Here is a 111,367-nt window from a genome sequence, read left to right as displayed (position 1 = left end):
ATCAGCCAGCCCTGGCTGGGCCCCAGGTAAGCACCGCAGAACAGCACGGTGAAGCCTGCGTAGTAGCCGGCGAGGCCACACGCCTGCGCGACGTTGTCGTTGCCGGTCAATTCACGGTCGATGTCGTAGGGCGTCAGCCAGCGCTTCAGGCCCTTGGCGACAACAAACAGGACAAGGAAAAGGGCCAGCATGCTGGCCCCCCGTCCCAGGTGTTGAAAGTCCATCTCCAACAGGTTCACGTTGTTCCTCCGAGACTGTAAATTCTGATCCGTTCAGGGTTGATGCGTTCGGTGAGGTAGGCGCGGCAATCGTCGCCCCAGCGCTCGATACCCAGGTCGTGGCGATCGTCGTCACCTTCGTAATCCCAGAACGTGACGTCCTCGGCCTGGTCCGGATCGCTCTCGCGCAGGAAGCAGGCCCGGCCCTGTTCCGAGAAACGGAAGGTGATGCCATCAACAACCAGGGTTTTCGCCGGCGCCTGATGGCCCGACAGCGAAGACGGCGTGAGGCCGAGCTCTTCCAGCGACAGGCGTTTCAGTGTGACGCTCGCTTCCAGTTCATCGTCGCGCTCGACATCCACCCAAACGGTGCCATGGCCCGCCTCACATTCCAGCTCGAACCAGGCGTAGCCGTCCTGACGGTAGGTGTGCCGGGCCCTGACCCGGACATCCTGTTCTTCGCGGTTCGGACCATGGGGTGGCAACTGCAGGACGCCACCCGGGCCGGCCTGCTCAATCGTTCCCGACCCCGGCGAGACCGGGGCTTCCGGGCCGGTCCGGGGTGTCCGGTCCGCTTGCCAGGTCCGGTAGCCAATCACGCCGAGGGCAATGAACCCGATAACCAATAGCAGGTTAACCACGACGACTCCTTAGGCTTTATCCGACCGGTTGCCGTCGTCGTTCAGACCCATTTCCTGTTTCAGTGTCTCCAGCGAGGCGGAACCGCCGGACGAACCCAGCGCCTGATCGATCTCGTCGTCCAGGCTGCGTGTGGGTTTGGCCATGTCACCGTAGGACTCGGCCAGCGCTTCCTCTTCCTCAACGCGGGTCCGCATTTTCTCGAGCGTGGCAATGGTCGAGGACGAGTCGATCTGGGCCATCTGCCGGTTGATCTTCTTGGTGGCGCTACTGACCTTGGCGCGGGCCTTGAGCGTCTTCAGCTCGTTCTCCCACTGGGTGATCTGGCTGCGCAGGTCCTGGATCCGGTACTCCAGGTCGGCCGCCATGCGATCGTACTTGTCGCGTTCGCCCTTAGCGCGCTCGGCATTCTGCTGGGCCTGTGTCTGCTGTTCCAGCGCGCGGCTGGCCAGCCGGTCGGCTTCTTCCTGTGTCAGCTCTCCCGAAGAGGCGCGCTGCAACAGACGCATGGCCTTGTGCTTGTAATCGTCGGCCTCGGCGCCGGCCTGTTCGGTCTCGCGCCGGCTGCGGATGGCGATGGCCTTGACCTCGGCCAGACTTTGCAGGCTGTTGTCCAAGTCCCCCTTGAGATCCCGGATGGCCTGCTCACTCATCTTGATGGGGTCTTCCATCTTGTCGATGGCGGCGTGCGCCTCGGCAGAGCCGAACTTGAAAAGACGTTTGAACAGGTTCATGCGACGTCACCTCCTTGGCGGGCGTAAGTAATCAACTGGTCAGCGTGTTCGGCCAGCATCAGGCTCAGGGCATTGATGGAGCCTTCCAGTTCGTTGAGGTCAATGTTTTCCAGCTGCAGCGTGTCCCGGAAAATCAGTGTGCGGCCGGATTCATCCAGGCACAGGGCGCCATGGACGGTTTCCCGGTTGATCTGCAGCAGGGTCCGCAGGCAGTCGGCGTCCGGCTGCGCAAGCTTTGCGATGACCTGCTCGATGACGAGGATGTCATCCTCGCAGTCGAGCACCAGGTTATGGATGCCGCTTGTCGGCGCCTCGACGATCAGCATCTGCTCATCGGCGTGTTCTTCCAGCACGGTCAGCGGCAACTGCTGGACCAGCGATTTAAGGGTATCGAATGAATGGCTCATATCGGGGCTCCTGATGATTGGATCCTGTGGCAGCGTATTGGCTCAGTCGGTCGCGCCGAGTGCTTCGCGAACATCGTACTCAGTGGGAATGCGATCCTCATGCACCATCATGATGAGGGCGCAGGCATCAAACCGGTGATCGGCGGCCGGGTGGCATTGCACGTGTCCGAGATCGTCCACGTACGCCAGCAGCGTTCCGAGTCCTTTTTCCATCAGCCGGCAGACGCTCGTTGACCAGGTTGCGTCGCTCAGAGGGATGTCAAAGCGGAGCGTGTGGTCGTCCTGGTGGGTAAACAGGTTCTCCAGGATTTTCTCGGCGCCGGGGGCGACGATGGAACGGACCAGAATTTCGGGATAGGCCCGCACCGGACGGATGGTGGTGTTGGCGCCGGCCCGTTCGAGGCGGGGCCGATTCCGCTCCTGGACACACTCGGCCACAGTGTAGGGCGGGTGGCCCTCGCACATTTCGGAAAGCTGCAACAGGACGTCCAGCGTGATGCTATCCGAAGCGCGCTTGTATTCATCGCCCGCCAGCACGATGATCGCTTTGGCGGCAGCGGGCGTTGTTGCGGCCAGTGCCTGTTGTTCGGAAGGGCTGCCGTGGTAATGGACAACGCCCATCTCCCTCAGTTGCGTGGGCAGTCCGTTCGGGAAAGCATCGGTCAGTAGCTGCACCGGCGCTTCAGAAAAACCGTCCGCGGCCCGGATCTGGCCCACCAGCCGTTCAAAGTACAGTGCCGCGTTGGCCTTTGGACTGTTGATGATAAGAATGTGATCGGACATGTCCCACCTCCACAAGCCTTTGATCATGTGATCTTTTCGTTTGATTCGAAAATCGATGTAGTCGCTCGCCAGCTCCGCCAGCAGTGTAATGCCCGCGATGTACAGCAGGAGTGTGGTGCAAAGGCGCCCCATGGCAGTAGACGCCGAAAGGTCGCCATAGCCGACGGTCGTCAGTGTGGTAACGGTCAGCCAGAGGGCATCGCCGATGGTGAGTTGCTCGAAATAGAGCATCGCCAGGACATGCAGGCCGGACAGGAGCGCCAGCCATCCGGCCGCACGTAATAACCGTGTCCGCATGTCATTCTGGAGGCGACGGGTGAAGCGGGTGTAAACGCGTCTTCGCTGGAACAGACGTAAAAACATAAGCGGTGCTGGCCCTTCCTGAGCCGGGAACTCCTGTCACTGCACGCAAGAAAGTCCGGATGTGGGGCCGGCGTGGCTGGCCGACAACACCCTGACTGGATTAAGGCGATCGCGACGCATACTACCCATTCTTGCGGGCGGGCGCCACACAAGCCGGAAGGTTCCGGGCTTGTGTGGCCCTTATGACAGGGCGGAAATGGCCAGATTCATGCCGTACCCTGCGACCACCAGAAAGCCAAACAGCAGACCGCCCAATAACAGCGGCCGTACCCCCGCCTGACGCACCGCCCCGATGTGGGTGCGCAGTCCCAGAGCGGTCATGGCCATGGTCAGCAGTACCGTATCCAGCGCAATCAAACCATTGACGAGCTCTGCCGGCACCACGTGGATTGAGTTGAGAGCGCTGACGGCCAGGAAAATGACCGCAAACCAGGGAATGCCCAGACCGGCTCTGGTTTGATCACCGTGTTGCTGGTGCCGCCGCAACCACTGGCCCAGCAACAACAGGAACGGCGCCAGCATCATCACCCGCAACATCTTTTCGATCACCGCGGTATTGCCGGCGGCCGGGCTGATGGCGTTGCCTGCCGCGACCACCTGCGCCACTTCATGGACGGTGGAACCCACATAAAGGCCGTACGCGTGCTCGGACAGGCCCAGCCAGGGGTAGATCGCCGGGTAGAGGAACATTCCCAGTGTTCCGAAGACGACGACCGTTGCCACAGCCACCGAGACCTTGTGCGACTGGGCGCGGACCACCGGTTCGGCCGCCATAATGGCCGCGGCCCCGCAGATCGAGCTGCCGGCGCCGATCAGGACAGCGGTTTCCCGATCCAGTCCCAGTAAGCGACGTCCCAGAAACAGGGCCAGCATGAACGTGAGCGTCAGCGTCGCCACGTCGGTCAAAACCCCGCTCCAGCCCACGGCGGCAATCGCCTGAAACGTGATGCGGAAGCCATAGAGGATAATCCCGAGCCTGAGCAGACTATTCTTGGAAAAGTCCACGCCGGCCGCGGTTTCGTGGGCAATGCGGGGAAAGACGGTGTTGCCCAGGACAATCCCGAGGACGACCCCGATAGTCAGCGGGCTGAGACCATGGGCCGCCACCCAGGGATTATGAGCCAGCCGCAGGCTGATCACAGCCACCGCCAGAACCAGGATCACGCCCAGTCGGAACTCGCGATGGCGAAGCCGGGGCAGGGGGTTGTGGGGTGTCGTCAGCAGGGCGTGTGTCAATCGACCCATCATGGCCGTGTCCTCCGAAGTGGTCTCGATGTGAAGGACACGGTAGGGTTTGCTTATAAATAAAACGAATATATAGTTTTCATTCTGGAATAACTTCAGGTTATGGCCATGAATCTGCACCTGCTACGCATCTTCTTCAACGTGGCCCGCGAGGGCAGTTTTTCGCGAGCGGCGGAGGCGCTGCACATCAGTCAGCCGGCCGTGTCCAAGGGCGTGCGCGAACTGGAGCATCAGCTGGATGTGGCTTTGGTTGAGCGTGCACAACGCCAGGGCGGCGCAAAATCGCGGGTGAAGCTGACGCCGATCGGCGAGGTGCTGTTCGAGCATGCCCGGGGCATTTTTGCCCTGGAGAAAGCGGCCATCGACGATATCCACGCCCGGGTTGGCCTGCGCAAGGGCGCGCTGGTGGTGGGGGCCAGCACGACGATTGCCGGCTACTGGCTGGGTCCTTACCTGGCGCTGTTTGCCGATGCCTGGCCGGACATCGCCATCGAAGTGCGGGCGGGCAATACGGAATCGGTCAGTCGCTGGCTGATTGACTGCGAAGTGGATGTGGCCCTGGTGGAGGGCGCCGTCGCCGACGAACGCCTGGAGAGTCGTCACTGGCAGCAGGATGCCCTGATCATTATCGGGCCGCCGGATTGGGCGCAGAGCCTGTCCGGATCGTCGTTGGACGCGTTGAACGGCGAACGCTGGGTCCTGCGTGAACCCGGATCCGGAACCCGGGAGGTAACCCGGCAGCTGATGGCGGATCTGAAGATCGCTCCGGCGTCCCTGATGGAAGCCGGCAGCAACGAAGCGATTGCCCGGTCGGTCGCCTGTGGCGCTGGTTTGGCGATTGTGCCACGGGTCGTGGCCGCCGACCTCCTGGAGCTCGGTCGCGTCACGTTGATCGAGCCGCCGGCGATGCCGGCCCTGTCTCGGCCCCTGTATCAATTGTTCCACCGGGACCGTCGCCTATCGCCCGCTGCGGGACGTTTCGTGGATTTCCTGGAAGGCTCAACGGCCGAGTCGTGACCGGTACGCATTGGGGGACAGCCCGGTGCTGTCCTTGAACAGCCGGGAAAAGGAACTGACGTCCTCATAGCCCACCGCCTGGGTAATTTGCTCCACCGAGCGTGCGGTGGTTTCCAGCAAGTGGCGGGCGGATTCGACTCGTAACAGCTGTAAATAGCGATGGGGTGTTTCGCCGGTCGCCGCCTTGAACCGGCGCAGCAGCGAGCGGGTGCTCAGTCCAGACTGATGCGCCATATCCTCCATGCTCAGCGGATGGGTAAAACGGCCATCGAGCCAGTCCTGTAACGCCAGGATGGTGTCGTCCTGATGATAACGCCGGGTCTGCAGAGCCGCATACGGCGCCTGGCTGCGTCGGCCTGCGTCCACCACAAACGCCTTGGCCAGTTCGCGGGCAACCTGTGCGCCGGCATAACGCTCGATCAGCAGGATGCCCAGATCCCACCAGGCGGTTCCGCCCCCGGCACAGGCAATCGGGCCATCCACCGTGACCAGCTGTTCCGGCACGCAATCCACGTTGGGGTAGCGTTGCCGGAACAGCGGGCTGAATCCCCAGTGAGTGGTGGCCTTACGCCCATCCAGCAGACCCGCTTCGGCCAGCAGGAAGGCGCCGGTACAGTTGCTGGCAATCGACTTGCCCTGATCGGCCTGCTGTCGCAGCCAGTCTAGCAGGGGGCCTGCCTGTTCCAGCGTCTCCTCGATCGGCCCACCAATGGTCGGCACCAGGATCAGATCCCCCGGGTCGGCATCGGCCAGGCTGCCGTGTGCAAGCAGCGCGATACCGTTCAGGCACTGGCAGGGACCGCCGTCCCCGGTCAGCAGGCGGACTTCAAAACGGCGTTCCGGACGTTCGCCCTGAATCCGCGCCCAGGTGACGCCGGCCAGTTGGAACAGGTCGATCATGCCGGTGATGGTGCTGGCAAGGGCGCCGGGAAAACCGACGATGGAGACACGCTGCATGTGGCTTGAGTCGCTCTCGGATAGGATTGGCGATTTTCGCCAAGATTGTGTCAGAAATGACGGTTTTCACCAATGCCGGGGTGTGACACCCTTTGCGCTATTTCCCAACAAAGGCAACAACCACCATGACCGATACGCTGATTAACCGACGCGATCTGGACTTCCTGCTGTACGACGTGATGGATACGGCGTCCCTGAGTGAGCGGGAACGGTTCAATGAGCATTCCCGCGAGACCTTTGACGCGGTCATCGAAACCGCCGATCGCATGGCCCGGGAAAAGTTCGCGCCGCACAACAGCCAGGCGGACAAGGAAGAGCCCCGGTTCGTGAACGGGCAGGTGGAGATGTTGCCGGAAGTGAAAGAGGCGTTTAAGGCCTACGCCGAAGCCGGCTTCATTGCCGGACGTTTCGATTATGACCTGGGCGGGATGCAGCTGCCGGAGTCGGTGATGGCCGCCTGCAACGGCTTCTTTACGGCCGCCAACCCGGGCACCGCGGGTTACCCCTTCCTGACCACCGCCGCCGCCAACCTGATCAAGGTGTTTGGCTCGGAGGAACAGAAGGCGAAATACCTGCCGCCGATGCTGGATGGCCGCTACACCGGCACCATGGCCCTGACCGAGCCTCATGCCGGATCGTCCCTGAGCGATATCCGCACCACCGCATCCCCGACCGACGACGGCCACTACCTGATCAAGGGCGCCAAGATATACATCTCCGGCGGTGAGCAGTCCATCAGCGACAACATCGTTCACCTGGTGCTCGCCAAGATCAAGGGCGCGCCTCCGGGCGTCAAGGGCATCTCGCTGTTCATCGTGCCCAAATTCCTGACCGACGATCAGGGTGACGTGACCGGTCGCAACGGCGTGGCGCTGGCGGGTCTGATTCACAAGCTGGGTTATCGCGGGACCACGTCCACCGCGCTGAGCTTTGGCGACGATGCGCCCTGTCACGGCTATCTGGTGGGCGAGGCGCACCAGGGCCTGAAGTACATGTTCCAGATGATGAACGAAGCCCGGCTGGGTGTGGGCTTTGGGGCGGCGGTGATTGGCTATCGTGGTTACCTGCACAGCCTGGAGTACGCGAAGGATCGGCTGCAGGGCCGCAAACCGTCCGATCCCGATCCCACCAAACCGCCGGTGCCGATCATCGAACACGCCGACGTGCGCCGCATGCTGCTGGCCCAGAAAGCCTATGTCGAGGGTGGGCTGGCACTGTGCCTGTATGGCGCGCGCCTGGTGGATGACCAGAACTCCCACCCGGATGCCACGGCTCGCGAGGAAGCCGGCAAGTTGCTCGACCTGCTGACCCCGGTTATGAAGGCCTGGCCGTCGGAATACGGGCCCAAGGCCAATGATCTGGCGATCCAGGTCTACGGCGGCGCCGGCTACACCCGGGAGTACCCGGTCGAGCAGTGCTGGCGGGATAACCGTCTCAACCCGATCCATGAGGGCACCAACGGCATCCAGGCGCTGGATCTGCTTGGCCGCAAGATCTGGCAGGATCGAAGCCACGGACTGCAGCTGATGATGCAGCGTCTTCAGGTGGACCTGGAAGCGGCCACCACCTCGCGCTGCCAGCAGTGGGCGCTGTCGCTGAGCGAGACTCTGCAGCGGGCGGTGAAAGTGACCCAGGATCTGGGCGCGGCCCTGCAAAAGGAAAGCCCGGATCGTGTGCTGGCCAACGCGTCCTGTTACCTGCACCTGTTTGGCCATATCTCCGTGGCCTGGATGTGGCTGCGCCAGGCCAACGTGGCGGAAGCCCGTCTGGCAGAACCCGGCATCACCGAAGCGGACCGCAACTTCCTGGAAGGGAAGCTGCAGGCGGCCCAGTACTTCTTCCACTGGGAGTTGCCGACCGTCGCCCAGGACATCGTGCTGCTGCAGAATCGCGACGATACCTGCCTGGAAATGCGCGGGGAATGGTTCTGAGCATCGGGTGATCCCGAGCCGCCGACCGCCCGGTTGGCTAAAAGTGCCATCCTGAACCAGACTGAAAGGTGTCCATTTGGACATCTTTCAGCATGTTCCCCGAGTCCTGGTCTGGATGAGAATGCTCCATGAGCCATGCCTACAAACCGATCGATTGTGCCTTCCACGATGCCTTGCTTGAGGCGGCCACCCTGCGTCGTCTGGTCGAGATTGTGTTCCGGGATGAAGCCGGGCAGATACAAACGTTCCATGACCGTATCCGGGACGTCTTTACCCGGGCGGGAGAAGAGTTCCTGGTGCTTGAGCGCGGTCAGATGATCCGGCTTGATCACCTGCTCCTTGTGGATGGACGCCCCGCCAACGGCGTCTGAAACCGCGGCGCTTCCCTCTTGAATTTTCGGGCGCCTTTCGGCGTTCTCCGACGGTCTCCGTAACGGCCGATCGGGGCGTCATATCTTTCCTAACGTTTTGTCATAGTTAAAAAAAGCGTAATCGTCCGTTTATTGTGCTGACGTGCCGCTGGCCCCTACACTGCACGGGCAGTCAAACGATCGTTTGGAATCCAAATTTTTGCTGAGGGAAAGCAATATGAAGAAGCTGATCGCAGGTACGTTTGCCGTCATCATGGGCCTGACACTGGCCGGTTGCAGTGATGATGATTCGGCCGCTGAGAACATGCAGGAATCCGCAGAACAGGCCGCCGATAACGCTGGCGATATGATGGACGATGCCGGCGATTCCATGGAAGAAACCTATGAAGACGCGACTGGCCAGAGCGACAGTGCGTGGGAAAACACCAAGGAAGGTGCTGAGGAAGCCGGTGAAGCCGTTGAAAACGCGGCTGAAGACACCGCGGACGCTGCTGAAGAAGGCTACGACGACACCAAGGATGCCATGAGCAACTGATCCGGCCGTGTCGCTTGCGGGATGGTCTCCCCGGTGCTTTGATGGCAGCAATGCCAAAAGGAGATGCACCATGGCGACCATCCCGGTTGTTTTGCGCAGACGATCAGTCACAACCGATCGTCTGCCAGGAATCCTGCTGGCGCTCGTCCTGACTGCGCTGGCGGGCTGTTCCCTCCAACCTTTACCCCCCATGGCTCTGGATAAGGGCGCCCAACCGGTCCCCGAAACGGCACGGACGTTTGCAACCGAAACCCGACCGGCTCCCGGCCGCAGTCGTCTGCTGGATCGTGTCGAAAGTGAGGTCCTGCGACAGATGCAGGCGCTGGGATATCGACCGGCCGACAAAGTGCCGGACTTGCGGGTGGGGATTCGCATCGATCGCACCGATGCCATCATACCGGTTATGGACACCGTCGAATCCGGGCGCCTGACCCTGGTGCTCTACAGCGGAGACGAGGTGCTTCGCACCGGCCGCTCTCCCAATCTCAACAGCATTGACCTGGACTTCATGAGCGACGACGAAATCGCCGCGCGCGTCAGCCTGTTCCTGGCCGGGATACAATCTGTTGCACCGGTCCCTGCAAAAAACAACTAAAGTACAAGTGACCTCCTGTGCCGTGTTGGTAGGCTTGGAGCAACGTCAAGAACAATAAACTGGATCGCAATCTGAGAGCGATTCGCTGTATTCAGAGGCTGGGGTTCCATGAAACTGATTGGTCGTCCGGCGGTGGTTCTCGCACTGCTCGCTGTTGTTTTGCTGGCGCTTGCCGGCTATTTCACAGGACTGGATCTGACGGCGTTGCTGATCGGCCTGATCCTGGGATTGTCGGTCGCTACGCTGATCATCGTGGTGCGGGTGCTGGACCCGCTGGAACAGGGCCTGGCTCGTCTGGAAGCCGGCGAAACACCGGCGCCGCAAAATCCGGTTGCGCGGCTTTGCCCCTCGCTGATGGGGCGCGGGAGTGGCGGTGAGCTGATTCGTTCGTTGACCGCCGGTGCGGATGCCAATGCCATCTCCGCGGCGGAAGTGTCCTTTGCCGCCGACCATCTGAAGGCCCGCCTCGACCGTCAGGTGGAGGAAACCGGCCAGATGGCGGATTACGCCGGCCAGATCACCGCCACCGTCAAGCAATCCGCCGAGCAGGCCTCCCAGGCCGCGAGCATGTCCCGCCAGGTCAGTGACCTGAGCGCCCGTGGGCGGGAGGCGTTGTCCGGCGCCATCGACGAGGTGCGTCGGGTGCACGAGCAGTCCGCCGAGACCCTGCGCCAGATCCAGGAACTGAATGACAAATCGGAAAAGATCCAGGGCGTGACCAGCGTGATTCAGGGGATCGCCGAGCAGACCAACCTCCTCGCCCTGAACGCTGCCATAGAAGCGGCCCGGGCCGGCGATCAGGGCCGCGGCTTCGCCGTGGTGGCAGATGAAGTCCGTCAGCTGGCCGGTCGCACGTCACAGGCCACAGATGAGGTGGCCGAGACTCTGCAGGCCATCCGTGTCGACACCGGTTTGATCGTGCAACAGATCGAGAACCTGGCGCAAAGCATCGAAAATGGACTGGAGTCGGTGGAGAACGTTGGCGAACGTCTGAATGAAATCCGCGCCCAGACCGAGCAGGTAGAACAGCAGGTGGCCAGTATTGCCGAAGGCGACCAGCATAACGAAGAAAGCCTGCAGCAGATGTTCCAGGCTATCGAAACGCTGCGGGACGAAATGACAGAAAGCGATACGGCCGTGCAGGGGCTGGCGCAGCAGGCGTCACGCCTGATGGACATCGCCGAGAACGCCAACGCCGCGTTTGCCCTGAACAGTGACGAGAGCTACCACCGCCAATTCTACGAGAAAGCCCGCGAAGGGGCTGATCGTATTGGCGAGTTGTTCGAGCAGGCTCTGAAAGACGGTTCGCTGACCGAATCCCAGTTATTCGACAGCCGGCGGGAGCCTATCCCCAACACCGATCCCCAGAAATACCACTGCGGGTTCGATCGCTTTACCGATCGTCACCTTCACGCCATTCAAGAGCCGGTCAAGCAGGCTCATGAATCGCTGGTGTTTGCCATCGCTACGGCGCCGGATGGTTATGTACCCACGCATAACCGTGACTTCGCCCACGAACCGACCGGAAAACCCAGCGTCGATCTGGTGAAGAGCCGCAGCAAACGCCTGTTCAACGACCGGACCGGCGCCCGGTGCGGCAGTCACACCCAGGACATGCTGCTGCAAACCTACCGACGCGATACCGGAGAGATCATGCACGATCTCTCCGTCCCCATCTACGTCAAGGGGCGCCACTGGGGCGGTTTCCGGTTGGGCTACCGGCCTCGCGAACAGCACTAACGGGGATGACCTGGCTGCAGCAGGCGCTGCGCGGCCATCTCGATGCGACGGGTCAGGCGCTCCATGAAATCTCCGCCGTGGCGCCAGTAATGCCAGTAGAGGGGCACCGTCACGGTCGTGCCGGGTGAGAGGTCCACCAGCGCGCCTTCCGGGACTTTCAGCGTCGTGTCGTGGTTGCTCATCATGTTGTCGGGGATCATCCCGTAGCCCATGCCGGCCATGGCGAGGCGAATAAAGCCTTCCGAAGACGGGCACAGGTGATAGGGGAAGCGGCCGTGATAGCCGCACTCGGCCAGGAAGCGGTGCTGCAATTGATCGTGGGGGCCGAAGACGATGGCCGGCGCTTCCTTGAAAGCGGCGGCAGTGAGGCCGTCCGGGAAGTAGCGGCGGACGTAGTCGTCTCTGGCCCAGGCTCGATAGGGCACATCGCCCAGCGCAATGCAGCGCCCGCCGGCCACCGGCTGGTCGCTGCTGCACAAACAGGCGGCCACATCCCCCTCGCGCATTCGGCGCAAGCCCACATCCTGGTCTTCCACCACCATATCGAGCAGCAGCCCCTCCTCCTGGCAGAAGGCGCCGACGGCCTCTCCCCACCAGGTGGCCAGGCTGTCGGCGTTCAGGGCAATGCGCAGGCGGGTGCGATCCTCCGACAGTTCCGGAATCTGGCGACGCAGGTCGCGTTCGAGTAACTGCACCTGCTGGGCATGGTTGAGCAAGCGCCGGCCGGCGGGCGTGGCCTGCAGGTGCGGGTGGCGGGTCAGTACCGGCTGTCCCAGACGGGATTCGAGCAGCTTGATGCGCTGGGACACCGCCGATTGGGACAGTCCCAGGGCAATGCCGGCCCGTTCAAAACCGCCGGTTTCAACCACGGTAATCAGTGCTTCCAGAAGTTTGTAGTCGAGCATAAGTAAAAATGATGCAGTATTAGCAATATGATTTTTTAGTATAGCGGCATTCGATTAGCCTTGCTCTGCAACTCAAGGAGAATGTGCCATGTTACAGAGCTACCTCACCGGCCTCGTCGTATGCGGCGGCATCATCATCGCCATCGGTGCCCAGAATGCCTATTTGTTGGGGCAGGCGTTCCGACGTGAGCATCACTGGTCGGCGGCAGCCCTTTGCATGGGGTCGGATGTGGCGTTGTTCACCCTCGGCATGCTGGGCGTCAGTGCGGCGCTGATCGCCTTTCCGTCGGCGCTGGATGTCATGCGCTGGGCGGGCGTGGCCTTCCTGCTGTGGCTGTCGTTCACCGCATTTGTCCGGGCGGTGCAGGGGCGTGGCGGACTGACCGCTGAGGAAACCCGGCGCCGGAGTCTCGGCGCGGTGTTGATGACCACGCTGGCGGTGACCCTGCTGAACCCGCAGGTCTATCTGGATACGCTGCTGCTGATTCCTTCAGTGGGCGCCCAGCAACCGGAACCGGTAGGCTTTGTGGCGGGCGCCTCCAGTGCCTCGATTCTGTGGTTTGCACTGCTGGCATGGGGCGGCTCGGCTTTGGCGCCCGTGCTGGCCCGGCCGATGGCCTGGCGGGTGATCGACAGTGTGATTTCGCTGATGATGCTCGCCATCGCGCTGCACCTGATTTTCAACGGCATCGAACTGCCGGCGACGGGGTCAACTGTCTGACGGATTCCTCTATACTGCGGGAAAACCGGAACCCAGAGGTATCGAACGTGACCGACTCCGATTTCCGACCCGCCGACGCCGACCCTGTCGCACGTCGGGGCGACTCTGGCCGGAATTTGGCCGTGACCGTCTATATCCTCCAGGCCCTGTCGTTTTTCGTGGGCGGCATCAGCGGCCTGGTGGGCGTCATCATCAACTACGTGAAAATGGATGATGTCACACAGACCTGGGTGGAGCCGCACTTCCGCTGGCAGATCAAGACGTTCTGGATCGGCTTGGCAGGTATGCTGATCGGCGCGATCACCCTGCCGATCATAATAGGCTGGTTCATCCTGCTGGTGATTCCTATCTGGGTGATCTACCGCATCGTCAAGGGGGCTTTGGCGCTCAACGACGGCAAGGCGCCCTGACGCATCTTACCGATGGTTGCTCAGCGCGCGATCGGAGCACCTAGGCTCCGATCTGCAGGGTCTGGGACAGGATGTGAGCCTCCATGCAAATCGCACAGTTCTGCTTGTCGCAGCTTTCGGGGTCATGGATGTCCATGCCGTGACGCTGGGTGCCATGCTCGCGTCGCAGGACGCCCTGGAATTGTCGGATATGGCGGTTTAAAGCCGCGGATGCATCGTCCCGGTTGGTGAACGGGCCCAGATCGATATTCTCCCGAGTGCGGACATACCAGCCGAGGAGCGTGTGCAGGAAACGTTCGCTGCGCAGGGGGGTAAGAACCTGTTCGTTAACCGACATGCCGACCTCGCTTTGCTGATCCATTTGTTATCGTCTTATTCCCGGGCACCTGATGTCGGAGGGGGCCGTCCGGCTACATCACCGATCCTTCCTGTCAGGGACGTCGCTGATTCGCGGATCGCTTCCCTGAGATGGCAGGCGCCCTACCTATCATCAACAACGTCGTGTTTTATGAATTGGCAGGTGTGACAAACGTCACATTTTTCTCGGTCAATTTACAATTCAACGTTGCCGGGTACGTCCGTTCGAACCCACCGGTTACATTTCTCCCCGCTTTTATCTCCCTGAATACGCACCCAAAGCGACGGCTTGATCGCAATGATAGCGAATAGAGTCAATCATTTAGCGGTTTTTGGACGGGTTTTCCAGATTTAATCCAGCGATCCGAAAAATTTGACAATATTTTACGTTTTAAGTTTTTGGTAATTTTGTACCAAAAAGTTACATTTTGTCAGGCAATTAGACATTCCTGCACACCGAACCTGACTTTGATGCCGGCGCAGGTGGTCACATGTGTCATGGCGAATCCGTGCAGACGTTCACTATTTTGCACAACAAGTGCTCACGGATAACCGCTCTCACCGGGGCCGCACCCGTGAACACGAAGAGGCCAGCAGTTGCCTCTTCCACAAGAAGACAGGCAACGGCTTTCGGCCACCGCCACAAGCGGTCGGCGGAACGGACTCTCAGAAACGTGCTCTCACGACCGGGTTTGGTCAGTGAGGGGCACCCGACAACAAAAGGGATGAGCCGATGAGACGTCGAATAACTGAAGTACTTGCATGTAGCGTGTTGTGTTCTCTGTTGCCCGGTGGCGCCTTGTTGGCTGCACCGGCGTCCTCTGACGATGGCCATCGTCAGGAATTTTCCATCCAGGGTGTCTATGTCATCGCCGATGACGACCGGACCGACGAGTACGGCTCGGGGGTGCGTGCGACCTATGGTTTCCAGTTGGACAAACAGCTCTGGCTCGAGCCGCATCTGTTCGCCAACGTGATCGAGACCGGCGACGAGGTGGGTGTCGATGCCTATCAGCAGGGTTTGGGAGCGGACGTGTCCTACCGCTTCCTGACCGACAGCGATCTGGATCCGTTTGTCTTTGCCGGCGGTGGTCTTTCCCGTAACGACGTGGATGGCAACTCCGCCAGTGAGTTTGGTGGGTTCGCCAATGTCGGGGTGGGAGTGCTCAGCCCGGCCTTCACCGATAGCGGACTGCGGGTAAGGGCAGACGCCCGCTACCTGTACGACACCTACGATGACGACTTCCAGGATATTCACCTGTCACTGGGGATCACCATTCCCATTGGCGCCGTCCGCGAGCGCGTTGTCGAGAAAACCGTGGTGGTGGAAAAGACCCGGGTAAAAGAACTGGCGGATTCGGATGGTGACGGCGTTGTCGATGGTGTCGACCAGTGTCCGAACACCCTGAGCGGTCTCGATGTGAATGCCGTGGGTTGTGTGGACTCCGGCCAGACCCAGACCGTCGTGCTCAAGGGCGTAACCTTCGAATTCAACTCCGACCGATTGACCGCCAATGCCCGGGACATCCTCCAGCGCGCTGCCGGCGCCCTCAAAGGACAGCCGGACCTGCGCGTCGAGTTGGCGGGCCACACCGATAACGTGGGTGCTGCCGCCTACAACCAGTCGCTGTCCCAGAACCGCGCCGAGGCCGTCCGGGACTACCTGATCGACCAGGGCGTCCAGGCCGACCAGGTGACGGCCAAAGGGTATGGCGAATCACGACCACTGATGTCGAACGACACCGAGGAAGGCCGCGAGCGCAACCGCCGGGTCGAGTTCAATGTGATTTCCGGAACTCAGCAGAGCGACAGGGAGATGTAACCATGAAATACGGAAACGTAGGATTGCTCATCACGTGTTTGTTCAGTCTGCTGATGCTGGTGGGGTGTAACTCCGACAGCAGCAGCGGTGATTCCAACTCCGCCGTGGGCGGTGTTGTCGAACAGAACCCGGGCGACGGGGACGGTATCGCCGATGATGACGACAACTGCCCGACGATCTTCAACCCGCTACAGTCCGACGCCGACGGCGATGGCATCGGCGACGCCTGCGATGTGGATTCCGACAACGACGGGCTGAATGATGCCGCCGACAACTGCCCGCTGGTTTCCAATGCCGGACAGGCGGACGCGGACAACGACGGCATCGGCGATGCCTGCGACAACAACGACGACGGCGACGGTGATGGCATCGAGGACGTGCTGGATAACTGCCCGGCGATTGCCAACCCGGATCAGGAGAACGCAGACCGGGACTCAAAGGGCGATGCCTGTGACGAGGACCAGGACGGCGATGGCGTCAAGAACGGTCCGGACAACTGTCCGCTGATCGCCAATGCCAGCCAGGCTGACTTTGATGACGATGGCATCGGCAACGCCTGTGACAACGACGACGACGGTGACGGCTTCAATAACGACGCCGACAACTGCCCCCTGGTGAGCAATGCGGACCAGACAGATAGCGACGGCGATGGCGTGGGCGATGCCTGTCAGGACGACACCGACGAGGACGGCTTGCCGGACGATGCCGACAACTGCCCGGCCATCGCCAATCCTGACCAGGCGGATCTGGACGGCGACGGCATTGGCGACGCCTGCGACGACGATACCGACGGCGACGGCATCAACGACGAGAACGCGCTGGGTCAGCCTAACGACAACTGCCCGCTGGTGCCGAACGCGGACCAGGCCGACACGGACGGTGACGGGATCGGCGACGCCTGCGACCTGATCGACAACGCCGATTACGCCTGTGCCATTTCCGGCGAACCGTTCTCGCCGCTGTTGGCGGAAAACGACGTCACCGCTTCCGCGGACGATTCCGGGTGCCTGCTGGGCGGCCTGTTGGGTGGTTCGACCTGCGGCGTCAACAACGCGGATTACGTGATCGACAGCGATCTGGGTAATTCGGCCACGGTCTACAACACCAACCTGTTGGGCCTGTCTGAAGCCGTGTTGCGGGTATCGGACAATTCCGGCTTCGTCTACCCGGGGCAGAACGTGCTGGGTGTTTCCATTGCCGAGAGCGCGCAACTGGTGCAGCTGGACCTGCTGGCGAACAGCTCGCTGATCGTTCGCACACTGCTGGATGGCCAGGTGCAGGAGAGCTCCAACGGCGACCTGGGGGTTGACCTGGATCTGCTGGGCGTTTCCGGCACGCTGGGCGGCAACGGACAGGGCTTCCTGGTCTTCCAGACCTCAAAGCCTTTCAACGAGGTGGAAGTGATTAATGGCGGCTTTGGCCTGTTGTCCGCTCTGGACGAATTCAATGTTTTCAGCGTCTGCGCCAGCCGCACGGAGGTTTCAAAGTAGTCGGGAAATCACGCCGCGAGTCGTGTTATCCATGATGTGACGCGCCATTGGGCCGGCCCTGCGCCGGCCCTTTTTTGTGGGGGCTGTCTACTCCACTTCCCGCAAGCGCACAGCGCTGACGGTCCCCGCCAACCCCATCAACCCCAGCAAGACAATCACCGCGGTGGGTGAAATCAGTGATGCCAGTGCGCTGATCCCGCCGGTGACCAGCAGCAGGAGGCCGATCACGGTATTGCTCACCGAGGTATAGTCGGTGCGCTTGTTGCCGCCGGCCATGTCCACCAGGTAGGTCTTGCGGCCCAGCCGCACGCCGGCATGGGCGATACTGAGGATAAAGAAGGCTAGGGGATAGAACCAGGCACTGCGCAGATCGCCGTCGGACAGCAGGTTCCAGAACCCGATCACCAGACAGACTCCGCTGGCCAGGGCGGCTCCCCGGATCATCACCTGACGACTGGACTTGTCCGCCATCCAGCCCCAGACCGTGGCGCTCACCGAGCTGGCCAGGCTACTGGCCAGCAGGAACCCGCCCAGCAGCCAGCCGTTGTTGCCCTGCTTTTGGGCCAGCAACACAAAGTAGGGCGATGCCAGGGCCGAACACAGCAGCAGGGCGCGGGTGATGACGAAATGCCGGAATGGCGCATCGTCACGCAACAGTGACAAACTGCGGAACGCTTCCTTCAATGCATGGCCACCGCCACTGGTTTCGCCCGGTTCCTCGTCCACGCCTGCAAACAGCACGCTGGCAACGACCCAGAGCACAGCTGCCAGCACCAGCAGGGTGACATAGAAGATGATGCTCGGATCCGACTGGTTCCAGAACAGCGCGACGGTCAGGGCGACCGTGGCCGAACCGCCGATGGTCGTGGCCAGACCGCCCAGTCGGCCGCGGCGGGTTTTTGGGATGCATTTGCCCTGGACATCCTTCATGGCGACGGAGCAGAACCCCCGGGCCAGGGAAAACAGAATCAGGCAACCCACCACGCCCAGTCCGGCCAGGGTGTCATCCAGAAAGGCAACGCTGGCGGCCATGCCCGCGACGCTGAGAGCCTGGCCCAGACTGCCGCCCACCCAGAACCACTTGCGCACCGGCCGGCGCCGTACCCAGGCGCCAATCACCATCTGCGGGATCAGCGAGCCGGATTCCCGGATCGGCACCAGCCAGGCCACCAGTCCCGATGCGCCGACGGCCCCCAGGAGCCAGGCGAGAACCGTCTTGGGGCTAATCAGCAGATCCCCCAGTTTGGTCAGCACCAGGCTGCCCAGGATCAGGAAGAAATTGCGGGGCACCTCACGGCAGGCATCGTCCGAGATGTCCTTGCAGACGCGGGCATCCTCTTCGTTGGCAATCAGGCTGTAGAGCTTTTCGGTGGTATCTCGCTGCAATTCGGCCAAGATCGACTCCGTTCCCGGTTCAAAGGAACGGAATCATAGCAGCCACCCGGCTCACCCGACAGGTCGGCGTCCTTCCCGGGGCGTTCAGCCGTAGAAGGTGAGGTGGTTGTCCCAGTGGATGTCGAGATCCGCAAAGGATCGGGCGGATTGGCCGTCTGCCGCGATGCGGTGAAGTGAGCCGTTGCCGGAGGACACGACGAACCCGCCGTCTGGCAGCGCCAGCGCACCGGCCACATCCGGCACTTCGTGATCACCGACCCGCTCGCTGGTTTGATGGTTGATCACCACGACCCGGTCCCCCCGGGGCGCCGTCACCAGGCTGAGCGGGCTGACCGGGCTGACTGCCACGCTCGCCACATAGTTGTGCAGGCTGCGTTGCAGTGACTTGGGCAGCGCGATTTCGCTGTAGGTGTCGGTGTTGGAATCGTAGCGGGCAATCAGCGGCCGGGATTCCCAGGTGGGGCCCTGGTATTGATAGCCGGCGATCACAATCCCCTCGGGGCTGATGCCCAGGTGCCGGCAGCTCAGTTGATGATGCGACGGCTTGAACCGTTGGCGGACGTCGCCGGAGTGGCGATCCATCAGCAGCAGGGCCGGTTCCATGGTGTCCGGGTTGAGCTTGATGCGGTCGTAGTCCGGGTGCGTCTTGATGCCGCCCAGGGCCACGACCAGGGTGTTGCCATCCGGGTGGAGCAGCAGTTCATGGGGGCCGATGCCGCCCACCGGCATGTCCCGGACGGCAGCGTAATTCCGCTCGGCATCGTACACCCGGACGATGCCTTCCCCGGTGTCGTACTGGTTCACGGTGACGTACAGGTAGCGGCTGTCGTGACTGAAGGTGCCGTGCCCGTAGAAGTGATAGCCGTCGCCCGCCGCGATGGTGTGGGCGATCTCGCCCCGCCGGGTATCCACCACGTAGAAGTGGCGACCGGGACGGCGGGCAAAGAGGATGGCCTGCAGCGTGCCGGGGCGTGCACAACCGCCGTGACAGCGATCCCCGACGGGCAGCTGGAAATGCGTCTGGCCCTTCAGGTCGACCCCTGCAATTCGATGATGGCCCGCTTCGTCGTCTACCGCGCTGAGAATGAGCGGCCCCTGTTCCGGGCCGGCAACGGCGAGTCGGCTGCTCAGGCTCCCTGCGACCAGGGTGGCCAGGCTGGCTTGGAGGAACTGGCGTCGGTTCAGCATGACTCAGTCGCCGTCGCTGGAGTTGAAACCGCGAGTGATGCCCAGCGCCGGGGCGATCCGGTCCTCGACCACCTGTTCCAGCTGGATCACGTCGATAAACAGCGATTGCAGCTTGCGGTACCCCTCATCGGTTTTCAGGAACGGGGCCATGGCATCCGGCAGGTCGTTGGCCTTGGCCAGGGCGCTGTCGGTCTGTTCCACCAGCTTGTCCGCCAGTTCCGGATGGCCCGCGTCGTTCAGGAGCTGGGTCAGCCCGGGCACCATGTATTGCTTGAAACCGGCAATGGAAGCGCGCATGGCGGCGACGGAATTTTCGCTGCGCCAGGCGTCTCCGAGGTATTTATTGCGCTTGTGCGGCGGGCGCACGCCCATGGGTGCGGCGAGGCGCTTGTCCTGCAGGATCTCCAGGCCATTGATGGCGGCGGCGACGGTTTTCTCGGTGTATTCGTCCATCGACACGTAGTAGTCGCCGAAGGCCTGCCAGTCGCTGGCGAGTGCATCCGCCGTTCCTGCCAGATGGGTGCTGATGGTATCAAGCAGATGGCAGGTGTCGGCGGCCGGCAGGGCCCGCTCTCCTTGCTGCATATCGGCGTCGTACAGCAGGTATTCGATCGCCGGGAAGCCCTGCAGCGCAACGCCAGCCTGATCGACGAACGCGGCATCCACCGGTTTGTCCTGCTTCAGGGCATAGCTCACCTTGCGGGCGACGAGATTTTTATGGTCAGGCCAGAACTGCAGTTGCCAGGCACGGCTGTTTTGCTCGATGGGGCCGAAATCAACAAAGCGGACCGCCTGCCAGTCGAGGAAAGCGGCTTTCCAGGCGGCTTCCAGCTGCTGCCGGGTATCCGCCGACGGGCTGTCACAGTAATGGGTAGCGGTCTGTTCCAGGACGTGCGCCGAGCTGGCCAGTTGCTGGTAACCCTGGCCGATATCCGTGTTCCATTGCTGGCGGGGCGTGGTGGCCGCCGAGGCCGTAGCGGTAGCCAGGCCCAGGGCGAATGGAATCAGATAGCGTACGGAACGGGTCAGGGAAAGCATGAACCAGCGTCTCCTGTCAGAGCGAATGAAGGAACTGAAGCAGGGCATCGCGCTTGTCTGCGTCCAGTGAACGGAATTGGTCGGTCGCCGCCTCGGCCTCGCCGCCATGCCAGAGGATGGCTTCCTGGATGGTACGGGCGCGCCCGTCGTGAAGGAAGCCGGCCAGAGGATTGACGCTCTGGGCCAGACCAATGCCCCACAGCGGCTGGGTGCGCCACTCGGTGCCGCTGGCCAGGAATTCCCCGCGATGGTCGGCCAGCGCCGGGCCCATGTCGTGCAGCAGCAGGTCGGTGTAGGGCCAGATGGTCTGCTGGCTCAGGTCGGGCCGGTCAGCCACCGTCCCGGTGGTGTGTTTGGGTGTATGGCAGCCGGCGCAACCGATGTCGTTGAACACCAGTGCTCCCTGCTGCACCGCCGGCTTATCCATGTCGCGCCGTTCGGGTACCGCCAGACTGGCCGCGTAGAAACCGATGAAACGGGCAATCTTGTCGCTCACTTCCGGCTCACCGCCGTTGGCAAAGCGGTCGCATTGCTGTTCCGGTGAGCAGTCGGTGGCAGGCATAAGGGTTGAGGTCAGCCCCATATCGCCCGCAAAGGCGCCCATGGCCTGTTGCACCAGCGTGGGTTCGCCGGCTTTCCAGCCGAAGCGGCCCATGACGGTCTCTTCTTTCTCTATATCCCAGACCCGGTTGGGGCGACCGGAGATACCGTCGCCATCCGCGTCTTCCGGATCGGCGTAGGCCATTAGCTGCGCTTCCGGCACCGCCGACAGCAAGCCCAGGCCGATCATGGGCGGGGCGACTCGTGGCGAGGTCAGCAGATCCTCCGGCAACGGGCCATAGTTCGGGTTCTTGATGTGATACACCGGGCGCTGCAGGGTGACCGTCGAGCCGTCGGCCAGCGTCTGGGTGATGGGCTCCCAGGTGATGTCGAGATCCGCTTCCGGCTTCTGGCCGGAGATGGCCGCGGTCTGCAGTTGGCCGCCGTAGACCGGTGCCGGCTTCAAACCGATCTTTTTGATGATCTCCGCATCCCGTTTCGGATCCGATGGTACGGACAATCGCAGGAAGAGCGATACGGAGGTCTCACCCTCCGCCGGTGGATTGCCCCGCCCGTCCTTGAGGTGGCAGCCCTGGCAGGAGTTGGTGTTGAACAACGGCCCCAGCCCATCGCGGGCCGCGGTGCTCGACGGCGCCTCCACCCAGGGGTTACGGAAGAAACTGTTGCCCACGCTGAAGTCCAGACGCTTGGTCATGGACAGGTTGCCCTGGGGCATTGAATAGGCGTTGTGGTCGAACTGCTTGACCGAACCGGCGCCACCACTCAGCGGCGTGTCCTGGATGGGCGGTTCGTCGGCAGCGAGGGCGGTGCCCGTCAGGAGCAGACTGGTTAATAAGGCAAAACGGCGCGGGGTTGTCATGAAGCGGATACTGTTGTCGTTAAACGGCAAAAGCCCGGTGTTCGGCCGCCGGGCTTTTCGGTGCAGGGAGTCTACCAGAGCCAATGCGAAAGTCATCTATTTGGCAATGATTCGCATCAGCTTTGGCCGCCCCGTAATGAAGCCGGAGCCTGTCAGAAGGTATGGCCCGCATCGTCCGGCTTCATCGACTGAATGCCCAGCGTTTCGGAGGCCTTCTCGATCTCGCCGGTCTGGGTAACCAGTGCGGCGATGGCGTTATTGATGATGTCTGCACCTCGGGTGTTGCCCGGTGCAATCATCATGTCGAAGGGCATCGGGTGGGTTTTGTCCTCGGCGGCATCCTTCATGGTCTGCACGGCATCCATGGTGGCGGCCAGTTCGTTGGTCAGCTTGGTGTCCAACGCCGGATCCTGTTGGGCGACCAGGTCAGACAGGGACGGACCGGCCACAACGCTGCCGTCGATCCGCGTGTAGCGACCCAGGTAGACGTTCTGGATGCCCTTGGCGTCGTAATAGTGCGAGTTGTGGGTGTTGTCGCTGAAGCAGTCGTGTTCGTCCTCGAAGGAGTTGGCTTCCAGGGCCACTTTCATACGCTCGCCGGCGAGCTCGCCCAGGGACAGGGAGCCCATGCCGAACAGCATTTTCTGGATCACGGCCTGCGGTTCCATGGCCAGCAGCTCGGCGCGGTAATTGTCGCTCTTGCCCGGTGCCCACTGGGCGGTCATCCACTCCAGGTCGGATACCAGCAGATCGGTAACGGCGTCCAGGTACGCGGCACGGCGGTCGCAATGGCCATGGCTGCAGCCATCACCCTGGATATAGTCGGAGTAGGGGCGATCGCCGTTGCCGGCGTCGAAGCCGTGCAGGTCCTGCCCCCACAGCAGGAATTCGATGGCGTGGTAGCCGGTGGCCACGTTGGCTTCGGAGCCGCCGATCTCATTCAGGTCAGCCAGCAGGCCCGGTGTCAGGGTGGAGACGTCGATGGTCTCGCCGCCGATGGTGATGTTCTGGCTGGCGATGATGTTGACGGTGGCGCCAGCGTTGCCCAGCTCGTGCTGGTAGTCGCTGGTGTCGACGTAGTCGATCAGGCCTTCGTCCAGCGGCCAGGCGTTGAGTTGGCCTTCCCAGTCGTCGACGATGGCATTGCCGAAGCGGAAGACTTCGGATTGCTGGTAAGGTACGCGGGAAGCGAGCCAGGCCTGTTTGGCAGCGGCCAGGGTGTCATCGCTGGGGTTGGCAATGAGGGCGTCAGTGGCCTCATCCAGTGCCCGGGCGCTGATCAGCGCGTCTTCATAGGTGGCGTGGGCGATGTCGGCGTAGTTGACGACGACATTAGCCGGTGTGGCCGGCTCCGAAGCCTCTGAAGGGCCTTGCAGCGCACTGCAGGCGGCGAGTGCAACGGGTGCCGTAACGGCAACGGTCAGCGCCTTGAAAGGAAAGCGAGCCCCCATGAAATTCTCCCTGTCAACGATTTAAAGGTAATGTTATTAATGAGATTAATTTGTATTTGCGATTATAGGGGCCTGGATGCGAAATGCAATCGTTTACGTCAGGTTGTTGCCCCGTACCGGGCGTTGCGGCTTAATGGCCTTTTCTGACCCGGAGCACAGCGATTTATGCTGAGTTACCTTCACGCCTTCCACGCCGGCAATTTTGCCGACGTACAGAAACACCTGGGGCTCTTCCTGGCCCTGAAGATGATGCAGGCCAAGCCGTCCGGCATTGCCTGTTTCGATACCCATGCGGGCAGCGCCCGATACGATCTGGACAGCGAGCGACCCCGCAAGACCGGCGAGGCCGATTCCGGCATCCAGAGTCTGTGGCAACAGCGCAGCCGATTGCAGGACGCGGAATGGACGTCTTTCTGGGACACCCTGGGGCTCGTAGGTGACGAGAAGCGCGTTCGTTTCTATCCCGGGTCGCCGGCGTGGCTCGACGCTCTGGCTCGGGAACAGGATTCGGTGACCGCCTTTGAACTGCACAGCGGTGAGAGCAGTCTGTTGCAGGACTGGGCCCGGGAGCATCAGGCCCGGGTGATCGCCGGCGATGGTTTCCGGGGGCTGTTAGCGGCGCTGCCACCGCAGACACCCCGCCTGTTCACCCTGATCGACCCGCCCTACGAAGTGAAGGACGACTACATGACCACCGCGGAGACGGTCATAAAGGCCTGGAAGCGGTGTCGTCACGGCGTCTATCTTGTATGGTATCCCCTGTTACCCGAAGCACGGCACGAGGCGATGATCCGCCGTTTGCAGGACAGTCCGATACAGAAAGTGCTGCAATGCCACTACGAGCTGGATGAGCGGCCGGCGCGGGGCATGTATGGCTCCGGACTGCTGATGGTCAATCCACCGTGGGGGTGGGGTGACCGCCTGCAGTCCATGTTGGAGGAAGTGGCCGCCTCGGGTGCCATTGCCGCACGACAACGGGTGACTTGGGCCGTCCCCGAAAAGGCCTGAGAGTTCCCGTTTCAAGTGACCCTCGAAAAGGAGTGTTTGATGTCATCAATTAACCCATCCCGATCGCGACTTGAATCACTGGTCAAACAGTTTGCGCCGGATGAGCCGGTCGTGATGCTGAACCTGCTTCGATTCCGTGAGGACGCGGAGTATGCCGATGAGGATAACGAGTCGCCCTGCAGCGGTCGCGAAGCCTACGCCCGTTACAGCAAGCTGGCTCTGAACCAGTTGGCCAAGGTGGAAGCCAAGCCGGAGTGGGTAGGCGAGGCCATGGTGCCGGTGATCGCCCCGGACGATGAGGACTGGGATGAGGTCCTGCTGGTGCGCTATCCCTCGGCGCAGGCGTTCCTGTCGATGGTGTCCGACCCTGAATATCAGGCGATCGTCCATCACCGTACGGCGGCCCTGGCGGATTCCCGGCTGATTGCCATGCGCCCGAAGAAGACCTGATATGACAGCGGCCGAGGCCACACCCTCACCGCTACGGGAACTGGTCAGCAAGGACCAGTGGGCGCTGCCTTCGGCGACGGTAAACCGCACCTTGCAGGACGGTCTCAAGGCGTTTGTCGAGCGTGTACGCCAGCCCAACTGGTTGCAGGACGAGCCGGCTGAAGGGCAAGACGAGCTGCAGCCGTTGTCCCGCAGGCAGCTCGAGCGCTGGGCGCCGGCACCGCAATGGCGTTCGAATCTATCCGGTTTTGTCGATGCACTGGACCAATGGTGCTCACGCTGGTCAGCTATCCAGCCTGTCGGATTTGTGGTGGCCCCGCCGTTTACCGGGCTGGCCGAATCGTTGGAGCAGGTGGGCGCCGATCGCGACTGGCGGCTGATAGCGCCTCCGGATCTGGATCGCATTCACCGCGGGCAGGCCTTGCAGGACTGGTGGTCCCAATTCGAGGGTGACACGCCCTGGGTACTGCCGGAACTGGGCCATTGCTGGCTGCGCACACCCGCCGGCCTGGCACTGGTGCGTCACCTGTTGGGGGCAATAGCGGCCGGTGAGCTGGGGCGTGGACTGGTTGGTTGCAACAGCTGGAGCTGGACGTTCTGGACCCACCTGCTGCCGGAATTGCGATTCTCCACCCTGACGCTGCAGGCGCTCGATCATCAACGCCTGGGCGACTGGCTGCAGGGCCTGGCTGGCACGGGGCAGTTCCGATTGACGTCCAATGGCAGCTGGGTGGTCCCGCCGAAAGACGAGCCGGCCCGCAACGGCGCCAGGACCAGCGCCTTCCTGCGCGACCTGGCGGCCTGGTCACGCGGTATCCCTGAGGTGGCCTGGGCCATCTGGCGCGATTCGCTGCGAGCCCGGCCCGAAGCCGAGGTTGAAGAGCCGCCGGATGCCGAACCGACACAGTCAACCTGCTGGGTGATTCCCTGGTCCCAGGTGAGCGTGCCAACCATGCCGCCGGGCGAGTCGCGGCCGCTGGCGTTTGTCCTGCATGCGCTGCTGTTGCACCAGGGGCTGGATGAGACGTATCTGCAGCAGACCACCGGACTGGCGCCGGACGACGTCTATATCGCCCTGCATTCGCTGCACCGGGCGGAGTTGATCGGCCCGCATCCGCGGGGCTGGTTCGTGACGCCTCGCGGCTATCCCGCCGTCCGCCGCTACCTGCATGCGGAAGGCTTTGCCGTGGATGGATTCTGAATCACTAACGGGGAACATGGCATGGAAGAGTCAGGCCTGAAAACCGCCCTCGAAGCGATCACCTCAACCTCGGTGCTGGATGCCGTGCTGCTGATCGTGGTGGCCTGGGTGATCATCGTTCTGGTGCAAACCCTGGTGCCGCGGATTGCCGGCCGATTCTCGGGCAAGACCCGTCTGTATATCCTGGCCTCGGCGCCCCTGCTGCGGCTGGTGGTCATCCTGGCGACCATCCTGCTGATTGTCCCCATCCTGATCGAGCCCACCTTTGAGAACCTGATCGCGATTTTCGGCGCCCTGGCGCTGGCCCTGGGGTTTGCCTTCAAGGACTACGCCACCAGCCTGATTGCCGGCATCGTCACGCTTTATGAAATGCCTTACCGGCCGGGCGACTGGATCGAAGTGGACGGTTATTACGGCGAGGTCCGTTCCATTGGTACTCGCGCGGTGACCATCGTCACGCCCGACGACACCGCCGTAGTGATCCCGCATGGCAAGCTGTGGGACTCGCTGATTGCCAATGGCAACGCCGGCAGCAGCAACCTGATGTGCGTGGCGGAATTCTATCTGGCGCCGGACCACGACGCCGGAGAAGTCCGCGCCCGACTGCGGGAAATGGCGTTCACCAGTCCCTGGGTCAAGACCTATCAGCCGGTGCTGGTGGTGCTGTCGGAAAAGCCCTGGGGGACCTGCTATCGGGTGAAAGCCTACCCGGTGGATCCCCGCGACCAATTCCAATTTATTTCCGATCTCACGATTCGTGGCAAGGCAGTCCTGCGGCAGATGGATGTCCGCCAGGTCACCGCGCCCGTGGTAGCCGACTGAGATCGTCGATCGACCAAAGGATAGTGTCCATGAAACAACGTCCCCTGATGACCGCGGTGGTCGCGGCCACCCTGCTGGCCGGCTGCGCCAGCACTCCCGAGCCCGAGGCATCCGAATCGAAGGGGCCGCCGGCGTTAACGCCCGGTCGCTATGTCAGCGCCGATGACAGCCAGACCTGGGTGTTCTGGGGCAACGGCATGTACGAGCGTCGCGTGGCCAGCGAGGACGCGCCGTCGCGTTACGATCACGGTCAGTGGTGGCGGGTAACGGGCAGTGGAGCGGTCGTGGCGCACGGCGGTGGCGAAGCGCCCACCATGTTGCAGATCACCGATGACGACACGCTCCGCCTGCAGGGCATCGGGAATGTGGCGGCGACAGAGCTGACCCTGGATGATGACGAACCCGAGCCCCTGGCCGATGATCGCCCGATGGCACTCTGCTTCATGACCCAGGCCGACGCACCGCTGGCCTACGACCCGCAGACCATGCGCAACTGGCCGGTGGCCATGACCCAGGCGTTTCCCCAACTGGAATCGGCCTATCGGCAGTCCGGTTTCCAGCCTCCCAGGCGCTTGCCAATGATCGTGCAGGGCCACTGGGTCGAAGGCGAGGCGCCGGATGGGGGTGGCACCCAGCTTTTCCTGGAAGCCAGCGGTCTGCAGCGGGTAATGGATCTGGGCGAGAACCGCTGCCCGTCAGTATCACTGCAGGATAACAACTGGTACCTGACTCACCTGAACGGGCACCCGGTCCAGATAGAACCCGGTCAACAGCCGATTTTCATTCGCTTCGACGGTGAGCGGCGGGTGGCTGGTCTGGCCGGCTGTAATCGATTTTCTGGCCCCTTCGAGCGCCGCCGTGACGATCTGACGCTGGGGCCGCTGGCCACGACGCGTATGATGTGCCCGCGCCGGGCCGAGACCGAACAGGCGTTCCTGAAGGTGTTGGATGAAACCGAGCGCTTTGCGATTGAGGGCGAGACCCTGTTCCTGATGAAACAGGCCGGGCAGGTGTTGGCTGTTTTGCAAATGCGCCCGGCCAAGGTGGAACCGTAAACATCTCACGAGCTTCCGGTGCGCGCCCACAAAAAAGGCGTGGCCGGAGCCACGCCTTTCGAACAGGAAACCGGAGTGGGGATTACTCTCCCTGCTCCATTTGTCCTTCTTTCTCTTTCACCATGGATGTGATGGTGTCGAGAATCTTCTTGCCGCGGTCGCCCGCTTCTTTAATGTAGATGTCACGGACCGGCATGCTTGCCTTGCGGAAGGCTTCACGCTCTTCGTCGGTCAGCGTCACGATCTTGATATCGCTGCTTTCCTTGATCTTGTCCAGACGCTTCTGGTTGAACTCTTCCTGCTTCTTGTAGATGTAGTCCACCAGGTTGTCGCGCGCGTCGTCCAGGATCTTGCGCTGGTCGTCCGGCAGGCCGTCATACCAGTCCTTGCCGGCAATCACGGTGGAAATGAACTGGGCGTGGTGCGCGATGGTCATCACGTCCTGAACTTCATAGAAGCTCATTTCCTCGATGGCGAAGATCGGGTTGACCTGACCGTCGATCTGCTTCAGTTGAAGGCCGCTGTAGACTTCGGAGTAGGGCATCGGAGTCGGGTTGGCGCCGTAGGCCTTGTAGGACTCGGTCAAGATCGGCGACGTCATGGTCCGCATCTTGAAGTCTTCGAAGTCCGCCGGGGTCTTCAGCGCCTTGGTGCCGGTCCAGGTCATCCAGCCTTCCGGCACAATGCTCAGCAGCTCCAGGCCCTGAGAGTTGTAGCGGTCGGCGAACAGGTCATGCACCTTGTCGCTGGACAGCACTTCCTTGTTGACGTCGTTGTCGTCAGACAGGACGAAGTGCAGGGTGAACACGCCCACTTCCGGAATCACGGAAGCCAGGTGGCCCGGCGATGCAAACGCCAGCTCGACGGCGCCCTGCTGGACCAGCTCGGTCAGCTGGGATGAGGTACCCAGGGAACCGTAAGGGTAGATATCGATCTTGATACTACCGTCGGAGGCCTTCTCAACCTCTTTCTTGAATTCTTTCGCGTAGGCGTCCTGGACACTGCCTTCGATTTCTTCCAGGGCAAAACGCCACGTGACGGTGTCGCTGCTCTTGGCAGCCGAGTCGGAGGATGAGCTTGAGGACTCCTGTTGTGTGTTGGCTTCCTTGTTCGCGCTGTCGTCACCTGAATCTGAACATCCGACCAGGATGAATGACATCAGAATGGTCAGGCTTCCAAGCCAGCGAATGAGTGTTCTCATGTTCTTATCTCCTTTGAGTTCTAACCAATGTGCCCACGATAACACACTATCAAATAGACATATTTCTTGAAGTCTGCCATCTATTACAACGTATACTGTATTTACCGGAAAAGAAAATGGAGCGAAACCATGGCAGAACCCAGGGGCGCGTCCGATGGCCCAAAGCAGGGAAAGGGAAAAAAGAAAGGGCCCTTTCATATGATCGATACCGGTCTCAATGTCATTGAGCAGGGTATCCTCATCGTCGGTATTCTCTTGATGGCCCTCGCGGCCATTGTCGGCGTGTTTGCCCGCAATATGGGGCACAGCCTGTCTTTCGTTGACGAACTGGCGCAATTGCTGGTCGTTATCGTCACGTTTGTTGGTGTCGGACACGGGGTGCGCAATGCGCGCCATATCCGGGTGTCGGCCGTCCACGACCTTCTGCCGCCGCTGGGGCAGAAAATCCTGCTGACGTTTGTCAGTTTTTTTTCGTGTGCACTGCTCGCCCTGCTGGCGGTCTACTCCATCGACTACATCCAGAACCTGCATAAGTCGGGTCGCGTGATGCCGTCGATGCAGTTCCCCCTCTGGATTCCCTACCTGATTGTCCCCATCGGTCTGTTCGTCGGTTCGGTCCAGTTTTTCCTGGCGGGTGTGCGCAACCTGATCAGCGATGGCGCGTGGTTGTCATGGCATCACCGGGACGAATACGAAGACGAGATGGCCGTCGAGGGTGGCCTGTCGAAGGAAGAGCAGGACTATTACGAAGAGCAGGTAGCGGCTGCCGAGAAGAAACACGCTGGCGAAGGAGGTCAATCCAATGGATAACGTGATGGCTGCATTGGGTTTGGCCGGCATGTCGACCGCCTCCATGGCCATTGTCGTGGCTGTGGTCATGATTGTGCTGCTGCTGATGGGTTTCCCCATGATGGTGCCGCTGCTGGTGGGCGCCATGGTGTTGTTGTTTTCCCAGTTCCCGTTCCTGGAAGGTTCGGTCATTATCCAGCAGATGATTGGGGGCATCTCCCAATCGGTGCTGGTCGCGGTGCCCATGTTCATATTGGCCGCCGATATCATGATCAAGGGGCACACCGCGGATCGCCTGCTGGATCTGGTCCAGAAATTCGTCGGGCACCTGCGAGGTGGTCTGCCAATGACGACGGCGATGTCCTGCACGCTGTTCGGTGCCGTGTCCGGTTCCACCCAGGCGACGGTGGTGGCTATGGGGCAGCCGTTGCGCCCCAAGCTGATTGAGGCGGGCTACTCGGACAAGTTCGCCATTGCACTGATTATCAACGCCAGTGACATCGCGCTGCTGATTCCACCGTCCATCGGCATGATCATTTACGGTGTCGTCTCGGGCACCTCGGTGGGTGACCTGTTCATTGCCGGTATCGGGCCGGGGCTGATGATCCTGCTGTTGTTCTCCGTCTATTGTTACTACCGTTCGGTTCGGCTGAAGATTCCCGTGATGCCGAAGGCCAGCTGGTCGGAGCGGGTGACGGCGTTGAAGAAAGCCGCGCTGCCCATGGGTTTTCCGGTTATCATTATCGGCGGTATCTATTCCGGGATGTTCAGTCCCACCGAGGCGGCTGCCATGTCCGTGGCCTATGCCCTGTTGCTGGAGATGGTCATCTTCCGCCAGGTGAGGATCAGCGACTTGCCGTCGGTGGCACTCTCCACTGGCCTGATCACGGCCGTGGTCTTTATCCTGGTGGCAGCCGGCACGGCGTTCTCCTGGGTGATTTCCTTCGCCAAGATTCCGGATCTGCTGCTGGGTGATGTGGTGGCCAACGCCGCTGACAGTCCTTATTTCATCCTCGCACTGATCTCGGTCTCGTACTTCGTGGGTTGCATGTTCGTGGATCCCATTGTGGTGATCCTGATCCTGACCCCGATCTTCTCGCCGGCCGTTGCCGCCGCAGGCATCGATCCGGTGTTGGTGGGGACGCTGGTGACGCTGCAGGCGGCGATCGGTTCAGCCACTCCGCCGTTCGGCTGCGACATCTTCACCGCGGTGGCGATCTTCAGGCGACCCTACCTGGATGTGATCCGGGGCACGCCGCCGTTTATCGTGCTGCTGTTGCTGTCCACGGTGCTGTTGATCGTGTTCCCGCAGATTGCGCTGTTCCTGCCCGGATTAATGAAATAGGGAAGAACAGACGCCCACAAAAAACCCCGCTCGATGGCGGGGTTTTTTGTGCCTGAAGCAAGAGAGCCGAGGATTACATCAGCGCTTCAACGCGATGACGGACTTTCGGCTGGCTCTGGTACGCCTTGGCGATGGCGTTGTAGGTCGGGATGTCCATGCCTTTGTCCTGAATGGCGGCGACCATCTTGTCATTCGCTTCGATCTGGAGTTTGCGAACCTCGGACTTGTCGTCTTCTTTCTTGATCTGCGGAATGTATTCCTCGCGGATCGAAGAAATGTCTTTCTGGACCTTGATGAACTGCTTCAGCTCTTTGTCGGAGTAGTCGGTTTTCTGTGTGCCGGTTGCAGCCGGGTTCTGGTATTCCTGGGATTGAGACTGGGTGTCTGCAGCCAGCGCCGGGCCGGATGCCAGAAGTGCCATGGATACAGCAACGGAAGTCATCAGGGTTTTCATAGGTGTCTCCTTCTGGAGGGTGAAGGACGGCTGCCGGCTCACGCCTTTGACCGGTCAGCAAGCCCGGTTCCCGGATGGAGCGCGAAAACAGGAAGGCCACCCATCCGGATCGGATTGCGCTCACCTTGCCACGACCGGAAATCCGTTCAAATTAAGATTTCCACATACTCCGTCCATAAAATCGACAGGCATCCCGCGCGGTGGCGTCATACCGGGGTCTCCGCTATCCTGCGGCGTCTGGACCGTCCTCTGAAACCGAATCCGGAGTCCCATGAAGAACCAAAAACACGCCCTGATGTTTGGCGGTGCGACCGTATTGCTGTGGTCCACGGTGGCGACGGCCTTCAAACTGTCACTGCGAGAGATGACGCCGGTGCAGTTGATGCTGATCGCCTGCAGTGTGTCCGTGGTGGTGCTGGCCATGATTCTGGTGACGCAGAAGAAAGTGGGGGAGCTGTTCCGCCTGAACCGCAAGCAGTACCTGGCCTCGCTGGTGTTCGGGCTGATGAATCCGGTGCTCTACTATCTGGTGCTTTTCGGCGCCTTTGCCCGCTTGCCGGCGCAGGAAGCCCAGCCGCTGAATTACACCTGGGCGTTGACGCTGACCTACCTGTCGGTGCCACTGCTGGGGCAACGGTTGGGCCGGTCGGATTTCCTGGCCGGGTTGCTGTGCTATGGCGGCGTGGTGGTGATTGCCACGCGCGGCGATATTCTGGGCCTGCATTTCTCCGACCCGCTGGGCGTGATCCTCGCCTTGGCCAGCACCGTGATATGGGCGTTCTACTGGATCGCCAACACCCGGGACACCCGCGATCCGCTGGTGGGCCTGTTTCTCAACTTCCTGTTTGGCCTGCCGTTCATCATTGGTATCTGCCTGGCGACCGACGGGGTGCCTGAAGCCTCTTCCACGGCCATGCTGGCGTCCTTCTACATCGGGGTGTTCGAGATGGGGATTTCGTTCGTACTGTGGATGTTTGCCATGAAGCGGGCGGAGAACACGTCACAGGTCAGTAACCTGATTTTTATCTCGCCCTTCCTGTCGCTGGTGTTTATCCACTTCATTCTTGGCGAGACCATTTTCAACTCCACCTATGTGGGTCTTGTACTGATTGTGGCCGGTCTCTGGTACCAGCAGCGTGGCCGCAAAGTCTCTCCGGAGACGACCGCCGCGTGAGCACCTGGCATCTTTACCTGGTAAGGACCCGGAGCGGGGCACTGTATACCGGAATCACCACGGATGTGGAACGGCGCTTTTCCGAACACCAGTCCGGCGGCCCGCGCGCTGCCAGGAGTCTGCGCGGCAAGGGACCGCTGACCTTGGCCTTCGCCGAAGCCATCGGCGAGCGCACCCGGGCGGCGCGGCTTGAGTATGCGCTCAAGCAGTGGTCGCGCAAGCGCAAGGAGGATCTGGTCGCCGGTCACCTGCGTTTGCAGGACGTGGACGTATGATCAGCGTTTGCTGAGCAGACCGATCAGCTGCCGTGTAAACGCATTGGGCAACCACTTGCTGCCAAACACCAGTGACTTGAACTGCAGGCTCACCGGGTTATGCACGTCGTCACCCTGGTGCGCTTTCCAGACCGCCTCGGCAATGTCCTCGGCCTGCAGGTTCACGCCCAGTCGCTCGATGATCGGAGCCTGGAAGGTCTGATCGGTCAGCATCTTCGTTTTCACGAAAGGCGGCATCATGTCCTGAACGGTGATGTCGTGCGCCTTCCACTCTATATTGAGCGCTTCCGTCAGCCCGCGTACCGCAAACTTGGACGCCGAATAGCTGGCGAAGTGGGGCGTGCCATAGAGCGCGGAAGCCGAACTCATGTTGATCACCCGGGCACCCGGCGTTGCTTTCAGCAGTGGAAAGGCCTGCTGGGTGACGTCCATCAGGGCGATCACGTTGATGTCCATAATGCGCCGATGTTCCGCGGCCGGGATGGTCTCGAATTCACCGATCCGCAGGATGCCGGCGCAGTTGAACAGCAGGTGGAGCTGGCCATGGGCAAATTCACCAAAGGCCGTGAGCGCGTCGCCGACGGCTGCGCTGTCGGTAACGTCCACCCCCCGGTGCCAATGCTGGCCGCCGAGTTCTTCATTCAGGGCCGAAACGGCTGCTTCGTCAATATCCAGCATCCCCAGACGCCAGCCTTCCCGGGCAAACCGTCGAGCCGTAGCGGCTCCGATGCCGGCGCCCGCGCCGGTGATCAGCATCGTGTTCTGCATCGTTATTCCTTATTGTTTTGGCTGAGGAATTGGGCGATCTGCTCGACGGCCCGATTGGCCGCATCCAGTGGGCCCGCGTGGATCTGGAAAACGTGCCAGAGCTTGTCGAACTCCTGCAGGGTGACCACCACGCCCGCTTCCCGGGCCTTCTCGGCCAGCCGCCGGGCATCGTTCAGCAGGATTTCCTGGCTGCCGACCTGGATCAGCATGGGCGGCAGGCCGGTCAGGTCCGCGTTGATCGGCGAGATGCGGGGATCGTCCAGGGGCAGATCGCCCCGGTAGTCGTCCGCCGCTGCTTTGATCCAACCCAATTGCAGGACCGGTTCCACCTCCGGGGTATGCATCTGGCGATGGGTCAGGTCGAGCCAGGGAGAGAGCATGACGAGCGCACCCGGCAGGGGCAGTTTGTCCTGTTTCAGGCGAACGGCCAGCGCCAGAGCCAGGCCGCCACCCGCAGAGTCACCGGCAACGCTGATCCGGTCCGGCAGGTAGCCCTGGCTCAGCAAGTGGCGATACAGGGTCAGGGCGTCTTCCAGCGCGGCCGGGTAGACGTGCTCCGGCGCCAGCCGGTAATCCGGTGCATAGACCGCCGCACCCGTGGCCCGGGCCAAGTGCCCGGTCAGGCCCCGATGGGTGTCCGCTGAGCCGATGGTGAAAGCGCCGCCGTGCAGGTAGAGCAGGGCGTTCTCAGTCTCACTGGGGCCGCAGGTAACCCGGTTGTAAGGGACACCGTCGATCACCGACGTCTCGAATCGGGCCTCCTTCGGTGGCGGCGACAGCCGATAGGCCTGACGGATCAGGGCCCGTAGCACCGAAACCGGCATCCGGGGCGTCAAAAAGGGTTTGACCAGGGTCTGCAGACTAAGCCGCAGACCGGCCTGCAACGCCGTTTGCAGCATCGCGATCTCCGATTGTTGTTAAGCGCTTCCCGGGAACAGGGTCAGGGAAGCGGACACGTGTCAGACAGGATGTTGTATATGATTATGCATCCACTCACCAGATCAGTTGGCTGGTTTCTGTTGCAAAGACACCATTTCAGTCAATCCGGCCTTCACGGGGCACTGAACGGAGGCCGTGATGTGCTAATGTAGACGTTTCCGCCTCCGGCGACTGGCCCGAAGAGACCGCGCCTGAGATGACAGAGACGTAATACCGGGTTTTCAGCCCCCTACGTAGAATACGCAACCGACGGCGAACCACTGTGTATTGGAAGACAGACAACCTGGATATGCCCGACTGGGAACGGGCGAGCCTGATCGCCCAGCTGCCGGCTTTTGAAGTCAGCAAGCAGAAGGGGGCCTGTCAGGAGGGACTCAGCCAGGAAGTGGCCGCTTACTGCCGCTTCTATGGTCTGGATCTGTGGGTTGAGCACCCGGCCGTGGAATACACCCTGGGTAACCTGGAAGCGGGTAAGCATCGGGTTGCGATCCACTATTACCGGATCCCCAAAGCCCGCGGCACCGTCTTCATCCTGCACGGGTATTTTGACCACGTCGGTCTTTACAGCCAGTTGATTGACCGCTGCCTGAGCGCCGGGTTCAACGTGCTGGCGTACGACCAGCCCGGACACGGTCTGTCCAGTGGCACGCCCGCATCCATTGGCAGCTTTGCCGAGTACCAGCAGGTATTGCTGGATATCCTGGCGGCCGTGCGCCACCGGGTGGATGGACCCTGGTTTGCGGTGGGGCAGAGTACCGGTGGCGGCGTGCTGATCGACTACCTGCTCCAAAACGTACCCAGGGGCACGGCCGAGTTCCGGCACGTGGTGCTGTTGGCGCCCCTGGTGCGACCCAACGGCTGGATTGGAGCCAAGATTCTGCACAGCCTGGTGCGGCCATTCATGACCAGCTGGCGGCGGATGTTTTCGGAGAACAGCGGGAATTCCCGGTTTCTCCGATTCCTGCGGGAACACGATCCGCTTCAGGCCCGGGCGGTCCACGTGAACTGGGTGACGGCACTGCGCAAGTGGGTGCCGGGAATCGAAGCCGCCAAGCCGGTGCACTACGCCGTGACGGTCATCCAGGGCGAGAAGGACATGACGGTCGATTGGCAACACAACCTGAGAATCATCAGGAACAAGTTTTCCTCGGTCACCGAGCGCCGTCTGCCGAACGGGCGCCATCACCTCGTTAACGAGGCGACGGATCTGCAGGCCACGGTGTTCAATGTGACCATTAATGCCTTCATTGAAGGATGTAGCGACCTGGCCGAACCCCAGCGGGCGGCCGGCGCCTGATGTAGATGTAGAAGGAGCAGTGGGATGAAAAAAACAATCATGGCCTTGTCCGTAGCGGTCGTTACGCTGAACGGGTGTATGACGTACGATCCGTACACCGGCGAAGAGAAAGTCTCCAACGCCACCAAGGGTAGCGTGATCGGTGCGGTCACCGGCGCTGCCATCGGTGCCGCAACCTCCAGCAAGAAAGACCGCGGCAAGGGCGCCCTGATCGGCGCGGCGGCCGGTGGCGCTGCGGGTGGTGGTATCGGCTACTACATGGATCGCCAGGAGGCCGATCTGCGCCACAAGCTGGAAGGCACCGGTGTGCGCGTCCAGCGCAACGGCAACCAGATCCAGCTGATCATGCCGGGCAACATCACGTTTGACGTGGATCAGTCGTCCATCCGGTCATCCTTCACGGACGTTCTGGAATCCGTCTCGCTGGTGCTGGAAGAGTACGACGAGACCATCATCCAGATCGACGGCTACACCGACAGCACCGGCTCGGCGTCCTATAACCAGCTGCTGAGCGAACGCCGGGCCTCATCGGTGCGTGACTTCCTGCTCAACCAGGGCATCGCCTCCAAGCGTACCCGGGCCACCGGTCACGGTGAGAACAGCCCGATTGCCTCCAACAGCTCCGAATCCGGCCGGGCCCAGAACCGCCGGGTTGAGCTGACCCTGGTGCCGATGCAGGGTTAATCACCCCGCCGGCCACAAAAAAGCGGAGGCCTCCTGGAGGTCTCCGCTTTTTTATGCCAGATGGTTTGTCAGAGCCGGCGACCCGGAGCGTGTAGCTTATGCTCCCTATCGTGTTGCGTAGCGCCGGAAAGTAGGTTGGGCTGACGCAGGAATCCCAACAAGAGGCGGGCGCCAGGCATTCCCGTTGTCACAAACAAGTCTGTCCTACGCCAGTTCATAACCGGCTTGGCGGTCATAGGATTGGATGAGATGGCCACCAACCCGGCATGTTGGGCTTCCTGTGTCAGCCCAACCTACGATACTGCCATGGCATCAGGCCGCCAAAGAAGGCTCCTTCGGCGCCTCAGAAGCTGAAACGCCTGCTACATTGAGCGCATCAAGGCTCAAGCCTAATTGGTGTTACTCGGCAACCACTCCTCAACCCGCTTCTTCAGGTCGCTGAGGCGATCCTCACCGGCCTCGCGCAGTTCGCCCATTTTCTGACGGGCGCTTTCCACGTTGTCCTCCAGTTCCTGGATGCGCTTGGCGAAGTCTTCCTGGATCTCCGCCTCCGCCTGTTCATCCTTGGCCTTGGCCATTTTTTCTTCCGACTGGGCGCGCAGGCTGTCGATCTGCTTGCTCCAGTACTCAGTCTGGGTTTCCAGTTTCGTCATGAGCGAGTCTTTCAAAGACATGGTCTTCTCCTTGTGACTGCAGAATTTGAGACGATTTTCCCCAATACACCCTTAGACCTTAGGCCGATGGTGTGACGAAACAAGGTCAGATCGGGCCTGACGAGATTAACAATAGGAAAGGAAGAGGGTTCAGGGAGGCGACAGGTGGGCGTGCAGGCACAAAAAAGCCGGGCAGGGCCCGGCTTTTCAATCAACGAAACGCTGACACTCAGAACAGGACGCGGCAGCGGATGGTGCCGCGGACGGACTTGAGCTTCTCCAGCGCCAGTTCGCCGTATTCCTTGTCGACATCGATCACCACGTAGCCGATGTCTTCCTGCGTTTGCAGGTACTGGCCACAGATGTTGATGCCGTTCTCGGAGAATACCTGGTTGATTTCGGACATCACGCCCGGCACGTTTTCGTGGATGTGCAGCAGACGATGTTGGTTCGGGTGCGACGGCAGGGCCACTTCCGGGAAGTTCACGGAAGAGACGGTGGTGCCATTGTCGCTGTACATGGCGAGCTTCTCGGCCACTTCGCGACCGATGTTTTCCTGCGCTTCGATGGTGGAGCCACCGATGTGCGGAGTCAGGATCACGTTGTCGAATTCGCGCAGCGGAGACACGAACTCTTCCTCGTTGGACTTCGGCTCGACCGGGAACACGTCGATGGCCGCGCCCAGCAGCTTGCCGCTCTTCATGGTTTCGGTCAGCGCTTCGATGTCCACCACGGTGCCGCGAGACGCATTCATCAGGATGCTGCCCGGCTTCATCTGGGCCAGTTGCTCAGCGCCGAACATGTAGCGGGTTGCCGGCGTTTCCGGCACGTGCAGGCTCACCACGTCGGCAATGTTCAGCAGTTCCTTGAGGGAGTTGACCTGCTTGGCGTTACCGATCGACAGCTTGGAGACCACATCGTAGAAGTACACCTCCATGCCCAGCGCCTCGGCCAGCACGCTAAACTGGGTGCCGATGTTGCCGTAACCGATGATGCCCAGCTTCTTGCCACGGATCTCGTAGCTGTTCTTGGCGGACTTGATCCAGTCGCCGCGATGCGCCTTGGCGTTCTTCTCCGGGATACCGCGCAGCAGCAGGATGGCCTGGGCCAGAACCAGCTCGGCGACGGAACGGGTGTTGGAGAAGGGCGCGTTGAAGACCGCCACACCACGCTGGGTAGCCGCCTTCAGATTGACCTGGTTGGTACCGATACAGAAACAGCCCACGGCCACCAGCTTGTTGGCGGCCTCGAAGACCTCCTCGGTGAGCTGGGTGCGGGAACGGATGCCAATAAAGTGCGCATCGGCGATCTTTTCCTTCAGCTCCTCGTCTCCGAGGGAGTGCGTCAGGTACTCGATGTTGGTGTAACCCGCTTCATGCAGTGTATCCAGTGCAGACTGATGAACGCCTTCAAGCAGCAGGATCTTGATCTTGCTTTTGTCGAGGGACGTGTTTGCCATGGGCTTTCCAGACCTTTCGTCGCGTAATGTAAACCGTGCGCCTGCCGGGCTTTTTGACGGCAGGGTCGCAGAACAGGGCGGGTATGATACCATAATCACCCGTTTGTACATTGTGTTCGGTGACGTCAGTCATCAGGCTGTGAAGCCGCTCGCGCAAGCGCTTTCACCCTGGGCCGCCACCGTCCATTGCCCCCTGTAATCCGACAGTGCGACCGAGAGTGCCATGACGCCCGACCAGATTGTTGACGCCCTCAAATCCCTCGTTGACGACGGCAAGGTTTTGACCGATCCCGCCGACCTCGACACCTACGGCAAGGACTGGACCAAGATCTACGCGCCCAAGCCGGTGGCGATCGTGTTCCCCAAGACCACCGAGCAGGTGCAGGCCATCGTCCGCTTCGCTAACGAGAACCAGATCGCTCTGGTGCCTTCCGGCGGTCGGACCGGGTTGAGCGCCGGCGCCGTGGCTGCCAACGGTGAAGTGGTGGTGGCGTTCGATTACATGAACCAGATCCTCGACTTCAATGCCAGCGACCGGACGGTTCACTGCCAGGCGGGCGTCATCACCGAACAGCTGCAGAACTTCGCCGAAGAGAACGAGCTCTACTACCCGGTGGACTTTGCCTCCGCCGGCTCCAGCCAGCTGGGCGGCAACCTGTCCACCAACGCCGGCGGCATCAAGGTCATCCGTTACGGCATGAGCCGTGATTGGGTCGCCGGCCTGACCGTCGTCACTGGCAAGGGCGATATCCTGGAACTGAACAAGGACCTGGAAAAGAACAACACCGGCTACGACCTGCGCCACCTGTTCATCGGCGCCGAGGGCACGCTGGGCTTCATTACCGAAGCCACCATGAAGCTGACCCGCAAACCGGACAACCTGACCGTGCTGGTCCTGGGCCTGAACGACCTGACCAACACCATGGACGTTCTGCAGACCTTCCAGAAGCAGATCGACCTGACCGCCTACGAATTCTTCTCGCACCAGGCCATGCAGCACGTGCTGGCCCACGGCCAGGTGCAGGCCCCGTTCGAGACCGAAGCCCCGTACTACGCGCTGCTCGAGTTTGAAGCCGTCTCCGATCAGGTGATGGACGAGGCCATGAGCCTGTTCGAACAGTGCGTCGAAAATGGCTGGGTACTGGACGGCGCCATCAGCCAGAGCGAGACCCAGGCCAAGAATCTGTGGATGCTGCGCGAAGGCATCTCCGAATCCATCGCCCCGCGCACGCCCTACAAGAACGACATTTCCGTGATCGTTTCCAAGGTGCCCGGCTTCCTGCAGGAAATCGACGCCGTGGTCGCCGAGCACTACCCGGATTTCGAAATCATCTGGTTCGGCCACATCGGCGACGGCAACCTGCATCTCAACATCCTCAAGCCCGAGGACATGGCCAAGGAAGACTTCTTCGAGAAGTGCCAGCAGGTCAACAAGTGGGTGTTCGAGATCGTCGAACGCTACAACGGCAGCGTCTCCGCCGAGCACGGCGTGGGCATGACCAAAAAGCCCTACCTGCAATACACCCGCAGTGAAGCGGAGATCGCCTACCTCAAGGGCATCAAGCAGGTGTTCGATCCCAAGGGGATCATTAACCCGGGCAAGATTTTCGACCTGTAACACCGTGGCGGTGGATGGCCAAGCCCCATCCGCCGCCTAATTCCTGCAGGATGTCGGTGAGCCTCGCGAACCGCATCACAGTGCCTGCCCACGACTCCACGCCCAGGCCCTCAAGTGCTAAAGTCCCCGGAAAGCCAAGCATTCCGGAGACCTCCATGAAACAACACATCGTCGTCCTCACCGGCGCCGGCATGAGTGCCGAAAGCGGCATCGCCACCTTCCGCGACAACGACGGCCTCTGGGAAAAGCACAACGTTGAGGACGTCGCCACCCCCGAAGCCTTCCAGCGCAATCCCGAGCTGGTCCTGCGCTTCTACAATGACCGCCGCCGCCAACTGAAAGATGCCCAGCCCAACCCGGCCCACCACGCGCTGGCGGATCTGGAGAACGACTACCGCGTCACCATCGTCACCCAGAACATCGACGACCTACACGAACGCGCCGGCTCTACCAGCGTGGTACATCTCCACGGCCAGCTCACCCAGGCCCGCAGCGTCCGCGACGAGAACCGCCTCTACGACATCGGCTACAACGACATCCATATTGGTGACACCTGCGAACGCGGCGGCCAACTGCGCCCCCACGTCGTCTGGTTCGGCGAAACCGTCCCCATGATCGAAACCGCCGCCGAAGTCGTCAGTACCGCCGACCAGCTCCTGATTGTCGGCACCTCGCTGCAGGTCTACCCGGCGGCCGGGCTGGTCGATTGCGTGGACTTCGACGTCCCCATCACCGTGATCGATCCGGGGGAGGCGAGCGTGTCCCGGGCCAGGGTGATCCGGAAGACGGCGAGTGAAGGCGTGTTGGAGTGGATGGCATCGTTGCGGCGTCAGTAGACGGGATATTGGATGCACGAAAAGAAGAAGTCACGATATTGCATGGCGGTGAGGCCGGAGACTGGCTAAGCTGTTGTTCAGGTTGGATAAAGAGGAAGCGCTGGGGCCGTCGATCCGGGATGTTATACCGAACGCTCGTATATTCAATATCACGGAACGCGGTCTAATTGCTGTTAAGCAATCTGAATCGATGAGAAAGCTATGGCTGAAGAGTATCCGGAATATTTATACAAATTCCGCTCTGGTTCAAAGCGAGACATTGAAAACCTTAGAAATGGTAATATCTGGCTTCCTAAATTTGAGGATATGAATGACCCGCATGATGGCCAATTAGATATTCTCATTGATCAGGCTATCAGAATGCATGGCGTCCATACTCCTATGGTCATCCATGACGCCTCCGGTTCACCTGCCTTTATACCTTTCGGGCTAGGCACAACTGAGCACGAAAATCGTCATTCGCCGGAAGTCGAAGAGAAATATCGAAAGGAGGCTGAAAAAGCAAAGCAGTTTTATGGAAACGTTGGTGTTTATAGCCTGAGTGAAAGCTGTGGGAGTCCTCAGATGTGGGCACATTACGCATCTGAATCTTCGGGTTTTTGTATAGAGTATAAATTACGAACTGACAGCGGCGATCTACACCAGAACTGCGAGTATTTCTTTCGGGTTCGTTACGTTGATGATTACCCAGAGGTAGATCTCAGGTTGTTGTCGCTTTCCACGGAAGGCCGCCGGTTGTTCGAAATGTTTGGTAGGAAAGAGCGAAACTGGTCCTACGAAAAGGAGTGGAGGTTTGTCTCTCCCGAGGGAGGTTTTCCAGCTCCGCAACCATTACCTATATCGTCAATAATTTTTGGAGCTAAGGCCAATGATCAGCTCATTGACGATATAAAGGCTGTATTCGAAGGGACGGACGTTCTTATGAAACGGTCCACCAAAGTGCCAAGCCAGTTCGAGTTTGGGACCGAACTATTGTGAGAACACCGAAATCGCTTAACCAGGGGCTGCAGCGGACCGCTTCTCCGGCGCGGTGCGCCTCCAAATCGGCCGCTGAGCCCAGGCGTTAAGCCTTTTTGTTGCGTGATGCGCAACGTGCTAGAATTGCCTCATGATTAAATCATTCCGTCACAAAGGACTGAAACGGTTCTACTCGACTGGCAACACATCTGGCATCCAGCCGGATCACGCCAAGAAACTGCGTATGCAGTTGGCTGCTTTGGATACTGCTACTTCGGTGGACGACATGGACATCCCAGGCTTTCGGCTTCATCCATTGAAGGGGAAAGACAAGGGGCGGTGGTCGATTCGGGTTAACGGAAATTGGTGCATGACGTTCGAATTTCAAGACGGCAACGCCTACATTCTTGATTATGAGGATTATCACTAATGACTATGCATAATCCACCGCATCCGGGTGAGTTCATTCGGGACGTCTACCTTGAGCCTTTCGGTCTCAGTTCCCGTCAGCTCGCTTCCAGTCTGGGGGTTTCACCCTCTACGTTGTCTCGTCTGCTCAAAGGGGATAGCGGTGTTAGCCCGGAAATGTCTCTGCGACTATCCAAGGTTCTCGGGCGTACACCTGAAAGCTGGTTGGCGATGCAGGATATGTACGATCTGTGGGTGGCTCGCAATACGGTCAATCTTGATGAAATTCATCCCCTGGACTTCGATGCAGCTTAACCATTGGCTATTGCCGGACGCGCCTCCGCTGGCGCTCCGGCACGCCGCAAAGCCAGGGCGTTAGGCATACCTATGACCGAGATCTTTGGTTTTAATCGAATGTGCCTTGTGGAAATTCGTGTTGGGAAAAACCACGACAAAGTTCATCCTGCCTGGCAGGACGACACCAATGAAGGCTTTCTGATTTGCTATGACCTCAATTTGGTCTTTGACGACCAATCGATTTTCTTGGTCCAGCCGTGTGAGGTAGAAATTGAGGGTCGTTACCCAAGTCTCGGGTTATCGCTGAAAGAGATAGAAGCAGTGAATCTGCCGTCAATCTTCAAGATCTTTTGCCTTCCGATGAGGGTGGAGGCAGTGCTTCAAACTGATTGCTTGGGAGAGGATGTTATAAATCAATACATCGTAGCCCTAGAGAACGGTAGCAAAATTGTAATCAGGCACGTATTTCCGCCAATGACGATGGGTATAAGATTCGAGCACGGGAATGCCTAACCAAGCCATTAAGTTCGCGCTGGACTTCCCCCGGTGCAGTGGACACTCCTAGCCTATGACTGTACGCCAACGGAGCGGTTTCTTGACCTGAATGTTTACGGCAGGAGGGTGTCCTTTGCCGAGAACGTCTTCTATGAGTTCCGCGACGAAAAAATCGTCCAGGTATGGTCCGTCATCGACAAGGCGGCTATCGAGGCGCAGCTCCGGGCGAACTGAGCGACGCCTAATTCCTCCATTGAGCGGACGCCCGCTGCTGGCGGACTTCGCCTGCCGGCAGTCGCTGCTCATGTCGACCGTTAAAGACGTGAGGTTCCCATGAAAGAGAGTGATTGGAAGAAGTTCAAAGTGATCAAGGAGAAAGCCATCGAACGCTTCTGTAGCCAAGCGCTTGAAGAGTTCGAAGAGGTCATATCGAACACGGAAGAGCATGTCCACAATCGCTATCTTCTTCTGTACAAGCTCGTTCAAAATCGAGACAAAGAGATGGCGCTCATATTCGATTATCACAGTCGATCAAGGGCTGCGATGCAATTGACGGCCATGAGGGCTAGAGGGCTCGCCGATGAATCCTTATTGGCTGGGCTGTCAGAGGAATTCCTTGAGCAAACAGACCCTAAACCGTTTGGTTGGAATTAGCGTTGTAGGTTGGCCCGTGTGGGCGAGACTGGAAGCAGGTCAGGATCGTCCGGGAGGCGGCTTGCTTCATCGAACAACAGGCAAACACCATGGACAAATACCACCTCACCAAAGCCGATATCGAACAGTTCGAAGGTATCGAGAAAACCCATTTCCTCAATGACAACGCCAGGCGGACCAACAAGTCCCTTGGCGATCTGACCGGCATTACTGGCTTCGGTTTTCACATCATCGAAGTGCAGCCGGGTCGGGAGTCTACGGAATTTCACCGGCACTATGATGAGGATGAGTGCGTCTACATCCTGGAAGGCACGGCGGAGGCGCGGATTGGCGGAGAGACCGTGCAGGTGAGCGCCGGGGATTTTATCGGCTATCGGGCCGGCGGCGAGGCCCATGCGCTGCGGAACAACGGCGACGCGGTGCTAAAGTGCATTGTTGTCGGCGAACGCCGGGACCACGATATGGCCGACTACCCCGACCTCAAGAAGCGCATCTATCGCAGCAAGGCACGGCCCTGGAACCTGGTCGACTTCGATGCGATTGCAGAGCCCAGCGGTGGCAGGAAGGTTTAGGATCTTATTCCAGCCGTGTTTTGCACCGATTTACAACCCAAGAGAGCCAATACCATGTTCTACCTGGTCACCACTTTTCGTACCCCGGAATTCGACCCGGGCGTCATCGATGCCCACTATGCTTTCCTTGACGACCTTCGCCAGCAGGGCAAGCTGGAGCTCGCCGGCCCGTTTACCGACAAATCCGGCGGTGCCTACCTGATCCGGGCGGCCAGTAAGGAAGAGGCCGAGGCTTTGGCGTTCCGCGATCCGGTGCACACCTCCGGTTCGTCGATTGTGACCGTCTATGAGTGGAACGCAAAGTAGGACAAGCCCCGCGTGTCTTGAACGGGCCTTCGTCTGGTTTGAATCCATGGAAGCGGTGAAACAATTTGCCGGCGACCCCGTTGATCATGCGGTCGTGCCTGAGGACGTCCGGGAGATCCTGACTCGGTTTGAGAGCAGTGTTCATCACGACGAGACTGTTCTCTAACCTGTTTTTAACTCGTCATTGCCCGCCGTCGCCGCCAGGATAGGTCCCACCTGACCATCGTCAAAGACTCACATCATGGCATTCACTCCAAGAACGATATGGGCTATTGCGGTCCTCACTCTGATGGCAGGGTGTTCGACCGTCCAATCCGGGGCTGGCGGCAACCGCGTGGGCTATACGGAAACAGGGCAAGCCTCGTATTACGCGGACAGCCTGCAAAACCGAAAGACGGCCAGTGGGGACATCTACAAGCACGAGCGCCTTACTGCAGCCCATAAAACGTTGCCGTTCGGCTCGACCGTCAAAGTCACCAACGTCCAAAACGGTAAAAGCGTCGTCGTCGAAATCAACGATCGTGGGCCGTTCGTATCGGGTCGCATCATTGATCTCTCCAAATCCGCATTCCGTCGCATTGCGAACACCTCGTTGGGGCTGATCAACGTCAAAATTGAGGTGCTTTCGATGTGATCGGGTATCTTACGGTGGGGAATACGACGCTGTGATGCTACTTCATATTCTCCACCCGGATGTTGTCAGGGCACACTTCGCTGGTGGCGCCACACACCGGTTGTGACACTCATTTCTTTACGTCAAAACAGGAGACACGAGCATGGAACGCCTGATCACGAGCGACAACGCGGAGGCCATCGGCCGACCGATCATTGAACAGATAATTACCGCCCACCTGAATTCAGACTACGACCACCTGCTGGCCCAGGTGCCCACCATCCGGGGCAAGGTGCCGCAGGAAGAGTTCGAAGAGGCGGCGGCCAATCTTGAGTCGTTCGGCAACGTACGGTCGATCGACTACCTCGGTCATTTCGCGAAGGTCAAAGAGCATCTCGTGCTCTGGCGAGTGCGATATGAGAATGCGGATGAGGATATTCTCTGGCACCTGTACCTGTCGGATCTGGACGGCGAGGTGCAGACCGTCGGTCTGTTTTTCGATCTGTAGCGTTGGGCAGGGCTTCATCGGGAGCGTCTGGAACCGTTACGCTGACGGCTGGGAGCCAATTCATCCGAACACGGAGGGCGGTGAGATGTCTGAGTCTCAGAAACGGGGCCAACAGGCGGCCACCGAGAGCTGGTCCCAGCGGGTCACCGAATCCAGCGATGCCCTGGATCTGGAAGAGGGCGTGTTTACGCTCAAGGACCCGAAGGCCATTGCGCTATCCCTGAAACAGTCCGCTGAAGACAGTCAGAAACGCAAGTCGGATCCCTATCGCTCCGCCATGTCGATGCTGACGTTCTATCTGAACCGGGCCGGGAAGAACATGCCCGAGTCGCAGCGTGAGGTTCTTGAAGCGGCGAAGGACGAGCTGAGGGCGCTATACGGCCGCCCGCGAAAGGGCACCGTTCGCAAGTAGTCGGGGTGGTATCCGATTAGCGGAATGACCAAGTTGTGGATTCCGTATTAGAAAGACGGGCAGGTGTGGCCTACGTTTTACGTCAAAGTCACCCATCGATGCTAGAACCGAAACGGGTCGCTGCCATTTTTCCGGAGTCTGTCGAAAAGGCGCGGGGCCATCCGACCAGTGAAGAACAGCATGAGGCTGTTGTCTGATGGATAAACTGGAGAAATTATTATGTCCCGTATGATCTTTGTGAATCTGCCAGTCGCCGACTTGCCCGCGTCCATGGCGTTTTATAGCGCCCTGGGGTTCGAGAATAATCCGCAGTTTACCGACGAGACGGCCGCCTGCATGGTGTGGAGCGAGTCGATTTTTGTCATGCTGCTGACTCACGATAAGTGGCGCACGTTCACCGATCGTCCGATTCCGCCGGCCACGTCCAGCGAAGTGATGCTGGCCCTCGCCTGCGACGGCAAGGATGAGGTCGATGCGCTGAGCCAGTCGGCCGCGAAAAGCGGTGGCACGGCCGATATCAACCCGAAACAGGATCTGGGATTCATGTACGGCCGCAGCCTGGCCGATCCGGACGGCCACGTCTGGGAGGCCTTCTGGATGGATCCGGCGGCGATGGAAGGCGAGGCCCAGGTCGGCTGATCACACAGGATACGCGATGGAAGGGTACCGTTTACTGGCGTTGTCAGGCAGCTTGCGTCAGCGCTCCTACAACACGGCAGCGATCAAGGCGCTGCGGGCGCTGGCGCCGGACAATGTGGACATTGTGATTGGCGAAATCGGCCACTTGCCCCTGTTCAACCCGGATCTGGAAGACGACTGGATCCCGGCGCTGGACGACCTGAAGGCGCAGTTGGCCGAGGCCTCGGGGCTGATCATCGCCAGCCCGGAATACGCCCACGGCATCAGCGCCCCGATGAAAAACGCGCTGGACTGGCTGGTGAGCGGTACCGAGTTTCCCTTCAAACCGGTGATGCTGATCAACACGTCGCCTCGGGCCGGCCACGCCCAGGCCGCCCTGAAGGAAGTGATTGCGACCATGTCAGGATACTTGGTTGAAGAGGCGCACGTGTCTCTGCCTTTGCTGGGCAGCGAGCTGGACAGGCGCGGCATACAGTCCGATGCTGCGTTGTCGGGTGCGTTGCTGTCGGGACTGAAGGCCTTCTGTGCCGCCATAGACGCGCAAGCTCGTGAGGCCTGAAAGGGCGCGTCATCGGAAGGAGAACGGTATGCAGGCTGTCTGTCACGTGAGCACCTACATTGCCCGGCCTCCGGAGGCTGTCTATGCCTTTGCCTCGGATCCCCGGAACCTGCCGCAGTGGGCCGCGGGGCTGGCCCGCTCTGACGTGCGCCCGTCTGGCGAAGACTGGGTGGTCGACGCGCCGTTTGGCCGGGTGACCATCCGCTTCGCCAGAACCAACGACTTTGGCGTAATGGACCACGACGTCACGCTGGATTCCGGCGTGACGGTCCATAACCCGATGCGCGTTGTGCCCAATGGCGAAGGGAGCGAATTCATCTTCACCCTGTTTCGTCGGGACGACATGACCGAGGATCAGTTTGATGCAGATCGACAAGCCGTGGAGGCGGATCTGGCCTCGTTGAAGGCGCTGTTGGAATCGAAGCCGGAACGCGGTGCATGAACCCCCACAGCGATGCCAAGATCATCGATTCCTGGCGCAAGAACGCCGAGCCCTGGACGGAGGCCGTTCGGGGCGCGCAGATTGCCAGCCGGGAGCGCGTGACCAACCAGGCCATCGTGGATGCCGTGTTGCAGCGTTCTCCGCGGTCCGTGTTGGACGTGGGCTGCGGCGAAGGCTGGTTGTGCCGGGCGTTGTCAGCCGACGTTGAGCGCGTGGTGGGTGTCGATGCCATACCGGCGCTGGTGGGGCAGGCCCAGGCGGCGGGCGGCGGCGATTTTCGCGTGAAGACCTACGAAGCCCTGGGCGATGGCTCGTTGTCGGAGGCCTTCGACGCCGTCGTTTGCAACTTCTCCCTGCTGGGAGACACGTCGGTCGAAACCGTATTTGCCAGCGTCCCTCAGCTGCTGAGCAACACAGGGGCGTTCATCGTCCAGACCCTGCACCCGGTCGCCGCATGCGGCGATCAACCCTATGAAGACGGTTGGCGGGACGGCTCCTGGGATGGCTTCGACCCCTCGTTTGTGGACCCGGCGCCCTGGTATTTCCGGACCCTGGCGAGCTGGGTGGATCTGTTTGTTGACCGTGGTTTTCGCCTGGTCGACATCCGAGAGCCGTTGGATCCGGCCACGTACCAACCGGCGTCGATTATCTTCGTCGGTACCGTTACGCCATAGTCCATCCACCCATTGTCAAAGGACTGATCTCATGAAAGTAAAACGCATCGTGCCCAACATCGCGACGGATGATCCCGCCAAAGCGGCGGCCTTCTACGAAACCATTTTTGGGCTGGACATCATCATGGACCACGGCTGGTTGCGGACCTACGGCTCCGGCGAGTCCATGTCGGTTCAACTCGGTGTGGCATCGGAAGGCGGCTCCGGAACGCTGGTGCCGGACTTGTCGATCGAAGTGGATGATCTGGGCGAGGTGTTGGAGCGGGTCCATGCGGCCAACATCCCGATCGACTACGGCCCGGTCGAGGAGCCCTGGGGTGTCCGGCGCTTTTTCGTGCGCGATCCGTTCGGCAAGATCGTGAACGTGCTGCAGCATCTATAGCGCCGGAAAGCGGCCTTCGCCACGAACGGGAGAAGGCCGTTTCAGTCGGTTCACACCAGCGGCAGGCACACGTCGGTCACCAGTTCGTGCTCCGGCGTATCCTGGAGCAGGTTGTGGTAGTGGAAGAAGAGGGGGAAGTCCCGCAACTCCTCACCACTTTCCGGCAACCATTCCCGGTACAGGTAATAGGCCGGTTCGGTCATCCGGTCGTGGGAACCGAAATGGCGAACCACCGCGCAGCGACCGGCCGGAATCACCTTGTTGATGATGCCGAATTCGTTCTCCGGTACGGGCTTGGTAACCGATCCGCAGATGTCGAACCGGAACTCGTCCGGTGGTGTGGCGTTGGGATCGTCCCAGGCCAGGCCGATCGACTCGCTGGTGGCTACCGGCGACAGGCCGGTCTGCTTGCGCCATTCGATGAATTGGGCGGCGGACTCGTTGACCAGGGCCGGCGAGCCCCGGTGCTCAAGCACTGCCACACGGGTTTCGGGAAATTCAATAATCTTGACGTCCATAGGTTGTCTCCGCTCTCTTTGGGGCAATTGAAACCGCTCGTTCCACGGCTGCCAGGCCGGGACTTTGCGGAATTGGGAGGGCGTCTGACCAAAGGTGGTCTTGAAGGCCCGGGAAAACGATTCCGGATTCTCGAACCCCGCTTCCAGCGCAATCTCGATGATCGACATGTCCCCCATAAACGCCAGGCGATAGGACGCCCGTCGCAGTCGCATCAGCTGGATGTAACGGGCGACACTCGTACCGGCGTACAGCGAGAACTGCCGGTGGAAATGGTACTTCGAGAAATGCGCGACCCGGCTCAGGCGTTCCAGGGACAGGTCCTCGGACAGGTGTTCGTCGATAAACCGAAACACCGTGTTGAAACGCGCGGCGTAGGCCGATGCCTTTGATCCATTCACTGCCAAATCTCCTCAATCGGGCGCCACTATGCCCGAGCGGTGCCGGCCAATCCTGACTCAGATTGCTCAATCGCGATGCCAGCCTGACGAGCATAGCGAACAGGGCCGCTAAGGGGGCGAATGATTTGGCCTGTATCGAGAGGTTCCATATTTGAGTGAAGGGTCGTAAGGTGAGGCCAGTCTCAAGCCTATGAAGGTATTGTAGGAGCGTTGTGAGCGCCGTAGGTTGGGCTGACGCAGGAAGCCCAACAAGCCGGGTTTGCGGCCGATCTCATCCAATCCAATGGTCGCCAAGTGGGTTGTAAATAGCCGTATTCCAAGCATGTCCGGGATAACGGGAACGTCTGTTGCCCGCTTATTGTTGGGCTTCCTGCGTCAGCCCAACCTACGCCCCTGAGCCTTTGCAACAGGTTCTCAAGAGAGTGCGTCGAAACGGCGCTTAACGGAGAAAGGAGCAACCAATGAAACAGACTCCCACAGATTTTCAGGCGATGAAGGGCGTTGAGCCAATCACCATGCTGACCGCCTATACCTGCCCGGTGGCCCGCGGGATCGAGCAGGCGGGCGTACCTGTGATCCTGGTCGGCGATACCGTCGGCATGGTAGAGATGGGCTTCGACAGCACCCGGGATGTGACCATCGAGCATATGGAGTATCACATCGGTGCGGTGCGCCGTGGTGCGAAGGACACGCATATTATCGGTGATCTGCCGTACCTGACGGACAAAGACCCGGCCACGGCCCTGATCCACGCCCGGCGGCTGATTGCAGCCGGCGCCGACAGCATCAAGCTGGAGGGGCCGAAACTGGATGTGATTGCCCACCTTGTGGCCCATGACATTGCCGTGGTCGGCCACACCGGCCTGACGCCGCAAACGGCCACCAGCTTCAAGAAGGTCGGCAGCACCAGCGAAGACGCCCAACGCATTGCCGACGAAGCCCGGGATATCCAGGATGCCGGCGCGTTCATGGTGGTGATCGAGCACGTGCCCTACGACCTGAGCACCCGCATTACCGCCGAACTGCGGATCCCCACAATCGGTATCGGCGCCGGCCCGGACTGCGATGGCCAGGTGCTGGTCATCAACGATGCTTTGGGGCTGGGGGATTACTGGCCGCCGTTCTCCAAGCAGTACGCGCATGTCAGCGACACCATCCTGCAGGTGGCGAAAGACTTCCGGGGTGAAGTCGCCTCGCGGGAATTTCCCAATAACATCATCCGGTTCACCGGCACCGGTAGCCGCTAGTGGATTAATCCGGGGCAGGTGGGCCCAACCCGCCCAAACATCGGCTTCACACAAGGAGCAGCAATCACCATGCGCTGGAACCGGGTGGTTGTGGTCTGGCTACTGATTATCGCTGCTGAATCCGTCAGCGGCGCGCTGCGGGAAATGTTTCTGACGCCCCGCATTGGCCCCGTCATGGCTCATCAGATCGGCGTGTTGGTGGGCTGCGTCGTTATCTTTGCCATCGCCTGGTTCCTGCTGCGCTGGATGCAGGTGATCACGGTGTCCCGGCAGCTCGTCGCCGGGCTGGTTTGGGTGCTGCTGACGCTTGTTTTTGAGTGGGCGCTGGGCCTGGCGCTCGGCGTGCCGCCGGAAGCGTTCAAGGCCGACTTCGATCCGGCCCAGGGTGGCCTGATGGGGCTGGGGCTTCTGTTCATGTTGTGTACGCCGGCCCTAGTGGCCCACTTGCAGGGCATCGGGCGCGACCGTTAGCGTCAACTCACCGTTTCGGTCGCCGCCGTTTGCGGGACGCTGGCCTCCTGCCATAGCTGCTTGACCAGGGCGATTACAGCCGCAATGGCCGGCTCATCCACTCGATCCCGACGCACCAGCAGGCTCAGGTTGATGCTCAGGCGGGGTTCGGAATAGACCCGGACGCTGCCTCGATCGGCCCAGTGACTGGCCAGCTCATGCTCCACCAGCCCATACCCGAGACCCGCCCGGATCATCGACAGGGTGCTGAGTTCATCAATCGACGAAGAATTGTTGTTGGCCTGCTCCCGGCCGCCGCCGAGGATGTCTGGCAGCATGGTGGCCAACGGGCAGTGGCCGGCGGGCCAGATCCAGGGCAGGGCCCTGCGTTCGGCGAAGTCGGTGGGGAAATGTTCGCGGCTGCCTTCCAGGGGGCCCACCACACTGACGCGTATGGGTGCCAGACGCAGGCCAAGCACCTGGTCGTCGGCGTAATCGCCGTAGGCATAGCCCATGTCGAGCTCACCGGCTTTCACCTGATCACGAATCACGAATGATGAACTGGTGGCCAGTTCCAGCGCGATTTCCGGCAGGTCCCGCGCGACCGAGCGCAGCAGTTGATCCACCTTCAGATATTCCGGCGGCGCGTTGAGTGCGAACGACAGCGGCTCGGGCTGTTCGCAGCGCAGTGCCCGGGCAATCTCGTCCAGTTCCGCCACTTGCATCAGCGCCTGGCGCGCCGGTGCCAGCAGTTTGCGACCGGCGGTCGTCAGGGCCATCCCGCGTGTGTTGCGTTCGAACAGGGCCAGCCCGAAGTGATCCTCCAACTGACGCAGGTGTTCGCTGACCGCCGATGGCGTCGTGTGGCGACGATTGGCCGCCCGGGTCAGGTTGCCCTCGTCGGCCACCAGTACGAATGAACGTAGCTTATCGAGTTTTATGTTCATGTTTTACGAACGCCGCTTTTCAGAAAGACTGATAGATACCCCACCTTTATCGCAGTTTAATGGCATTTACCGGCCGGCCTCAATTCATATTTCCTGGAGGTATTTGTCATGCAAACTGCGACATCCAGACGCACTGAAACTGTTTTTATTCCTCCTATGGAGGTCGGAAGTTCTGACGTACTCCGCCGGCCGCTGCCGAGGTCTGTTCGAGTGGGGCGCGTGCTGCGGGAATGGTTCCGCCGTTACCGGACGCGTGCCCGGCTGCGCGGGCAGTTGAGGGAGATCGATACCACACGCGCCGAACTGGACGTAGGATTGCCCATCGGGTCGTTGATCGAGGAAGCCTACAAGCCGTTCTGGAAAGCCTGATGTGCTTTACTGGAAGGGGTGGGCGTTGACCGCCGGACGCCCCTGATCGAGGCGCCTGGCGATGGTTCAGTCAAACGATCAGCTTTGCTTCACGCCCTGTTCGATCCGGGCGCCAACTTCGGCGTCGATCTTCTTCCAGTAGTCCAGAGCGCGGGACAGCACGGGCTCTTTCACTCCGCCCTTGATGTGCCCGACCACGTTGGACACCAAACGGTCCCGGGCCGCCTGGTCCATCACCTGATTGATCAGGGCATTGGCCTGTCCGAAATCGTCATCGTCTTTGCGCAGCTTGTACGCAGCACGGACCATATCGCCGCTGGTTTCCCAGGTGGAGTCGGTGGGGTAGCGCTCTCCGTCGGCCACCGGGCCGCCCTTGCTGTTCGGGGCGTAGACCGGATCAGTGGCGTTTTGCACCCGCATCGCGCCGTCCTTGGTGTAGGCATGTACAGGCGCTTTGGGCGAGTTCACCGGAATCTGCTTGTAGTTGACGCCCAAGCGCGCGCGATGGGCGTCAGCATAGGAGAACACCCGACCCAGCAGCATCTTGTCCGGACTGATGCCGATGCCCGGGACGAGATTGTTCGGCTCGAAAGCGGCCTGCTCGATCTCGGTGTGGTAGTCGGTCGGATTCCGGTTGAGGACGAGACGGCCCACTTTGGTCAGCGGGTAGTCGTCGTGCGGCCAGACCTTGGTCAGGTCGAACGGGTTGAAGCGGTACGTCTCCGCGTCCCTGAACGGCATGATCTGCATGTAAAGCGTCCAGCTGGGATGGTCACCGCGCTCGATCGCCTCGTAGAGATCCCGGGTGTGGTAGTCCCCGTCTTCACCGGCCAGGCGGTCGGCGTCTTCCTGGGTCAGGCATTCAATACCCTGGTCGGTCTTGAAGTGGTATTTTACCCAGAATTTCTCGCCCTGGGCGTTGACCCACATGTAGGTGTGGCTGGAATAGCCGTTCATGTGGCGCCAGGTTTTGGGAATGCCCCGGTCGCCCATCAGCCAGGTCACCTGGTGGGCGGACTCCGGTGACAGGCTCCAGAAATCCCACTGCATGTCGTGATCGCGCAGATTGGTATCGGCCCGGCGTTTCTGCGAGCGGATGAAGTGCTGGAATTTCATCGGATCGCGCACGAAGAACACCGGGGTGTTGTTCCCCACCATGTCGTAGTTGCCTTCGCTGGTGTAGAACTTCACCGCGAAGCCACGGGGATCACGCCAGGTGTCCGGGCTGCCGCGCTCGCCGGCCACACTGGAGAAGCGAATCACCAGATCGGTCTTGGTGCCTTTCTGGAACACCGCCGCTTTGGTGTACTGGCTGACGTCTTCGGTGGTCTCGAAATAGCCAAAGGCACCGCCACCCTTGGCGTGGGGCTGGCGCTCCGGGATGCGCTCGCGGTTGAAGTTGGCCATCTGCTCGATCAGGTAATGGTCGTGCAGCACGATCGGGCCATCCGGGCCAATCGTCAGGGAATGTTCGTCACTGGCGACAGGAATACCGGCATCGTTCGTGGTCGGTTTCTGGTCCTTACTCGTCATCGTGAGGTCTCCTTTTCATCGTGTTGAAGCGGCTTCCATCACGCAAAGACAGGCCCGGCAATATGACGCGTCCGCCGGGCGGCAGATAGGCGGATCGACCGCTCCTGACCGGGAGGTGTGGCTGGCCATGGTGAAATGGCTCGGTCAGTTTGGACCACACCCTACAGCTCGGACCCATGCTTGCTGGTGCCGCAGGCACGCGTCAAGGTGCATACTTGGGGTGTCATCCTCGCCTTTCTCCCTGGCTTTTCCTCAACTCGAAAGCGGTCTGCGTGGCAGGCCTTCCGCGACAGTCGATCCGACGTTGTGTCGCCGAGCACGGTAGGCGTTGGATGACAGGAACTTCGGTGATATTTAATAGGATGGATATAAAAATCTCATCATGAAGTCGGATTGGCCCGGTTCGTTTGGCAGCGGATGTGACGAGTGAGGGGGCAGATCCGGTGGTTGATACTTTAGGAGGGATCGGTGAGGCATCGTGAAAAGCATCGCAGTGGTCGGATTGGTTGGCTTAGGGCCGCCGTTTTGGGCGCCAATGACGGGATCGTCTCCACCGCGAGTCTGATTCTTGGGTTCGTGGCCGCCGGGGCGTCGTCACAACAGATCATGATTGCCGGCGTGGCTGGGCTGGTGGCCGGGGCCATGTCGATGGCGGCGGGCGAGTATGTGTCGGTCAGCTCCCAGGCGGATACCGAGCGGGCCGACCTGCGTCGGGAGCGGTATGAACTGGCCCACCAACCCCAGGAGGAAATCCGCGAGCTGGCGGAGATCTATGAAGGCCGGGGCCTGGCCCCGGAGCTGGCCCGTCAGGTGGCTGTTGAATTGATGGAGCACGACGCCCTTGCGGCCCACGCGCGGGATGAGCTGGGTATTGAGGGCGCCGCCTATACGACCCGTCCGGTGCAGGCGGCACTGGCTTCAGCCGCGACGTTTGCGGCGGGGGCTTTCCTGCCGCTCCTGGTGGTCTGGCTGATGCCAGTGGCGGGACTGGGCTGGGGGGTGCCGTTGGCGTCGCTGATTTTCCTGGCGCTGTTGGGGTCCTTGTCGGCCCGGGCCGGTGGAGCGTCGATTCGCAAGGCGGCTGCCCGGGTGACCTTCTGGGGTGCGCTGGCTATGGCAGCGACGGCTGCGGTGGGGGCGCTGTTCGGCGTTTCGGTTTAGGTTGCCGGGTCCTGGTCCGCCTGACCTGCCCGCGGGGATGACGCGGGCAGGTCGTTGAGTTGGCGTGAATCAGGCGGTGACGGGCGCCTGCTGTCGGCGCTGCAGGCGGAACAGGCCAAAAATACCGGCCCAGAACGCCAGCCAGACGACGACATCGGTCAGTGCCGGGTAGGCCCGGTAGCCGGTCAACGCGGATACGACACCGCCGAAGCGGCTGGTATCGTCGAGTACGGCGGAGGTGTCCCACAGCGGGTCGATACCGGTGGGCACCCAACCCAGTCCAATCATGCGATCCACGGCCGACAGCAACAGCGAGCTGGCCAGCAACAGCAGCATGATTTCGGTGAAGCGGAAGAAGTGCTTCCAGGACATCCAGCGACGGCCGGCCTGAAGCAGGTAGTAGGTGAAACCGGCCAGCACCAGGGCCACCGCCACGGCACCGGCGAAGCCGAGCCAGTCCTGGGCGGTCTGCTGGGCATAGCTCATGCCGTAGAGGAAAATCACCGTTTCCGAGCCTTCACGGCCAATGGCAATGGCCACCAGGATGCTGATGGACCAGAAGGTCCGGTCTTCCAGCGCCCGCTGGGTTTCGTTCTTGAGATGGCTGTGCAGGTGCCGGCCATGCTCCCGCATCCACAGGACCATCTGCACGATCAGCACGGTGGCGACCAGCATCATCAGCAGCATGAAGATTTCCTGGCCGACATCCCCCAGGAATTGCTGGATGCCCAGCAGGGCCGCGGCCAGTGCGATGGCGAACAGGATACCGCCGCCTACGCCGAACCACAGGTAGCGCATCGCCCCGGCCACTTCGGCCTGGCGCAGCCACGCGTAGAGGATACCGACGACCAGCAGGGCCTCGATGCTCTCTCTCCAGACGACAAAGATAATCTGTTCCATGTCGGTTCCTTACTCTGCGATCAGCGTGCCCTGGGCTTCCGGCAGGTTGAACTCATCAAAGTAGTCGTATTCACCGGCTTTCAGGGGCTTGATCACCACTGCCCAGTTGGCGCCGGGAACCAGGATTTTCTCCTGGCGCAGGCGCTTGCTTTCAAACTCGGCGGGTGCCTGGCCGTTGTTTTGAACCTGCAGCTTGAAGCGCTCGCCCGCCGCCACGTTCAGCGTTTTGGGCGTCAGCTGACCATCCTTGAGCTCGATGTTATAGGTCTTGATGTCCGCAGCAGCAGGCAGGGCAACCAGTGTTGCGAGCAGGATGGCGGCGGCTGAGAGGGTACGGTTCAGCATTCAGTGGTCTCCCGGAAATAGCGATAGCGGTTGGTCGGCCCATGACGATGGCTGCTGACTTCCGCGCTCCTGTGGCGCGAAGGGCGGCTGCCGGGCCGGCGGCCCCGAATTGTTGCAGAAATGATCATCAATGATAAAGAGAATTGTGCACCATTTCTAAACGAAATTATTCGCATTAAGGTTTTTTGAGGATGATCTGGATCAACTTGTTGTGGGTTGTTGCGGTCGGGGATCGCTTGACGAAGAGGGGGTGTCAGACGCTGTCTGGCGGGAAACGTCCGGAATGTCCGTCGGTTGGCGTAAATGCTGCTACGCTTTTTAGGGGGCCCACAAGAGGCTCCGTAAGAACGGCCAGGGGGTTGTGGCCGTCGGTCAACCAAGGAAGTTGATTATGCTCGACTATATTGCCCTGTTCCTTCTGTTCTTCGTCGTGATTGTCCTGTTCTACGGCATCATCGCCATTCACGATATCCCCTACGACATTGCCAGGCACCGCAACCACCCGCATCAGGATGCTATACACATTGCGGGCTGGGTCAGCCTGCTGACGCTTCACGTGATCTGGCCGTTCCTCTGGATATGGGCGTCGCTGTACCGGCCTGACCGGGGGTGGGGATTCAGTGATGGACGCTCCGATCACAGTCACCTGGCGGATCTTGAGGCCCGTGTGGCCGAGCTCAGCGAGCGTCTGGAACGATTTGAGTCGCAGTCCGGCGACCGGCAGCGGGAGGACTGATCATGGACTTGCTGCTGATTCTGACTTACACCGCCATTTGCGTCTTCATATTCAAGGTTTTCCGGGTGCCGCTGAACAAGTGGACGGTGCCGACCGCGGTGCTGGGTGGCGTCTTGTTGATTGGCGCGATGATCATGTTAATGAACTACAACCATCCCTATTCGGAGCGGGCGCGCAAGTATGAACTGACAACGCCGATGATTCCCTCAGTAAGGGGCCGGGTGGTGAGTGTGGACGCCTCCCCGAATGTCCTGCTTGAGAAAGGGGATGTGCTGTTCCGTATCGATCCCACGCCGTTTGAAGCCAAAGTGGCTTCGCTGGAAGCCCAGCTCAAGTCGGCAAAGATGGATCTGGATCGGGCGACCCAGTTGGCGAGGACCGGTGCCGGTCCGAAACGTAACCAGGATCTGGCCAGGGCTCAGGTTGATGACCTGTCCAGTCAACTGGTTGCGGCCCGCTACGATCTCGACGAGACCGTCGTGCGGGCACCCACTCGTGGTTATGTGTCGCAGTTGTTCCTGCGGCCGGGCATGATGGCAGTCAACCTGCCACTGCGGCCCTCGCTGATCTTCGTCCACCAGGAAGCCGACATCTTCACCGGCTGGTTCCGCCAGAACAGCCTGCTCCGGCTGGAAGCCGGGGATGAGGCGGAAGTGGCGTTCGACGGGATTCCCGGCCAGGTGTTTTCTGGCGAGGTGGATACCGTGCTGCCCATACTGGCCGAGGGTCAGCTACAACCTTCCGGCAACCTGCAGACCGACCCGGCCGGCCCGGGCCGTGTCCCGGTTCGCGTGCGTATCACCGACCCGGCCTTCGACAAGTATCGCCCGCACTTGCCCGGCGGCGCCTACGGCCAGATGGCGGTCTACAGCGATCATTTCCATCATGTGGCAATCATGCGCAAGATCCTGTTGCGGATGTCGGCGTGGATGAATTACCTGTTCCCGTTCCACTAGTGTCCCGTCAGGTGAGCAGGGGGCGGTAGACGAAGTCATAGCCAATCGCCCCCGCCACGTAGAGCAACAACAGGGCCATCACCCGGTTGAACCAGCGGAAGACCACCGGCCGGGTGATGCGCCGTCCCAGAACGCTGCCGGCCAGGGCGTAGCTGCCGGGGGCGCCGATGGCGAGCAGGGCCAGAATGCCCGACCAGATCACCACACCAACGCCATGGATGCCGGCACCAGGAAACTGGATGGTGGCGATGGGCAGTGTCGCGACGACGCCCTTGGGGTTGAGCAGCTGGATGACCAGTCCGTCCCGGAAGCCCAGAACTCGCGCCTCACCGGCGGATTCGTCCACGTGCACGCTGGCCCGCAATATGCGCATGGCCAGGTAGATGATGTAGGTGCAACCTGCCAGGCTGATGACCAGCAAGACGTTGCCGCCAACAAACGCCGAGCCGATCCAGCCAAACGTGAGGAACAGGATCAGCATGGCGCTGCCAACTCCCACATAAAAACCGGTGGCCGCGCGGAACTGACCGTTCAGGCCGGCATTGAGGCCCAGCAAGTTTACAGGCCCAGGCGTGTACATCACGCCTATGGCATAGGCGAAGATTTCAATCATCAGAGTCCCCTGGATTGAGCTTTTGAGTCTGGGTGGAGGCCCGGGTTTAGCGGCGGATGTTGCTCTGGTACTGCTTCGGCGTCATACCGTAGATCCGCTTGAAGCGGCGGTTGAAATGACTCAGGTCCGAAAATCCGTAGCGGTAGACCACGTCGTTAAGCGGCTCGCCGGTTTCCAGCGCGGTCCGGGCGGCGTTGATGCGGCAGTTGATCACGTACTGGTGAGGCGTGATCCCGAACTGGCGCCGGAACAGCCGCAGGAAGTGGTATTTCGACAGGTTGGCGGCGTCGCTGATGTCCTCGAGGGACAGGTCGGCATCCACGTGGTGGTGGATGAAGTCTTTGGCCCGTTGCAGCAAGGCGTCGGCCCGGCGTGTCAGCTCGTCCGGTTCGTAATGGCCGACCCGCTGGACCACGCGGGAGGCTATGCGCAACAAGGCGTGTTCCTGCTCGATGCGGCTGCCGACGTTGTCGGTGATCAGCCGGACCAGCTCCATGATGTGTTGACGCAGGACGGGATCCTGCACCAGGGTTTCGCTCATACGAACGTCGTCGATGCGCTGCACGCCGGCGGCATCGGCAAACAGCGGCTCGATCTGGCGCGGGTGGACGTACAGCATCACGTAGCTCAGCGGTTCTTCGACTCCAGAGTGGCCATCGTGCACCTCTTCCGGCTTGAGGTGGATGATGTTGCCCGGCGGACTCTTGTGGAACTGCCCGTTGCTGAAGAAGTCCTGGCGGCCGCTCAGGGTGACGCCGAAGGCATATTCCTCATGGGCATGTTTGTCGTAGGTGAACCCGTCCATTTCCGCCTGGAGGGCGGTGACCTCCGGCAAATGCCGGCTCTTGATAAACTGGAATTGGCTGTCCTGTTCCACGGCTGTCTCTCCGGCGTGTGAATCGCCTATGCAGACCACTATATCGTCGCCGGAAAAGCCGTGCTTGGACAATATTGCGCAATGCTGACAAGGAGAGGATCAAGCGTGCTCTGCTTTGCCTATGGCTCCAACATGTCCCGGGCCCGGCTGCTCGAACGCATTCCCGCGGCTCGTTTCGTCACCGTTGCCGTCATCGAGGGCTATCGGCTCTGCTTCCACAAGCGCAGCCGCCGCGACGGCTCGGCCAAGTGCGATGCGTTCTGGACCGGCGACCCTGCGGACCGGCTGCATGGGGTGGTCTATGACATTCCAGATCGCGACAAGCGACGTTTGGACCGCATCGAAGGCGTTGGCAGGGGCTATGAGGACGCCGTTGCCAAAGCCAGGACGAACGAGGGCCGCGAATTGGATGTTTGGCTCTACGTGGCCACGGACATCGACTCGTCGCTGCGCCCTTTCGACTGGTATCGCCACCACGTGCTTGTCGGCGCACAGGAACACGCGTTGCCGGAGGCGTATATTGCGCAGATTGCAGCGATAGCGGTCGACGAGGACGCTGACGAAAAACGGCGTGATCGTGAACTGGCCATCTACTCCGTCCGGTAACGTGGCAGGGCTCCGTTAAGAGGACTGGTAGCCGGTAAAAAACGCCGGGGATGGCGCCAGCGGTTGAATCGTAGCAGCTTGCCGCGCATCCGGCGGACGTGGCTGCCTTCCCAGTACACGTGTTTGCAGCCCGGGCAGTGGCAGAAGACTCGTTTGTCGTCAATTTCCGGCGTGTCGTCGGGTAATGGACCGGGGCGCAGTGGGGTGTTGCAGCGCTTGCAGCGGGAGAAGGGCGCGTGTAACCAGTCCAGGTTCAGCAGCCGGGTCAGTTCCCGGAAGTTGGACTCCATGCCGTTGCTTTCCAGCAACAGCACGTACTGCGGGGCGTTGCGATGCAACAGCAGTTCCCGGTCCCGGGTAATCAGCCAGCGGTTTTCGTCGATGGCGGTTTCCAGCACATCCCGATCGCAGGTGCCGCTGGTGGGTGAGGTGGTGTCATAGCCGGCCACCCGCAGCCATTCGCCAAAGCCTCGCAGCATCTCATCGCACAGGAACCGCGGTGTCTCCAGCGGGCACAACGCGCCTTCTATCCACGGTGTTTTCGCAGTTGCCATAACGGACCGTCGAGTTCTTTGCCGGTTGTTCCATCCGGTTAACAGTCTGTTGACCCAACCCGATGGCGATTTCTGCGGGAGGTGGCCCTTAAAACCGAACTCCCCACAACCCAGTATTGCTTCCCGTCTCTCGTTTCGCCAAGCATTTAACGGCAAAAGCGGAGGTTACCTCTGTCCTGTCGCGGCGGCGTCGTCGCTGCTTTATGTTGCCAAAAGCGACGTCGAGATTGTTTACATGGTAACCAGTCATGACGCATTAACTCCTTTCATATCAAGCGGCTGGGGTGTTGGCACCGGATTCGCATACTGAAAGTGCGAATCCCATGTTTCCAGGAAGGAGTCTTTCTATGAAATTGCGTGCACCTCTTGCCGCAGCCGTCGTCTGTTCTGGTCTTCTGGCTGGCCCGGCTTCAGCGGCATACATCAGCGCATCAGATATCGTGTCAGGGTCATCTGGTGGTCTGACGTTCTCTTCAAGCGGCGGCTCACTGGGCCTCAAAACGGTTGCAGGCGTTGAAGGTGCTGGTGTCACCTCCGGTGCCGGTGGGAACGAAATTGATATCGGCCAGAGCATTACGGCTGATTCCAGTTCCGGATTTGTTTTGTCGGGCACGACGTTGGCGTTTCTATACGATGGCCCGGAATTCGGGGACTACTAGGAAGTGGCGACCATCACGGCGAACTTCTTCGGTTCTTCAGACACCAGCACAGCAGTGCTCACCAACACCTATACCAGCGCCAATGACACCATCCTGTCGCTGCTGATCGATGGCGTCGATATGACGTCACTCATTCTGGGTGCAAGTGAAGCAACGTCTGCGACAGCCGGTACTGTGGATCTGGGTGCCCTGTTTGGCAACACGCTCTTGTCGTCACTCACCTATACAGCGACCGCAGGCACCTGTGGTACCGGCAGCTGTAATAACCAGAGTGATTATGGCATTGCCAGCATTTCCACGGCTTCCGTACCGGAGCCGGCCACCGTTGCGTTGCTGGGCCTTGGCCTGGCAGGCATTGGCATGTCCCGGCGTCGCAAGGCGTGATGTCCTGACTGGAAATGAAAAGGGGGCCCTCTGGCCCCCTTTTTCGTTGGCTGGATGCTTTACATCCCGGCGTCGGTACTTTCGAAAATCTTGTCTGCCGACGCGGCGACGAAGCCGCTGTAAAGCTGACCGTCCGGCTTGGGATAGCGGCGGGCAAACTCGTAGAAGCAGCTGGGGATAACCTCGGTGCGATCGCTGAACTGCACCTCAACCCGGTCCGCCATAGTGGAGGACTGCTCCAGCAGCGCTTCCGGGGAGCCTTTCACTTCACCGCCTGAACTGTTGACGGTATAGCCCGCATCCTTCAGCGCCTGGTTGATTTCCTCAACCGTGCGGAACTTCTCCAGCTGGTTCACGTTGACCGTGAAGTGGTTGGCGCGATAACCCCAGGCGGCTACCCATGCCGCGTACTCGCTCTCGGCCAGCAGCTGCTTGTAGGTGGCGTAATCCACCTGCCAGTGAGTGCCGGAGTAGAGGAAGTTGTCCGCGGTGACGGCGTTCGGATCCACCTTGTCCACCAGATCTTTCACAACGGTCTGCAGTTCCGGTGAGAACTTCTCCACCAGCAGCTCGGAGATGAACACTTTGGGGGCGGTCGGATCTTCGTGCTCGTAGTGCTTGGCGTAGAGCTTCTTGGCTTCGAAGTGATACTCCTGGCCTTCCTTGTAGCCCAGCTTCAGGAAATGCGCGGCCAGCTTGTCCAGGTTCACTTTTTCCAGGTTGAAGGTCCGCAGCGCGATGTGATCGTTGATGATCTCGCTGCCCTGGGTGCCACCGAGCAGTCGATGGATTTCCTCGGCTGACGGCGTCACCTCGCGGTAGTTATCCCAGAGGTTCTGGAAAAGGGTGTCGCGATCAGAGTGCATATCGAAGCTCCTGTTGAGGTTGGGCCTGCGACGCGGTGTCGGTCGCACGTCCGGTTGTCTTGTTGTGGGCACGGCTGGCCAGCGTCACGCAGCGGGCCTTGGCGCCGTCTTCCAGATCGAGGGCGCGGGCCAGGTCGGCCGGCACCTGAAGCAATCCGTGCTGGGGGTGATGGATCGCCCGTTCTGTCAGTGTGGCGCGGAATCCCGCCACTTGCGTGTTGGCAATCGACAGCAGATCACCGCCGTGTTGCAGGACGGGCGTGTCCGCCTGAACCACCTGCACCGTGCATTCGCTGGACTGGGCGACACTGCGAATCTGGTCCAGCTCGGCCTCGACCGTGGGGCCGGCGTCAAACAGGTCCACATAGCCCTTGTGGCGGAAGCCTTCCGCTTCCAGCATCTTCAGCGCCGGACGGGTCTTGTCGTGCACTTCGCCAATCACCGCCTGGGCCTCGGGGCTCAGCAGGTGCGTGTAGAGCGGGTATTTCGGCATCAGTTCGGCAATAAACCCGTTGTTGCCGGCCCCGACCAGTTCGGTGACCTGCGCAAACTCCAAGTCTACGAAGTGCTGACGCAGCCAGTTCCAGAATGGCGATTCGCCGCAGTCGCTGGAGATACCGCGCATTTCGGCAATGACGGTCCGGGCAAATCGCGCCGGATGCTGGGCCATGAACAGGAAGCGAACCTTGGACAGCAGTTTCCCAGCATTGGGGCGACGGAACTGCGGGCGGAGGTACAGCGTGCAGATTTCCGAGCAGCCGGTGTAGTGGTTGCACATGTTCAGCACGTCGACGCGCTTGAACAGCCCCAACTCCCGGGAATGATGGACCACCTGACTCTTGTGGTAATGGTAGAGCGGGCTGTCCAGTCCGACGGACGCTTCAATCCCGGTGGTGCCCAGGATGTCTCCGGTATCCGGATCCTCCAGCACGAACAGATAGCCTTCGTCACCGGGTTCGACAACGTCGCGGTTGAAGCTGTCGATCGAGTGCTGGATCTTGGCGGTCAGGAAATCGCGGTCGTCCACCAGCGAGGTGAAGCCGGGCCCGGACTCCCGGGCAATCTCAGCCAGGGCGTCCAGATCCGTATGAGCGATTGGGCGAATGATCATGGCGCGTCCTCCGCGTCGGGTCAGCCGGCCTTGGCGACAGAACCAAACAGCGAGTCGATGGCCGCTTCGAAGCGGGCCAGACCTTCCTCGATATCCGCCTCCGGAATTACCAGAGACGGCGTAAAGCGAACCACGTTGGCGCCGGCGACCAGCGACAGCAGGCCTTCCTTGAGGCCGGCCTGGAGGATTTCCTTGGCGCGTCCGGCGTGCTCGTCGATCAGCTCGGCGCCAATCAGCAGGCCCTTGCCGCGGATGTCCTTGAAGATGCCATAGCGGGCGTTGATGGCTTCCAGACCTTTCTTGAACTGTTCGCTGCGTACACGCACGCCGGCCAGCAGGGTGTCGTCGTTGACCGTGTCAAAAGTGGCTTCGGCGACGGCGCAGCCCAGCGGGTTACCGCCGTAGGTGGAGCCGTGGGTGCCCGGCTTCAGGTGGCTGGCGATCTCGGCCGTGGTCAGCATGGCGCCAATCGGGAAGCCGCCACCGAGAGCCTTGGCGGACGTCAGGATGTCCGGGGTGACGCCGGTATCCATGTAAGCATACAGATAGCCGGTCCGGCCCACGCCAGTCTGTACCTCATCGAAGATCAGCAGTGCGTTGTGTTTGTCACACAGCTCGCGCACGCCCTTGATAAACGCCGGATCCGCATCGATGATGCCGCCTTCGCCCTGCAGCGGCTCCATCATGACGGCGCAGGTCTTGTCGGAAATCACGGCTTCCAGGCTGGCCAGATCGTTGAAAACCGCATGACGAATGGCGCCGGGCTTGGGCCCGAAGCCGTCGGAGTAGGCTTTCTGGCCGCCCACGCTGACTGCGAAGAAGGTGCGGCCGTGGAAGCTGCGTTCGAAGGAAATGATTTCGTCCTTGTGCTCGCCGTACTCGTTGAACGCCCAGCGACGGGCCAGCTTGAGGGCCGCCTCGTTGGCTTCGGTGCCGGAGTTGGCGAAGTAGACGCGCTCGGCAAAGGTGGCGTCGGTCAGCTTCTTGGCCAGGCGCAAGGCCGGCTCATTGGTCATCACGTTGGCCAGGTGCCAGACCTTCTCGCTCTGCTCCTGCAGGGCCTTGACCGGGGCCGGGTGGCAATGGCCCAGGCAGTTCACGGCAATCCCGCCGGCAAAGTCGATGTACTCGCGGCCTTCCTGGTCCCAGATGCGGGAACCTTGCCCTTTCACCGGAATCACGGCGGGCGGGGCGTAGTTGGGAACCATCACGTCATCGAACAAAGCGCGGGATACTTGCATGTGTAAACCTTTTGCGAATCAGGGCTTTCGGGAGTGGTGTTAAAGACTCCCATAAATCAGTGGCTTCATTATGGATGGGCCCAATGTCATTTTGCAGTTTCAAAACGGGCGAATCAGTGGGAGAATCTGTCAAAATGACGATATAATATGGCGAATTGTGAAGGGGGGGTGGCGTTGTGATCAGTCCGCAGGACCAGAAACTACTGATGTTGTTGCGCCAGAACGCGCGCACGAGCGTGTCCGACCTGGCCCGTTCACTGGGCCTGTCCCGCTCAACGGTGCAAAACCGGATTGCGCGACTGGAGGCGAGCGGGGTGATTCAGGGCTATTCGCTGGAAGTGGGGCGGGCCTATTCGGAAAATCAGGTGGAGGCGCATGTGTCCATCAAGGTGCGCCAGAAGCTGACGGCGCGGACCAATACGGCGCTGGAGCAGATCCACCACGTCGCCCAGCTGTTCTCCGTGAGCGGCGAATACGACCTGATCGCCATCGTCCAGGCCCAGTCCCTGGAAGAGCTCAGTGCCGTGCTTGATGAAATCGGCAACCTCGAGGGGGTCGAGCGCACCAACTCCGCGGTGGTACTGGAGACGAAGTTCCGGCGTTAATCCGCCTTATCCATGCCCTGAATCAGCTTGCCCAGCAGTTCATTGAGCCGCGCCTGCTCCTGCTGCGTCAGTCCGCCCAGGGCGCGCGCCTCATTCTCCACATGCAGCGGCATGATCCGGTTGATCAGCGCCAGCCCCTCATCGGTGAGCGTTACCAACATGCCGCGTCGGTCCTCGGGGTTGGGGGATCGGCTGATTAATCCTGCCTTTTCCAGCCGGTCGAGTCGGTTGGTCATGCCGCCTGAGGAGATCATCAAGGCTTCGAAAAGCTGCGTGGGCCCCAATGCATAGGGTTTGCCGGACCGGCGCAGCGTCGCCAGAACGTCAAACTCCCCCTGATGCAAGCCGTGTGATTTGAAGAAGGGCTCCAGATAATCCCGCGTGATCTGGCGAGCCGCGCTGCCCAGTCGGCCCAACAGCTCCATGGGAAGCAGGTCCAGTTCCGGCATTTCTTTTTGCCACTGCTCGGTGGCGAGTTTTACTCGACTCATTGCGCCTCTTTTTATCTTGGTGTTAAGATAAATTATCTCGACATAAAGATACTTTTCTTCGAGATAGTTGGTCGTTTTCATCTTGATGGCAAGACACTGGAGGACAATGATGGCCAAGGTGATGCAGTCACACAAGTCGGCTGAGCGGCAGGGGCTGTATGCCTTCGGCTGTCTGTTGCTGGTGGGGACCTTTCTGGCGCTGTCGCTGGTCATGGCCAAACTGGCGGATGATGCCGGGGCGCCACGGTTGACGTTTCTCATGCTGGGTCTGGTTGGCGCGGGTGTGCTGCTCACGGCGCTGACCGCGTTGCAGGGCCAGACGATGCCGGTGAACCGGCGGACCCTGGAGTACGCCGTTGTTACGGGCGTTTTGATGGCCCTGCCGAATGCGTTAGGGTTCCTGGCGGTGCGCCACGTTGGCGCCGGGTTTATTTCGCTGAGTTTCGCGTTTCCGATCCTGATCACCTGGCTGATGGCCGTCCTGCTGGGTATGGAGAGCCTGCGTGTCCAGCGGCTGATTGGCGTCCTGCTGGCACTCGTGGGCGGCGTGATCCTGGCCTTGTCCAAGGCGGGTAGCAGCGCCGGCGACCCGGTGTGGGCCGTACTGATCCTGGCCATGCCGATTGCACTCGCGATTGGCAATATCTACCGGACCCTGCGCTGGCCGGCCGGCACATCGCCCATTTTCCTGGCGGCCATCATGCTTTTCGGTGCGGCGTTGGCATTGCTGCCGTTTGCCCTGACCACGGAACCGGGGGCGTTTGTCGACCTGTCTCGGTCTTCGACCGTGCTGGGTTTGCTGGGCGTGGAAATACTCGTTTTCGCGGTCCTTTATTTCTTTTACTTCGTACTGCAGAAACTGGCCGGCCCCGTCTACCTGAGCCAGATTGGTACGGTTGCCGCGGTGGTGGGCACCCTGATCGCCGTGTTGGCGCTGGGTGAAGCGACACCGCCCAACCTGGCCCTGGCCGGCGGGCTTGTTGCGGCCGGCACCGTGGTTTTCCATCGCGCCGCGCGCCAGTCGGCCTCTCCTTCGGCCACGGCCAAGGCGGCCGGTTCCTGATCCATAAAGACTGTCCAGACCAACACAACAGGAGTCATCACCATGTCTTCATTTTACGACGCTCTCAACTGGCGCTACGCCGCCAAACGTATGAACGGCCACACGGTGCCGGCAGACAAGGTGGAGCGCATCCTCGATGCGGCCCACCTGGCGCCGTCGTCCTTCGGGTTACAGCCCTACACGGTGCTGGTGGTGGATGATCCGGCCCTGAAGGCGACTATCCGGGAGAAGGCTGCGGACCAGCCGCAGGTCACCGAGTGCTCCCACCTGCTGGTATTCGCCACCTGGGATCCGGTTGAGGAAGCCCATGTGGATGAGCTGATCGAGCGGGTTGCCACCGAGCGGGACGTCGATCCTGCCGAACTCTCTGGCTATCGGGACATGATCAAAGGCACCCTGCAACAGCGCACGCCCGAGCAGCGTGTCGAGTGGGCCGCTCGCCAGGCCTACATCGGCCTGGGAACCGTTCTGAGCGCCGCGGCCCTGGAACAGGTCGATGCGTCGCCGATGGAAGGATTCGACCCGGTGGCGCTGGATTCGGTGCTCGGACTCCGCGATCGGGGTCTGCACGGTGTCGTCCTCGTTGCTCTGGGCTACCGGGACACGGAGACGGACTGGCTCGCTGGCCTGAAGAAAGTGCGCTGGCCCCGGGAGCGCACCATCCAGTCGATCGGCTGATTAGGGGCAGGCCGTCATAAGCGTTTTTTTGAATCTGGTCGGGATTCCGCAATGGAGGTGCGCCAGATCCTGATGAGGCTGATGGCGGTCTGTCTTCGGCGGGTCTGCACGCTAAATTAAGGCTGTACACGGATTCTATCTGAATGATAGTAAGCATTTTTGTCAATTTATGTCGTTAGCGAATCAATCTATAGTTTGCGAGTGATTATCGTTACCCGCTGAATTGGATGCCGCATGTCGAAGACGGAACCGCACGTTCGCTTTTCACTCATTTTTGCACTGGCCTCGACCATGATGCTCGGGCCGTTTTCGGTGGATACCTATCTGCCTGCGTTTCCCGAGATTGCAGACTCCCTGGGGGTGTCCTCACAGCAAGTCTCCCTGAGCGTGTCGGTCTACATCTTTTCCCTCGCTTTTGGTCAGTTGATTGGTGGGGCCCTCTCGGATCGCTATGGTCGCAAGGTGGTCCTGATGTCCGGCCTCGCCATCTTTTCGATCGCCAGCCTGTGGCTGGCATTCACCGATGCCCTGACGGTGTTTCTGGTCGGGCGAGCCGTGCAGGCCATCGGAGCCGGGTGGGTGCTGGTCTCGGTGCCGGCGCTGGTGCGCGATCGGGTGAGCGGTCAGGATGCGGCCAAGCTGTTCTCCATGATTGGTTTGATCATGGTGATTGCACCGGGGATTGCCCCCAGCATCGGCAGCGCCCTGCTGGCCATCGGGCCCTGGAACGTGATTTTCATCTTCCTGGCCCTGTACGCCGTGCTCGTGGTGCCGGTTCTGCTCGGGACTGTATTCCGCGATCCGGTCGCGGTACCCGGGACAGCGGCCAGAATGAGCATCCTGAAGCGGTATGCCTCTGTGCTGTCCAATACCCGGGCCTTGCCCTTCATTTTCTGGCAGATCGGGTCGTTCTCGGTGATGATGCTGTTCATCACCCACGCCTCGTTCATCTACCAGGAGCATTTCGGCCAATCCGAGCAGGCCTTTGCGCTGTTGTTCGGCGCCAACATCGTGGCGATGTTCTGCGTGAACCTGACCAATCGTGCGCTGTTGTCCCGCCTGCCGTCACTGCGTGTCCTGCAAATGGCGAGTGCCTTGCAGGGGCTGGGTGCCCTCCTGCTGGTGGCGGCCGCTGCGCTGAACTGGCCCGTCTATGGGTTCCTCGCTGCGATGATGCTGACGATCGGGGTCATGGGCGCCATTTCGCCCAACATCCAGGCCTGTTTCATGGAGCATTTTCCCACCAGTGGAGGCACCGCAGCGGCATTGCTGGGTGCGGCCCAGTTCGGTGCTGCCGGCACGATAAGCGCGCTCTCGGCGCTGCTGCCACACACGCTGCTGGCCGTTGTGCTGGCCATGGCGGCCTGCGCCGCCGTGTCGTTTGGGTTCATGCTGCGCTCGCTTCTTCGTGAGGCGGTGCCATCGGTCGGGACGACAGGTGTGTCATGAGCCAGGCTCGCATCACATCGCCGGATGCCTCCGCCGAGTATTTCTTCGAGGAAGGCTGTTTCATCCTGGAACTCTCGAACTCGGTGGATGATCCAGCCCTGTCCATCGCCCGGGCCCGGGTGGAACCTGGATGCATCACCCGCCTGCATCGTCTGGCGCATCAGGTCGAGCGCTACGTGATCCTGGACGGCGAAGGCTGGGTCGAAGTGGGGGAGACCGTCGCCGGGCCCATTAAAGCGGGCGATGTCGTGATCATCCCGGCCGGTGCCAGTCAGCGCATCCGCAATACCGGCGATCGTGATCTGGTGTTTCTCGCCCTCTGCACGCCCCGTTTTGAACCGAAGGATTACGCCGATATCGATCCGGCGCCGATGGACCGCGGCAACCTCGGCGATTGATCCCCGTGATCGTCAATGGTTGCGGGTGCGGCTTCATCGGTTCAGCATGAACTCACAACACTCGTCGCTGGCCGGCGTATTGGCCGACTCAAAGCGACCCCCTCTCAAGCTCGCCTGTGCAAGACCTTGAAAACACCGAACCACCCGAAGGAGGTTGCCATGGAATATCGCCGATTGGGTTCAACCGGTATGAAGGTGTCACCACTGTGTCTGGGGACCATGACCTACGGTACGTCGGAATGGCGTGACTGGGTCCTGGACGAGGAGGCCAGCCGGCCCTTCATCAAGAAAGCGCTGGATGCGGGGATTAACTTCTTCGATACCGCCGACATGTATTCGGTCGGGGAATCCGAGCGGGTCGTGGGCAAGGCGCTGCTGGACTACGCCCGGCGCGACCAGTTCGTGCTGGCCACCAAGGTCTATAACCCGATGGGTGACGGCCCGAATGACCGTGGTCTGTCCCGCAAGCACATCATGGACGCCATCGATGCGTCGCTGGAACGGCTGGGCACCGACTACGTTGACCTCTACCAGATTCACCGCTGGGACTACGACACGCCCATCGAAGAAACCATGGAAGCGCTCCACGATGTGGTGAAGGCCGGCAAGGTCCGCTACATCGGCGCCTCGTCCATGTTCGCCTGGCAGTTCGCCAAGGCCCAGCACGTGGCCGAGCGCAACGGCTGGACGAAATTCGTCACCATGCAGCCGATGTACAACCTGGTCTATCGGGAAGAGGAGCGGGAGATGTTCCCGTTATGCGCCGATCAGGGCGTGGGCGTGATTCCCTGGAGCCCGCTGGCTCGTGGCGTTCTCGCCGGCAAGACCACCCAGGGCGAAGGCGGCGAGAGCACCCGCGCCCGCACCGACCAGATGACTCGCAAATGGCACTTGGGCAGCGATATCGACGCGCCGGTGATTGAGGCCCTGCGCAGCGTCGCCGAACAGCGAGGACTGCCCATGGCACAGATTGCGCTGGCCTGGGTGGCGTCCAACCCGGTGGTGTCCGCGCCGATTGTGGGGGCCAGCAAGGAGGCGCATCTGGATGATGCCATCGCCGCCCTGGACATCATCCTGAGCGACGAGGAAAGGACGATCCTGGAGAGCCCCTACGTCCCGCACGCGGTGGCCGGACACCAGTAATCCGTGGCTCAGACCGGCGGCGGACAGCTGTCGTCGCCGGCCAGCAGGCGTTTGGCCTGGGCGCGGATCCGATCGGCCAGGGCGGCGATGTTGGCCTGCTGTGCCAGAACGGTGTCGGTGACGGTCGGGCCGGCCTGGCTCCGGATGCGGGTGGTGCAGTTCAGTTGCTTGAGCTGGGCTTCGGTATCGCGGTTGCCGAGGCGGATGTCCGCATCCAGCCAGGCTTGATCGTTGAGCATGGCCTCAAACCGGGTGATGTCGATCCAGGCATGGATCCGGCTGTCCCTGGCCTGCGGCGGGTTTAGAGAGACCGTCAGGGCGCTCTGGATTTCCTGGGGCAGTGGCGCGCCCCACCAGTCTGATTCCAGCACCTGCAGCTGACTCCGGTCCGACCGCAACACCAGTGCCGTGCGGTCAACCTGCGGCGGCACCGTGACGTTCTCCACCGTAATGCGCGCCTCCTCTCCGGTCGCCTCAGCGGCGTCAGCCGGCGGAACCAGCGTATGAAAGTGCACCGGTGGACTGCTGCTACACCCCGTGAAGGTCAGGACGATTCCCAGCAGGGCGCTGGTCGCCAGTACGGCGTTGGGACAGCGTGTAAAAGGTTTTCTCACTGGTCACTCCTTACCGGCTGCGAGCGCCCGCGGATCATGGATTCAGGATGTCGGCGCAAGTAGTCGGACAGCTCCCTCACGGAACGGGACATGCGCTCCACTTCGTCCAGGGCATGGCCGATGCGCGTGCGTTCCGGCGACGACGGGTCCAGGGCGTCTGCTGCCTGGTTTAGCGTCGAGCGCATGTCGGTCATCACCCCGTCGATGCTCTTGAGGGTCTGCAGGGCTGAGGGCATGACGTCGCTGTTGATGGAACTCAACGTCTTGCGAAGCTCGGCGAGGCTGCCGTTCATGTTGTTGGCGATGCTTTCAAACGGAATCTTGCTGAACCGGTCCACCAGTCGGGTGAGCTGTTCCTGCAACTTGTCCAGACTGGTTGGACGGGTGGGAATCTGGATGGGATCGAGGGTCACATCAAACTCGACCGGTTGGGCGTCCGGATACAGCTCCAGTGCCACGAAGAGCTGGCCGGTCAGCAGATTGCTGGTCCGGGCTTCGGCACGCAGACCCTGATTCACCAGATCTTCAAACAGCCTGGGAACCTCGTCGGCATTGCCGGCGGGCTGGCGGATGTCGGTCAGCAGTTTGCCGTAGGCCTGTCCCATCATCTGGGGATAGATGCGGGCGTCCACGATCACCGGGAACGTCTTGTCGCTGGCGTCGTAATCCAGGGTGACGCGGGTGACCTCACCGATCTGCTTGCCGATCAACTCCACCGGCGAACCTTCCTTGAGGCCGCGCAGGGACTGGTCGAATCGCATCCGAATCCGCTGGGCCGGTCCCTTGCCGGGCGACAGGGCTACGCTTTTCTCGGAGAACAGCTGAAACTCGGTGCCAGCCTCTGCCGGGGCGCTACCGGATTCCCGCTTCGGTGTGGCAAACGCCACCCCGCCGGTCAGAACCGACAGCAGCGATTCGGAATCCAGTTCCAGCCCGTTGGCGCTGACGCCGATATCGATGCCGCTGGCGTTCCAGAATCGGGTGTCGGCAGTGACATATTGATCATTGGGCGCGTTGACGAAGATATCCACATCGACGCCATCGCCGGACTCATCGAGTGCGTAGGAAACCACCTGGCCGACACGCACCTTGCGGTAATAGATGGGCGAGCCGATATCCAGCGAGCCCAGGTCACCGGCCTTGAGGCGGTAGCGTTTGCCCGGTTCGCCGTAGGTGACCGGCGGCGGGTTCTCCAGGCCTTCGAAGCGGGTGACGTGCTGATCGGAATCGCCCGGGTCGGCTGCGATAAAGTCACCGGAGAGCAGGGTATCCAGCCCGGAGACGCCGCCGGTGCCAATGCGGGGCCGCACGACCCAGTAGCGCGAGTCCTTGCGGGCAAAGTCTTTCGCGTCACGATCCAGATCGATGGTGACGACCACTTTCTTGTGATCCTGGCTGAGACGGATGGCCGACACTTCGCCAATGACCACATTGCGGTATTTCACCTGTGACTGGCCGGGTGTGAGTCCGCCGGCAGTCTCAAAGGTGACCTCCACGGTGGGGCCGGCGTCGTGCCAGGCGCGTATCAGCATCGAGAGTCCGACCAGGGCCGCCACCAGCGGCACCAGCCACACCAGTGACAGGCTCCAGCGACGGGATTTGACGTCTGCCTCGGCGGGCGACTGCGGCGTCGTTCCATTAGTCATCGTGGGTATCCGTGTCCCATATCAATCGTGGATCAAAGCTCAGGGTGGCCAGCATGGTCAGGACGACCACCAGGCCGAAAAAGAGAATACCCGGTCGGGGCTCGATCGTCCCCAGCGCGCCGAACTGGACCAGCGCCGTCAGCAGCGCAGCCACGAATACATCGAGCATAGACCAGTAGCCTATCAGCTCAAGCCCTCGATAGAGGCGGGTTCTGTCCCGGCGTGAGCGCGTGTTGCCCTTGTGAACGGTACACAATAGCAGACCGAGGACCAGGAACTTGGTCACCGGTACGCCGACGCTGGCGATAAAAATGATGGTGGCAATGTCCCAGGCACCGTCCCGCCAGAGGGTCACGACACTGCCCAGAATGGTCGCCGTCGAGTCGCCCTTGAAAGACGTCGTGTGCATGATCGGCAGCACGTTGGCGGGGATGTAGAGGATCAGCGCGGTCAGCATCAGCGCCCAGGTGCGGGTGATGGCGTTGCGTTTGCGCCTGTGCAGGTGGGCGCCGCAGCGGGGGCAGGTGTGCGGGCTGGCATTCAGGTCGCAGGCCTGGTGGCAGCGGTGGCACAGGCACAGGCCCAGTTCGGCAGCGACGGGTACGGTCATGGCAGCTCATCCCACAGGCGTTGCACGTCCCGACCAGCCATGCCGATGATCAGCAAGCTCAACCCGCCGAGGGCAAGCAGGCCCATCGTCGGCAGCACATCGATCCGGCCGCTGATCTTGAACACCGCCACCAGCGCGCCCAACAGAAAGACTTCCAGCATGCTCCAGGGGCCCAGGGTCGCAAGCCAGCGCATGCAGCCGCGAAACGCCGGCGCACGTTGCCGGAAATGGGCAAATCCCAACAGCCAGGTCAGCAGCGCGACCTGGGTGACCGGAACGATGACGATGGAGAAGGCCGCTACCAGGGCCAGCATATCCGTCGGCCCCTTCGTCAGGGCCCAGACCGCATCCACCAGCGTGGCCGCATGGGACTGGCCGCCGGTGCGGATGACCAGCACCGGATAGAAGCTGAGGAAGCCGATCAGCATGATAGCGGTCAGGCACAGCGCCAGCAGGTGATCGACATGGAAGAAATGAGGGCGCGCCAGCAGGCCGCCGCAGCGCACGCAGTGGGCCTGTTGGTGGCGGGCCAGCGTCGGACGTTGGTAAACCGCGTCGCAGTACTCGCAGATGATCAGCTGGTTGTTATCACTCATGCCCTAAGATTAGCTGTGATTTGCCGGGGTGACTGGCACAGGTTACCGGAATTCCAATGGATTCTGACACGTTCCGGTGATTGGCGGGATTAATGTCCGTTCAGCCACTGGTTCCCGACCAACCCGGTTCCGGTCGGTTGCCTTGTAGCGCCCGGTGCTCCAGTTTTTATCAAATTTCCTGCCTGATCTTGTCATGGCCCTGCCGGCGGGGACTGAGCCACACTGTGGGTATCGATTGAATTCAGGCGCCGTCCGGGTGTCTGACTGCAATAGCCAACGAAGAACAAGAGGCGATTATGGAATTCAAAGGTGTACCCGCCATCGTCACCGGTGGCGCTTCCGGACTGGGTGAGGGCGCCGTTCGCGCACTGGCGGCTGAAGGCTGCAAAGTAGCCATCCTCGACCTGCAGGAAGAGCGCGGCCGTGCCGTGGCCGAAGAGGTTGGCGGTATCTTCGTCAAGTGTGATGTGTCCTCGGCTGAGAGCGCCGAAGCGGCGATCGCCACAGCGCGTGAAGCCCACGGCCCCTGCGGCATCGCGGTGAACTGCGCCGGTATTGCCCCGGCGGCGAAGATTGTCGGCAAGGAAGGCCCGATGCCACTGGAGGATTTCAACAAGGTCATCCAGGTCAACCTGATCGGCACCTTCAACATCATGCGGCTGGCCGCGGCGGACATGATGCAGCGCGAGCCCAACGCCGACGGCGAGCGGGGCATCATCATCTCCACGGCCTCGGTTGCGGCCTACGAAGGCCAGATCGGTCAGGTGGCCTACAGTGCGTCCAAGGGCGGCGTGGTATCGATGACCCTGCAGGCGGCCCGTGAACTGGCCCGCCAGGGCATCCGCGTCAACACCATCGCGCCGGGCATCTTCATGACGCCCATGATGGCGGGCATGCCGCAGAACGTTCAGGACAACCTGGCGGCGACGCTGCCGTTCCCGCAGCGCCTGGGCAAGCCGGAAGAGTTCGGCATGATGGTGGAGCAAATGGTCAAGAACCCGATCCTCAACGGCGAGGTGGTCCGTCTGGACTGCGCGCTGCGGATGGCGCCGAAATAGGCCGGAGGTCAGCATGAAACCGATTCGTGAACCGGAAGAGCGGGCGATGTTCCGCGATATGGTGGTGAAGGTCCTGGAGAGCCAGGTCCAGCCTCATTACGAGGCCTGGGACGAGGAAGGCATCGTACCGCGTGAGCTGTGGCGGACCTTTGGCGAAGCCGGCATGCTCTGCGTCGACGTGCCGGAAGCCTATGGCGGCGTGGGCGTGCCGTTCGACTACTCGATCGTCGTTGGTGCCGAGCTGGCACGCATGGGCTTTGGCGCACTGGCGACCAACGTGATGGTGCACTCCGATATCGTCGCGCCGTACCTGACCAACATCGCCTCGGAAGCACAGAAACAACACTGGCTACCGAAGCTGGTCAGCGGCGACGCAGTGGGCGCCATCGCCATGACTGAACCGGGCGCGGGCAGCGACCTGCAGGCGATGCGCACCAGCGCCAAGCCGGACGGCGACGGCGGCTACATCTTCAATGGGTCCAAGACATTTATCACCAACGGCCAGCACGCCGACATGGTGATCGTTGCCGCCAAGACCGATCCGTCGGCCGGTGCCCGGGGCATCAGCCTGTTCCTCGTGGACGCGTCGCTGCCCGGCTTCAGTCGCGGCCGCAATCTCGACAAGATCGGCCAGCACTGCGGCGATACGTCCGAGCTGTTCTTCGAGGACCTGCGGGTGCCCGCTTCGGCCCTGCTGGGCGAGGAGGGCAAGGGCTTCGTCTACCTGATGACCGAACTGCCGCGGGAGCGACTGGTGATCGGCGCTCTGGGCTGCGCTGCCGCCCGCGGCGCGCTGGACCTGACCATCGCCTACGCCGATGAGCGGGAACTGTTCGGGCAGAAGCTCAAGCAACTGCAGAACACCCGCTTCCGCATCGCCGAGATGGAGACCGACTACCGGGTCAACCAGGCGTTCATCAACGAGTGCATCGAGCTATACAGCGCCGGTGAGCTGGATGCCGCCACCGCGTCCATGGCCAAGTACAGCGCCACCGAGATGCAGTGCCGGGTGGCGGATGGCTGCCTGCAACTGTTCGGCGGCTACGGCTACACCACGGAATACCCGATCTCACGGGCGTTTACCGATGCCCGTGTGCAACGCATTTACGGCGGCACTTCCGAAGTCATGAAGGAAGTCATCGCCCGCTCCCTGCTGGGCAAATAACCGGAATTGAGGATTTTGCTATGTCTGACTCAGATGTCGTGATTGTTGGCGCCGCCCGCACCCCGATGGGTGGCATGCTGGGGGCGCTGAGCCCGGTCCGTTCACCGGAGCTGGGTGCGGTCTCCATCAAGGCAGCCATCGAACGGGCCGGCCTGGTGCCGGCTGACGTCAATGAAGTGGTGATGGGCTGTGTGCTGCCGGCCGGTCTGGGCCAGGCGCCAGCGCGTCAGGCGTCCCGCGCGGCGGGGATTCCGGACAGCTCCGGCTGCACCACCGTCAACAAGATGTGCGGCTCCGGCATGCAGGCGGTCATCATGGCCCACGACCAGATCAAGGCGGGCACGAATAACGTCATGATTGCTGGCGGCATGGAGAACATGAGCCAGGCGCCGTACCTGCTGCCCAAGGCGCGTGAGGGGATGCGCATGGGTCACGGCCAGGTGATCGACTCCATGTTCTTCGACGGGCTGGAAGACGCCTACGAAGGCGGCCTGATGGGTGTGTTCGCCCAGCGTAGCGCGGACGAATACAAGATCAGCCGGGAGGCCATGGACGAGTTTGCCATCGCCTCACTGAACCGGTCGCTGGCGGCCATCGAGAACGGCGGTTTCCAGGACGAGATCGTGCCGGTGACCGTGCCCGGTCGTGGCGGTGACACGGTAGTCGACACCGACGAACAGCCCGGCAAGGCCCGCCCCGAGAAGATCCCGACGTTGAAGCCGGCCTTTAAGAAAGACGGTACGGTGACGGCCGCCAACGCCAGTTCAATCAGCGACGGCGCCTCGGCCCTGGTGCTGGCGAGCGAGGCGGAAGCCAACCAGCGTGGCCTGAAACCGCTGGCTCGCATCGTCGCCCATGCCACCCATGCGCGCCTGCCGGCGGAATTCACCCTGGCACCAATCGGCGCGATCCAGAAGGTGCTGGACAAGGCCGGTTGGTCGAAAGACGACGTGGACCTGTACGAGGTGAACGAGGCGTTCGCCGTGGTGGCGCTGTTGGCCATCAACGAATTGGGGCTGGATGCCGACAAGGTGAACGTCAACGGTGGAGCCTGCGCCTTGGGACATCCGATCGGGTCGTCCGGTTCACGGATCATCGTGACGCTGATCCATGCCCTGAAACAGCGGGGACTGAAGAAAGGCGTGGCATCGCTGTGTATCGGTGGCGGTGAGGGGACGGCTGTGGCGATTGAGTTGCTCTGATCCCGTCTCTGAAAGCCTTGTTTGTGGGATGTCGGTGCGCCTGGCGAACCGCATCCCGCGCTCGGATACCGCGCTTTACTGATCCTGCTGCCGGTAAGCCAGCGGACTCAGCCCCGTCCAGTGCTTGAACGCCCTCGAAAACGCTCCCGGCTCCGCAAACCCCAACTGCGTCGAAATCTCCGCCACACTCAGGTTCTGCCGCGTCAGCATGATCACCGCCTGGTCCCGGCGCAGGTTGTCCTTGATCTGCTGGTAGGCGCTGCCTTCGGATTTGAGTTTGCGACTCACCGTGTAGGACGTCATGTGCAACTGGTCCGCCACCCAGTCGAGGTTGGGCAGGCGGGAGTCCTCGCAGGTCTCCAGTAGCCGGCGCACCCGGGTGCTGAGGCTGTCGTCGTCCGCCGTCCAGATCATCAGGTCCCGGGGCGAACTCAGGATAAACTCATCCAGTTCCTCCGATGTGCGCACCACCGGCATGGTCAGGTAGTTCTTGCTGAAAAACAGGCTGTTGCGCTTGCGCTCGAAATAGCACTGGCAGGGGAAGACGAAGCGGTATTCGTCGAAGTGGCCCGGCAGCGGGTGCTTGAAGGTGGCGTGACTGAGCACGATCTTGCGGCCGATCAGCCAGCCCACCAGCCGGTGCCAGACCATCAGCAGCCATTCCACCAGGAACTGGTCCGGGTCCAGTTCGGGATGGTGGTGGGTCAGGCTCAGTTCTGCCTCTTCACCGTCCAGGTTCAGCGAAATCTCGATGTCGTCCGAGAACAGCCGGTAGCAGCGAATGCTCTGGTAAAGCACCTCTTCCAGGTTGGCGCTGTGCACCACCAGCGAGCCCATCAGGTGGAAATGGCCGACCCGACAGGGATGGGTGGTGCGGCCCATGAACTCGTCGTCCAGTTCCTTCCAGACCAGCCGGAACAGGCGGATGAACTGGTCGGTGGGAATACGGGCGCGGGGTTCGCGGACGAGGTCCGGGTCAATGCCACGGCTTCGCAGCAGGGCGTCACAGTTGCCTTTCGCCGCTTCCAGTCCGCGCAGGGCGGCCCGGGCGTAATGGGGCGAGAAGGTCAGGTTATCCATGGAGGTTGAGTCTGCCGATTTCATGCACGGGGCCCGCGCAAAACTTGTTAAGTTATCTGCCCGATCCTGTCATTCTGTTCCCATCGGGGGTTGCCTAATCTGACGTCATCAGACCAACAAGAACAAGGTGAATCAGTATGGATGCAACCCGCTACGATGTGTTCGCTGAGACGTTTTCGGTGGACCCGATCTTACAGCAGTTCCGGGGCGATTATAACGACGGCCTGAACGTCTGCGAGGAAATCTGCGACCGCCACGCCGACGATCCGGAACGGGTTGGGCTGCGCTACGAACGTGCCGACGGCACCTCTGGCGAAATGACCTTTGCTGAATTGCAGAAGAAGGCAGCCCATTTTGCCGGCTTCCTCAAATCCCAGGGCATTGGCCGCGGTGATCGGGTCGCCTGCCTGTTACCCCGAACGCCGGAATTGCTGATCTGTGTGCTGGGCACCCTGCGGGCCGGTGCGGTCTACCAGCCGCTGTTTACCGCCTTTGGCTCCGGGGCGATCGAATACCGTCTGGAAAAGGCACAATCGAAGCTGATCGTTACCAACCCGGCCCAGTGGCCCAAACTGGCCGACGTGAAAGGGCTGCCGAAAACCATGCTCGTTGCCGACAGTCGCGACGCGGTCGACGGCACGCCGGACGTCCTGTTCGGGGAAGAAATGGCCAAGCAGCCGGACACCTTCGAGCCGGTCAAGCTGGGCCCGGAAGAGCCTTTCCTGCAGATGTTCACCTCCGGGACCACCGGCAAGTCCAAAGGCGTGGCGGTCCCGGTCCGGGCGTTACCGGCCTTCTACATGTACATGCGCTACGCCGTGGGGCTGCGCCCGTCCGACAACTTCTGGAACGTGGCGGATCCGGGCTGGGCCTATGGCCTTTACTACGCCATCGTGGGGCCGTTGCTGCTGGGCTGTACCACCCACTTCAACGAAGCCGGGTTTACCGCGGAAAACACCTTCGAGTTCCTGCGCAAGTACCGCATCACCAACCTGGCGGCGGCGCCGACGGCGTACCGGCTGCTCAAGGCGAACGAGAATCTTCTGAAGGATTACCCGGAAATCGACCTGCGGGTGGCCAGCAGCGCCGGAGAGCCGCTGAATCCGGAAGTCATAACGTGGGTGAAGCGGGCGTTGGACTGCGTCGTCTGCGACCACTACGGTCAGACCGAAACCGGCATGACGTCCGCCAACTTCCACGAACTGGAACACACCCATCGCGATGCCAGCATGGGCTACCAGATTCCCGGCTACCGGCTGGTGGCGCTGGATGCCCAGGGGAATGAAGTGGCGCCGGGCGAGACCGGTGAGCTGGCAGTGGATCGCGAGCAATCCCCGCTGTTCTTCTTCCAGGGCTACACCTGGGACGAGAAGGACCCGTTCCGCGGCAAGTACTACCTGACCGGGGATGTGGTGGTCAGCAACGGTGACGGTTCCCATTCCTATACCGGCCGGGACGACGACATCATCGCGTCGGCGGGCTATCGCATCGGTCCGGCGGAAGTAGAGAGCTGCCTGCTGGAGCACGAAGCGGTGGTGGAAAGTGCCGTGGTGGGCAAGCCGGACGAAAAGCGCGGCGCGATCGTGAAAGCCTACGTGGTCACCCGGCCGGAATTCGACGGCGTGGACGATCTGGCCGAACAGCTGCAGCAGCATGTGCGCACGCGGCTGTCGACTCACTCCTACCCACGGGAAATCGAGTTCGTCACCGAGTTGCCGAAGACCTCCAGCGGCAAGATCCAGCGCTTCCTGCTGCGCAAACAGGCCGCCGAGGAAGCGTGACGGCTGCCTGATTCGTATTAACCCGGCACCGGCGACGAGGTGCCGGGTCTTAATCCGCTTCCAGCAATCTTATGACATCCCCCGCATCCATGGCTTTGGCCAGGGACAAGGCGGTATTGCCTTCGGCGTCGACCACGTCCCGGTCAGCGCCCGCTTCGAGTAGACGCTCGACCATCTCTGCATTGTTGAACATCGCTGCGTACATCAACGGTGTCTTGGCACCTTCGGGCCGGCTATCCACGCCGGCCCCTTTTTCCAGCAGCAGATTCACGATCGCCATCTCTCCCTTGAAGACGACGCCGGCCAGCGGGGTCTGCAGACGGTCATTGGGTAGGTCAGGATCGGCGCCTTTCTCCAGGAGCAGACGGGTGGTTTCCAGATGACCATGGTAGCTGGCCAGCATCAGTAGGCTGTCGCCACTGCTGGTCCGGATGTCCGGCGGCACCCCGGCATCCAGAAGCGGCGCGAGCATCTGGGTGCCGCCATTGCGGGCCAGGTCGAAAATGCCTTCGGCAAAGGCGATGGCGTCTTCGTCCAGCTCACTGCTGGGCTGTTGCGGCTGACCGGGTTGGTCGTTGCTCATGGAAAACTCCTGCTCGGGTATCGGTTTAGGGGACCGATTGTCCCGCTTGAAGCGCGGCTTGCCAAGCGGTGTGAGCGTGGCTGGCGTTTCCTAACCGCTTTCCGTCGCCGAGCGTGCTTTACGGCGCTTAGGGTGAAGATAGGCTTCCAACTCGGGTCGGAACGCCGCCTGCACCCCGAGACGCTTCATCATCCAGTAATGGCCGGCAATCATCCGGTCGATGAAGATGCTTTCCACCGGCGGCTTGAAGTAATCCAGGTACTTGAAAACCGTCGTGGTCTTGGCGGCGACGTCCTTGTGGATCTCGGATTGGGCGAAATCGTAAGGGGCGTTGGTGTCGAAAGGTTTGATCAGGATATCCCGCCACATGGCGTAGTAGTCTTCGTCCACCGCCGGCTGGCTCCCGACGCGGGCGCCCAGGTCGATCAGGTGGCGGTCGAGGGCTTCGTAATCTTCATTCAGGGCCGCAATCAGGGCCTTGCGATAGGCCTCGACGATGGCCGGCTTTAGCTTCTTGACGCAGCCGAAGTCGTACATGATCAGCGTGCCGTCCGGGCGGAAGGCGAAGTTGCCGGCGTGTGGGTCGCCGTGGATGGCGTGGAAACGGAACAACTGGTCCGCCATGGTGTGGAAGATGCGGGTGCCAATGTCGTTGAGGGTGGCCTGGTCGTAGCGGTCGGCCGTGACCTCGCTGATGTGGTCGCCTTCCACCAGTTCGAGGGTCAGGATGCGGCGCGTTGAATGACTGTCGATGACCGCCGGAATGATGACTTTGGCATCGTCGGCGTGGAATTCCCGGAACTGGCGCAGGTTGCGGGCTTCGTTCTCGTAGTCCAGCTCTTCCTGCAAACGCTCACGGATCTCGCCGAACAGCTGGTCCACGCTCTCTTTTGGCATCTTGAGCAGCCCGCCGAGGCGCAGGGCCGTGCGCAGCTGGCGCAGGTCGGAGTCGCAGGATTCGTCCACGCCGGGATACTGGACCTTGACGATCACATCCTCGCCGGATTGCAGCCGGGCCCGGTGCACCTGGCCGATCGAGGCGGCGGCGTAAGGTGTTTCCTGAAGGTACTCGAAGGCTTCGCCGATGGTTTTGCCCAGTTCGGTTTCGATCTGCTCAACGATGACCTCGAACGGCATCGGGGGCGCTTCTTTCTGCAGCTTCTGCAGGGCGTCGGAAAACTCCTTGGGCAGGAAATCCTGGGTCTGGGAGGCAATCTGGCCGACCTTCATGACCGCACCCTTGAGCTCGCCCAGGGTGTCGGCGATCTGGCCCGCCATGCGGGTGTAATGTTCGCTGCGGGCGGCTTCGTCGTCTTCGCGGCCAAACAGGCGGCGCGCTCGTTGTCCGGCGTATTGGCCGGCGACGGACGCGGTCATCCCGGCGAGCTTCACGAAACGTCCGCGGCGTGTGGTGACTGGTTTCCTGGCCATGAGTCTCTGCGCGCTCCCTTTGTCGACCGCTTTGCTGCCGCGGTCACCCGTTGAACAATACGACTGCCCGGGAAACTGAGTCTAGCGCGGCCGGCAGGCCCCGGCGAAGGGCCTGCATCACATGGGTGAAGTGTCGCGGGTGAGTCTTAAACGACCTTGGTTTCCACCATCATGCTCTCGCCCAGCGCCAGACTGAGCTTCTGGCCGGGGTAGAGCGGGCCAACGCCTTCCGGCGTGCCGGTCAGGATAACGTCACCGGGCATCAGGGTGAAATGCTCGCTCATGTGGGCGATCAGCGGCACGATCGGGAACAGCATATCGGCGGTGGTACCGGTCTGCTGGCGATGGTCGTCGATGTCCAGGGTAAAGCGGATCGGTTCGCCGTGGTCCACCGCATCGGCCGGCACAAACGGCGACAGCGGGCAGGCACCATCGAACGCTTTGGCGCGTTCCCAGGGCTGGCCTTTCGCCTTCAGCTGGCTTTGGACATCGCGCAGGGTCAGATCCAGCGCCAGGCCATAGCCCACAATGGCATCGCGGACGTCGGCTTCGGTGGCGTTCGTCAGGGGCTTGTCGACCAGGACCGCCAGCTCAGTTTCGAAATGCACGTCGCCCCGGCCCTGCGGCAGGCGCACAGGCTGCTCCAGAGCGGTGGCCGCGGTGGCCGGTTTCATGAACAGCAGGGGGGTATCAGGGACCGGATTGTTCAGTTCCCTGGCGTGGGCGGCGTAGTTGCGGCCGACGCAAACGATCTTGCCCAGGGGCAGTTCAATCGGGTTACCGGTGTGCCAGAGATGCTGGTAGGGATGCATGGCAGTGCTGTCCTTCAAACACAATGGAGGACAGCACAGTGCCACTACCGGGAATGGGAATCAATTGTCTGAAATCAATCTCCGGCGAATTCGCAGACGGTGTAGACCTGCAGGCCCTCGTCGCGCAATTTGGCCGAGCCGCCCAGGTCCGGCAGATCGATCATCGCCGCCGCTTCGAAGATCTCGGCGCCGATGCGTCGAATCAGGCGGGCTGCGGCCAGCATGGTGCCACCGGTGGCGATCAGGTCGTCGACCAGCACCACCTTGTCGCCCGGATTGAACGCGTCCTTATGGATCTCCACAGACGCCGTGCCGTACTCCAGCTCGTAATCTTCCACCAGCGTATCGAACGGCAGTTTGCCCTTCTTACGCACCAGCACCAGGCTGGCGTTGAGCTCGTAGGCGAGGGCGGAACCGATGATAAATCCGCGGGCGTCCACGGCGGCAATCGCGTCGATGTCCTGGCTGTGATAGCGGTGGACAAAGGCGTCGATCAGTTTGCGGAACGCGGTGCGATCCTGCAGCACCGTGGTGATGTCACGGAACTGGACGCCGGGCTTGGGCCAGTCCGGCACAGTGCGAATCGCCTGTTTGATGCTTTCGGAAAAATAATCCATGGGATTGCCTTTTGGGGCGGGCGCCGGAAACCTCCGGCGCCGACCTCGCTTAACCGTTCAGGAAGATGAATTTAAAGATGAACACCAGGGCGATGATCACAACGCTGGCGTTGAGATGCGACCAGCGGCCGCTCAGGATCTTCAGCAGGGCATAGGTGATAAAGCCCATGGCGATGCCGTTGGCGATGGAGAAGGTCAGCGGCATCATCAGCGCGGTGACCACGGCCGGTGCGGCATCGGTCACGTCGTCCCAGTCGATCAGCTTGAGACCGCTGGTCATCAGCACGGCCACATACAGCAGGGCCGGTGCCGTGGCGTAGGGCGGGATAATGCTGGCGATCGGCGACAGCAGCAGGCAGGCCAGGAACAGCAGCGCTACAACCACAGCCGTCAGCCCCGTGCGGCCGCCGGCGGTAATGCCCGCGGTGGATTCGATGTAGCTGGTGGTGGTCGAGGTACCCAGGGCGGCGCCGGACATGGTGGCGATGGAGTCGGACATCAGCGCCCGACCCAGACGCGGCAGTTTGCCGTCCTTGTCCAGCAGGCCGCCACGCTGTGCGGCGCCAATCAAGGTGCCGGACGTGTCGAACAGATCCACGAACAGGAACGCGAAGACGATGCTGACCAGCCCCACATTGAGGGCGCCGGCAATATCAAGCTGTCCCAGAGTCGGCGTGATGCTGGGCGGTGCGGAGACGAAACCGTCGTACTCTACCTGACCCAGGATCATGGCCGCCAAGGTCACGGCGATGATGCCAATCATGACGGCACCGGTGACCTGGCGGTAGGACAGGGCGCAGATCAGCAGGAAGCCGGCAAAGAACAGCAGGCTGTGCAGGCTTTCCAGATCGCCCAGGCCAACGAGCGTTGCCGGATTATCGACGACAATCCCGGCATTCTTGAAGGCGATCAGCGCCAGGAAGAAGCCGATGCCGGCGGAAATGCCGAACCGCAGCGACATGGGAATGCTGTTGATGATCCATTCCCGGATGCGGAACACGCTGAGCAGGAAGAAAATGAAACCCGACAGGAACACCGCCCCCAGCGCCACTTGCCAGCTGTAGCCCATGCTGCCAACGACGGTAAAGGAGAAAAAGGCGTTCAGGCCCATGCCCGGCGCGAGGGCGATCGGGTAGTTCGCCCAGAGCCCCATGATGAGCGTGCCGATGGCGGCCGCAAGACAGGTGGCGACGAACACCGCCCCGAAATCCATGCCCGTCGCGGATAGGATGCTGGGGTTAACGACAATGATGTAGGCCATCGTCAGGAAAGTGGTCACACCGGCGATAACCTCACGACGCACGTCAGTGCCATGGGCCTTGAGCTGGAACAGTTTTTCGAGCATGGGTCAGCCTTGGAATGATGAATAAATCGGTTGTTTTCTGTCCCTGAGGGTCACTGGATCAGGACATCCCGGCCCTGGAAAACCGCGCATCTTAGCGGTCGTTTCTGTGTTCGCCAAATCTCCCACGTCATTCGTCGCCTTGGGCATCGCGTTGGAGACGGATGTCGAAATGCACGGCCAGCAGGCGTATCGCCACGATAAACAGCAGGCCGAGGGCCAATGCAAACGTTTCGTTATCCAGTGCCCATCGGCACACGAAGTATAGCCAGCATCCCGCGTATGAAATGGAGGCGTAGAGCTGGTCCTTGCGAAAAATGAAGGGCACCTGGTTGCACAGGTTGTCGCGCAGGGCACCGCCGAAGGTGCCGGTGATGACGCCGAGCAGCGAGGCAATGAACCAGGAATGGCCAAGATCGAGCGAAAACTGGGCGCCCAGAAGGGAAAAAACACCGAGGCCAATGGCATCCGGAAGCACAATATGGGATTCGCGGAGCCGGTAGAGGGGGCGGCAAAGCGTGAACAGAATCGCCATGGCGAGGATCAGGAGGGGCATTTCCTCGTGGCGGATCCAGTAGACCGGATGGTTACCGAGAATAATGTCTCGCAGCGTGCCGCCACCGAGCGCGGTGATAAAGGCGATGGTAAAGACACCGACCGGATCCATATTGGCCTTGCGGGCGGCGATCATTCCGGACAATGCGAAGGCAACGATGCCGATGATTTCAAGCCAATAGATAAAATCGGGCGAATTCATATCAATAGCCGGTCAATGAGGCCGTAAAGCGCGGCAGACTCGTTCGGGTTGTTCATTGAATGATCAGAAGGGCGCGCAGGATACCGGAAAAGCGGTGTTGCTTCATCCCGTTTGGGTAGCCGTTTTCCGCAATCATGTGATCCAAATCCCGTAGACGCCTGTAAAAATTCAGGTTAATGATTTTTCGATCCAACCTGATGCAGGAGTTCAGGCATGGCATTGATCCGTCTGGCCTACGCCAGCAGGGCCAACTTTAATCCGCGTCCGGAAGATAAGGGTGTGGAGCCTCACGTGGCGCGTATTCTGATGAGTTCCCGCCGGAATAACCCCAAGCAGGGCCTGGTGGGTGGGCTCTATTTTGGTGACGGCTTCTTTTTCCAGTGCCTGGAAGGGGAATCGGAAGCGGTTCATGACCTGTTCAACCGCCTGCGGGATGACGAGCGCCATCGAGACGTGACGCTGCTTCTGGAAGAGCCGATCCAGAAGCGTTCCTTCCCGGACTGGTCCATGAAATACGTGCCGATTGAAGCGGATGTGAAGGCGCTGCTGCGGGAGTCGGGCATGGAACGATTCAACCCGTTCGTCTTCGACGGTACCCTGACACAGGCGATGATCAATTGCCTGCGTCGAGGCCCTGAGGGCTTTGATGGCACGGAGAAACGCGGAAATCAGGACCGCTTTGAAAAGGCCGCCCTGCTCATTGCCGGTGCCGTTGTGATTATCGGGCTGGTCGCGGTTGGCACTATCCTGTTTTAAGGCGGGGAGTCAGGCGCTGTATCTGCCGGTCATGCACCCGGGACAGGATCAGCAGCGCGACAATGGCCCCGCTTAAGCACCAAAGCATGTCGGATTGGGTGTCCCACACGTAGCCCTGGGTGCCCAGGAACGCTTCAGCATCCTGTCCGCTGGCCAACGCCACCCACCATTCGATCAGCTCATAGAAGGCGCTCAGCGCCAGACAGAAGCAAACCACGAAGAAGCTGGTCCAGGCGCCCGGGCGAATCACTTCGCGACGCACAACGATTTCCCGCGCGATCATCGCCGGCACGAAGCCCTGGGCAAAATGGCCCAGTTTGTCGTAGTTGTTGCGTTCCCAGCCAAAGGCATCGCCCAGCCAGTCGAACAGCGGCACCTCGGCGTAGGTGTAATGCCCGCCGACCATCAGGATGATGCAGTGGATGAGGATCAGGCCGTAGAGCAGGGGCGTCAGCGGAAACCGTTTGCGGGTGACGGCCAGGGCCACAGCGCCGATCACGGCCGGCAGTACTTCCAAAACCCAGGTCATGCGGTCGGTCGGCTGAATGCCGGACCAGATCAACACCGCCGCAAAAATCGCCGTCCACGCGTACATCATGTGCGTTTACTCTCCCTGTCTATAAATATCATCGATGGAGGAGCATAACCGATATTGATTTGCCTCATCCTGTCAATCGCATTAGCTTGACGACATCCATTCGTTGAAGCAATCACAACAAGAGAGGACATCATGCGCGCCATCCTGTGTAAGGAATATGGCCCGGCTGACACGCTGGTCATCGAAGATGTGACATCCCCCGAAGCCAAGGGCAGTGGCGTCAAGATTCGCGTGAAGGCGGCCGGTCTCAACTTCCCGGACACCCTGATTATCGAGGGCAAGTACCAGCTCAAGCCCAACATGCCGTTCTCACCGGGCGGTGAGATGGCCGGGGAAGTGATGGAAGTCGGTGAAAAGGTCACTCGCTTCAAGCCCGGCGACCGCGTGATGGGGCTGACCGGGTTCGGTGCCTTCGCCGAGGAAATCGTAGCCGCCGAAGCCAACCTGCTGCCCGTTCCCGATGGTATGAGTGACGAAGAGGCGGCGGCATTCACCATGGTGTACGGCACCTCTTACCACGCGCTCAAACAGCGCGCCAACATCCAGCCCGGCGAAACCCTGCTGGTCCTGGGTGCCAGCGGCGGTGTGGGCCTGGCCACGGTAGAGCTGGGCAAGGCCATGGGCGCTCACGTGATCGCCGCGGCCAGCAGTGCCGAGAAGTTGGCCATCGCCAAAGAGGCGGGTGCCGACGAACTGATCAACTACTCCGAAGAGCCGCTGAAAGAGACGGTCAAGAAGCTGACCAACAACAAGGGCGTGGACGTGATCTACGACCCTGTGGGCGGCGACTTCACCGAACAGGCCCTGCGCGCCATGGCCTGGAACGGTCGTCACCTGGTCATCGGCTTCGCGGCTGGCGATATCCCCAAGGTGCCTGCCAACCTGACCCTGCTGAAAGGCTGCGCGTTGATCGGCGTCTTCTGGGGCAACTTCACCCGGATGGAGCCGGACGTCAGCGCCCAGAACATGATGGATCTGCTGAAGCTCTACGGGGAAGGCAAGATCAAGCCGAAGATCAGCGAGACGTTTGCGTTTGAGGATTATGTGGGTGCGCTGAACGCACTGACCGGGCGCAAGGCGACGGGTAAGGTGGTGTTGAAAGTAGGATAGTGGGCGCGTCTCGTTGACGCGTTCCCCTCTCCCCCGGCCCCTCTCCCGCAAGGGGCGAGGGGAGCTCATGAAGCTAGCTCGAGTTTAAGCTCCCTCTCCCCTTGCGGGAGAGGGTGGGGGAGAGGGGAGATCTAAAAACTGACCTCCCCACCATCAATCCGCTTCACCAGCGCTTCGTCGACTAGTGTGTACCCTTTCTCTCTCGGCAACCAGGCATACACCCGCTCGCCCGGTCGATCCACCGAATACCCGGCTTTCTTCAAATCCACCTTCTTATACTTGAACGTGCCGGTCTTCTCGATGGCGGACGTCACGCGGACAAACACCGGAATGGCATAGGGCGGCAGATTGTCCTGCAGGTAGCGGAACAGTCGGTCGATGTCGAAGCTCTCGACGCTGCTGTCCTGCGGAACCAGCGTCACCATGCCGGCCTTGCCGTTGGTGCCCGGAATTTCCACGCCGTAGACAATGGCCTCCTCGGCCAGTCCGGATTCGTCGATGATGTTTTCCACTTCGGTGGTGGAGACGTTCTCGCCCTTCCAGCGGAAAGTGTCGCCCATGCGATCGACGAACTGCAGGTGCCGGCAGCCGATTTCCTTCAGGACGTCGCCGGTGTTGAACCAGGCGTCCCCTTTCTTGAAGACATCCCGCAGGATGGATTTTTCCGTGGCTTCTTTCTGGGTGTAGCCCTCGAATGACCACTTGGCGGTGATTTCACCCAGCAGCAGTCCGGGCTCGCCGGATTTGACCTTTTCCATGCGGCCTTTGGCGTTACGGATCGGGTCGCGGGTGCCCTCGTGGTATTTCACCAGGGCGTACGGCGCGGTGGAAAAGCCGACGGTGTTCTCCATGTTGAAGAAGTTGCTGAAGCCGATGTTGCCCTCGCTGGAGGCGTAGAGCTCGGCCACCGTCTCGATCCCGAAGCGCTCCTTGAAGGGCTTCCAGATCGACGGTCGCAGGCCGTTGCCGATCATCTTGGTCAGCGTGTGATTACGGTCGTTCGGACTGGCCGGCTGGTTCAGCAGGTAGCGGCAGAGTTCGCCTACATAGCCGAACGTGGTGGCGCCGTATCGACGGATGTCGTCCCAGAAGGCGCTGGCGGAGAACTTGCGGCGCACGACTATGGCGGAACCGCCGGACAGGACCGAGCCCCAGCACACCAGCAGGGCGGTGGCGTGATACAGCGGCAGGGTGCAATACAGCACGTCTTGCGGACCCATGTTCAGGGTCATCAGCCCGAAACCGCCATACGCCTTGATGAACTTGCGGTGGGACCCGGGGGCCGCCTTGGGCAGGCCCGTGGTGCCGGAGGTGTAAATGTAGACAGCCGTATCACCGAGTCTGGGACGATCCTTCACCGTCAGGTTGTCGCCCCGGTAAACACTCACTTGCTCGGCGAGGTTGATGTAGCCCTGCGGCGTGGTGCCGAAGTCTTTCAGAGAGTCCGTATCCGGCATGAACAGGTACGGATGGTCGTGACCCAGAGCCACCTCGTCGCGCACGCCTTCAAAGGCATCGACCAGCTCTTCACCCACCACAATCATCTGGGGCGAGATCAGGTTGATGCTGTGGGCCAGTACCTTGCCTTTCTGGGAGGTGTTCAGCATCGCGCAGGCCACGCCGATCTTGGCGGCGCCGGCCACCATGGCCAACAGTTCCGGCCGGTTCTCCAGGAAGATGGCGATGCTGTCGCCCCGGGTCAGGCCCGCCGCGCGCAGGTAATGTGCGATGCGATTGGCCCAGGCGTTGAACTCGGTGTAGGTCAGGCGCCGGTCGTCGTACAGGACCGCCGGCCGGGACCCGTATTTTTCGGCGTTGTGCTCGATCAGGGTGCCGAGGGTCAGCTCCTTCTGGTCATTCTTGATGGAATAGTAGTAGAGCCCCTTGGCGATGGCCGGTGCCCGGCGGACCACGCCGGGCAGTTGTCGGGCAATGTCACGTACTGAGATGGTGTCTTGGCTCATGCGTCGTTCCGTGCGTCTTATTATGAAAAACGGACTCCGGACCGACAGCCCGAAGTTCTAATCGAGAAACAGATCCGGCAGCAGCGGCTTGTCGCCGGGCGCATATCGATAACCTTCAAAATCAGAGACCCCGGCCCGGCGCAGCACGTCCTCGTCGATCAGCGCCTGGCCGGTCAGCGTATCGGCGTTGTGGCCCAGGATCGTCACCGCTGCATCGGCCATGATGTCCGGTTTGCGCCCCTGCGCCATCATCGCGGCGCCGCCCACTTCAAACTCGATAGCCGCCGTCGAGATCAGGGTCTTCGGCCACAGCGCGTTCACCGCGATGCCATAGGGCCGGAATTCTTCGGCCATGCCGAGCGTCAGCATGGTCATGGCGTATTTTGTGGTCGTGTAGGCACCGTATTGTGCGAACCATTTCGGTGCCAGGTTAATCGGCGGCGACAGGCTCAGAATATGCCCGCTCCCGGATTGCTTGAGCCAGGGCAGGGCGGCCTGGGAACAGGTAAAGACTGCCCTGGCGTTGACCTCGTGCATCAGGTCATAGCGCCGCACCGGCAGTTTTTCCACGCCCTGCAGACGAATGGCTCCGGCGTTGTTCACCAGGGCATCAATGCCCCCGAAATGTTTGCCCGCCTCGTCGATCCTTTCCCGGACCAGCGCCTCATCGCGGACATCCAGCACCAGCGGCAGTGCCCGGCCGCCGGCCGCCTTGATTTCCTCGGCGACGGTATGAATCGTCCCCGGCAGTTTCGGGTGCGGTTTGTCCGACTTGGCGCCGATCACGACGTTGGCGCCCTCTCTGGCACAGGCCAGCGCGATGGCCCGGCCGATGCCCCGGCTGCCGCCGGTGATGAATACGGTTTTGCCTTGCATGCTCATGCCGTGGCTCCTTTGTTGGATGCGTCGTCGCTGGTGAGTTCGACCAGCAACTGGCGACGTTTGACCTGACTGCCAGCGCTGACGTGGACTGCGGCGATCTTGCCGTCCCGTTCCGCCACCAGCGGGTGCTCCATTTTCATGGCTTCCAGCACCACCAGCGTATCACCCCGTTTCACCGTCTGACCGGCCTCGGCGCGCACATCGATGATGGCGCCATCCATGGAGGCCAGCACCCGGTCCGACGCGCTGCCCTCCAGGGCAGAAGCGGGCGCGTGGGTCACGTCGCAGACGTGCAGACTCCGGCTGAGCTGCTGCAAATATAGGTGATCGCCGTCAGAGTGATATTGGCAACGCTGACGAACGCCATTGTCGATATAGTCCAGCTCTGTCCCGTTTATCGCCACAACCGCCAGCGAAACCCGCGCCTCTCTCTGAATCACGTCGACCTGTCCGTCTCGGTGCCACTGCAGGGCCAGCTCGTGATGGGTGTCGCCCGTGGCCAGGCGAAACGGCAGGGGTGTGGGCAGGCTGTTACTCCAGCGGCCCCCGTTTTCACCGGACTGGTAGCCAAAGACGATGGCAGCGAGTCCCAGCTCGGTCAGTGAAGGCGACGCGGTCTCCAGACTCGGATCCTCCGCGAAGTCCTTTTCCAGGAAGGCCGTCGTGGCTTCCCCGGCAACAAAGCCGGGGTGACCCAGAATGTGACTCAGGAACGAGCGGTTGGTGGTCACGCCCATCACCCGGGTGTCTTCCAAGGCCCGTCGTAGCCGGCGAATGGCATCGGTGCGGGTGCTGCCGTAGGCGATCACCTTGGCCAGCATGGGATCGTAGAAGGGCGTGATGGTATCGCCGGTCTGCACGCCGCTGTCGTAGCGAACGCCGTCGACCGGGGCGGGCGAGTAGTCGGCCAGTGTCCCGGTCTGCGGCATGAACCGATCGGCGGGATCTTCCGCGTACAGGCGCACCTCGACGGCGTGGCCGGTCAGCATGACATCGTCCTGCCGGAGGGGGAGTTCGGCGCCTTCGGCCACTAGGAGCTGCCAGTGGACCAGGTCCTGGCCGGTGACGAACTCGGTCACCGGATGTTCCACCTGCAGCCGCGTGTTCATTTCCAGGAAGTAGAAGTGGCGCTCCCGATCCACCAGGAACTCGACGGTACCGGCGCCCACGTAGTCGCACGCTTTCGCGGCCTTGACTGCCGCCTCGCCCATGGCGGTTCGCAACTCGGGCGTCATGAACGGGGAGGGCGCCTCTTCCACCACTTTCTGGTGGCGGCGCTGGATGGAGCAGTCGCGTTCGCCGAGATAGATGACGTTGCCGTGGGTGTCGGCGAAGACCTGGATTTCGATGTGGCGCGGCTCGATCACCGCCTTTTCCAGGATCAGTTCGTCGTCGCCGAAGGCGTTCTTGGCCTCCGAGCGGGCGCGTTGAATCTGGTCGGCCAGTTCGCCCGGTTCCCGGACCAGGCGCATGCCTCGCCCCCCGCCACCGGCGGAGGCCTTGATCATCACCGGGAAGCCGACGGATTCGGCGGCCTGGCGGAGCGCGTCGTCACTGGCGCCGGCTTCTTCAAAGCCGGGCACCACCGGCACGCCGGCTTCCTGCATGGCTACTTTGGAGCGGCGTTTGCTGCCCATCAGTTCAATGGCGGCCGCCGGCGGTCCGATGAAGACGATTCCTGCTTCGGCGCAGGCGTTTGCAAAGCCGGCGTTTTCCGAAAGAAAACCGTACCCCGGATGGACGGCGTCGGCGCCGGTGCGCCGGGCAGCCTCCAGGATGGCCTCGGCGTTGAGGTAAGACGCATTGACGGCCGCCGGTCCGATTCGAACAGCCTCGTCAGCGAGGCGGACGTGCAGGGCATCGGCGTCGGCGTCGCTGTAGACCGCGACCGTGCGGTACCCCTGGGCCTTGGCGGTGCGCAGGATCCGCACGGCAATTTCGCCCCGGTTGGCGATCAGGATCTTGTGGATCATGGCCGGATTCCTCATGGCGTGTCGTCGGTTTTCGCCCAGGCGGGCGGCCGTTTCTGCATGAAGGCCATCGTGCCTTCGGCGCCTTCCTCGCCCCGGACCGCATCGGAAAATTGCTGTGCGGCGTCGTCCAATAGCGTTGGCATCGGCTCATGGCCGACCCGGTGTAGCAGGGCCTTGGTTGCCGCTGTGGCCTGCGGGGCGCAGCGGATCAAACGGGCGAGGGCGTCATTGAGCGCACCGGTCAGGGCGTCGTCGCTGTCCACCACGGTATGGACCAGACCGAGACGGCAAGCCTCCCGACCGTCGATTTTCAGTCCGAGCAGGGCGAGGCGGCGGGCCTGGGTCAGGCCAATGCGTTCGACCACAAAGGGCGCGATCTGGGCCGGAATGATGCCCAGGCTGGTTTCGGGCATGGCGAATTTTGCGGTATCCCGGGCTAACGCCAGATCGCTCACGCAGGCCAGTCCGAAGCCACCGCCCATGACGGCGCCTTCGAGGACGGCAATGACCACCTGAGGCGCGGTGTTGACGGTTTCGATCAGCCGGCCAAAGGCCCGGTTCAGGTCGCGGAACGGATCGGCGTCGCCGGAGGCCTGCCGGGAGCGGGCGGCCGCCATATCGCGAATGTCCCCGCCGGCACAGAAATGGCCGCCGGCGCCGCGCAGGATCACGCACCGGATATCGGCATCGGATGCGATGGCCTCGAACACCGCCGCCATATCCCGGACCATCGCCAGGCTCATGGCATTGCGGGCGTCCGGCCGGTTCAGGGTCAGGTGGAGCACCGGCCCCCGTTGATCGAGGGCCAGGGTGTCGCAGTCGGGCAGTGTGGTCATGGGATCAGTCCTTGCGCTTGCCGGGCAGGATGCCCATCAGCTTGCAGATGATGCCCAGCATGATCTCGTCGGCACCGCCGCCGATGGACACCAGACGGACATCGCGGAAGGCGCGGGACAGCGGGTTGTCCCACATGTAACCCATGCCGCCCCAGTACTGGAGGCAGCTGTCGGTCACTTCGCGACCCAGACGGCCGGCCTTGAGCTTGGCCATGGACGCCAGGCGGGTCACATCCTTGCCCTGGATGTGCAGCTCGCAGGCCTGGTAGGTGAGGGCGCGCAGCGCTTCCACTTCGGTTTGCAGTTCGGCGAGGCGGAAGTGGATGGACTGGTTGTCGATCAGCGGCTGGCCGAAGGTCTGGCGCTCGCGGCAGTAATCGATGGTGACGTTGATGCAGTGCTCCAGCGCCTTGATCACGTTGGCCGCGCCCCACATGCGCTCTTCCTGGAACTGCACCATCTGCATCATGAAACCGGTGCCTTCGGCGCCGATGCGGTTGCGCTGGGGGACGCGCACGTCGTCGAAGAACACCTGGGCCGTTTCGGAAGAGCGCATGCCCAGCTTGTTCAGGTGGGGGGAGAAGGAGATGCCCGGAGTGTTCATCGGCACCATGATCAGCGACTTGTTCTTGTGGGGCTTGTCGTCCGAGGTGTTGGCCAGCAGGCAGATGAAGTCGGCGCTGGGGGAATTGGTGATCCACATCTTGGCGCCGTTGATGACATAGTCGTCGCCGTCCTTGCGGGCCGTGGTTTTCATGCCCGCCACGTCGGACCCGGCGCCCACTTCGCTGACGCCAATGCAGCCGACCATTTCACCGGCGATCGCCGGGGCCAGGAATTCCCGCTTGAGTTCGTCGGAGCCGAACCGGGCCAGGGCGGGGGTGCACATGTCGGTCTGCACGCCCACGGCCAGGGGCACTCCACCGCAGTGTGCGGTGCCCAGTTCTTCCGCGACCACCAGATTGTAGCTGTAGTCCAGACCCATGCCGCCGAATTCCTCCGGCTTGTGGATGCCGAGCAGGCCCAGTTTGCCGAGCTTGCCGAACACGTCGTGGATGGGAAACGTGCCCGCTTCTTCCCATTCATCGCAGTGGGGGTTGATCTCCTTCTCGACGAAGTCGCGGACGGTCTTTCGCAGGGCGTCGTGTTCTTCGGTGAATAGCATGTGGATCCCCTTTATTGGTGTGCCTGTGGTGGCTGTTGTTCTTTGTGTTTTTCTGCTGTGGTTCTTGTGTAGCCGACGCTCCCGGTTTGAGGCGTTACCTATGTTGCCTGTTTGCACAATACATACTCCCTCTCCCCTTGAGGGAGAGGGCTGGGGAGAGGGGTAGGCGCCGAAGGCGCCCATGAGTATCAGCGAAGATTTCCAACGAGGCTCTCGCCTCGTCCCCCTCTCTCCAAACCTCTCTCCCTCGAGGGGAGAGAGGCTTAAAAGTTTGAGCTCTAACAATGCCTAAAGCATCGGCTACATTGTTCGTGCTGTCCTATTACAACCGCGCCACGCCGAAGCTGTTCGGGCGCAGTTCCCTTTGTTCGGCCTCGCGACAGACTGACAGCACCATCGCCAGTACGGTGCGGGTGTCGCGCGGGTCGATCAGGCCGTCGTCCCAGAGCCGGGCGGTGCCAAAGAGGGCGGTGGAGCCGTCTTCCAGCTTCTTGGCCGTGGCCTGCTCCAGGAAATCGAGTGTCTTTTCCTCGGGCTCCAGGCCACTGCGCCGCTGCTTGTCTTCGGCCACGATCCGCATCACCTTGCCCGCCTGGGCCGGCCCCATGACGGCAGTGCGGCTGTTGGGCCAGGCGAAGATAAAGCGCGGGTCCAGGCCCCGGCCGCACATGGCGTAGTTGCCGGCGCCGTAGGAACCGCCCACGACGACCGCCAGTTTCGGCACCCGACAATTGGCCACCGCCTGGATCATCTTGGAACCGTGCTTGATGATGCCGTGCTGTTCGGCGTGGGTGCCCACCATGAAACCGGTGGTGTTGTGCAGGAACAGGATGGGCGTACCGGCCTGATCGCAGAGCTGGATAAACTGCGCCGCCTTGGTGGCGCCTTCGGATGTGATCGGGCCGTTGTTGCCGATGATGCCGACGCGATGCCCGCAGATGCGGAGGGTGCCGCAGACGGTCTGGTCGTCGTAGCTGGCTTTGAAGTCCTGGAAGCGGGACCCGTCGGCGATGCGCGCCAGGATCTCGCGAACGTCGTAGGGCTTCTTCGGATCGGCCGGGATCACGCCGGGGAGTTCGTCCGGTGAGTAAAGCGGCTCTTCCCACTCCGGCGACTGAGACGGCGGAAGGTGTTCGTTCCAGGCGAGGGCATCCAGCACCTCGCGGGCGTGGCGGATGCCGTCGGCGTCGTTCTCGGCCAGATATTCGGCAGTGCCGGCGATTTCAGCGTGCATTTCGGCACCGCCCAGCTCCTCATCCGTGGCGATCTCGCCGGTGGCAGCCTTCAGCAGCGGCGGCCCGGCCAGGAACATCTTGGCTTTGTTGCGCACCACGATCACGTAGTCGGACAGGCCGGGCTGGTAGGCGCCGCCTGCGGTGGCGTTGCCGTGCACCACCGTGACCTGGGGAATCCCGGCGGCCGACATCCGCGCCTGGTTGGCAAAGCCCCGGGCCCCGAGCACGAAGATGTCGGTGGCGTAGTTCAGGTTGGCGCCGCCGCTTTCCGACAGGGACACCACCGGCAGCTTGTTCTCCATGGCGATCTGCTGCAGGCGCAGGGTCTTGTCCAGGCCGGCGGGCGTAATCGTTCCGCCTTTGATGGCGCAGTTGCTGGCGACGACCAGGCAGCGGATGCCGCTGACGGTGCCAATGCCGGCAATAATGCCGCCGCCGGCCATGCTCCCGTCCTTGTCGTCGTACATCTTGTAGCCGGCCAGGGAGCACAGCTCGAGAAAGGCGGTGCCGCGATCCAGCAGGCGGTTGATGCGATCGCGGGGCAGCAACTTGTCCCTTTTGGTGAATTTTTCGCGAGCGGATTCCGCCAGGGCGAGGACCTGCTTTTCCACCTCGCGGAAAGTCTCGATGTGCTGCTGCATCGCCGCCGCGTTCTCGGCGAAAGCCTCGGACTGGGGATCGATGGCGGATTCAAGAATCTGCATGAGCGGCTTCCTCAGTCTTCACTGAAAATCTTGGGTTTGACGGCGCGATGGAAGCCGTTGAAGACCTCCACATTCTTCGCCTTGGGCAATGGCCACACCCGGCTGCCCTGGGACGCCCCGCCGTCGATGCGCAGTGTATCGCCACTGATAAAGGCGGCGCCCGGGCTCAGCAGGAAGCAGATGGCGGCGCTGACTTCCGACTCGGTGCCAATACGTTTGCCCGGCACGGCATCAGCCAGGCCGCGGATCCAGGCTTTCATCTGCTCGGGATAGGTGTCCATGCCGCTGGAGGCGATCCAGCCCGGGGCCACAGCGTTGACCCGCACCCCCGATGCACCCCATTCGATCGCGGCCGTCTGGGTGAAGTTCACCATGCCCGCGCGGGCCGCGCCGGAGTGACCCATGCCGGGCATGCCGCCCCACATGTCCGCCACGATATTGACAATGGCGCCGCCGGTCTTGCTGAGGGACTGGTTGTACAGCTCCCGGGCCATCAGGAAGCCGCCGGTCAGGTTGGTGCGCACGACCGTTTCCCAGCCCTTCTGGTTGATGCCGGCCAGGGGCGAGGGAAACTGCCCGCCGGCGTTGTTGACCAGGCCTTTCACCGAGCCGTGCTCGGCAAGGATCTGTTTGACGGTGGCGGCGACCACCTCTTCGTCCCGGATGTCACATGGATGGGCGGAGGCACTGCCGCCATCTTCGATGATCTCGCCCCGCACGGCGTCCAGCTTTTCCGGCTTGCGCCCCACGAGCGCCACATGGGCACCGAGCGAGGCCAGTTCGTGGGCCGTGCAGCGGCCAATGCCGGAACCGCCGCCGGTCACGGTAATGGTTTGGCCTTCAAACAGGCCGGAGCGGAGAACGGATTGATAACTCATGATCGGGTTCCTTTCAGCACGGCTTGGGAAACGGGAATCGGCATTTCCAATAGTTGTTGGGCAAAGGCCTTGCCCTGGGGGTCGATGCGCAGGCTTGCCACGCCCCCACCGCCCAGACTGTGTTCCAGCAGGAAGTTGAACGCGTTGAAACCGGGCAGCGCCCAGCGTGTCACGCGGCCGCTTTGTGGGTTCAGGACATGGCCCATCCATCGGGCCACGGCGTCTTCGCTCAGGGCAGCCGCAAGATAGGGCACGTAATCCGGATGACGGGCGATCACACCGATGTTGCTGTGGTCGCCTTTGTCGCCGCTGCGGGCCCAGGCCAGTTCGATCAGGGGGACGGTGGTGTCGGTGTCATTGATGGCGGGGAAGGCGGTGTCATCCCCGCCATCTTCAATGCGGGCCGCCCCTTTGGTCTCGATGGGAACAGGCGTCGTCTCGCCATTCACTTCAACACGGACCTCGACCTGATCCTTGGGCACCAGGCAGGAGAACAGCCGGATTTTGGGCCAGACAGTAGGGCGTCCGCCAACAATGCCGGTCAGGCCCGGCGCCATGCCCGTAGCGGCCTGGGCGATTTCCCGCGAGAACAGCACCAGCGCTTCCTTCTTGGGGTGAGCCGCACTGATTTTCACCACGACTTCCCGGGTTTGTCCCGCCCGGCTGTGCGGGCCATAGGTGGCCTCCGTGCCCAGCAGTTCGACGCTGGTTTCAGAATAGGGCGGCAGGCCGCGGTCCTCGAACAGGCGGCCGGTCTTTTCGAGAATGGCGTCGGCGACGCACTGTGCTTTTTCCGGGGCGTCGATACCGCCGATCAGGAAGGTTACCGTGCATTTGTGGCCATCGGGCCAAGTGCCGGACACTTTGTAGCGGTCGGTGGGCGCGCGACCGGTGGCACCGGATACGGCAACGCGGTCCTGGCCGAGGTCTTCAAGATGGACTTGCGTGAAATCGCAGGCGACGTCCGGCAGCAGGTAGGCACGCGGGTCACCGATCTCGTAGACAAGCTGCTCGGCCACGGTGCCGACGCTGACCTGCCCGCCGGTGTTTTCAGGCTTGGTGATGACGAAGTTGCCGGTGGCTTCCACTTCGACAACGGGGAAGCCCATGTCCGCATACCCGTCGGCGACCGTTTCCCAATCGGTGAAATTGCCACCGGTAGCCTGCGCGCCGCACTCGATCAAATGGCCGGCCAGGCTGCCCTGGGCCAGCTTGTCGTAGTCGTCCCAGGCCCAGCCGAATTCATGCACCAGCGGCGCGAGGACCAGGGCGCTGTCCGTCACGCGGCCGGTGATGACGATGTCGGCGCCAGCTTCCAGTGCGGCCACGATGCCGGGAGCGCCCAGGTAGGCGTTCATGCTGACCATCATCGGTGGCATTGGATCGCCGGTGGTCATTTCGCGAATGCCCTGTTCGTCGAGCTGCTTCTTCTGCGGCAGCAGGTTGTCACCCAGCACCAGTGCGATTTTCAGATCAACGCCCTGTTCATCGCACAGGGCCTGGAGGGCATCCCGGCAGGATTCGGGATTCACGCCGCCGGCATTGCTGATCACCCGGATGCCCTGATCTTTAATGTCTTTCAAAAGCGGGCCCATCACCGTCTGCACGAAGTCCCGGGCGTAGCCGGCTTTCGGGTCCTTCATGCGCTGGCCGGCCATGATGGACATCGTGATTTCAGCCAGGTAATCGGAAACCAGGTAATCCAGGTTGCCTTTCTCGACCAGCTGGCGCGCAGCAGTTTCGGTGTCACCCCAGAAGGCCGCGGAGCAGCCGATGCGCAGGGTTCGGGAGGGCGATGTCATGTGGTGTCCTTTCCGAAGAAGCGGTTGTGGGTCGGTTGTTATGATGCGTCCAAAAACAATACCAAGCAAGCGCTTGGTTTGTAAATGTGCCGCTTCAGGGTAAACTGCCTTCATGCGTATACTGGGCTGCTTAGGCGGCGCCTGCCGCACTTCAAAGACAACGACCGTTCAAAGACCATGGGAAGTAAGCTTTGACACCACAATCCATTCTGGCCGAGCTGGTTGAGGAGAGTCGCATTTCCGACCCGACCGGCGCCCGGGGACGACTGCTGCGCGCGGCGGCGCGACTGTTCCGGGAAAAAGGCTACGAGCGGACCACGGTCCGTGATCTCGCCGCTGCCATTGGTATCCAGTCCGGCAGCCTGTTCCACCACTTCCGTTCCAAGGAAGACATCCTCAAGGCGGTGATGGAGGAGACGATCATCCTCAATACCGAGCTGATGCGTCATGCCCTGCGTCAGGCCAGCACACCGGTTGAACGCATGTGGGCGCTGATCCGCAGTGAGTTGGAGTCCATCAACGGGCAGACCGGCGAGGCCATGGCCGTGCTCGTCTTCGAATGGCGCTCGCTGTCCGGCGATGCCCAGCGAGATATCCTGAAACTGCGGGATGTCTACGAAGCCATGTGGCTGGAGGTGCTGGGTGAATTGAAGTCGACAGGCGAGATGTCGGCGGATCCCTTCCTGACACGGCGTATGCTGACGGGGGCATTGAGCTGGACGGTGACCTGGTATCGACCGGATGGCCCGAGAAACCTGGATGACATGACCGACGAAGTGATGGCCATGCTTGGCCTGATCAAGCGCTAAGGCTTTATTTTTCAGAGGCTTGGTGTGTGTGCGATGGGGGTGTGTCGTTATCCGGATTGGCCTGATCGGCCAAAATAGGCGGCAATCCGGTCATTCACTAAATGCGACCTAGGTCGCATCCTTTCCTCAGCCTGGGGAGTAACAGACGGTGTTTGGTCTGAATCAGGAGCCAGACAGGTCTGAAGTCTTCTGCTGCACAACAATAAACAGAGAAAGGATCTGCCATGTACTCATCCCTCATCCCTCGCCTGTGGACGGCAGGCATCTACCGCCGATGCCTGCTCACGTTCGGTGTGATCGCCCTTCTCAGTGGCTGTGGTTACAACCCGGTCTATCAGACGACCGGCACGGTGATTACCGGTTATGCCGAATCCGAAGCCACCCCGTATGTCCTGCAGATGTCCGATTCGGACATGGCTTGCAACCTCGGGCAGTCTCTGGACCCGCTGGTCTATTCCTTTTCCCGGGTGACGGACAAGCCCGACACCACCGGTTCGTTGCTTCAATTGCTGGCGGCCAACTGCTCCGAAGAGCAGGCCTGGGAAGAAGAGCTCCGCTACGAGCGGGCCATGTTTTCCGACGATGTGGCTGAGGCCAAGGATGCGCGCAACGCCGCCAAACGCTGGCACGCCATCACCGCCAAGCGCCGTCTGGAAGCCTTCCATCGCGCCATGCGCGCCTACGAATACGATCCTGCCGATCCGGATGCCGAGTGCCCGTTCCTCTATGAGGACCAGGACGAGCTGACGTTCCTGCTGGGCCTGCTGACCGGCCTGCAGTCGATCATCAACGACACCAATTCCGGCGGCGCGGCCGGTGTGCCCAAGGACATCGCGCCACAGGCCGAGCGCGCCGCACAGTGTCTGGATAACGAAAAGTGGGGCGGTATTCCCAATGCGATCCGTGCCAACGTCTGGCTGCTGCTGCCGGATACGCGCCCTGTGATGTCCCCGGACCCGTGGCGGCTGCTCAAGAACAGTTCCGAACTGGGTGTCCAGGCTGGCTTCCGGGCCTCCATGGCGCTGGAAGCGGTCGCGGCTGAAACCGCCGGACGTCAGGACGTGATCAAGGATGTCATCGCGCGCTTCGCTGCGTCGCAGAAAAACTTCAAGGTCAACGACGACTACAAGCTGGTGGACGAGGTCGGACGCAGCGTCATCCTGCATACGTCCGACAAGCAATGGACCCGCAAGTACGGTTACCGCACGCCGCGGACCTACTTCGGTCGCCTGAGTCCGGAAAGCACCAGCGACACCGAAACCATGGATCTGGACGATCTTCTCTAGAACAAGACAGACAGCGGATGGCATCGGCCGGAGAGGGGAACAGGTTGTCCCGGCCCGCCATCCCGGACCACAGACCGATTAACAATCACAAGAAGTCACTTGGGAGGTTCCAAGATGTTCCGCAAAACCACCGCAGCAATGCTCATGGCCCTGGCCGTTGCACCGATGGCACAGGCGAAGTCAGCCAGCATGTGCGTGTTCGACGTGATCGGCGCGAATGGCGATGTCTATAACCTGATGAAAGACTATGCCCTGGAGATGAAAGGGCATGGCATCGACATCCAGTTGAAGCCTTATACCGATGAAGGGGTGGCGCTGGGTGACTTCCAGTCCGGCCAGTGCGACATCCTGGCGGCGACGGACCTGCGTACCCGTCGGTTCAATCGTTTTACCGGCACCATCAGTGCGGTGGGCGCCATTCCGACCTACGACAACCTCAAGACCGTTCTCGCCACGCTGGCCCAGCCCAAGGCGGCCAAGTTCATGAAGCAGGGCGATTACGAGGTCCTGGGCATTGCGCCGGCCGGTGCGGGCTACCTGTTTGTTGACGATCGTTCCATCGACACCGCCGGCGAGCTGGCGGGCAAGCGCATGGCCACGCTGGACTACCAGAAGGACGCCATTCACATGGTGAATTTCGTGAAAGCGACGGTAGTGCCGTCCGACATCACCAACTTCGCCGGCAAGTTCAACAACGGCTCGGTGGACACCGCTTATGCTCCGGCCTTTGCCTACAAGGCGCTGGAACTCTACAAGGGTGTGGGCGACAAGGGCGGCATCGTGGACTATCCCCTGGCCCAGCTGACCGTCCAGATGATCGCCAAGGATGACCTGCTGACCGACGAAGAGGCCCAGACGTCCCGCGAAGTGGCCTGGCACATGTACCCGCAGGCCATGGCCCTCGTGAAGAAGAGCGAAGAAGGCATCCCGGATGACCAGTGGATTCACATCTCCGACGAGGACGTCCAGGGTTACCAGGAAATGTTCCGCGAGAACCGGCTCGAGATGCGGGACGGCAAGAACGGAGCGCCGGACGTGTACGATCCCAAGATGCTGCACCTGCTGAGCAAAGTGCGCTGCGCCAGCAACCCGGGCGCTTCCGAATGCACTGCGGGCAACCGCGAATAAGGGGCAGGTAACGCATTATGAACTGGCGCGCGCTTTCGGCCAGCCGGGTGACGACCCTTTACCCCGTGCATCGTCTGCACGGGGTCATCCTGCTGGCCCTGTTGGTGTTTACCCTGCTGCTGGGCATGGGCAGTTCGCTGCATTCGCGGATGCTGTGGATTGGCGAACAGACCTGGCCCAACTATTACCTGCTGGACCCCTGGGCCACCGAGCCCAGCTGCGACGTCGATATGGACGTCGAATCGGCGGTCCAGAAACGGATGCAGGCCTATAAACCCGACCCGGATGAGTTGTTCTCCTCGCCACCCGATCCGGACAAGCTGCGCGAGAGTTTCCGCAAGAACCTGGAGCTGTGCCAGAAGAAGCACGCGATGTTTGCGGCCAACCAGGCGCATGTCACCACGGCGCTGACGGTCTTCAAGACGGTCGAGCAGGGCATGGCGCACTGGTTGCTGGATAACATCGACCTGACCAAATTCCTCTTCTTGGGCCTGTTTGCCATGGCGGCCCTGATTGCCGCGTTCGATACCGATCACATTGCCCTGCGACTGCCGCGCAACCGGGCGGAGTGGCGTCTGTCCCAGACCATGCAGTTATTCGTCAACGGGCTGATGGGCTACTCGCTGCTGTCCTACGCCGAGCGGCTGGGGATGTCGCCGTCGTCGGATACGCTGCTCGAGTTGCAGTATGCGTGGGCGGCGGTGTTCGGCATCTTCATGGCGATCAACCTGTATCGGCTGGTGAATGTGCCGGAGCGAGTGCGAGCCGGCGGGCTGACGCCGTCGTCCTTCCTGGTGATACCGCTGTATTGCCAGATGGGCGTGATCGCCATGGCCTACTTCTTCTTCGTGGACGGCTACAGTTCCGGGCTGGCGATCTACTTCGGACAGCTGACCAACCTGGCGTCCATGTTCATCAACATTGGCCTGTACGTGCTGGTGGGGATGATCCTCAAACAGACCCGACTGCCGGATCTGCTTTTGAATGTGATCCAGCCGTTCCATTTGCCGGCACCGGCCCTGGCGTCGCTGATGATTTTCGCGACGGCCTTCCCGACAGCCTTCACCGGCGCCTCCGGTATTTTCATCCTGGCTGTGGGCGGTGTGATCTACGACGAGCTGCGTAAATCCGGTGCGGGTCGGCAGCTGTCGCTGGCGACCACGGCCATGTCCGGCAGCATGGGCGTCGTGCTCAATCCCTGCCTGTTGATCGTTGTGGTGGCCGCGCTCAACAAGGAAGTGACCACCGACGAGATGTACGGCTGGGGCTTCTGGATCTTCTTGATGTCAGCCAGCATCTTCAGCTTCGTGGTGTGCAAGACCCAGGGTAACTGGCGGCCTCGTCCGCAGGCGGGCGCGTTCGCCGAAGCCGGTCGTCGGCTGATGCCACTGGTCCCTTACGCCGTTACGGCGGTTGTGGTGATCGGCCTGATCTGGTTCCTGCTGGGACTGACGTTCAACGAGTACAGTGCGCCGCTGATCCTGCCGCTGGTGATGCTGGCATTGGTTTGGCTGGATTCCGGCAAGGACAACCGGGACGATCAGGAATCCCGCTGTGCGGCCTTCTTCAGCCGCAGCACCGCGGCTGCCAGCGACTCTGCCGTTCATATTGGCGCGCTGCTGGCGCTGATGGGTTTCTCGGTGTGCCTGGGTGGCATTCTGGAACGCTCCGACGTGGTCCACGCCATTTTCCCGGAAAGCCTGACCAACCCCTGGCTGGTGATGGCGGTGATCGTCGTGATGCTGACCTTTATCGGCATGATCATGGACCCGTTCGGGGCCGTCATCCTGGTGTCGGCCACCATCGCCCAGGCGGCCTTCAACCTGGGCATCGACCCGTTGCACTTCTGGCTGGTCTGTCTGGTAGCCTTTGAACTCGGCTATCTGAGTCCGCCGGTGGCATTGAATCATCTGCTGACGCGACAGGTGGTCGGGGAAACCGAAGTGTTGGCCGCCGAACGCACCGGCAGTTTCTGGCATCGTTATGAGCGCCTGCTGTTGCCGCTGGCGGTGATGGGCACCACGTTGCTGATCGTTGCCTTCGTGCCGATGTTCTTCTACCACTGACGCGTGTGGGGCATCAGGAAAACCGCCGACCTGCCCGGGAAGGCGGTTTTCTTGTGTTGGCCTTCATGAAAATTCGATGTCCGCGAGGCAATCGGGTCATCGGCTGTTATGCTTTGCCCGTATCGGCAATGTGATGGGAGTGTCGCGATGTCACCGACGGCAGGGAGGACGCTTTTTGCGGCAGGTTTGGAATAAATCACTAAAGAGTGCCCGGACGAGTTCTGCAGAACGTTCGGGGATGTTGCTTGTCCTGGCTTCCGGGCTGTTGCTGACCGCTTGCGGCGGTGGCGGCGGGGGTGACGACGACAGCGTCATCAGCGGTCAGATCGGCATCGAATCCCGTACCCGTATCGACAGCGATACCGCCGACGATATTTACGCGGGCACGGCCGTTGCCAACGACGACTCGCCCCAAAGTCTGCCCAGCCCGGCACTGGTTGGCGGTTACCTGAGCGCTTCGGTCGGTACCTACGAGAATCCCACGAGCGGCCAGCCAACTGAATATGATTTCTATCGTGACCTTGAAGACGATTTTCGCCTGTCGCTGACCAGCGACCAGACGGTCACGATCGCCACCTTTGCGGTGACCGGCGCCGCGGATGCCGGTGTGCCGTCTGCCCGTGTCCGTCTGGGCAGCGCAGCGGCCGTCAATGTCTCGCCCGGGACGCCGGTCAGTCTGACTCCGGGTGAGGGGGATGCGGTCTATGATCTGCAGCTGCAGGCCATGACGGGCGGGCCCTTCCGTTACCTGATTTCGGTCTCTTCACCGGCCAACGATACCGCACTGGGCTTGTCCGCGGGTGACGCCGACTGGGTGCCCGGAGAGGCGCTGGTGACCATGGCGTCTCCGGTGCAGGTTCAGAGTCTGTCCGCGGGACCGCTGGCCTCAGCGGCCCGGCAGGAAGTCGGGAACGGGCTCTGGCGGGTTCAGCGATCGCAAGCGACGGCCCTGTCGGCCGACACCCGGGAAGAGCGCAAGGCCGACACGCTGAGCTGGATCCAATCGCTCCGGGAGATGCCCGGTGTGGTCAACGCCGAACCCAACTATCTCTACCACGCGCTGGCCGTCAACCCGCTGGATGACCCACTTTACCCACTTCAGGAATGGCACTACCAGGCCATCAACCTGCCCACTGCCTGGCAGGCGCTGGCCAACCCGGGGCAGGGCGTGCGGGTGGCCGTGCTGGATACCGGCATCTTCAGTCGCACCCCAAACAGCGGGGGCAACTGGCATCCGGATCTGGATGACGGTACGGCGACCGGCAACAACCTGGAAATCCTCGGCACGTCGGATTTTGTCACCTCCAACGACGACAACCAGGACGGCATCGACAATAACCCCTCCAACCCGGGCACGGACGACGGCACGTCGACCAGCTTTCACGGCACTCATGTGGCCGGGACCATTGCCGCGCTCGACAACAATGTGGGTGGCGTTGGCGTGGCGCCGCTGGCGACGCTGCTGCCGGTCCGGGTACTGGACAACACCGGCAGCGGTTCGTCGCTGGAGCTGATCAATGCGATCAACTACCTGGCCGCGCTGGATGCGGCGACGCGACCCGACATCATCAACCTGAGTCTGGGCGGTGTGGCGAAGTCTGTAGCTCTCGAGAATGCCATTAATAACGCCGTTGATAAGGGTATCCTGATTGTGGCCGCCGCAGGCAACGAGGGTGCGACTGATAGGGTTTATCCCGCAGCGTTTGACCGGGTGATCGCCGTCGGCGCCGTCGACGCCGGCAACCAGCGTGCCAGCTATTCCACCTTCGGTAACTGGATTGATCTGGTGGCGCCGGGCGGGGATTCCACCCGGGATGCCAACAGCGACGGCCAGGCGGACGCGGTCTACAGCGACTGGGGGCAGCAGACCGGTACCGTGTTCGAGCCGGCCTACGCCGGAGTCACCGGCACATCGATGGCGGCGCCGCACGTGAGTGGCGTGCTGGCGTTGATGCGAGAGTTGGATCCTTCGTTGTCGCTGGCGGAGTTTCGCGAATACCTTCGCCGCGGTGAGATTACCGACGACCTGGGCAGTCAGACGGAATACGGCTATGGACTGATCAACGCGCTCAAGGCCGTCAACGCGGCGTCGGCCGATGATCTGGGGGCTTTTATCTCGGTCTATCCCGGCGCTTTCCGCTTCGACGGCTCGGTGACCGAGGCCAGTGTGTTGTTGGAGGCCGTGCCCGCAGCCGATGCCACGAGTCTGTTTAGCTCTCTCTCCATCGACGATTCGCCGACGTGGTTGTCGGTATCTCGGGTTAACGAGGGGGATGCAGTCCGATTGAAGGCGACGATTACGGATAGAAGCGCAGCCAAGCAGAGCCAGGTGACGCTGATATACAACAACGACGACGGCCAGCAAACGTTGGTTTTGCCAGTGAACGTTCAGTTGGGGGATCCGGTCGAGTCCCGCAATGCGGGGCGTCATTATGTCTTGCTGTACGATGTCAGCGACGACAGTGCCAATGCCAAAGAGCCGTTCCGCCAGACCGTGGTCCGCCCCTCCAACGGCCGCTATACGTTTACCCTCAGCGACGTGCCGCCGGGCGACTACGAACTGGTGGCGGGAACCGACATGGACAACAACGGGTTAATCTGCGAGCAGGGCGAAGCCTGTGCGGAATACCCGGTCAATGGACTGCCTCAGGCCATTCACAAGGGCGACGATAGCGTCACGGGGCTGACCCTGACCACCAGTTTCCGCCGCGCGTCACTCAGCTCCAATGCCTTGCCTCAAAGCAACACGGAAGGCTACCGTGTGCGCAGGTCTTCCACGCCGACCAAGGAGGTGACACGATGATGCGAGCGGGTTCGCTGGCTTTGGCTCTGACGCTGGTTTCCGGCTGTGTGGCGGATCCTTCCGTCGCGGACGGCGCGGAAGTCCGGGTGGTGACCAGCAAAACCCAGTGTGGCTTGACGGCGCCGGGATTGGTCCTGGCGCGCAACGCGGCTGAATGGCATGCCTTGACCGGCTCCGTGTCGGGGCAGTTGCCGGACTGGCCGGACGTTGCCAACCAATGGCTGCTGGTCGCGTCACTGGGTCAGCAGACCACGGGCGGTCACAGCATTGGGTTTATCTCCGCCGATCGCGACGGCCAGGATCTGGCCATCGAGGTTAAAGTCACCCATCCGGCGCCGGATGCGATGGTGGCCCAGATGATCACGTCGCCCTGCCTGGTGATGGCGATTCCGGACAATGACTGGCATCGGGTGCGCGTGAACGGCGAGGCGCCTTTCCCCATGAGCCGCACGCATCCCTGATGCCGGGCAACAAAAGAACCGTTGATCTTTGCCCCTGAATCCCTAAGCTATGGGCGGTATTTCGCGAATGTCCGGGCCTTGTCCGACGCCTGGCGCATTCGCTGATCGTCCTGACAGTCGTTGAGTGAGAGCAACAGACACCCTATGAGCCAGAAAGATTACAACGCCGACGCGATTGAAGTCCTCAGTGGTCTGGATCCGGTCCGAAAGCGGCCGGGGATGTACACCGACACCTCGCGTCCCAACCATCTGGCTCAGGAAGTCATCGACAACAGCGTGGACGAGGCTTTGGCCGGCTTTGCCAAGCGGATCGACGTGGTCCTTTATTCGGACGGCTCGCTGAGCGTCGAAGACGATGGCCGGGGCATGCCGGTGGATGTCCATAAAGAGCATGGCGTTCCCGGTGTCGAGCTGATCCTCACGCGCCTGCACGCCGGCGGCAAGTTCTCCAAGGGAAACTACAACTTCTCCGGCGGTCTGCACGGGGTGGGGGTTTCGGTCGTCAACGCCCTGTCCAAGCACCTGGAAGTCTCCATCAAGCGGGACGGTCAGTTGCATCGCATGACCTTTGCCGACGGCGAGAAGACCAGCGATCTGAGCGTGGTCGATACCGTTGGCAAGCGGAACACCGGTACCCGCCTGTTATTCACGCCCGACGTCAGCTACTTCGACAGCCCGAAGTTTTCCGTCAGCCGTCTGCGTCATAACCTGCGCGCCAAAGCCGTGCTGTGTCCCGGTCTGACCGTCACCTTCCTGCAGGAGTCGACGGGCGAGAAGGACGAGTGGTTCTACGAGGACGGGTTGCGTGACTACCTGCGGTCCGCGCTGGCGGATATCGAGTTGCTGCCCACCGAGCCGTTCACCGGCCGGATGACCGGCAACAGCGAGGAAGTGGACTGGGCTGTCCAGTGGTTGCCGGAAGACGGCGAAGCGGTCATGGAAAGCTACGTCAACTTGATTCCCACAGCCCAAGGCGGGACGCACGTTAACGGTCTGCGCACCGGGTTGCTGGAAGCCATGCGTGAATTTTGCGAGTTCCGCAGCCTGCTGCCGCGAGGCGTGCGCCTGTCGCCGGAGGATATCTGGGATCGCTGCGCCTACGTGCTGTCGTTCAAGATGCAGGAGCCGCAGTTTTCCGGCCAGACGAAAGAGCGCTTATCCTCCCGCGAAGCCGCGGCGTTCATCTCCGGCGTGGTCAAGGATGCGTTCAGTCTCTGGCTGAACCAGCACACCGACATCGCCGAAGCCCTGGCGGAACTGTTCATCAGCAACGCCCAGCGCCGACTCAAAGCCAGTCGCAAGGTGGCGCGCAAGAAGGTTACCCAGGGGCCGGCATTGCCGGGCAAGCTGGCGGACTGTTCTGGTGCGGATGCCAATCGGTCCGAGTTGTTCCTGGTGGAAGGGGACTCAGCGGGCGGTTCTGCCAAGCAGGCCCGTGACCGGGAATTCCAGGCTGTTATGCCGCTGCGGGGTAAGATCCTGAACACCTGGGAGGTGGACTCGGGTGAGATCCTGGCGTCCCAGGAGGTCCACGACATTGCCGTGGCGATCGGCGTAGACCCCGGTTCGGATCGCCTCGAAGGGTTGCGTTATGACAAGATCTGCATCCTGGCGGACGCGGACTCTGACGGCCTGCACAT

117 protein-coding genes and 2 pseudogenes (2 of these 119 cut by a window edge) are annotated in these 111,367 nt (G+C 61.4%); 67 read left to right on the top strand and 52 right to left on the bottom strand.

Going from position 1 to position 111,367, the window contains the following annotated elements; genetic code table 11:
* The 6 genes from J3364_RS07025 to J3364_RS07000 form a co-directional block, all read right to left on the bottom strand.
* Nucleotides 1-224, bottom strand: partial view of a DUF350 domain-containing protein gene (locus J3364_RS07025; RefSeq protein WP_502882488.1) — the 5' portion only. It extends 616 nt beyond the left edge of the window; only the first 224 of its 840 coding nucleotides appear in the window; the start codon lies at nt 222-224; its stop codon lies off the left edge, out of view.
* A gap of 11 nt (nt 225-235) precedes the next feature.
* The gene (locus J3364_RS07020; protein ID WP_349557653.1) at nt 236-859 is read right to left on the bottom strand and encodes a DUF4178 domain-containing protein; all 624 of its coding nucleotides are present in this window, start codon (nt 857-859) and stop codon (nt 236-238) included.
* Nucleotides 860-868: 9 nt separating this feature from the next.
* A complete protein-coding gene (locus tag J3364_RS07015; RefSeq protein WP_349557652.1) occupies nt 869-1,591 on the bottom strand; it encodes a PspA/IM30 family protein in 723 nt (240 codons plus the stop codon).
* Nucleotides 1,588-1,998, bottom strand: a complete 411-nt coding sequence (locus J3364_RS07010) for a YbjN domain-containing protein (protein ID WP_349557651.1) — start codon at nt 1,996-1,998, stop codon at nt 1,588-1,590. The genes J3364_RS07015 and J3364_RS07010 overlap by 4 nt, the downstream gene beginning before the upstream one ends.
* Before the next feature lie 42 nt (nt 1,999-2,040).
* Nucleotides 2,041-3,144 carry an ion channel gene (locus tag J3364_RS07005; protein WP_349557650.1) on the bottom strand — a complete coding sequence of 368 codons (1,104 nt, stop codon included), beginning with the start codon at nt 3,142-3,144 and terminating at the stop codon, nt 2,041-2,043.
* 180 nt (nt 3,145-3,324) lie between these two features.
* Complete coding sequence (locus J3364_RS07000) at nt 3,325-4,389, bottom strand: YeiH family protein (protein ID WP_349557649.1); 1,065 nt, start codon at nt 4,387-4,389, stop codon at nt 3,325-3,327.
* 102 nt (nt 4,390-4,491) lie between these two features.
* Here J3364_RS07000 and J3364_RS06995 point away from each other — a divergent pair, with 102 nt between their 5' ends.
* Complete coding sequence (locus J3364_RS06995; protein ID WP_349557648.1) at nt 4,492-5,406, top strand: LysR substrate-binding domain-containing protein; 915 nt, start codon at nt 4,492-4,494, stop codon at nt 5,404-5,406.
* Here the strand turns inward: J3364_RS06995 and J3364_RS06990 are convergent.
* Nucleotides 5,389-6,363: a GlxA family transcriptional regulator gene (locus J3364_RS06990; protein WP_349557647.1), complete on the bottom strand. Its 975-nt coding sequence runs from the start codon at nt 6,361-6,363 to the stop codon at nt 5,389-5,391. The two genes, J3364_RS06995 and J3364_RS06990, sit on opposite strands and share 18 nt — an antisense overlap.
* 125 nt (nt 6,364-6,488) lie before the next feature.
* Here J3364_RS06990 and J3364_RS06985 point away from each other — a divergent pair, with 125 nt between their 5' ends.
* The 5 genes from J3364_RS06985 (at nt 6,489) to J3364_RS06965 (ending at nt 11,535) form a co-directional block, all read left to right on the top strand.
* Nucleotides 6,489-8,294 (top strand): acyl-CoA dehydrogenase, encoded by a 1,806-nt coding sequence (locus J3364_RS06985; RefSeq protein WP_349557646.1) that lies wholly within the window; start codon nt 6,489-6,491, stop codon nt 8,292-8,294.
* A 128-nt stretch (nt 8,295-8,422) separates the two neighbouring features.
* Nucleotides 8,423-8,665, top strand: coding sequence for a hypothetical protein (locus J3364_RS06980; protein WP_123632735.1), 243 nt, complete (start codon nt 8,423-8,425; stop codon nt 8,663-8,665).
* Nucleotides 8,666-8,882: 217 nt separating this feature from the next.
* Nucleotides 8,883-9,200, top strand: a complete 318-nt coding sequence (locus J3364_RS06975) for a hypothetical protein (protein ID WP_123632734.1) — start codon at nt 8,883-8,885, stop codon at nt 9,198-9,200.
* 70 nt (nt 9,201-9,270) lie between these two features.
* Nucleotides 9,271-9,795, top strand: coding sequence for a hypothetical protein (locus J3364_RS06970; protein ID WP_349557645.1), 525 nt, complete (start codon nt 9,271-9,273; stop codon nt 9,793-9,795).
* Nucleotides 9,796-9,903: 108 nt separating this feature from the next.
* The gene (locus J3364_RS06965; RefSeq protein WP_349557644.1) at nt 9,904-11,535 is read left to right on the top strand and encodes a methyl-accepting chemotaxis protein; all 1,632 of its coding nucleotides are present in this window, start codon (nt 9,904-9,906) and stop codon (nt 11,533-11,535) included.
* Here J3364_RS06965 and J3364_RS06960 read toward each other — a convergent pair.
* The gene (locus J3364_RS06960) at nt 11,532-12,440 is read right to left on the bottom strand and encodes a LysR family transcriptional regulator ArgP (protein ID WP_349557643.1); all 909 of its coding nucleotides are present in this window, start codon (nt 12,438-12,440) and stop codon (nt 11,532-11,534) included. The genes J3364_RS06965 and J3364_RS06960 overlap by 4 nt on opposite strands.
* A gap of 88 nt (nt 12,441-12,528) precedes the next feature.
* Here J3364_RS06960 and J3364_RS06955 point away from each other — a divergent pair, with 88 nt between their 5' ends.
* Together J3364_RS06955 and J3364_RS06950 are read left to right on the top strand one after the other, a co-directional pair.
* On the top strand, nt 12,529-13,161 hold the full coding sequence (locus tag J3364_RS06955; protein ID WP_349557642.1) for a LysE/ArgO family amino acid transporter: 633 nt from the start codon (nt 12,529-12,531) through the stop codon (nt 13,159-13,161).
* A gap of 122 nt (nt 13,162-13,283) precedes the next feature.
* A complete protein-coding gene (locus J3364_RS06950; RefSeq protein WP_349557641.1) occupies nt 13,284-13,571 on the top strand; it encodes a DUF4870 family protein in 288 nt (95 codons plus the stop codon).
* Between the two features lie 40 nt (nt 13,572-13,611).
* On the opposite strand, the gene J3364_RS06945 is transcribed toward J3364_RS06950, so the two are convergent.
* Nucleotides 13,612-13,932 carry a DUF6316 family protein gene (locus J3364_RS06945; protein WP_349557640.1) on the bottom strand — a complete coding sequence of 107 codons (321 nt, stop codon included), beginning with the start codon at nt 13,930-13,932 and terminating at the stop codon, nt 13,612-13,614.
* Between the two features lie 729 nt (nt 13,933-14,661).
* On the opposite strand from J3364_RS06945, the gene J3364_RS06940 reads away from it, so the two are divergent.
* Nucleotides 14,662-15,750 (top strand): OmpA family protein, encoded by a 1,089-nt coding sequence (locus J3364_RS06940; RefSeq protein ID WP_502882484.1) that lies wholly within the window; start codon nt 14,662-14,664, stop codon nt 15,748-15,750.
* Nucleotides 15,751-15,752: 2 nt separating this feature from the next.
* Nucleotides 15,753-17,240: a thrombospondin type 3 repeat-containing protein gene (locus tag J3364_RS06925; RefSeq protein ID WP_502882483.1), complete on the top strand. Its 1,488-nt coding sequence runs from the start codon at nt 15,753-15,755 to the stop codon at nt 17,238-17,240.
* Nucleotides 17,241-17,327: 87 nt separating this feature from the next.
* On the opposite strand, the gene J3364_RS06920 is transcribed toward J3364_RS06925, so the two are convergent.
* The 5 genes from J3364_RS06920 to J3364_RS06900 all read right to left on the bottom strand — a co-directional run bounded on the left by J3364_RS06920 (nt 17,328) and on the right by J3364_RS06900 (nt 23,732).
* Entirely contained in the window at nt 17,328-18,635 is a 1,308-nt protein-coding gene (locus J3364_RS06920) for an MFS transporter (protein ID WP_349557638.1), read from the bottom strand.
* Between the two features lie 84 nt (nt 18,636-18,719).
* On the bottom strand, nt 18,720-19,823 hold the full coding sequence (locus J3364_RS06915) for a DUF1513 domain-containing protein (protein WP_349557637.1): 1,104 nt from the start codon (nt 19,821-19,823) through the stop codon (nt 18,720-18,722).
* Between the two features lie 3 nt (nt 19,824-19,826).
* A complete protein-coding gene (locus J3364_RS06910) occupies nt 19,827-20,861 on the bottom strand; it encodes an imelysin family protein (RefSeq protein ID WP_349557636.1) in 1,035 nt (344 codons plus the stop codon).
* Between the two features lie 16 nt (nt 20,862-20,877).
* A complete protein-coding gene (locus J3364_RS06905; protein ID WP_349557635.1) occupies nt 20,878-22,281 on the bottom strand; it encodes a di-heme oxidoreductase family protein in 1,404 nt (467 codons plus the stop codon).
* A gap of 152 nt (nt 22,282-22,433) precedes the next feature.
* Nucleotides 22,434-23,732, bottom strand: coding sequence for an imelysin family protein (locus J3364_RS06900; protein WP_349557634.1), 1,299 nt, complete (start codon nt 23,730-23,732; stop codon nt 22,434-22,436).
* A gap of 165 nt (nt 23,733-23,897) precedes the next feature.
* Here J3364_RS06900 and J3364_RS06895 point away from each other — a divergent pair, with 165 nt between their 5' ends.
* The 5 genes from J3364_RS06895 to J3364_RS06875 are packed head-to-tail and all read left to right on the top strand — an operon-like array spanning nt 23,898 to nt 28,268.
* Nucleotides 23,898-24,740 carry a 23S rRNA (adenine(2030)-N(6))-methyltransferase RlmJ gene (locus J3364_RS06895; RefSeq protein ID WP_349557633.1) on the top strand — a complete coding sequence of 281 codons (843 nt, stop codon included), beginning with the start codon at nt 23,898-23,900 and terminating at the stop codon, nt 24,738-24,740.
* Between the two features lie 39 nt (nt 24,741-24,779).
* The gene (locus J3364_RS06890; RefSeq protein ID WP_349557632.1) at nt 24,780-25,190 is read left to right on the top strand and encodes a DUF1330 domain-containing protein; all 411 of its coding nucleotides are present in this window, start codon (nt 24,780-24,782) and stop codon (nt 25,188-25,190) included.
* A 1-nt stretch (nt 25,191) separates the two neighbouring features.
* Nucleotides 25,192-26,391, top strand: a complete 1,200-nt coding sequence (locus tag J3364_RS06885) for a hypothetical protein (protein ID WP_349557631.1) — start codon at nt 25,192-25,194, stop codon at nt 26,389-26,391.
* A 21-nt stretch (nt 26,392-26,412) separates the two neighbouring features.
* The gene (locus J3364_RS06880; RefSeq protein WP_349557630.1) at nt 26,413-27,213 is read left to right on the top strand and encodes a mechanosensitive ion channel family protein; all 801 of its coding nucleotides are present in this window, start codon (nt 26,413-26,415) and stop codon (nt 27,211-27,213) included.
* Between the two features lie 29 nt (nt 27,214-27,242).
* Nucleotides 27,243-28,268: an META domain-containing protein gene (locus J3364_RS06875; protein ID WP_349557629.1), complete on the top strand. Its 1,026-nt coding sequence runs from the start codon at nt 27,243-27,245 to the stop codon at nt 28,266-28,268.
* 82 nt (nt 28,269-28,350) lie between these two features.
* Here the strand turns inward: J3364_RS06875 and J3364_RS06870 are convergent, their stop codons facing one another.
* Nucleotides 28,351-29,469: a TRAP transporter substrate-binding protein gene (locus J3364_RS06870; RefSeq protein ID WP_203141602.1), complete on the bottom strand. Its 1,119-nt coding sequence runs from the start codon at nt 29,467-29,469 to the stop codon at nt 28,351-28,353.
* Between the two features lie 129 nt (nt 29,470-29,598).
* Between J3364_RS06870 and J3364_RS06865 the strand changes: the two genes are divergently transcribed.
* Together J3364_RS06865 and J3364_RS06860 are read left to right on the top strand one after the other, a co-directional pair.
* Entirely contained in the window at nt 29,599-30,279 is a 681-nt protein-coding gene (locus tag J3364_RS06865; protein ID WP_349557628.1) for a TRAP transporter small permease, read from the top strand.
* Nucleotides 30,280-30,322: 43 nt separating this feature from the next.
* Nucleotides 30,323-31,603 carry a TRAP transporter large permease gene (locus J3364_RS06860; protein ID WP_349557835.1) on the top strand — a complete coding sequence of 427 codons (1,281 nt, stop codon included), beginning with the start codon at nt 30,323-30,325 and terminating at the stop codon, nt 31,601-31,603.
* A 73-nt stretch (nt 31,604-31,676) separates the two neighbouring features.
* Here J3364_RS06860 and J3364_RS06855 read toward each other — a convergent pair whose 3' ends face one another.
* On the bottom strand, nt 31,677-32,057 hold the full coding sequence (locus J3364_RS06855; protein WP_349557627.1) for a DUF4168 domain-containing protein: 381 nt from the start codon (nt 32,055-32,057) through the stop codon (nt 31,677-31,679).
* Between the two features lie 271 nt (nt 32,058-32,328).
* On the opposite strand from J3364_RS06855, the gene J3364_RS06850 reads away from it, so the two are divergent.
* Both J3364_RS06850 and J3364_RS06845 read left to right on the top strand, forming a co-directional pair.
* Nucleotides 32,329-33,231 (top strand): DMT family transporter, encoded by a 903-nt coding sequence (locus tag J3364_RS06850; protein ID WP_349557626.1) that lies wholly within the window; start codon nt 32,329-32,331, stop codon nt 33,229-33,231.
* Nucleotides 33,228-33,506, top strand: a complete 279-nt coding sequence (locus J3364_RS06845) for a GIY-YIG nuclease family protein (protein WP_349557625.1) — start codon at nt 33,228-33,230, stop codon at nt 33,504-33,506. Before J3364_RS06850 ends, J3364_RS06845 begins: the two co-directional genes overlap by 4 nt.
* Here the strand turns inward: J3364_RS06845 and J3364_RS06840 are convergent, their stop codons facing one another.
* Both J3364_RS06840 and J3364_RS06835 read right to left on the bottom strand, forming a co-directional pair.
* Complete coding sequence (locus tag J3364_RS06840) at nt 33,507-34,274, bottom strand: SDR family oxidoreductase (RefSeq protein WP_349557624.1); 768 nt, start codon at nt 34,272-34,274, stop codon at nt 33,507-33,509.
* 2 nt (nt 34,275-34,276) lie between these two features.
* The gene (locus J3364_RS06835) at nt 34,277-35,173 is read right to left on the bottom strand and encodes an alpha/beta hydrolase (protein WP_349557623.1); all 897 of its coding nucleotides are present in this window, start codon (nt 35,171-35,173) and stop codon (nt 34,277-34,279) included.
* Nucleotides 35,174-35,475: 302 nt separating this feature from the next.
* Between J3364_RS06835 and J3364_RS06830 the strand changes: the two genes are divergently transcribed.
* Both J3364_RS06830 and J3364_RS06825 read left to right on the top strand, forming a co-directional pair.
* A complete protein-coding gene (locus tag J3364_RS06830; RefSeq protein ID WP_349557622.1) occupies nt 35,476-36,510 on the top strand; it encodes an alpha/beta hydrolase in 1,035 nt (344 codons plus the stop codon).
* Between the two features lie 24 nt (nt 36,511-36,534).
* The gene (locus tag J3364_RS06825; protein WP_349557621.1) at nt 36,535-37,194 is read left to right on the top strand and encodes a YiaD family glycine zipper/OmpA-like lipoprotein; all 660 of its coding nucleotides are present in this window, start codon (nt 36,535-36,537) and stop codon (nt 37,192-37,194) included.
* Between the two features lie 389 nt (nt 37,195-37,583).
* Here J3364_RS06825 and J3364_RS06820 read toward each other — a convergent pair whose 3' ends face one another.
* Both J3364_RS06820 and serA read right to left on the bottom strand, forming a co-directional pair.
* Nucleotides 37,584-37,868, bottom strand: coding sequence for a sll1863 family stress response protein (locus J3364_RS06820; protein WP_203141608.1), 285 nt, complete (start codon nt 37,866-37,868; stop codon nt 37,584-37,586).
* A 208-nt stretch (nt 37,869-38,076) separates the two neighbouring features.
* A complete protein-coding gene (gene serA / locus J3364_RS06815; protein ID WP_203141609.1) occupies nt 38,077-39,306 on the bottom strand; it encodes a phosphoglycerate dehydrogenase in 1,230 nt (409 codons plus the stop codon).
* A 223-nt stretch (nt 39,307-39,529) separates the two neighbouring features.
* Here serA and J3364_RS06810 point away from each other — a divergent pair, with 223 nt between their 5' ends.
* The 18 genes and pseudogenes from J3364_RS06810 (at nt 39,530) to J3364_RS06725 (ending at nt 49,678) form a co-directional block, all read left to right on the top strand.
* Nucleotides 39,530-40,924 carry a D-2-hydroxyglutarate dehydrogenase gene (locus tag J3364_RS06810; RefSeq protein ID WP_349557620.1) on the top strand — a complete coding sequence of 465 codons (1,395 nt, stop codon included), beginning with the start codon at nt 39,530-39,532 and terminating at the stop codon, nt 40,922-40,924.
* Between the two features lie 155 nt (nt 40,925-41,079).
* Nucleotides 41,080-41,760, top strand: coding sequence for an SIR2 family NAD-dependent protein deacylase (locus J3364_RS06805; protein ID WP_349557619.1), 681 nt, complete (start codon nt 41,080-41,082; stop codon nt 41,758-41,760).
* A gap of 201 nt (nt 41,761-41,961) precedes the next feature.
* Nucleotides 41,962-42,738 carry a DUF2971 domain-containing protein gene (locus J3364_RS06800; protein WP_349557618.1) on the top strand — a complete coding sequence of 259 codons (777 nt, stop codon included), beginning with the start codon at nt 41,962-41,964 and terminating at the stop codon, nt 42,736-42,738.
* 130 nt (nt 42,739-42,868) lie between these two features.
* Entirely contained in the window at nt 42,869-43,147 is a 279-nt protein-coding gene (locus J3364_RS06795; RefSeq protein WP_349557617.1) for a type II toxin-antitoxin system RelE/ParE family toxin, read from the top strand.
* Nucleotides 43,147-43,440, top strand: a complete 294-nt coding sequence (locus tag J3364_RS06790) for a HigA family addiction module antitoxin (RefSeq protein WP_349557616.1) — start codon at nt 43,147-43,149, stop codon at nt 43,438-43,440. The genes J3364_RS06795 and J3364_RS06790 overlap by 1 nt, the downstream gene beginning before the upstream one ends.
* A 72-nt stretch (nt 43,441-43,512) precedes the next feature.
* Nucleotides 43,513-43,935 (top strand): hypothetical protein, encoded by a 423-nt coding sequence (locus tag J3364_RS06785; protein WP_349557615.1) that lies wholly within the window; start codon nt 43,513-43,515, stop codon nt 43,933-43,935.
* A 48-nt stretch (nt 43,936-43,983) separates the two neighbouring features.
* Nucleotides 43,984-44,151: pseudogene (locus tag J3364_RS06780) on the top strand (ester cyclase); the annotation flags it as partial.
* 99 nt (nt 44,152-44,250) lie between these two features.
* Nucleotides 44,251-44,571 (top strand): hypothetical protein, encoded by a 321-nt coding sequence (locus J3364_RS06775; protein WP_349557614.1) that lies wholly within the window; start codon nt 44,251-44,253, stop codon nt 44,569-44,571.
* Nucleotides 44,572-44,660: 89 nt separating this feature from the next.
* Nucleotides 44,661-45,143 carry a cupin domain-containing protein gene (locus J3364_RS06770; protein WP_349557613.1) on the top strand — a complete coding sequence of 161 codons (483 nt, stop codon included), beginning with the start codon at nt 44,661-44,663 and terminating at the stop codon, nt 45,141-45,143.
* A 54-nt stretch (nt 45,144-45,197) separates the two neighbouring features.
* On the top strand, nt 45,198-45,449 hold the full coding sequence (locus J3364_RS06765; protein ID WP_349557612.1) for a YciI family protein: 252 nt from the start codon (nt 45,198-45,200) through the stop codon (nt 45,447-45,449).
* A 241-nt stretch (nt 45,450-45,690) separates the two neighbouring features.
* Nucleotides 45,691-46,083, top strand: coding sequence for a septal ring lytic transglycosylase RlpA family protein (locus tag J3364_RS06760; RefSeq protein ID WP_123632694.1), 393 nt, complete (start codon nt 45,691-45,693; stop codon nt 46,081-46,083).
* A 142-nt stretch (nt 46,084-46,225) separates the two neighbouring features.
* Nucleotides 46,226-46,570, top strand: coding sequence for a hypothetical protein (locus J3364_RS06755; RefSeq protein ID WP_349557611.1), 345 nt, complete (start codon nt 46,226-46,228; stop codon nt 46,568-46,570).
* 85 nt (nt 46,571-46,655) lie between these two features.
* Entirely contained in the window at nt 46,656-46,982 is a 327-nt protein-coding gene (locus J3364_RS06750) for a DUF3175 domain-containing protein (protein ID WP_349557610.1), read from the top strand.
* Between the two features lie 219 nt (nt 46,983-47,201).
* Complete coding sequence (locus J3364_RS06745; RefSeq protein ID WP_349557609.1) at nt 47,202-47,621, top strand: VOC family protein; 420 nt, start codon at nt 47,202-47,204, stop codon at nt 47,619-47,621.
* 16 nt (nt 47,622-47,637) lie between these two features.
* Entirely contained in the window at nt 47,638-48,180 is a 543-nt protein-coding gene (locus J3364_RS06740) for an NADPH-dependent FMN reductase (protein ID WP_349557608.1), read from the top strand.
* Nucleotides 48,181-48,208: 28 nt separating this feature from the next.
* Nucleotides 48,209-48,622, top strand: coding sequence for an SRPBCC family protein (locus J3364_RS06735; RefSeq protein WP_349557607.1), 414 nt, complete (start codon nt 48,209-48,211; stop codon nt 48,620-48,622).
* Nucleotides 48,619-49,296, top strand: a complete 678-nt coding sequence (locus J3364_RS06730) for a class I SAM-dependent methyltransferase (protein ID WP_349557606.1) — start codon at nt 48,619-48,621, stop codon at nt 49,294-49,296. The genes J3364_RS06735 and J3364_RS06730 overlap by 4 nt, the downstream gene beginning before the upstream one ends.
* 31 nt (nt 49,297-49,327) lie before the next feature.
* Complete coding sequence (locus J3364_RS06725) at nt 49,328-49,678, top strand: VOC family protein (RefSeq protein ID WP_349557605.1); 351 nt, start codon at nt 49,328-49,330, stop codon at nt 49,676-49,678.
* 50 nt (nt 49,679-49,728) lie between these two features.
* Here the strand turns inward: J3364_RS06725 and J3364_RS06720 are convergent, their stop codons facing one another.
* Complete coding sequence (locus J3364_RS06720) at nt 49,729-50,595, bottom strand: AraC family transcriptional regulator (protein ID WP_349557604.1); 867 nt, start codon at nt 50,593-50,595, stop codon at nt 49,729-49,731.
* 461 nt (nt 50,596-51,056) lie between these two features.
* Between J3364_RS06720 and panB the strand changes: the two genes are divergently transcribed.
* Nucleotides 51,057-51,842 carry a 3-methyl-2-oxobutanoate hydroxymethyltransferase gene (gene panB / locus J3364_RS06715; RefSeq protein ID WP_349557603.1) on the top strand — a complete coding sequence of 262 codons (786 nt, stop codon included), beginning with the start codon at nt 51,057-51,059 and terminating at the stop codon, nt 51,840-51,842.
* Between the two features lie 69 nt (nt 51,843-51,911).
* Nucleotides 51,912-52,313 carry a hypothetical protein gene (locus J3364_RS06710; RefSeq protein ID WP_349557602.1) on the top strand — a complete coding sequence of 134 codons (402 nt, stop codon included), beginning with the start codon at nt 51,912-51,914 and terminating at the stop codon, nt 52,311-52,313.
* 2 nt (nt 52,314-52,315) lie between these two features.
* On the opposite strand, the gene J3364_RS06705 is transcribed toward J3364_RS06710, so the two are convergent.
* Nucleotides 52,316-53,239: a LysR family transcriptional regulator gene (locus tag J3364_RS06705; RefSeq protein WP_349557601.1), complete on the bottom strand. Its 924-nt coding sequence runs from the start codon at nt 53,237-53,239 to the stop codon at nt 52,316-52,318.
* Between the two features lie 210 nt (nt 53,240-53,449).
* Here J3364_RS06705 and J3364_RS06700 point away from each other — a divergent pair, with 210 nt between their 5' ends.
* Entirely contained in the window at nt 53,450-53,608 is a 159-nt protein-coding gene (locus tag J3364_RS06700) for a hypothetical protein (protein ID WP_349557600.1), read from the top strand.
* A gap of 78 nt (nt 53,609-53,686) precedes the next feature.
* On the opposite strand, the gene J3364_RS06695 is transcribed toward J3364_RS06700, so the two are convergent.
* Complete coding sequence (locus J3364_RS06695; RefSeq protein WP_349557599.1) at nt 53,687-55,141, bottom strand: catalase; 1,455 nt, start codon at nt 55,139-55,141, stop codon at nt 53,687-53,689.
* A gap of 468 nt (nt 55,142-55,609) precedes the next feature.
* On the opposite strand from J3364_RS06695, the gene J3364_RS06690 reads away from it, so the two are divergent.
* Entirely contained in the window at nt 55,610-56,302 is a 693-nt protein-coding gene (locus J3364_RS06690; RefSeq protein WP_349557598.1) for a VIT1/CCC1 transporter family protein, read from the top strand.
* 69 nt (nt 56,303-56,371) lie between these two features.
* Here J3364_RS06690 and J3364_RS06685 read toward each other — a convergent pair whose 3' ends face one another.
* Entirely contained in the window at nt 56,372-57,202 is an 831-nt protein-coding gene (locus tag J3364_RS06685; protein ID WP_123632680.1) for an FTR1 family iron permease, read from the bottom strand.
* 9 nt (nt 57,203-57,211) lie between these two features.
* Entirely contained in the window at nt 57,212-57,547 is a 336-nt protein-coding gene (locus J3364_RS06680) for a cupredoxin domain-containing protein (RefSeq protein WP_123632679.1), read from the bottom strand.
* 391 nt (nt 57,548-57,938) lie between these two features.
* On the opposite strand from J3364_RS06680, the gene J3364_RS06675 reads away from it, so the two are divergent.
* Together J3364_RS06675 and J3364_RS06670 are read left to right on the top strand one after the other, a co-directional pair.
* On the top strand, nt 57,939-58,283 hold the full coding sequence (locus J3364_RS06675) for a DUF3302 domain-containing protein (RefSeq protein ID WP_349557597.1): 345 nt from the start codon (nt 57,939-57,941) through the stop codon (nt 58,281-58,283).
* Nucleotides 58,284-58,285: 2 nt separating this feature from the next.
* Nucleotides 58,286-59,239, top strand: a complete 954-nt coding sequence (locus tag J3364_RS06670) for an HlyD family secretion protein (RefSeq protein ID WP_349557596.1) — start codon at nt 58,286-58,288, stop codon at nt 59,237-59,239.
* 7 nt (nt 59,240-59,246) lie between these two features.
* Here the strand turns inward: J3364_RS06670 and J3364_RS06665 are convergent, their stop codons facing one another.
* Nucleotides 59,247-59,852 carry a LysE family translocator gene (locus J3364_RS06665; protein WP_349557595.1) on the bottom strand — a complete coding sequence of 202 codons (606 nt, stop codon included), beginning with the start codon at nt 59,850-59,852 and terminating at the stop codon, nt 59,247-59,249.
* Nucleotides 59,853-59,898: 46 nt separating this feature from the next.
* Nucleotides 59,899-60,729: a helix-turn-helix domain-containing protein gene (locus J3364_RS06660; protein WP_349557594.1), complete on the bottom strand. Its 831-nt coding sequence runs from the start codon at nt 60,727-60,729 to the stop codon at nt 59,899-59,901.
* Between the two features lie 105 nt (nt 60,730-60,834).
* Between J3364_RS06660 and J3364_RS06655 the strand changes: the two genes are divergently transcribed.
* Nucleotides 60,835-61,335, top strand: a complete 501-nt coding sequence (locus tag J3364_RS06655) for a gamma-glutamylcyclotransferase family protein (protein ID WP_349557593.1) — start codon at nt 60,835-60,837, stop codon at nt 61,333-61,335.
* On the opposite strand, the gene J3364_RS06650 is transcribed toward J3364_RS06655, so the two are convergent.
* Entirely contained in the window at nt 61,320-61,889 is a 570-nt protein-coding gene (locus J3364_RS06650; RefSeq protein ID WP_349557592.1) for a Mut7-C RNAse domain-containing protein, read from the bottom strand. The two genes, J3364_RS06655 and J3364_RS06650, sit on opposite strands and share 16 nt — an antisense overlap.
* A 347-nt stretch (nt 61,890-62,236) precedes the next feature.
* On the opposite strand from J3364_RS06650, the gene J3364_RS06645 reads away from it, so the two are divergent.
* On the top strand, nt 62,237-62,548 hold the full coding sequence (locus J3364_RS06645) for a hypothetical protein (protein WP_349557591.1): 312 nt from the start codon (nt 62,237-62,239) through the stop codon (nt 62,546-62,548).
* Between the two features lie 300 nt (nt 62,549-62,848).
* Nucleotides 62,849-62,932: pseudogene (locus J3364_RS22605) on the top strand (PEP-CTERM sorting domain-containing protein); the annotation flags it as partial.
* 59 nt (nt 62,933-62,991) lie between these two features.
* On the opposite strand, the gene J3364_RS06635 reads toward J3364_RS22605, so the two are convergent.
* The 3 genes from J3364_RS06635 to J3364_RS06625 are packed head-to-tail and all read right to left on the bottom strand — an operon-like array spanning nt 62,992 to nt 66,150.
* The gene (locus tag J3364_RS06635) at nt 62,992-63,798 is read right to left on the bottom strand and encodes a DUF1338 domain-containing protein (protein ID WP_349557589.1); all 807 of its coding nucleotides are present in this window, start codon (nt 63,796-63,798) and stop codon (nt 62,992-62,994) included.
* Nucleotides 63,788-64,909 (bottom strand): arginine N-succinyltransferase, encoded by a 1,122-nt coding sequence (gene astA / locus J3364_RS06630; protein ID WP_349557588.1) that lies wholly within the window; start codon nt 64,907-64,909, stop codon nt 63,788-63,790. The genes J3364_RS06635 and astA overlap by 11 nt, the downstream gene beginning before the upstream one ends.
* Before the next feature lie 20 nt (nt 64,910-64,929).
* Nucleotides 64,930-66,150 (bottom strand): aspartate aminotransferase family protein, encoded by a 1,221-nt coding sequence (locus tag J3364_RS06625; RefSeq protein ID WP_349557587.1) that lies wholly within the window; start codon nt 66,148-66,150, stop codon nt 64,930-64,932.
* Between the two features lie 176 nt (nt 66,151-66,326).
* Between J3364_RS06625 and J3364_RS06620 the strand changes: the two genes are divergently transcribed.
* Nucleotides 66,327-66,755, top strand: coding sequence for an Lrp/AsnC family transcriptional regulator (locus tag J3364_RS06620; RefSeq protein ID WP_349557586.1), 429 nt, complete (start codon nt 66,327-66,329; stop codon nt 66,753-66,755).
* Here J3364_RS06620 and J3364_RS06615 read toward each other — a convergent pair.
* Nucleotides 66,752-67,363 (bottom strand): MarR family winged helix-turn-helix transcriptional regulator, encoded by a 612-nt coding sequence (locus J3364_RS06615; RefSeq protein ID WP_349557585.1) that lies wholly within the window; start codon nt 67,361-67,363, stop codon nt 66,752-66,754. The genes J3364_RS06620 and J3364_RS06615 overlap by 4 nt on opposite strands.
* Between J3364_RS06615 and J3364_RS06610 the strand changes: the two genes are divergently transcribed.
* The 5 genes from J3364_RS06610 to J3364_RS06590 all read left to right on the top strand — a co-directional run bounded on the left by J3364_RS06610 (nt 67,356) and on the right by J3364_RS06590 (nt 71,977).
* A complete protein-coding gene (locus J3364_RS06610) occupies nt 67,356-68,309 on the top strand; it encodes a DMT family transporter (protein WP_349557584.1) in 954 nt (317 codons plus the stop codon). The two genes, J3364_RS06615 and J3364_RS06610, sit on opposite strands and share 8 nt — an antisense overlap.
* A 42-nt stretch (nt 68,310-68,351) precedes the next feature.
* Nucleotides 68,352-68,987 carry an NAD(P)H-dependent oxidoreductase gene (locus J3364_RS06605; protein ID WP_349557583.1) on the top strand — a complete coding sequence of 212 codons (636 nt, stop codon included), beginning with the start codon at nt 68,352-68,354 and terminating at the stop codon, nt 68,985-68,987.
* Nucleotides 68,988-69,221: 234 nt separating this feature from the next.
* Nucleotides 69,222-70,436: a Bcr/CflA family efflux MFS transporter gene (locus tag J3364_RS06600; RefSeq protein ID WP_349557582.1), complete on the top strand. Its 1,215-nt coding sequence runs from the start codon at nt 69,222-69,224 to the stop codon at nt 70,434-70,436.
* Nucleotides 70,433-70,834, top strand: coding sequence for a cupin domain-containing protein (locus tag J3364_RS06595; protein WP_349557581.1), 402 nt, complete (start codon nt 70,433-70,435; stop codon nt 70,832-70,834). The genes J3364_RS06600 and J3364_RS06595 overlap by 4 nt, the downstream gene beginning before the upstream one ends.
* A gap of 159 nt (nt 70,835-70,993) precedes the next feature.
* Nucleotides 70,994-71,977 (top strand): aldo/keto reductase, encoded by a 984-nt coding sequence (locus J3364_RS06590; RefSeq protein WP_349557580.1) that lies wholly within the window; start codon nt 70,994-70,996, stop codon nt 71,975-71,977.
* Between the two features lie 8 nt (nt 71,978-71,985).
* Here the strand turns inward: J3364_RS06590 and J3364_RS06585 are convergent, their stop codons facing one another.
* From J3364_RS06585 to J3364_RS06570, 4 genes are read right to left on the bottom strand one after another with little or no spacing between them, the layout of a single operon-like run.
* Complete coding sequence (locus J3364_RS06585) at nt 71,986-72,591, bottom strand: PqiC family protein (RefSeq protein ID WP_349557579.1); 606 nt, start codon at nt 72,589-72,591, stop codon at nt 71,986-71,988.
* Nucleotides 72,588-74,237, bottom strand: a complete 1,650-nt coding sequence (locus J3364_RS06580) for a PqiB family protein (protein WP_349557578.1) — start codon at nt 74,235-74,237, stop codon at nt 72,588-72,590. Before J3364_RS06580 ends, J3364_RS06585 begins: the two co-directional genes overlap by 4 nt.
* Complete coding sequence (locus J3364_RS06575; protein ID WP_349557577.1) at nt 74,230-74,847, bottom strand: paraquat-inducible protein A; 618 nt, start codon at nt 74,845-74,847, stop codon at nt 74,230-74,232. The genes J3364_RS06580 and J3364_RS06575 overlap by 8 nt, the downstream gene beginning before the upstream one ends.
* Complete coding sequence (locus J3364_RS06570) at nt 74,844-75,443, bottom strand: paraquat-inducible protein A (protein WP_349557576.1); 600 nt, start codon at nt 75,441-75,443, stop codon at nt 74,844-74,846. The genes J3364_RS06575 and J3364_RS06570 overlap by 4 nt, the downstream gene beginning before the upstream one ends.
* Before the next feature lie 296 nt (nt 75,444-75,739).
* Here J3364_RS06570 and J3364_RS06565 point away from each other — a divergent pair, with 296 nt between their 5' ends.
* Genes J3364_RS06565 through J3364_RS06555 form a run of 3 tightly spaced genes read left to right on the top strand, consistent with a single transcriptional unit; the run spans nt 75,740 to nt 78,868 of the window.
* Nucleotides 75,740-76,501, top strand: coding sequence for an SDR family NAD(P)-dependent oxidoreductase (locus J3364_RS06565; protein WP_349557575.1), 762 nt, complete (start codon nt 75,740-75,742; stop codon nt 76,499-76,501).
* Between the two features lie 13 nt (nt 76,502-76,514).
* Entirely contained in the window at nt 76,515-77,666 is a 1,152-nt protein-coding gene (locus J3364_RS06560) for an acyl-CoA dehydrogenase family protein (protein ID WP_349557574.1), read from the top strand.
* Between the two features lie 20 nt (nt 77,667-77,686).
* Nucleotides 77,687-78,868 carry a thiolase family protein gene (locus J3364_RS06555; RefSeq protein WP_349557573.1) on the top strand — a complete coding sequence of 394 codons (1,182 nt, stop codon included), beginning with the start codon at nt 77,687-77,689 and terminating at the stop codon, nt 78,866-78,868.
* Nucleotides 78,869-78,943: 75 nt separating this feature from the next.
* Here J3364_RS06555 and J3364_RS06550 read toward each other — a convergent pair whose 3' ends face one another.
* On the bottom strand, nt 78,944-79,948 hold the full coding sequence (locus J3364_RS06550; protein WP_349557572.1) for an AraC family transcriptional regulator: 1,005 nt from the start codon (nt 79,946-79,948) through the stop codon (nt 78,944-78,946).
* A 137-nt stretch (nt 79,949-80,085) separates the two neighbouring features.
* Here J3364_RS06550 and J3364_RS06545 point away from each other — a divergent pair, with 137 nt between their 5' ends.
* The gene (locus tag J3364_RS06545) at nt 80,086-81,729 is read left to right on the top strand and encodes an AMP-binding protein (protein ID WP_349557571.1); all 1,644 of its coding nucleotides are present in this window, start codon (nt 80,086-80,088) and stop codon (nt 81,727-81,729) included.
* Nucleotides 81,730-81,778: 49 nt separating this feature from the next.
* On the opposite strand, the gene J3364_RS06540 is transcribed toward J3364_RS06545, so the two are convergent.
* The 6 genes from J3364_RS06540 to J3364_RS06515 form a co-directional block, all read right to left on the bottom strand.
* On the bottom strand, nt 81,779-82,312 hold the full coding sequence (locus J3364_RS06540; protein ID WP_349557570.1) for an ankyrin repeat domain-containing protein: 534 nt from the start codon (nt 82,310-82,312) through the stop codon (nt 81,779-81,781).
* Between the two features lie 90 nt (nt 82,313-82,402).
* Complete coding sequence (locus J3364_RS06535) at nt 82,403-83,743, bottom strand: ABC1 kinase family protein (protein WP_349557569.1); 1,341 nt, start codon at nt 83,741-83,743, stop codon at nt 82,403-82,405.
* Nucleotides 83,744-83,889: 146 nt separating this feature from the next.
* Entirely contained in the window at nt 83,890-84,555 is a 666-nt protein-coding gene (locus J3364_RS06530; protein ID WP_349557568.1) for a fumarylacetoacetate hydrolase family protein, read from the bottom strand.
* A gap of 74 nt (nt 84,556-84,629) precedes the next feature.
* Entirely contained in the window at nt 84,630-85,172 is a 543-nt protein-coding gene (locus tag J3364_RS06525; protein ID WP_123632650.1) for an adenine phosphoribosyltransferase, read from the bottom strand.
* A gap of 49 nt (nt 85,173-85,221) precedes the next feature.
* Nucleotides 85,222-86,517, bottom strand: coding sequence for an NCS2 family permease (locus J3364_RS06520; protein WP_349557567.1), 1,296 nt, complete (start codon nt 86,515-86,517; stop codon nt 85,222-85,224).
* A gap of 127 nt (nt 86,518-86,644) precedes the next feature.
* Entirely contained in the window at nt 86,645-87,271 is a 627-nt protein-coding gene (locus tag J3364_RS06515; protein WP_203141654.1) for a trimeric intracellular cation channel family protein, read from the bottom strand.
* A 213-nt stretch (nt 87,272-87,484) separates the two neighbouring features.
* On the opposite strand from J3364_RS06515, the gene J3364_RS06510 reads away from it, so the two are divergent.
* Entirely contained in the window at nt 87,485-88,027 is a 543-nt protein-coding gene (locus tag J3364_RS06510) for a BLUF domain-containing protein (RefSeq protein ID WP_349557566.1), read from the top strand.
* On the opposite strand, the gene J3364_RS06505 is transcribed toward J3364_RS06510, so the two are convergent.
* Nucleotides 88,014-88,625: a DUF2238 domain-containing protein gene (locus J3364_RS06505; protein WP_349557565.1), complete on the bottom strand. Its 612-nt coding sequence runs from the start codon at nt 88,623-88,625 to the stop codon at nt 88,014-88,016. The two genes, J3364_RS06510 and J3364_RS06505, sit on opposite strands and share 14 nt — an antisense overlap.
* Before the next feature lie 132 nt (nt 88,626-88,757).
* Here J3364_RS06505 and J3364_RS06500 point away from each other — a divergent pair, with 132 nt between their 5' ends.
* Complete coding sequence (locus tag J3364_RS06500; RefSeq protein ID WP_349557564.1) at nt 88,758-89,735, top strand: NADPH:quinone oxidoreductase family protein; 978 nt, start codon at nt 88,758-88,760, stop codon at nt 89,733-89,735.
* A gap of 131 nt (nt 89,736-89,866) precedes the next feature.
* Here J3364_RS06500 and J3364_RS06495 read toward each other — a convergent pair whose 3' ends face one another.
* From J3364_RS06495 to J3364_RS06460, 8 genes are all read right to left on the bottom strand, one after another.
* Nucleotides 89,867-91,699, bottom strand: a complete 1,833-nt coding sequence (locus tag J3364_RS06495) for a long-chain-acyl-CoA synthetase (protein WP_349557563.1) — start codon at nt 91,697-91,699, stop codon at nt 89,867-89,869.
* A 57-nt stretch (nt 91,700-91,756) separates the two neighbouring features.
* A complete protein-coding gene (locus J3364_RS06490) occupies nt 91,757-92,581 on the bottom strand; it encodes an SDR family oxidoreductase (protein ID WP_349557562.1) in 825 nt (274 codons plus the stop codon).
* Nucleotides 92,578-94,554, bottom strand: coding sequence for an acetyl/propionyl/methylcrotonyl-CoA carboxylase subunit alpha (locus J3364_RS06485; protein ID WP_349557561.1), 1,977 nt, complete (start codon nt 94,552-94,554; stop codon nt 92,578-92,580). The genes J3364_RS06490 and J3364_RS06485 overlap by 4 nt, the downstream gene beginning before the upstream one ends.
* 11 nt (nt 94,555-94,565) lie before the next feature.
* Nucleotides 94,566-95,390 (bottom strand): enoyl-CoA hydratase/isomerase family protein, encoded by an 825-nt coding sequence (locus tag J3364_RS06480; protein ID WP_349557560.1) that lies wholly within the window; start codon nt 95,388-95,390, stop codon nt 94,566-94,568.
* Nucleotides 95,391-95,394: 4 nt separating this feature from the next.
* The gene (gene atuD / locus J3364_RS06475) at nt 95,395-96,555 is read right to left on the bottom strand and encodes a citronellyl-CoA dehydrogenase (protein WP_349557559.1); all 1,161 of its coding nucleotides are present in this window, start codon (nt 96,553-96,555) and stop codon (nt 95,395-95,397) included.
* Between the two features lie 322 nt (nt 96,556-96,877).
* Complete coding sequence (locus J3364_RS06470; protein ID WP_349557558.1) at nt 96,878-98,494, bottom strand: acyl-CoA carboxylase subunit beta; 1,617 nt, start codon at nt 98,492-98,494, stop codon at nt 96,878-96,880.
* An 11-nt stretch (nt 98,495-98,505) separates the two neighbouring features.
* A complete protein-coding gene (locus J3364_RS06465; RefSeq protein WP_349557557.1) occupies nt 98,506-99,372 on the bottom strand; it encodes an SDR family oxidoreductase in 867 nt (288 codons plus the stop codon).
* A complete protein-coding gene (locus tag J3364_RS06460; RefSeq protein ID WP_349557556.1) occupies nt 99,369-101,174 on the bottom strand; it encodes an acyclic terpene utilization AtuA family protein in 1,806 nt (601 codons plus the stop codon). The genes J3364_RS06465 and J3364_RS06460 overlap by 4 nt, the downstream gene beginning before the upstream one ends.
* A gap of 191 nt (nt 101,175-101,365) precedes the next feature.
* Between J3364_RS06460 and J3364_RS06455 the strand changes: the two genes are divergently transcribed.
* From J3364_RS06455 to parE, 7 genes are all read left to right on the top strand, one after another.
* Entirely contained in the window at nt 101,366-101,983 is a 618-nt protein-coding gene (locus J3364_RS06455) for a TetR/AcrR family transcriptional regulator (RefSeq protein WP_349557555.1), read from the top strand.
* A 224-nt stretch (nt 101,984-102,207) separates the two neighbouring features.
* On the top strand, nt 102,208-103,269 hold the full coding sequence (locus J3364_RS06450) for a hypothetical protein (protein WP_349557554.1): 1,062 nt from the start codon (nt 102,208-102,210) through the stop codon (nt 103,267-103,269).
* Between the two features lie 114 nt (nt 103,270-103,383).
* Nucleotides 103,384-104,397 carry a putative solute-binding protein gene (locus J3364_RS06445; protein WP_349557553.1) on the top strand — a complete coding sequence of 338 codons (1,014 nt, stop codon included), beginning with the start codon at nt 103,384-103,386 and terminating at the stop codon, nt 104,395-104,397.
* Nucleotides 104,398-104,414: 17 nt separating this feature from the next.
* On the top strand, nt 104,415-106,463 hold the full coding sequence (locus J3364_RS06440) for a TRAP transporter large permease subunit (protein WP_349557552.1): 2,049 nt from the start codon (nt 104,415-104,417) through the stop codon (nt 106,461-106,463).
* 238 nt (nt 106,464-106,701) lie between these two features.
* Complete coding sequence (locus J3364_RS06435) at nt 106,702-109,266, top strand: S8 family serine peptidase (RefSeq protein ID WP_349557551.1); 2,565 nt, start codon at nt 106,702-106,704, stop codon at nt 109,264-109,266.
* Entirely contained in the window at nt 109,263-109,727 is a 465-nt protein-coding gene (locus tag J3364_RS06430; RefSeq protein WP_349557550.1) for a protease complex subunit PrcB family protein, read from the top strand. Before J3364_RS06435 ends, J3364_RS06430 begins: the two co-directional genes overlap by 4 nt.
* Nucleotides 109,728-109,871: 144 nt before the next feature.
* Nucleotides 109,872-111,367, top strand: the 5' portion of a protein-coding gene (gene parE, locus J3364_RS06425; protein WP_349557549.1) for a DNA topoisomerase IV subunit B. It continues 400 nt past the right edge of the window; the window shows 1,496 of its 1,896 coding nt (coding positions 1-1,496); the start codon lies at nt 109,872-109,874; its stop codon lies beyond the right edge, outside the window.

It is taken from the genome of Marinobacter sp. NFXS9 (assembly GCF_040148665.1).
GTDB classification, from domain to species: Bacteria; Pseudomonadota; Gammaproteobacteria; order Pseudomonadales; family Oleiphilaceae; genus Marinobacter_A; species Marinobacter_A mangrovi.
This window is presented reverse-complemented; position numbering and strand designations above follow the sequence as displayed.

Coding starts and splice junctions, on each gene's coding strand:
- J3364_RS07015 (WP_349557652.1), bottom strand. CDS start 1,591: ATGAACCTGTTCAAACGTCTTTTCAAGTTCGGCTCTGCCGAGGCGCAC.
- J3364_RS07010 (WP_349557651.1), bottom strand. CDS start 1,998: ATGAGCCATTCATTCGATACCCTTAAATCGCTGGTCCAGCAGTTGCCG.
- J3364_RS07005 (WP_349557650.1), bottom strand. CDS start 3,144: ATGTTTTTACGTCTGTTCCAGCGAAGACGCGTTTACACCCGCTTCACC.
- J3364_RS07000 (WP_349557649.1), bottom strand. CDS start 4,389: ATGGGTCGATTGACACACGCCCTGCTGACGACACCCCACAACCCCCTG.
- J3364_RS06995 (WP_349557648.1), top strand. CDS start 4,492: ATGGCCATGAATCTGCACCTGCTACGCATCTTCTTCAACGTGGCCCGC.
- J3364_RS06990 (WP_349557647.1), bottom strand. CDS start 6,363: ATGCAGCGTGTCTCCATCGTCGGTTTTCCCGGCGCCCTTGCCAGCACC.
- J3364_RS06985 (WP_349557646.1), top strand. CDS start 6,489: ATGACCGATACGCTGATTAACCGACGCGATCTGGACTTCCTGCTGTAC.
- J3364_RS06980 (WP_123632735.1), top strand. CDS start 8,423: ATGAGCCATGCCTACAAACCGATCGATTGTGCCTTCCACGATGCCTTG.
- J3364_RS06975 (WP_123632734.1), top strand. CDS start 8,883: ATGAAGAAGCTGATCGCAGGTACGTTTGCCGTCATCATGGGCCTGACA.
- J3364_RS06970 (WP_349557645.1), top strand. CDS start 9,271: ATGGCGACCATCCCGGTTGTTTTGCGCAGACGATCAGTCACAACCGAT.
- J3364_RS06965 (WP_349557644.1), top strand. CDS start 9,904: ATGAAACTGATTGGTCGTCCGGCGGTGGTTCTCGCACTGCTCGCTGTT.
- J3364_RS06960 (WP_349557643.1), bottom strand. CDS start 12,440: ATGCTCGACTACAAACTTCTGGAAGCACTGATTACCGTGGTTGAAACC.
- J3364_RS06955 (WP_349557642.1), top strand. CDS start 12,529: ATGTTACAGAGCTACCTCACCGGCCTCGTCGTATGCGGCGGCATCATC.
- J3364_RS06945 (WP_349557640.1), bottom strand. CDS start 13,932: ATGGATCAGCAAAGCGAGGTCGGCATGTCGGTTAACGAACAGGTTCTT.
- J3364_RS06940 (WP_502882484.1), top strand. CDS start 14,662: ATGAGACGTCGAATAACTGAAGTACTTGCATGTAGCGTGTTGTGTTCT.
- J3364_RS06925 (WP_502882483.1), top strand. CDS start 15,753: ATGAAATACGGAAACGTAGGATTGCTCATCACGTGTTTGTTCAGTCTG.
- J3364_RS06915 (WP_349557637.1), bottom strand. CDS start 19,823: ATGCTGAACCGACGCCAGTTCCTCCAAGCCAGCCTGGCCACCCTGGTC.
- J3364_RS06910 (WP_349557636.1), bottom strand. CDS start 20,861: ATGCTTTCCCTGACCCGTTCCGTACGCTATCTGATTCCATTCGCCCTG.
- J3364_RS06905 (WP_349557635.1), bottom strand. CDS start 22,281: ATGACAACCCCGCGCCGTTTTGCCTTATTAACCAGTCTGCTCCTGACG.
- J3364_RS06900 (WP_349557634.1), bottom strand. CDS start 23,732: ATGGGGGCTCGCTTTCCTTTCAAGGCGCTGACCGTTGCCGTTACGGCA.
- J3364_RS06895 (WP_349557633.1), top strand. CDS start 23,898: ATGCTGAGTTACCTTCACGCCTTCCACGCCGGCAATTTTGCCGACGTA.
- J3364_RS06890 (WP_349557632.1), top strand. CDS start 24,780: ATGTCATCAATTAACCCATCCCGATCGCGACTTGAATCACTGGTCAAA.
- J3364_RS06885 (WP_349557631.1), top strand. CDS start 25,192: ATGACAGCGGCCGAGGCCACACCCTCACCGCTACGGGAACTGGTCAGC.
- J3364_RS06880 (WP_349557630.1), top strand. CDS start 26,413: ATGGAAGAGTCAGGCCTGAAAACCGCCCTCGAAGCGATCACCTCAACC.
- J3364_RS06875 (WP_349557629.1), top strand. CDS start 27,243: ATGAAACAACGTCCCCTGATGACCGCGGTGGTCGCGGCCACCCTGCTG.
- J3364_RS06870 (WP_203141602.1), bottom strand. CDS start 29,469: ATGAGAACACTCATTCGCTGGCTTGGAAGCCTGACCATTCTGATGTCA.
- J3364_RS06865 (WP_349557628.1), top strand. CDS start 29,599: ATGGCAGAACCCAGGGGCGCGTCCGATGGCCCAAAGCAGGGAAAGGGA.
- J3364_RS06860 (WP_349557835.1), top strand. CDS start 30,323: ATGGCCATTGTCGTGGCTGTGGTCATGATTGTGCTGCTGCTGATGGGT.
- J3364_RS06855 (WP_349557627.1), bottom strand. CDS start 32,057: ATGAAAACCCTGATGACTTCCGTTGCTGTATCCATGGCACTTCTGGCA.
- J3364_RS06850 (WP_349557626.1), top strand. CDS start 32,329: ATGAAGAACCAAAAACACGCCCTGATGTTTGGCGGTGCGACCGTATTG.
- J3364_RS06840 (WP_349557624.1), bottom strand. CDS start 34,274: ATGCAGAACACGATGCTGATCACCGGCGCGGGCGCCGGCATCGGAGCC.
- J3364_RS06835 (WP_349557623.1), bottom strand. CDS start 35,173: ATGCTGCAAACGGCGTTGCAGGCCGGTCTGCGGCTTAGTCTGCAGACC.
- J3364_RS06825 (WP_349557621.1), top strand. CDS start 36,535: ATGAAAAAAACAATCATGGCCTTGTCCGTAGCGGTCGTTACGCTGAAC.
- J3364_RS06820 (WP_203141608.1), bottom strand. CDS start 37,868: ATGTCTTTGAAAGACTCGCTCATGACGAAACTGGAAACCCAGACTGAG.
- serA (WP_203141609.1), bottom strand. CDS start 39,306: ATGGCAAACACGTCCCTCGACAAAAGCAAGATCAAGATCCTGCTGCTT.
- J3364_RS06810 (WP_349557620.1), top strand. CDS start 39,530: ATGACGCCCGACCAGATTGTTGACGCCCTCAAATCCCTCGTTGACGAC.
- J3364_RS06805 (WP_349557619.1), top strand. CDS start 41,080: ATGAAACAACACATCGTCGTCCTCACCGGCGCCGGCATGAGTGCCGAA.
- J3364_RS06800 (WP_349557618.1), top strand. CDS start 41,962: ATGGCTGAAGAGTATCCGGAATATTTATACAAATTCCGCTCTGGTTCA.
- J3364_RS06795 (WP_349557617.1), top strand. CDS start 42,869: ATGATTAAATCATTCCGTCACAAAGGACTGAAACGGTTCTACTCGACT.
- J3364_RS06790 (WP_349557616.1), top strand. CDS start 43,147: ATGACTATGCATAATCCACCGCATCCGGGTGAGTTCATTCGGGACGTC.
- J3364_RS06785 (WP_349557615.1), top strand. CDS start 43,513: ATGACCGAGATCTTTGGTTTTAATCGAATGTGCCTTGTGGAAATTCGT.
- J3364_RS06775 (WP_349557614.1), top strand. CDS start 44,251: ATGAAAGAGAGTGATTGGAAGAAGTTCAAAGTGATCAAGGAGAAAGCC.
- J3364_RS06770 (WP_349557613.1), top strand. CDS start 44,661: ATGGACAAATACCACCTCACCAAAGCCGATATCGAACAGTTCGAAGGT.
- J3364_RS06765 (WP_349557612.1), top strand. CDS start 45,198: ATGTTCTACCTGGTCACCACTTTTCGTACCCCGGAATTCGACCCGGGC.
- J3364_RS06760 (WP_123632694.1), top strand. CDS start 45,691: ATGGCATTCACTCCAAGAACGATATGGGCTATTGCGGTCCTCACTCTG.
- J3364_RS06755 (WP_349557611.1), top strand. CDS start 46,226: ATGGAACGCCTGATCACGAGCGACAACGCGGAGGCCATCGGCCGACCG.
- J3364_RS06750 (WP_349557610.1), top strand. CDS start 46,656: ATGTCTGAGTCTCAGAAACGGGGCCAACAGGCGGCCACCGAGAGCTGG.
- J3364_RS06745 (WP_349557609.1), top strand. CDS start 47,202: ATGTCCCGTATGATCTTTGTGAATCTGCCAGTCGCCGACTTGCCCGCG.
- J3364_RS06740 (WP_349557608.1), top strand. CDS start 47,638: ATGGAAGGGTACCGTTTACTGGCGTTGTCAGGCAGCTTGCGTCAGCGC.
- J3364_RS06735 (WP_349557607.1), top strand. CDS start 48,209: ATGCAGGCTGTCTGTCACGTGAGCACCTACATTGCCCGGCCTCCGGAG.
- J3364_RS06730 (WP_349557606.1), top strand. CDS start 48,619: ATGAACCCCCACAGCGATGCCAAGATCATCGATTCCTGGCGCAAGAAC.
- J3364_RS06725 (WP_349557605.1), top strand. CDS start 49,328: ATGAAAGTAAAACGCATCGTGCCCAACATCGCGACGGATGATCCCGCC.
- panB (WP_349557603.1), top strand. CDS start 51,057: ATGAAACAGACTCCCACAGATTTTCAGGCGATGAAGGGCGTTGAGCCA.
- J3364_RS06710 (WP_349557602.1), top strand. CDS start 51,912: ATGCGCTGGAACCGGGTGGTTGTGGTCTGGCTACTGATTATCGCTGCT.
- J3364_RS06705 (WP_349557601.1), bottom strand. CDS start 53,239: ATGAACATAAAACTCGATAAGCTACGTTCATTCGTACTGGTGGCCGAC.
- J3364_RS06695 (WP_349557599.1), bottom strand. CDS start 55,141: ATGACGAGTAAGGACCAGAAACCGACCACGAACGATGCCGGTATTCCT.
- J3364_RS06685 (WP_123632680.1), bottom strand. CDS start 57,202: ATGGAACAGATTATCTTTGTCGTCTGGAGAGAGAGCATCGAGGCCCTG.
- J3364_RS06680 (WP_123632679.1), bottom strand. CDS start 57,547: ATGCTGAACCGTACCCTCTCAGCCGCCGCCATCCTGCTCGCAACACTG.
- J3364_RS06675 (WP_349557597.1), top strand. CDS start 57,939: ATGCTCGACTATATTGCCCTGTTCCTTCTGTTCTTCGTCGTGATTGTC.
- J3364_RS06670 (WP_349557596.1), top strand. CDS start 58,286: ATGGACTTGCTGCTGATTCTGACTTACACCGCCATTTGCGTCTTCATA.
- J3364_RS06665 (WP_349557595.1), bottom strand. CDS start 59,852: ATGATTGAAATCTTCGCCTATGCCATAGGCGTGATGTACACGCCTGGG.
- J3364_RS06650 (WP_349557592.1), bottom strand. CDS start 61,889: ATGGCAACTGCGAAAACACCGTGGATAGAAGGCGCGTTGTGCCCGCTG.
- J3364_RS06645 (WP_349557591.1), top strand. CDS start 62,237: ATGAAATTGCGTGCACCTCTTGCCGCAGCCGTCGTCTGTTCTGGTCTT.
- J3364_RS06635 (WP_349557589.1), bottom strand. CDS start 63,798: ATGCACTCTGATCGCGACACCCTTTTCCAGAACCTCTGGGATAACTAC.
- astA (WP_349557588.1), bottom strand. CDS start 64,909: ATGATCATTCGCCCAATCGCTCATACGGATCTGGACGCCCTGGCTGAG.
- J3364_RS06625 (WP_349557587.1), bottom strand. CDS start 66,150: ATGCAAGTATCCCGCGCTTTGTTCGATGACGTGATGGTTCCCAACTAC.
- J3364_RS06610 (WP_349557584.1), top strand. CDS start 67,356: ATGGCCAAGGTGATGCAGTCACACAAGTCGGCTGAGCGGCAGGGGCTG.
- J3364_RS06605 (WP_349557583.1), top strand. CDS start 68,352: ATGTCTTCATTTTACGACGCTCTCAACTGGCGCTACGCCGCCAAACGT.
- J3364_RS06600 (WP_349557582.1), top strand. CDS start 69,222: ATGTCGAAGACGGAACCGCACGTTCGCTTTTCACTCATTTTTGCACTG.
- J3364_RS06595 (WP_349557581.1), top strand. CDS start 70,433: ATGAGCCAGGCTCGCATCACATCGCCGGATGCCTCCGCCGAGTATTTC.
- J3364_RS06590 (WP_349557580.1), top strand. CDS start 70,994: ATGGAATATCGCCGATTGGGTTCAACCGGTATGAAGGTGTCACCACTG.
- J3364_RS06580 (WP_349557578.1), bottom strand. CDS start 74,237: ATGACTAATGGAACGACGCCGCAGTCGCCCGCCGAGGCAGACGTCAAA.
- J3364_RS06575 (WP_349557577.1), bottom strand. CDS start 74,847: ATGACCGTACCCGTCGCTGCCGAACTGGGCCTGTGCCTGTGCCACCGC.
- J3364_RS06570 (WP_349557576.1), bottom strand. CDS start 75,443: ATGAGTGATAACAACCAGCTGATCATCTGCGAGTACTGCGACGCGGTT.
- J3364_RS06565 (WP_349557575.1), top strand. CDS start 75,740: ATGGAATTCAAAGGTGTACCCGCCATCGTCACCGGTGGCGCTTCCGGA.
- J3364_RS06560 (WP_349557574.1), top strand. CDS start 76,515: ATGAAACCGATTCGTGAACCGGAAGAGCGGGCGATGTTCCGCGATATG.
- J3364_RS06555 (WP_349557573.1), top strand. CDS start 77,687: ATGTCTGACTCAGATGTCGTGATTGTTGGCGCCGCCCGCACCCCGATG.
- J3364_RS06550 (WP_349557572.1), bottom strand. CDS start 79,948: ATGGATAACCTGACCTTCTCGCCCCATTACGCCCGGGCCGCCCTGCGC.
- J3364_RS06545 (WP_349557571.1), top strand. CDS start 80,086: ATGGATGCAACCCGCTACGATGTGTTCGCTGAGACGTTTTCGGTGGAC.
- J3364_RS06540 (WP_349557570.1), bottom strand. CDS start 82,312: ATGAGCAACGACCAACCCGGTCAGCCGCAACAGCCCAGCAGTGAGCTG.
- J3364_RS06535 (WP_349557569.1), bottom strand. CDS start 83,743: ATGGCCAGGAAACCAGTCACCACACGCCGCGGACGTTTCGTGAAGCTC.
- J3364_RS06530 (WP_349557568.1), bottom strand. CDS start 84,555: ATGCATCCCTACCAGCATCTCTGGCACACCGGTAACCCGATTGAACTG.
- J3364_RS06525 (WP_123632650.1), bottom strand. CDS start 85,172: ATGGATTATTTTTCCGAAAGCATCAAACAGGCGATTCGCACTGTGCCG.
- J3364_RS06520 (WP_349557567.1), bottom strand. CDS start 86,517: ATGCTCGAAAAACTGTTCCAGCTCAAGGCCCATGGCACTGACGTGCGT.
- J3364_RS06515 (WP_203141654.1), bottom strand. CDS start 87,271: ATGAATTCGCCCGATTTTATCTATTGGCTTGAAATCATCGGCATCGTT.
- J3364_RS06510 (WP_349557566.1), top strand. CDS start 87,485: ATGGCATTGATCCGTCTGGCCTACGCCAGCAGGGCCAACTTTAATCCG.
- J3364_RS06505 (WP_349557565.1), bottom strand. CDS start 88,625: ATGATGTACGCGTGGACGGCGATTTTTGCGGCGGTGTTGATCTGGTCC.
- J3364_RS06500 (WP_349557564.1), top strand. CDS start 88,758: ATGCGCGCCATCCTGTGTAAGGAATATGGCCCGGCTGACACGCTGGTC.
- J3364_RS06495 (WP_349557563.1), bottom strand. CDS start 91,699: ATGAGCCAAGACACCATCTCAGTACGTGACATTGCCCGACAACTGCCC.
- J3364_RS06490 (WP_349557562.1), bottom strand. CDS start 92,581: ATGAGCATGCAAGGCAAAACCGTATTCATCACCGGCGGCAGCCGGGGC.
- J3364_RS06485 (WP_349557561.1), bottom strand. CDS start 94,554: ATGATCCACAAGATCCTGATCGCCAACCGGGGCGAAATTGCCGTGCGG.
- J3364_RS06480 (WP_349557560.1), bottom strand. CDS start 95,390: ATGACCACACTGCCCGACTGCGACACCCTGGCCCTCGATCAACGGGGG.
- atuD (WP_349557559.1), bottom strand. CDS start 96,555: ATGCTATTCACCGAAGAACACGACGCCCTGCGAAAGACCGTCCGCGAC.
- J3364_RS06470 (WP_349557558.1), bottom strand. CDS start 98,494: ATGCAGATTCTTGAATCCGCCATCGATCCCCAGTCCGAGGCTTTCGCC.
- J3364_RS06465 (WP_349557557.1), bottom strand. CDS start 99,372: ATGAGTTATCAATCCGTTCTCCGCTCCGGCCTGTTTGAAGGCCAAACC.
- J3364_RS06460 (WP_349557556.1), bottom strand. CDS start 101,174: ATGACATCGCCCTCCCGAACCCTGCGCATCGGCTGCTCCGCGGCCTTC.
- J3364_RS06450 (WP_349557554.1), top strand. CDS start 102,208: ATGTACTCATCCCTCATCCCTCGCCTGTGGACGGCAGGCATCTACCGC.
- J3364_RS06445 (WP_349557553.1), top strand. CDS start 103,384: ATGTTCCGCAAAACCACCGCAGCAATGCTCATGGCCCTGGCCGTTGCA.
- J3364_RS06440 (WP_349557552.1), top strand. CDS start 104,415: ATGAACTGGCGCGCGCTTTCGGCCAGCCGGGTGACGACCCTTTACCCC.
- J3364_RS06435 (WP_349557551.1), top strand. CDS start 106,702: ATGTTGCTTGTCCTGGCTTCCGGGCTGTTGCTGACCGCTTGCGGCGGT.
- J3364_RS06430 (WP_349557550.1), top strand. CDS start 109,263: ATGATGCGAGCGGGTTCGCTGGCTTTGGCTCTGACGCTGGTTTCCGGC.